94 protein-coding genes and 5 pseudogenes (1 of these 99 running past the window's edge) are annotated in these 115343 nt (G+C 63.0%); 77 read left to right on the top strand and 22 right to left on the bottom strand.

Going from position 1 to position 115343, the window contains the following annotated elements; translation table 11 throughout:
- Positions 1–19: 19 nt before the first annotated feature.
- The gene (metK, locus tag NQE15_RS01420) at positions 20–1183 is read right to left on the bottom strand and encodes a methionine adenosyltransferase (RefSeq protein WP_265945860.1); all 1164 of its coding nucleotides are present in this window, start codon (positions 1181–1183) and stop codon (positions 20–22) included.
- A 159-nt stretch (positions 1184–1342) separates the two neighbouring features.
- Here metK and NQE15_RS01425 point away from each other — a divergent pair, with 159 nt between their 5' ends.
- From NQE15_RS01425 to NQE15_RS01505, 17 genes and pseudogenes are all read left to right on the top strand, one after another.
- Positions 1343–2185, top strand: a complete 843-nt coding sequence (locus NQE15_RS01425; RefSeq protein ID WP_265945862.1) for a lysophospholipid acyltransferase family protein — start codon at positions 1343–1345, stop codon at positions 2183–2185.
- Between the two features lie 107 nt (positions 2186–2292).
- Positions 2293–3066, top strand: a complete 774-nt coding sequence (locus NQE15_RS01430; RefSeq protein ID WP_323054936.1) for a lipid A biosynthesis acyltransferase — start codon at positions 2293–2295, stop codon at positions 3064–3066.
- The gene (locus tag NQE15_RS01435; RefSeq protein ID WP_265945863.1) at positions 3063–3566 is read left to right on the top strand and encodes a GNAT family N-acetyltransferase; all 504 of its coding nucleotides are present in this window, start codon (positions 3063–3065) and stop codon (positions 3564–3566) included. Before NQE15_RS01430 ends, NQE15_RS01435 begins: the two co-directional genes overlap by 4 nt.
- A 59-nt stretch (positions 3567–3625) precedes the next feature.
- Positions 3626–4455 (top strand): annotated as a pseudogene (gene dapF, locus NQE15_RS01440) (diaminopimelate epimerase).
- On the top strand, positions 4452–5123 hold the full coding sequence (locus tag NQE15_RS01445; RefSeq protein ID WP_265945865.1) for a DUF484 family protein: 672 nt from the start codon (positions 4452–4454) through the stop codon (positions 5121–5123). Before dapF ends, NQE15_RS01445 begins: the two are co-directional and overlap by 4 nt.
- The gene (gene xerC, locus NQE15_RS01450; RefSeq protein ID WP_265950082.1) at positions 5123–6013 is read left to right on the top strand and encodes a tyrosine recombinase XerC; all 891 of its coding nucleotides are present in this window, start codon (positions 5123–5125) and stop codon (positions 6011–6013) included. The genes NQE15_RS01445 and xerC overlap by 1 nt, the downstream gene beginning before the upstream one ends.
- Positions 6014–6104: 91 nt before the next feature.
- Positions 6105–6257: a hypothetical protein gene (locus NQE15_RS01455; RefSeq protein WP_226441957.1), complete on the top strand. Its 153-nt coding sequence runs from the start codon at positions 6105–6107 to the stop codon at positions 6255–6257.
- Between the two features lie 73 nt (positions 6258–6330).
- Positions 6331–7524 (top strand): class I SAM-dependent rRNA methyltransferase, encoded by a 1194-nt coding sequence (locus tag NQE15_RS01460; protein WP_265945871.1) that lies wholly within the window; start codon positions 6331–6333, stop codon positions 7522–7524.
- Between the two features lie 9 nt (positions 7525–7533).
- Positions 7534–7830 carry a hypothetical protein gene (locus NQE15_RS01465; protein WP_265945873.1) on the top strand — a complete coding sequence of 99 codons (297 nt, stop codon included), beginning with the start codon at positions 7534–7536 and terminating at the stop codon, positions 7828–7830.
- A gap of 56 nt (positions 7831–7886) precedes the next feature.
- On the top strand, positions 7887–9281 hold the full coding sequence (locus NQE15_RS01470) for a TonB-dependent receptor (protein ID WP_265945875.1): 1395 nt from the start codon (positions 7887–7889) through the stop codon (positions 9279–9281).
- Between the two features lie 10 nt (positions 9282–9291).
- The gene (locus NQE15_RS01475; protein ID WP_265945877.1) at positions 9292–10197 is read left to right on the top strand and encodes a metal ABC transporter substrate-binding protein; all 906 of its coding nucleotides are present in this window, start codon (positions 9292–9294) and stop codon (positions 10195–10197) included.
- On the top strand, positions 10194–10772 hold the full coding sequence (locus tag NQE15_RS01480) for an ABC transporter ATP-binding protein (RefSeq protein ID WP_265945879.1): 579 nt from the start codon (positions 10194–10196) through the stop codon (positions 10770–10772). The genes NQE15_RS01475 and NQE15_RS01480 overlap by 4 nt, the downstream gene beginning before the upstream one ends.
- Positions 10762–11526, top strand: coding sequence for a metal ABC transporter permease (locus NQE15_RS01485; protein WP_265945881.1), 765 nt, complete (start codon positions 10762–10764; stop codon positions 11524–11526). Before NQE15_RS01480 ends, NQE15_RS01485 begins: the two co-directional genes overlap by 11 nt.
- 96 nt (positions 11527–11622) lie before the next feature.
- Complete coding sequence (locus NQE15_RS01490) at positions 11623–12843, top strand: hypothetical protein (RefSeq protein ID WP_265945883.1); 1221 nt, start codon at positions 11623–11625, stop codon at positions 12841–12843.
- Between the two features lie 15 nt (positions 12844–12858).
- Entirely contained in the window at positions 12859–13395 is a 537-nt protein-coding gene (gene hslV, locus NQE15_RS01495) for an ATP-dependent protease subunit HslV (RefSeq protein WP_265945884.1), read from the top strand.
- A gap of 14 nt (positions 13396–13409) precedes the next feature.
- A complete protein-coding gene (gene hslU / locus NQE15_RS01500; protein WP_265945886.1) occupies positions 13410–14738 on the top strand; it encodes an ATP-dependent protease ATPase subunit HslU in 1329 nt (442 codons plus the stop codon).
- Between the two features lie 11 nt (positions 14739–14749).
- A complete protein-coding gene (locus NQE15_RS01505; protein WP_265945888.1) occupies positions 14750–15622 on the top strand; it encodes an AEC family transporter in 873 nt (290 codons plus the stop codon).
- Here NQE15_RS01505 and NQE15_RS01510 read toward each other — a convergent pair.
- From NQE15_RS01510 to lptM, 3 genes are read right to left on the bottom strand one after another with little or no spacing between them, the layout of a single operon-like run.
- Positions 15617–15985, bottom strand: a complete 369-nt coding sequence (locus tag NQE15_RS01510) for an RNA-binding S4 domain-containing protein (RefSeq protein ID WP_265945890.1) — start codon at positions 15983–15985, stop codon at positions 15617–15619. The genes NQE15_RS01505 and NQE15_RS01510 overlap by 6 nt on opposite strands.
- Positions 15986–15992: 7 nt before the next feature.
- Positions 15993–17255 carry a diaminopimelate decarboxylase gene (gene lysA / locus NQE15_RS01515; RefSeq protein WP_265945892.1) on the bottom strand — a complete coding sequence of 421 codons (1263 nt, stop codon included), beginning with the start codon at positions 17253–17255 and terminating at the stop codon, positions 15993–15995.
- Positions 17252–17434, bottom strand: coding sequence for an LPS translocon maturation chaperone LptM (gene lptM, locus NQE15_RS23985; protein WP_416336495.1), 183 nt, complete (start codon positions 17432–17434; stop codon positions 17252–17254). Before lptM ends, lysA begins: the two co-directional genes overlap by 4 nt.
- Before the next feature lie 42 nt (positions 17435–17476).
- Here lptM and cyaY point away from each other — a divergent pair, with 42 nt between their 5' ends.
- Positions 17477–17794: an iron donor protein CyaY gene (gene cyaY / locus NQE15_RS01520; protein ID WP_265945894.1), complete on the top strand. Its 318-nt coding sequence runs from the start codon at positions 17477–17479 to the stop codon at positions 17792–17794.
- Here the strand turns inward: cyaY and NQE15_RS23990 are convergent.
- Positions 17795–20103: pseudogene (locus tag NQE15_RS23990) on the bottom strand (penicillin-binding protein 1A).
- Positions 20104–20262: 159 nt separating this feature from the next.
- Between NQE15_RS23990 and NQE15_RS01530 the strand changes: the two are divergent.
- The 18 genes and pseudogenes from NQE15_RS01530 (at position 20263) to NQE15_RS01620 (ending at position 46020) form a co-directional block, all read left to right on the top strand.
- A complete protein-coding gene (locus NQE15_RS01530; RefSeq protein WP_265945896.1) occupies positions 20263–21348 on the top strand; it encodes a pilus assembly protein PilM in 1086 nt (361 codons plus the stop codon).
- On the top strand, positions 21345–21914 hold the full coding sequence (locus NQE15_RS01535) for a PilN domain-containing protein (RefSeq protein ID WP_265945898.1): 570 nt from the start codon (positions 21345–21347) through the stop codon (positions 21912–21914). The genes NQE15_RS01530 and NQE15_RS01535 overlap by 4 nt, the downstream gene beginning before the upstream one ends.
- Positions 21911–22588 (top strand): type 4a pilus biogenesis protein PilO, encoded by a 678-nt coding sequence (locus NQE15_RS01540; RefSeq protein WP_265945900.1) that lies wholly within the window; start codon positions 21911–21913, stop codon positions 22586–22588. The genes NQE15_RS01535 and NQE15_RS01540 overlap by 4 nt, the downstream gene beginning before the upstream one ends.
- Complete coding sequence (locus NQE15_RS01545) at positions 22585–23130, top strand: pilus assembly protein PilP (protein WP_265945902.1); 546 nt, start codon at positions 22585–22587, stop codon at positions 23128–23130. Before NQE15_RS01540 ends, NQE15_RS01545 begins: the two co-directional genes overlap by 4 nt.
- The gene (pilQ, locus tag NQE15_RS01550) at positions 23127–25244 is read left to right on the top strand and encodes a type IV pilus secretin PilQ (protein ID WP_265945904.1); all 2118 of its coding nucleotides are present in this window, start codon (positions 23127–23129) and stop codon (positions 25242–25244) included. Before NQE15_RS01545 ends, pilQ begins: the two co-directional genes overlap by 4 nt.
- Positions 25245–25363: 119 nt before the next feature.
- Complete coding sequence (locus tag NQE15_RS01555; RefSeq protein WP_265950084.1) at positions 25364–25852, top strand: shikimate kinase; 489 nt, start codon at positions 25364–25366, stop codon at positions 25850–25852.
- On the top strand, positions 25849–26949 hold the full coding sequence (aroB, locus tag NQE15_RS01560) for a 3-dehydroquinate synthase (protein WP_265945906.1): 1101 nt from the start codon (positions 25849–25851) through the stop codon (positions 26947–26949). Before NQE15_RS01555 ends, aroB begins: the two co-directional genes overlap by 4 nt.
- Before the next feature lie 175 nt (positions 26950–27124).
- Positions 27125–31758: pseudogene (locus NQE15_RS01565) on the top strand (glutamate synthase-related protein).
- On the top strand, positions 31758–33224 hold the full coding sequence (locus NQE15_RS01570; RefSeq protein WP_265945908.1) for a glutamate synthase subunit beta: 1467 nt from the start codon (positions 31758–31760) through the stop codon (positions 33222–33224). Before NQE15_RS01565 ends, NQE15_RS01570 begins: the two are co-directional and overlap by 1 nt.
- Positions 33225–33388: 164 nt before the next feature.
- Positions 33389–35479: an ornithine--oxo-acid transaminase gene (rocD, locus tag NQE15_RS23760; protein ID WP_323054940.1), complete on the top strand. Its 2091-nt coding sequence runs from the start codon at positions 33389–33391 to the stop codon at positions 35477–35479.
- 79 nt (positions 35480–35558) lie between these two features.
- The gene (locus NQE15_RS01585; RefSeq protein WP_265945910.1) at positions 35559–37481 is read left to right on the top strand and encodes a PrkA family serine protein kinase; all 1923 of its coding nucleotides are present in this window, start codon (positions 35559–35561) and stop codon (positions 37479–37481) included.
- Positions 37482–37555: 74 nt separating this feature from the next.
- Positions 37556–38827, top strand: a complete 1272-nt coding sequence (locus tag NQE15_RS01590; RefSeq protein ID WP_265945912.1) for a YeaH/YhbH family protein — start codon at positions 37556–37558, stop codon at positions 38825–38827.
- Complete coding sequence (locus NQE15_RS01595) at positions 38824–40347, top strand: SpoVR family protein (RefSeq protein ID WP_265945914.1); 1524 nt, start codon at positions 38824–38826, stop codon at positions 40345–40347. Before NQE15_RS01590 ends, NQE15_RS01595 begins: the two co-directional genes overlap by 4 nt.
- 75 nt (positions 40348–40422) lie before the next feature.
- Entirely contained in the window at positions 40423–41151 is a 729-nt protein-coding gene (locus NQE15_RS01600) for a YEATS-associated helix-containing protein (RefSeq protein WP_265945916.1), read from the top strand.
- 45 nt (positions 41152–41196) lie between these two features.
- Entirely contained in the window at positions 41197–42555 is a 1359-nt protein-coding gene (glmU, locus tag NQE15_RS01605) for a bifunctional UDP-N-acetylglucosamine diphosphorylase/glucosamine-1-phosphate N-acetyltransferase GlmU (RefSeq protein WP_265945918.1), read from the top strand.
- A complete protein-coding gene (locus NQE15_RS01610; RefSeq protein ID WP_265945920.1) occupies positions 42555–42860 on the top strand; it encodes a hypothetical protein in 306 nt (101 codons plus the stop codon). Before glmU ends, NQE15_RS01610 begins: the two co-directional genes overlap by 1 nt.
- Before the next feature lie 36 nt (positions 42861–42896).
- Complete coding sequence (gene fusA / locus NQE15_RS01615) at positions 42897–44948, top strand: elongation factor G (protein ID WP_265945922.1); 2052 nt, start codon at positions 42897–42899, stop codon at positions 44946–44948.
- 196 nt (positions 44949–45144) lie between these two features.
- A complete protein-coding gene (locus tag NQE15_RS01620; protein ID WP_265945924.1) occupies positions 45145–46020 on the top strand; it encodes an HDOD domain-containing protein in 876 nt (291 codons plus the stop codon).
- A 93-nt stretch (positions 46021–46113) separates the two neighbouring features.
- Here the strand turns inward: NQE15_RS01620 and NQE15_RS01625 are convergent, their stop codons facing one another.
- The gene (locus tag NQE15_RS01625; RefSeq protein WP_265945926.1) at positions 46114–46836 is read right to left on the bottom strand and encodes a BON domain-containing protein; all 723 of its coding nucleotides are present in this window, start codon (positions 46834–46836) and stop codon (positions 46114–46116) included.
- Positions 46837–47068: 232 nt separating this feature from the next.
- On the opposite strand from NQE15_RS01625, the gene NQE15_RS01630 reads away from it, so the two are divergent.
- Positions 47069–48073, top strand: a complete 1005-nt coding sequence (locus tag NQE15_RS01630) for a hypothetical protein (RefSeq protein WP_265945927.1) — start codon at positions 47069–47071, stop codon at positions 48071–48073.
- On the opposite strand, the gene NQE15_RS01635 is transcribed toward NQE15_RS01630, so the two are convergent.
- Positions 48070–48816 carry a response regulator transcription factor gene (locus NQE15_RS01635; RefSeq protein ID WP_265945929.1) on the bottom strand — a complete coding sequence of 249 codons (747 nt, stop codon included), beginning with the start codon at positions 48814–48816 and terminating at the stop codon, positions 48070–48072. The genes NQE15_RS01630 and NQE15_RS01635 overlap by 4 nt on opposite strands.
- Complete coding sequence (locus NQE15_RS01640; RefSeq protein WP_265945931.1) at positions 48813–50825, bottom strand: PAS-domain containing protein; 2013 nt, start codon at positions 50823–50825, stop codon at positions 48813–48815. Before NQE15_RS01640 ends, NQE15_RS01635 begins: the two co-directional genes overlap by 4 nt.
- Positions 50826–50984: 159 nt before the next feature.
- On the opposite strand from NQE15_RS01640, the gene NQE15_RS01645 reads away from it, so the two are divergent.
- The 7 genes from NQE15_RS01645 (at position 50985) to NQE15_RS01675 (ending at position 59917) form a co-directional block, all read left to right on the top strand.
- A complete protein-coding gene (locus tag NQE15_RS01645) occupies positions 50985–52622 on the top strand; it encodes an acyl-CoA synthetase (RefSeq protein ID WP_265945933.1) in 1638 nt (545 codons plus the stop codon).
- 19 nt (positions 52623–52641) lie between these two features.
- Positions 52642–53436 carry an electron transfer flavoprotein subunit beta/FixA family protein gene (locus tag NQE15_RS01650; RefSeq protein WP_265945935.1) on the top strand — a complete coding sequence of 265 codons (795 nt, stop codon included), beginning with the start codon at positions 52642–52644 and terminating at the stop codon, positions 53434–53436.
- Positions 53437–53438: 2 nt separating this feature from the next.
- Positions 53439–54368 (top strand): electron transfer flavoprotein subunit alpha/FixB family protein, encoded by a 930-nt coding sequence (locus tag NQE15_RS01655; RefSeq protein ID WP_265945937.1) that lies wholly within the window; start codon positions 53439–53441, stop codon positions 54366–54368.
- 27 nt (positions 54369–54395) lie between these two features.
- Positions 54396–56174: an acyl-CoA dehydrogenase C-terminal domain-containing protein gene (locus NQE15_RS01660; RefSeq protein ID WP_265945939.1), complete on the top strand. Its 1779-nt coding sequence runs from the start codon at positions 54396–54398 to the stop codon at positions 56172–56174.
- 8 nt (positions 56175–56182) lie between these two features.
- Positions 56183–57820, top strand: a complete 1638-nt coding sequence (locus tag NQE15_RS01665; protein WP_265945940.1) for an electron transfer flavoprotein-ubiquinone oxidoreductase — start codon at positions 56183–56185, stop codon at positions 57818–57820.
- A 118-nt stretch (positions 57821–57938) separates the two neighbouring features.
- Positions 57939–58253, top strand: coding sequence for a DUF485 domain-containing protein (locus NQE15_RS01670; protein ID WP_265945942.1), 315 nt, complete (start codon positions 57939–57941; stop codon positions 58251–58253).
- The gene (locus NQE15_RS01675; protein WP_265945944.1) at positions 58250–59917 is read left to right on the top strand and encodes a cation acetate symporter; all 1668 of its coding nucleotides are present in this window, start codon (positions 58250–58252) and stop codon (positions 59915–59917) included. Before NQE15_RS01670 ends, NQE15_RS01675 begins: the two co-directional genes overlap by 4 nt.
- Before the next feature lie 99 nt (positions 59918–60016).
- On the opposite strand, the gene NQE15_RS01680 is transcribed toward NQE15_RS01675, so the two are convergent.
- Entirely contained in the window at positions 60017–60439 is a 423-nt protein-coding gene (locus tag NQE15_RS01680; protein ID WP_265945946.1) for a hypothetical protein, read from the bottom strand.
- 37 nt (positions 60440–60476) lie between these two features.
- Positions 60477–60677, bottom strand: coding sequence for a CopG family transcriptional regulator (locus NQE15_RS01685; protein WP_265945948.1), 201 nt, complete (start codon positions 60675–60677; stop codon positions 60477–60479).
- Positions 60678–61111: 434 nt separating this feature from the next.
- Between NQE15_RS01685 and hyfB the strand changes: the two genes are divergently transcribed.
- The 8 genes from hyfB to NQE15_RS01725 are packed head-to-tail and all read left to right on the top strand — an operon-like array spanning position 61112 to position 69505.
- Positions 61112–63121 (top strand): hydrogenase 4 subunit B, encoded by a 2010-nt coding sequence (gene hyfB, locus NQE15_RS01690; RefSeq protein WP_265945949.1) that lies wholly within the window; start codon positions 61112–61114, stop codon positions 63119–63121.
- The gene (locus NQE15_RS01695) at positions 63118–64065 is read left to right on the top strand and encodes a respiratory chain complex I subunit 1 family protein (RefSeq protein WP_265945951.1); all 948 of its coding nucleotides are present in this window, start codon (positions 63118–63120) and stop codon (positions 64063–64065) included. The genes hyfB and NQE15_RS01695 overlap by 4 nt, the downstream gene beginning before the upstream one ends.
- A complete protein-coding gene (locus NQE15_RS01700) occupies positions 64065–64724 on the top strand; it encodes a formate hydrogenlyase (RefSeq protein ID WP_265945953.1) in 660 nt (219 codons plus the stop codon). Before NQE15_RS01695 ends, NQE15_RS01700 begins: the two co-directional genes overlap by 1 nt.
- Positions 64725–64728: 4 nt before the next feature.
- On the top strand, positions 64729–66186 hold the full coding sequence (locus NQE15_RS01705; protein WP_265945955.1) for a hydrogenase 4 subunit F: 1458 nt from the start codon (positions 64729–64731) through the stop codon (positions 66184–66186).
- Between the two features lie 3 nt (positions 66187–66189).
- Complete coding sequence (locus NQE15_RS01710) at positions 66190–67728, top strand: NADH-quinone oxidoreductase subunit C (RefSeq protein ID WP_265945957.1); 1539 nt, start codon at positions 66190–66192, stop codon at positions 67726–67728.
- Positions 67728–68249, top strand: coding sequence for an NADH-quinone oxidoreductase subunit B family protein (locus NQE15_RS01715; protein WP_265945959.1), 522 nt, complete (start codon positions 67728–67730; stop codon positions 68247–68249). The genes NQE15_RS01710 and NQE15_RS01715 overlap by 1 nt, the downstream gene beginning before the upstream one ends.
- Before the next feature lie 8 nt (positions 68250–68257).
- Entirely contained in the window at positions 68258–69124 is an 867-nt protein-coding gene (locus NQE15_RS01720; protein WP_265945961.1) for a spermidine synthase-like protein, read from the top strand.
- A 27-nt stretch (positions 69125–69151) separates the two neighbouring features.
- Positions 69152–69505, top strand: a complete 354-nt coding sequence (locus tag NQE15_RS01725; protein WP_265945963.1) for a YkgJ family cysteine cluster protein — start codon at positions 69152–69154, stop codon at positions 69503–69505.
- Between the two features lie 6 nt (positions 69506–69511).
- Here NQE15_RS01725 and NQE15_RS01730 read toward each other — a convergent pair whose 3' ends face one another.
- Genes NQE15_RS01730 through minC form a run of 6 tightly spaced genes read right to left on the bottom strand, consistent with a single transcriptional unit; the run spans position 69512 to position 73596 of the window.
- Complete coding sequence (locus tag NQE15_RS01730) at positions 69512–69802, bottom strand: GIY-YIG nuclease family protein (RefSeq protein ID WP_265945965.1); 291 nt, start codon at positions 69800–69802, stop codon at positions 69512–69514.
- Between the two features lie 6 nt (positions 69803–69808).
- Entirely contained in the window at positions 69809–70684 is an 876-nt protein-coding gene (locus NQE15_RS01735; RefSeq protein WP_265945967.1) for an alpha/beta fold hydrolase, read from the bottom strand.
- 3 nt (positions 70685–70687) lie between these two features.
- Positions 70688–71692, bottom strand: a complete 1005-nt coding sequence (gene clpX, locus NQE15_RS01740) for an ATP-dependent Clp protease ATP-binding subunit ClpX (protein WP_265945968.1) — start codon at positions 71690–71692, stop codon at positions 70688–70690.
- A 40-nt stretch (positions 71693–71732) separates the two neighbouring features.
- Entirely contained in the window at positions 71733–71990 is a 258-nt protein-coding gene (gene minE, locus NQE15_RS01745) for a cell division topological specificity factor MinE (protein WP_265945970.1), read from the bottom strand.
- Between the two features lies 1 nt (position 71991).
- The gene (gene minD, locus NQE15_RS01750) at positions 71992–72807 is read right to left on the bottom strand and encodes a septum site-determining protein MinD (protein ID WP_265945972.1); all 816 of its coding nucleotides are present in this window, start codon (positions 72805–72807) and stop codon (positions 71992–71994) included.
- A gap of 33 nt (positions 72808–72840) precedes the next feature.
- Positions 72841–73596: a septum site-determining protein MinC gene (gene minC, locus NQE15_RS01755; RefSeq protein WP_265945974.1), complete on the bottom strand. Its 756-nt coding sequence runs from the start codon at positions 73594–73596 to the stop codon at positions 72841–72843.
- A 190-nt stretch (positions 73597–73786) separates the two neighbouring features.
- Here minC and NQE15_RS01760 point away from each other — a divergent pair, with 190 nt between their 5' ends.
- The 6 genes from NQE15_RS01760 (at position 73787) to gpmI (ending at position 81279) form a co-directional block, all read left to right on the top strand.
- The gene (locus NQE15_RS01760; RefSeq protein ID WP_265945976.1) at positions 73787–75964 is read left to right on the top strand and encodes a TonB-dependent receptor; all 2178 of its coding nucleotides are present in this window, start codon (positions 73787–73789) and stop codon (positions 75962–75964) included.
- An 8-nt stretch (positions 75965–75972) separates the two neighbouring features.
- Positions 75973–76842, top strand: a complete 870-nt coding sequence (locus NQE15_RS01765; RefSeq protein WP_265945978.1) for a hypothetical protein — start codon at positions 75973–75975, stop codon at positions 76840–76842.
- On the top strand, positions 76835–77899 hold the full coding sequence (locus NQE15_RS01770; RefSeq protein WP_265945980.1) for a 4Fe-4S binding protein: 1065 nt from the start codon (positions 76835–76837) through the stop codon (positions 77897–77899). Before NQE15_RS01765 ends, NQE15_RS01770 begins: the two co-directional genes overlap by 8 nt.
- The gene (locus tag NQE15_RS01775; RefSeq protein ID WP_265945982.1) at positions 77892–78575 is read left to right on the top strand and encodes a sulfite exporter TauE/SafE family protein; all 684 of its coding nucleotides are present in this window, start codon (positions 77892–77894) and stop codon (positions 78573–78575) included. Before NQE15_RS01770 ends, NQE15_RS01775 begins: the two co-directional genes overlap by 8 nt.
- Before the next feature lie 147 nt (positions 78576–78722).
- Positions 78723–79481, top strand: a complete 759-nt coding sequence (locus NQE15_RS01780; RefSeq protein WP_265945984.1) for a TerC family protein — start codon at positions 78723–78725, stop codon at positions 79479–79481.
- Positions 79482–79626: 145 nt separating this feature from the next.
- Positions 79627–81279, top strand: coding sequence for a 2,3-bisphosphoglycerate-independent phosphoglycerate mutase (gene gpmI / locus NQE15_RS01785; RefSeq protein ID WP_265945986.1), 1653 nt, complete (start codon positions 79627–79629; stop codon positions 81277–81279).
- Positions 81280–81351: 72 nt separating this feature from the next.
- Here gpmI and NQE15_RS01790 read toward each other — a convergent pair whose 3' ends face one another.
- The gene (locus NQE15_RS01790) at positions 81352–83214 is read right to left on the bottom strand and encodes a M48 family metallopeptidase (RefSeq protein WP_265945988.1); all 1863 of its coding nucleotides are present in this window, start codon (positions 83212–83214) and stop codon (positions 81352–81354) included.
- 214 nt (positions 83215–83428) lie between these two features.
- Between NQE15_RS01790 and NQE15_RS01795 the strand changes: the two genes are divergently transcribed.
- From NQE15_RS01795 to NQE15_RS01805, 3 genes are all read left to right on the top strand, one after another.
- Positions 83429–83749, top strand: coding sequence for a hypothetical protein (locus tag NQE15_RS01795; protein ID WP_265945990.1), 321 nt, complete (start codon positions 83429–83431; stop codon positions 83747–83749).
- Positions 83750–83856: 107 nt separating this feature from the next.
- Positions 83857–84924 (top strand): extracellular solute-binding protein, encoded by a 1068-nt coding sequence (locus NQE15_RS01800; RefSeq protein WP_265945992.1) that lies wholly within the window; start codon positions 83857–83859, stop codon positions 84922–84924.
- Positions 84925–85030: 106 nt separating this feature from the next.
- Positions 85031–86761: a GGDEF domain-containing protein gene (locus tag NQE15_RS01805; protein ID WP_265945993.1), complete on the top strand. Its 1731-nt coding sequence runs from the start codon at positions 85031–85033 to the stop codon at positions 86759–86761.
- A gap of 22 nt (positions 86762–86783) precedes the next feature.
- On the opposite strand, the gene NQE15_RS01810 is transcribed toward NQE15_RS01805, so the two are convergent.
- Complete coding sequence (locus NQE15_RS01810; protein ID WP_265945995.1) at positions 86784–87848, bottom strand: AraC family transcriptional regulator; 1065 nt, start codon at positions 87846–87848, stop codon at positions 86784–86786.
- 140 nt (positions 87849–87988) lie between these two features.
- Between NQE15_RS01810 and icmF the strand changes: the two genes are divergently transcribed.
- The 7 genes from icmF (at position 87989) to NQE15_RS01845 (ending at position 102792) form a co-directional block, all read left to right on the top strand.
- The gene (gene icmF / locus NQE15_RS01815) at positions 87989–91252 is read left to right on the top strand and encodes a fused isobutyryl-CoA mutase/GTPase IcmF (protein ID WP_265945997.1); all 3264 of its coding nucleotides are present in this window, start codon (positions 87989–87991) and stop codon (positions 91250–91252) included.
- A 202-nt stretch (positions 91253–91454) separates the two neighbouring features.
- Positions 91455–92717, top strand: a complete 1263-nt coding sequence (locus tag NQE15_RS01820; protein WP_265945999.1) for a hypothetical protein — start codon at positions 91455–91457, stop codon at positions 92715–92717.
- A 9-nt stretch (positions 92718–92726) separates the two neighbouring features.
- The gene (locus NQE15_RS01825; RefSeq protein WP_265946001.1) at positions 92727–93140 is read left to right on the top strand and encodes a hypothetical protein; all 414 of its coding nucleotides are present in this window, start codon (positions 92727–92729) and stop codon (positions 93138–93140) included.
- Positions 93141–93312: 172 nt separating this feature from the next.
- Positions 93313–94209: a glycosyltransferase family 2 protein gene (locus NQE15_RS01830; RefSeq protein ID WP_265946003.1), complete on the top strand. Its 897-nt coding sequence runs from the start codon at positions 93313–93315 to the stop codon at positions 94207–94209.
- A gap of 214 nt (positions 94210–94423) precedes the next feature.
- Entirely contained in the window at positions 94424–98065 is a 3642-nt protein-coding gene (locus NQE15_RS01835; protein ID WP_265946005.1) for a DUF2339 domain-containing protein, read from the top strand.
- Positions 98062–99474 carry a DUF3999 domain-containing protein gene (locus tag NQE15_RS01840; protein ID WP_265946007.1) on the top strand — a complete coding sequence of 471 codons (1413 nt, stop codon included), beginning with the start codon at positions 98062–98064 and terminating at the stop codon, positions 99472–99474. Before NQE15_RS01835 ends, NQE15_RS01840 begins: the two co-directional genes overlap by 4 nt.
- Before the next feature lie 177 nt (positions 99475–99651).
- On the top strand, positions 99652–102792 hold the full coding sequence (locus NQE15_RS01845) for a cache domain-containing protein (protein ID WP_265946009.1): 3141 nt from the start codon (positions 99652–99654) through the stop codon (positions 102790–102792).
- A 30-nt stretch (positions 102793–102822) separates the two neighbouring features.
- Here NQE15_RS01845 and NQE15_RS01850 read toward each other — a convergent pair whose 3' ends face one another.
- A complete protein-coding gene (locus NQE15_RS01850; protein ID WP_265946011.1) occupies positions 102823–103497 on the bottom strand; it encodes a Crp/Fnr family transcriptional regulator in 675 nt (224 codons plus the stop codon).
- 180 nt (positions 103498–103677) lie between these two features.
- On the opposite strand from NQE15_RS01850, the pseudogene NQE15_RS01855 reads away from it, so the two are divergent.
- The 9 genes and pseudogenes from NQE15_RS01855 to NQE15_RS01900 all read left to right on the top strand — a co-directional run bounded on the left by NQE15_RS01855 (position 103678) and on the right by NQE15_RS01900 (position 113877).
- Positions 103678–105643, top strand: a pseudogene (locus tag NQE15_RS01855) (AMP-dependent synthetase/ligase).
- Between the two features lie 2 nt (positions 105644–105645).
- Entirely contained in the window at positions 105646–106428 is a 783-nt protein-coding gene (locus NQE15_RS01865; protein ID WP_265946015.1) for an ABC transporter ATP-binding protein, read from the top strand.
- A gap of 11 nt (positions 106429–106439) precedes the next feature.
- Positions 106440–107353: pseudogene (locus NQE15_RS01870) on the top strand (branched-chain amino acid ABC transporter permease).
- A 105-nt stretch (positions 107354–107458) separates the two neighbouring features.
- Positions 107459–108535: a branched-chain amino acid ABC transporter permease gene (locus tag NQE15_RS01875; protein WP_265946017.1), complete on the top strand. Its 1077-nt coding sequence runs from the start codon at positions 107459–107461 to the stop codon at positions 108533–108535.
- 62 nt (positions 108536–108597) lie between these two features.
- On the top strand, positions 108598–109920 hold the full coding sequence (locus NQE15_RS01880; RefSeq protein WP_265946019.1) for an ABC transporter substrate-binding protein: 1323 nt from the start codon (positions 108598–108600) through the stop codon (positions 109918–109920).
- Between the two features lie 66 nt (positions 109921–109986).
- Positions 109987–110817: an ABC transporter ATP-binding protein gene (locus NQE15_RS01885; protein ID WP_265946021.1), complete on the top strand. Its 831-nt coding sequence runs from the start codon at positions 109987–109989 to the stop codon at positions 110815–110817.
- Between the two features lie 162 nt (positions 110818–110979).
- Entirely contained in the window at positions 110980–112209 is a 1230-nt protein-coding gene (locus NQE15_RS01890; RefSeq protein ID WP_265946023.1) for a phenylacetate--CoA ligase family protein, read from the top strand.
- Positions 112210–112222: 13 nt separating this feature from the next.
- Entirely contained in the window at positions 112223–112723 is a 501-nt protein-coding gene (locus tag NQE15_RS01895; protein ID WP_265946025.1) for a hypothetical protein, read from the top strand.
- The gene (locus NQE15_RS01900) at positions 112720–113877 is read left to right on the top strand and encodes a CaiB/BaiF CoA transferase family protein (protein ID WP_265946028.1); all 1158 of its coding nucleotides are present in this window, start codon (positions 112720–112722) and stop codon (positions 113875–113877) included. The genes NQE15_RS01895 and NQE15_RS01900 overlap by 4 nt, the downstream gene beginning before the upstream one ends.
- A 60-nt stretch (positions 113878–113937) precedes the next feature.
- On the opposite strand, the gene NQE15_RS01905 is transcribed toward NQE15_RS01900, so the two are convergent.
- From NQE15_RS01905 to NQE15_RS01915, 3 genes are all read right to left on the bottom strand, one after another.
- Positions 113938–114123 (bottom strand): hypothetical protein, encoded by a 186-nt coding sequence (locus NQE15_RS01905; protein WP_265946029.1) that lies wholly within the window; start codon positions 114121–114123, stop codon positions 113938–113940.
- Positions 114124–114287: 164 nt separating this feature from the next.
- A complete protein-coding gene (locus NQE15_RS01910; protein WP_265946030.1) occupies positions 114288–115148 on the bottom strand; it encodes an SPFH domain-containing protein in 861 nt (286 codons plus the stop codon).
- A gap of 13 nt (positions 115149–115161) precedes the next feature.
- On the bottom strand, positions 115162–115343 hold the end of the coding sequence (locus NQE15_RS01915) for an NfeD family protein (RefSeq protein ID WP_265946031.1). The gene runs 259 nt beyond the window's last position; 182 of the gene's 441 nt are visible here — the last part of the coding sequence; the start codon falls outside the window, past its right edge; the stop codon is at positions 115162–115164.

Genomic DNA, 115343 nt, shown 5'->3' on the forward strand with positions numbered 1-115343 from the left:
GTCTGCGGCGGACGGCGTTTTACAGGCCGGCGTCGGAGCGCAGCAGCGTCGCGCGGTCGGTCGCTTCCCAGGTGAATTCCGGCTCATCGCGGCCGAAATGGCCGTAGGCGGCGGTCTTCTGGTAGATCGGGCGGAGCAGGTCGAGCATGTTGACGATGCCCTTCGGGCGCAGGTCGAAGTGCTTGCGGACCAGCGCGGTCAGCGTTTCGTTGCTGACCTTGCCGGTGCCGTAGGTCTCGACCATGATCGAGGTCGGCTCGGCGACGCCGATGGCGTAGGAAACCTGGACCAGACAGCGCGAGGCGAGGCCAGCGGCGACGATGTTCTTGGCGACGTAGCGGGTGGCGTAGGCGGCAGAACGGTCGACCTTGGACGGGTCCTTGCCGGAGAAGGCGCCACCGCCGTGCGGGGCGGCCCCGCCGTAGGTGTCGACGATGATCTTGCGGCCGGTCAGGCCGCAGTCGCCCTGCGGGCCGCCGACGACGAAGCGGCCGGTCGGGTTGACCAGATACTTGATGTCGCCCTTGATCAGTTCCTTGGGCAGCACCGGCTTGATGATCTGCTCGATGGTCGCTTCGCGCAGGTCTTCCAGGCTGATGTCCGGCGAGTGCTGGGTGGACAGCACGACGGTGTCGATCGAGTCCGGCTTGCCATCGACGTAGCGGATGGTGACCTGGGACTTGGCGTCCGGGCGCGCCCAGGGCAGGCGGCCATCCTTGCGCAGCATGGCCTGGCGCTCGACCAGACGATGCGACAGGTAAATCGGCAACGGCATCAGGGACGGGGTTTCGTCGCAGGCGTAGCCGAACATCAGGCCCTGGTCGCCGGCGCCTTGGCCGAGGTTGTCGTCGTAGGCGGCATTGACGCCCTGGGCGATGTCCGGGCTCTGCTTGTCGTAGGCGACGAGCACGGCACAACCCTTGTAGTCGATGCCGTAGTCGGTGTTGTCGTAGCCGATGCGCTTGATGGTGTCGCGGGCGACCTGGATGTAATCGACGTTGGCGTTAGTGGTGATTTCACCGGCCAGGACGACCAGGCCGGTATTGCACAGGGTTTCGGCGGCGACGCGCGAATGTTTGTCCTGGGACAGGATGGCATCGAGGATGGCATCGGAAATCTGGTCTGCAACCTTGTCCGGATGGCCTTCGCCAACCGATTCGGAGGTGAAGAAATACTCACTCATTTGAAGCTCCAATGGTCCTTTGATCCGGCGTTACCGGCTTCGGACCACGAGCGGGTGACGCTTTAGCAGAATTTGTGAATCGCCCCGCAAGTTGTCTGTTTAACTCGGCGATCCCATAATATTAAACTTTTCACGGTGGGTATCAACCCCCGGGGCCTCATGGTTTTTCTCTTTCGACTTCTCAGCAAGCTGCCTTTGTGGCTGGTACACGTGATCGGCGGCTGGCTTGGCCGGCTGACCTATCTGCTTTCCCCAACCTATCGCCGACATGTGCGCGACAACATGGCGCAGGCCGGTATCGATCCGTCCCTGCGAGGCGCAGCCGTAGCCGAAGCCGGCAAGCAGATGGTCGAGCTGGCGCGCATCTGGCTGCGCACGCTGGAGGAAACCAATGCCCAGGTGGTCGAAGTCCGCGGCTGGGAGCATGTCGAAGCCGCCCAGCGGGCAGGCAAAGGCATTGTTTTTCTGACCCCGCATCTCGGCTGCTTTGAGATTACGGCCCAGTACTATTCGGCTTTTGGTGACGTCACCGTGCTTTACCGTCCACCGAAACAGGCGTCGATTCAGCAGATGATTCTCGACGGCCGCAAGCGCGAGCGCCTGCACTTGGCTCCGGCCGATCTCTCGGGCGTCCGTTCCTTGATCAAGGCGCTGAAAAAAGGCCAGGCGGTCGGCATGCTGCCCGATCAGGCGCCCAAGGTCGGCGAGGGTGTCTGGCTCGATTTCTTCGGCAAGCCGGCCTATACCATGACCCTGGCTGCGCGGCTGACCGAAACCGGCGCCACGACCCTGATGGCCTGGGGCGAGCGTCTGCCGGACGGGCGGGGCTATCGGCTACATTTCCGGCCGCCGGTCAGGGCGCTGGCCGGCCCGACGGTCGACCGCGCCCAGCAGATCAATGCGGAAATCGAAACCCTGGTCCGTGAATGTCCGACCCAATATCTCTGGGGCTACAACCGCTACAAGCAACCGGGCGGCGCCGATGCGCCGCCGGTGGAGTGATTTGTCTTGAAACTATTCTTTACCTACATCCTGGTCGGCTTCCTCTGGCTCTTGCACTGGCTGCCCTTGCCCGTCCTGCGGGCGATTGGCGGGGCCTGGGCAGCCTGTTGTATGCGCTTGGCCGCGAGCGCCGCAAGGTGGCACTGACCAACCTGCGATTGTGTTTTCCGGAAAAGACGGAAGGCGAACGCGAGGAACTGGCGCGCCGTCATTTCATCGCCTTCAGCCGCGCCGTGCTCGATCGGACGCTCGGCTGGTGGGCGTCGAAAGAACGCCTCAAGCGCATCATCCGGATTCACGGTGCCGAGCATCTGAATGACCCCGAGGGCAAGCCGATCATTCTGCTGTCGCCGCATTTTGTCGGGCTGGATGCCGGCGCGACGCGCATTTCGATGTATGTCGTTGGTTGCAGCGTGTACTCCAACCAGAAGAATCCGGTTTTCAACAAGTTGCTTTATGATGGCCGCAAACGATTCAATGACACGGTGCTCTTTTCCCGGCAGGAGGGGATGCGCGGCATCATCAAGGCCATGAAGGCCGGACATCAGTTCTACTATCTGCCAGACATGGATTTCGGGCCTACCGATTCGATCTTCGTGCCCTTTTTCGGTGTCCAGGCGGCGACCATTCCCGGCGTTTCCCGGATCGTGCGCCTGACTGGCGCCAAGGTGGTGGCCTGCATTACCCGCCAGGTGGCCGATGGCTACGAGGTCGAAGTCATGCCGCCCTGGGAGAATTTTCCGGGCGAGAGCGTCGAGGCCGATACGGAGTACGTCAATCGCTTTATTGAAAGCCAGGTGCTGCGTATGCCGGAGCAGTATTTCTGGTTGCACAAACGTTTCAAGACCCGGCCACCCGGAGAACAAAGGTTTTACCAATGAACAGCCTGAAAATCGAAATTCGCCCCGTGACGCCGCCCGATGTGCCGGCGATCTCCGCCCTGGCCCGCGAAATCTGGCAGGCCACCTATCCGGGCATCATCACCCAGGAACAGATCGACTTCATGCTCGAGCAGCGCTACGGTCATGAGCGCCTGTACGACGATCTGGAAGATGCCGACAAGTGGCTCGATCAGGCCTTCCACGGCGGACGTCGGGTCGGCTTCGCCTTCAGCGAAATCTACAAGGGTGAGTTCAAGCTCGACAAACTCTATATCCACCCCGATGTCCAACGCCAAGGTGTCGGCGGTCAGTTGATCGAGCATGTCGCTGCCCGTGCCCGGAAGCTCGGCTATCCCTGCGTGGTCCTGGCGGTGAACAAGCGCAACGAAAAGGCCATCGGCTCCTACAAGAAATACGGTTTCGTCGTCCGCGAAGCGATCGTGGACGACATCGGCCACGGCTTCGTGATGGACGATTTCGTGATGGAGAAAAAACTTTAGGAATTTGAGACAAGCCACTGTCTCTGCTATCCTTTTTTAATTACCCAGCGGAGCAGCGTGTGAACCTGAAATTCTCGAAAATGCATGGCCTGGGCAACGATTTCGTTGTCCTCGACGGCATTCGCCAGCACGTTTCGCTGACCCCGGAACAGCTGCGCTACTTGGGTGACCGCCATTTTGGCGTCGGCTGCGACCAGATTCTGCTGGTCGAAAAGCCGACCCAGTCCGGTGTCGATTTCCGTTATCGCATCTTCAATGCCGATGGCAGCGAGGTCGAGCAGTGTGGCAACGGCGCCCGCTGTTTCGTGCGTTTCGTGCATGAGGCCGGGCTGACGGAGAAGCGTGAGATCCGGGTCGAGACAAAGTCCGGCATCATCACGCCGCGCCTCGAGGCCAACGGCAGCGTTACGGTCGACATGGGGGTTCCCCGTTTTCAGCCGAACGAGATTCCCTTTCTGCACGACGACGATGTCGTGATCTACAACCTCGATGTCGCCGACGAAACGCTCGCCATCAGCGTCGTCTCGATGGGCAACCCGCATGCTGTGCAGGTCGTCGACTGTGTCGACGGCGCGCCGGTCGCCGAGCACGGGCCGCTGATCGAAAACCACGAACGCTTTCCGCAACGGGTCAACGCCGGCTTCATGCAGGTCGTCGATCGCCACGCCATCAAGTTGCGGGTCTATGAGCGCGGCGCCGGCGAGACGCTGGCCTGCGGCACGGGGCATGCGCCGCCGTGGTCACCGGCATCCGGCGTGGTCTACTCGATTCACCGGTGCGGGTCACGACCCGGGGCGGCGACCTGACCATCGTCTGGGGCGGCGCCGAGCGTCCGGTATTGATGACTGGCCCGGCGGCAACCGTATTTACTGGAGAAGTTGAACTATGAGCGCCCTGTTCCCCGAAGATGTCGCGGACTACCTGAAAAACAACCCCGGCTTCTTCGAGCAGTATGCCGACCTGATGGCGCAGATCTTCCTGCCGCATCCACATGGCGGGCGGGCAGTGTCGCTGGCCGAGCGCCAGATGCTGACCCTGCGCGAGAAGAACCGGACGACCGAAAGCAAGCTGGCCGAACTGATTGCCTTCGGCGAAGAAAACGACGCGATCAGCGAAAAGGTGCATCGCCTGTCGGTCGCTCTGATCGCCGCCGAAACCTTTCAGGCGGTGATCCATCTGCTCAATTTTCATCTGCGCGACGATTTTTCCGTACCGCATGTCGCGCTGCGCCTTTGGCATAAGCCGGATGAGGTCGAGGGCCTGCCCGAATTCGCGGCGGTCAGCGAGGAATTGCAGGTTTTCGCCGAAACCCTGGCCCGGCCGTATTGCGGCTCGACCGCCGGCTTCGGCACGGCGTCCTGGTTTGGCGAGTATTCCGGCCATATCCGTTCGCAGGCTCTGATCGCGCTGCGCAACGGCGGTGGCACAATCGGCATGATCGCCCTGGGCAGCGAAGAGGCGCAGCGCTTCTACGCCGACATGGGTACGCTCTACCTCGAACGTCTCGGCGAAATGGTTTCCGCCGCGCTCGCCCGGGTCACCAAGAGCGTGCTGTGATCCCCGGCGACGCCGTTGCTGCCTATCTGGCCGAACTGGCCGAGCAGCGCCGGCAGTCGCCGCATACGGTCAGCAATTACCGGCGCGACCTTCGGCGCCTGCTGACCCTGGCCGGCGAGATTCCGCTGGCCGAGTTGCAGGTTCATCACATCCGCCGCTACGTCGCGCAACTGCATGGCCAGGGGCTGTCGGGCCGTTCGCTGGCCCGCCTGTTGTCAGCCTGGCGTGGCTTTTTCAAGTGGCTGGGGCGGGGTGACGCGGTACGGGCCAATCCCTGCGAAGGCGTGCGTTCGCCGAAGCCGCCCAAGCATTTGCCGAATGCCCTGTCGGTCGATGAAGCGGCGCGTCTGCTCGAACCCGACGACGAGTCCGATCCGGTCCTGGCGGCGCGTGATAGCGCGATGTTCGAATTGTTCTACTCGTCCGGTCTGCGCCTCGCCGAACTCGCCGCACTGAACTGCGACGCGCTCGATACGGCTCTGCACGAAGGCGAAATTCGTGTCCTCGGCAAACGCAGCAAGGCGCGGCTGGTGCCGGTCGGCAGCAAGGCCCGCGAAGCCCTGGCCGCCTGGGCAGCGGTGCGCACGTCGCTGGCAACCGAAGGCGAGCCGGGGTTGTTCGTCGGCCAGCGTGGCGGGCGGATCAGCCACCGGATGATCCAGCTTCGGCTGGCCCGTCGTGCCGTGCAGCTTGGTCTGCCGCGCCATGTCCATCCGCACATGCTGCGCCACTCGTTCGCCTCACATATCCTGCAGTCTTCCGGCGATTTGCGGGCGGTCCAGGAAATGCTCGGCCACGCCAGCATTGCCTCGACCCAGGTCTATACCCATCTCGACTTCCAGCATCTGGCCAAGGTCTACGACGCCGCCCACCCGCGGGCCAAGCGCTAATTCGCTGAAACGGCGGGCTTCAATTGACGTTTCGGCCGCCAGCCTCTATGATTCAACGTTTTGAAAATTCGCCGAAATCAAGGAGTTAGTCATGGCTATCAACCGCACCCGCCGTTCTTCCCTGGAACGCCGCAGCATTTCCAAGTCGGCCAAGCGTCTGTTCAAGGGCGACGGCAAGACCGCATTCAAGGTCATCTACGCTGCCGAATGCCACGCTCGCAACCGCAAGGCCCTGGGCGCCTAAGCGGATTCAAGCTTTTTAGGGCCCCGGTTACTGCAAGGTAACCGGGGCTTCTTGCTTTTGAGGTTTAGAAACTATGGCTCAGCTGGTACTCATGCCGGGTAAGGAACGTTCCGCCTTCAAGCAGCACCATCCGTGGGTGTTTGCCGGTTCCGTGGGGCGTCTGGAGGGCCGCGCGCGGCCGGGCGACACGGTCGAGGTGCTGGCCGACAATCTGCGGCCGTTGGGCCGTGCGGCCTACAGCCCGAAATCGCAGATCCGCGCCCGTTTCTGGACTTTCGATGCCGATGAATCGGTCGACGACGCCTTCTTCAAGCGCCGCGTCGCCGCTGCCGTCGCTCGTCGCCAGGCCTTGCCCGCCTTGCGTGGTCAGCAGGGGCTGCGCCTGATCCATGCCGAGTCGGATGGCCTGCCGGGTGTCATCGCCGACCAGTATGGCGATACCGTGGTCATCCAGCTCACCTCGGCCGGGGCCGACAAGTGGCGCAATGCCATCGTCGCCGGCCTGGTCAAGGCGACCGGCTGCTCCCGCATCTACGAGCGCTCGGACTCCGATGTTCGCGGCCTGGAAGGCCTGGAGCCGACCACTGGCTGGGTCCATGGCGAGGCGCCGACGACGGCGCTGGCAATCAGCGAAAACGGCGTACGGATGGCGGTGGATATCGTCGGCGGGCACAAGACCGGCTTCTATCTCGACCAGCGCGACAACCGCGCCCTGCTCGGCCAGCTGGCGGCCGGCAAGGAAGTCCTGAACTGTTTCTGCTACACCGGCGGCTTCTCGCTGCAGGCGCTGGCCGGCGGCGCGACCAGCGTGCTCTCGATCGATTCCTCCGGTCCGGCGCTGGAACAGGCTAAGGCCAATCTGGCACTCAATCCGCAATTGCCAGCCGAGCGGGCTCACTGGCAGGAAGCCGATGTTTTCCAAGCCTTGCGCGATTTTCGCAAGGATGGGCGACTGTTCGACCTGATCGTCCTCGATCCGCCCAAGTTCGCGCCGTCCGCCGCCCATGCCGAACGTGCGGCGCGGGCCTACAAGGACATCAACGTGCTCGGTTGCCGCTTGCTGAAGCCGGGCGGCCTGCTGATGACCTACTCGTGCTCGGGCGGTATAGGGCTCGAACTGTTCCAGAAGATCGTCGCCGGCGCCGCGCACGATGCCGGGCGTGAGGCGCGCATCGTCGGCCGGCTGGCCGGAGCGGCCGATCATCCGGTCGCGCTGAACTTTCCGGAAGGCGAATACCTCAAAGGCTTGCTCGTCCAGGTCGACTAAACCTTCCCAGTGAATCCGCTGCGTCAGTTCCTTCTCGTTGCCGTTCTCCTCTTCGCCCAGCTGGCGGCGGGGGCGCATGCCGTCGAGCATACCGCCGGCAAGGATGGGGTGCTGCCGACGCACGCTTGCGAGCTTTGCCTGGCCACCCACAATCTGGGCTCGGCCTTGCCGTCGCTGGCCGCCTTGCCCCGGTGGTGGCCGCTGCCCTCGTACCGGAAACGCTGGACAGCCATCCGCGCAGCGCCTTTCCTCCGCCCGCCGCCTGCCAGCGCGGTCCGCCGGCTGCCTGAAAACGTCTTGATTTGATCGTCGACCCTGCATCTTGCAGCCGGTCGAGTTGATTCCGTTTTCAGGAGAATTCCATGATGTACAAGCCATTTGTCATGGCTGCTCTGCTTGCCGCCTCGTGCGGCGCGCAGGCCGCCGATGCCGCCGATCTGGCCGCCATCCGCAGCCAGATCAACGAAATGAAGCAAAGCTACGAACAACGCATTGCCGCCCTGGAGGAAAAGCTGGCGCAGGCCGAAGCCGCGGCCGGTCGGGCCGAGACGGTGGCCGGCAAGGCTGAGCTGGTGGCCAACGACGCCAGCCTCAAGGTCCGCCAGCCGCAGACCTCAGCCGCCGCCTTCAATCCGGAAATCTCGTTGATCCTTTCCGGCAGCTACACCAATCTGACGAAGGATCCGCGCGAGCGTCGTCTGCAGGGCTTCATTCCGTCCAACGGTGAGCTGATGCCGGAAGGCCGCAGCTTCAATCTGGGCGAATCGGAACTGGCGATTACCGCCAATATCGATCCGCTATTCCGCGGCGCTCTGCGCCTGGCTCTGGCGCCGGACAACACACTTGGGGTCGAGGAGGCGAGCATCCAGACCCTGGGTCTGGGTGAAGGCTTCAACCTGAAGGCGGGGCGTTTCCGCTCGGGCATCGGCTATCTGAACGAGCTGCATCCCCATGAATGGGACTTCTCCGATGCTCCGCTTCCTTACCAGGCCTTCTTCGGCAACGCTCTGGGGATGGATGGCGTGCAGGTACGCTGGCTGGCGCCGACGCCGGTATTCCTGGAATTCGGAGCGGAAACGGCGCGGGCGATGAGTTTCCCGGCGACCGACGAGGCGAAAAACAAGAATGGCCTGATGTCGGCTGCCGCATTCGTCCACCTCGGTGGCGATGTCGGGGTGTCGAATAGCTGGCGCGGCGGCATTTCCTACTTTGCTTCGCAACCGAAAGATCGCAGCTACGACGATCCGCTGAACGGAGTCAGCAACAGTTTCAGTGGCCGCAGCCGAACCTGGATTGCCGATCTCTTGTGGAAGTGGGCGCCCAACGGCAACAGCAAAGTCACCAACCTGAAACTGCAGGGTGAATACTTCCGGCGCACCGAGACCGGCGATCTCGTCTACGACACCGCCAGCACGGCGCAACAGGGCGCCTATCGCAATGCCCAGTCAGGCTTCTATGCTCAGGCGGTTTACCAGTTCATGCCGAACTGGCGCATCGGTTATCGCTACGACCGCCTGAGTTCGGGGGCGGCCGATATCGAACTGCTCAATAACGGCAGCTTGACGGCGGCCGATCTGCCGCTGCTGGCGCACTACGCGCCGAGCCGAAATACGCTGATGGTGGATTGGAGCCCCAGCGAATTCTCGCGTCTGCGGCTGCAGTACGCCCAGGACAAGAGCCGTCCCGAGGCGACCGACAATCAGCTCTGGCTGCAATACGTCGTCAGCATGGGCGCGCACGGTGGACACAAATTCTAAGGAGTCAGCGATGAAGACCATTTCCGTCCGCTTCAGCCTTGCCTTGCTGAGCCTGATTTCCTTGCCGGCCTGCGCCGCTCTCAACGTCTTTGCCACCGTCCCCGAGTGGGGCGCGCTGGCCAGGGAAATCGGTGGCGAGCAGGTCCGCGTTTATACGGCGACCACTGCCTTTCAGGATCCGCACCGCATCGAGGCCAAGCCATCGTTGCTGGCCCAGGCCCGGCAGGCGAACCTGGTGGTCGCTGCCGGCGCCGATCTGGAGGTCGGCTGGTTGCCGCTGGTCTTGCGCGACTCGGGCAATTCGGCCATCCAGGCCGGGCGGCCGGGTTATTTCGAGGCCGCTAGTTTCGTAAACCGGCTTGAGGTGCCGAGCGTGCTCGACCGGTCGCATGGCGATGTGCATGCGGCGGGCAACCCGCACATCCATCTCGATCCGCGCAATGTGCTGAAAGTCGGCGAGGCGCTCAGTTCCCGCATGGCTGAACTGGATGTCGCCAATGCCGCCGTCTACAAGGCGGGGTTCCGGGCCTTCGCCGGCAAGTGGCAGACGGCGATGGCGCGCTGGGAGAGGGAAGCGGCGCCGCTGCGCGGCATGCCGGTGGTGGTCCATCATTCCTCCTTTTTGTACCTGGCGCACTGGCTGGGTCTCAAGGAGGTCAGTACGCTCGAGCCGAAGCCCGGCGTCGAACCAAGCAGTGGCCATTTGAGGGGCTTGCTGGCGCTCCAACAAACGACGCCGGCCAGGATGGTCTTGCGTACTGCTTACAACCAGGACGGACCGAGCCAGTGGCTGGCCGGCAAGTCCGGCATTCCGGCCGTGCTGCTGCCCTACACGGTGGGTGGCACACCGGAAGCCAAAGACCTGTTCGGCCTGTTTGACGACACCGTGCAGCGTCTGTTGAAAGCCGCGCGGTGAACACCTTGCTTGAACTCGAACAGCTGGTTGCCGGGTGGCAGCAGCCGGCTACCCTGCCCCTAGACCTGGTCCTGGGGGCCGGCGAGATCGTTGGGCTGACCGGCCCCAACGGGGTCGGGAAGAGCACCTTGCTCGCCGCCGTCGCCGGGCGGGCCCGGGTCTTTTCCGGGAGGCTGCGTCAACGCCCTGGCTTACGTCTCGCCCTGCAGACGCAGGATGTGCCGCCGGTTGACGGCCTGCCGCTCTCCGGCCGCGAGTTGCTGACGCTGACTGGCGCTAGCGCCGACGGCCTGCCGCCCTGGCTCGCCGAGCGCATCGACCTGCGCCTGGACCGCCTGTCCGGCGGCCAGCGCCACTATCTGACGCTGTGGGCCGTTCTCCAAGCGCCGGCTGACCTCGTGCTGCTCGACGAGCCGACCAATAATCTCGATGCCGCCGGTGTCGCCCATCTGACCGCCCACTTGCGCGAGCGCGCCGAGGCCGGGGCGGGCATGCTCGTGGTCAGCCACGATGCCGCCTTCGTCGAGGCCGTTTGCGATCGAGTACTGGTGCTAGGGGGCCGCGATGTGGAATGAGGTCTTCCTGATTCCCTTCCTGACCGGATTGGGACTCGCCATTCTCTTGCCCGTGCTCGGTTGTTATCTGCGCTTGCGCGACGAGTGGCTGGCGGCGCTGGCTTACTCGCACATCGCCGCCGCGGGAGCGCTGCTCGCCTTGGTTGGCGGCGCAATGCCGGCGCTCGGGGGAGTCCTCGCGGCGGGTCTGGCTGGCGCCGGGAAGCGGCTGTTTGCCCGTCGCCTGGCAGGCGGGGCGAGTTATGCCCTGTTATTGCTCGGGGGCTGGGCGGTGGCCGTCTTGCTGGCGGCCAACCATCCGCTGGCCGAGCGACTCGGTCATGCCTTGTTCGATGGCCAACTCTATTTTTCGGGCAGCGAGCAACTGTGGCTGGTGGCGGGCGGCGGGGCGGTGGCGCTTCTTCTCTTGCGAACAATTTCCCGACATCTGCTGCTGGCCAATGTCTATCCGGATTTTTTCCGGATTCGCGGCATCCGCACCTGGCCGACCCAGACCGGCTTTGACGTGCTGGCTGCTCTGGTGCTGGCACTGGCGACGATGAGCATGGGGGTCATGGGGGCGTTCGCCCTGGTTTTCATTCCGCCCTGGCTGGCGTTTCGCCGGGCGTCCAACTGGCAGGCGGGCCTGCGCGTCTCGTTGCTGGTCGGCATCATCGCCTACGTTGCGGCGTTCCTGCTGGCACTTGGCCTGGACCAGCCGTTTGGCCCGGTGCTGGCGCTTGTCCTGATTGTCATAGGCTTGGTCATTGCGTGACGCTGGCGGCCGTGCTAAAACATTGCTTCGGTACGCGGAGAACTCATGGTTTTTTCCTTCTTCAAAAAACAAGTGCAGAAAATGCCGGAGCGGCCGGTGGCACGACCACGCCCGCCCACGCCGGAGGTGCGTCCGCAAAACCTTCCGACTGAGGAGCCGGAGCCGCTGCCCGAACCGCTGCCCGATCTCGAATTTACCGTCGGCAACCGACCGTTACCGGTTCCAAACAAGGCGGAGGCGGCGCTTTCGACCGAGCCGAATCCCGCCCTTGATGATCTCGATTTCACCGTTGAGGATTTTGATCGCGATTTCATCGAATCCAGCGTCATGGGCATTGACGTCGAGCATGGCGGTGACCCGCTGCAGGGCGATATCGAGCACGTTGTCGTCCTCTTTGCGAATGGTCAGGATGCGGCGGCCCGCTCCCTGCTCGAAACCCTGGTTCGCGCCTATCCGGGCAGCGAGGGCAAGCGTTTCTGGCTATTGCTGTTCGATCTGCTGCAGTCCTTGGGTGAGCGGGCTGCCTTCGAGAAGCTGGGGATGGACTACGCAGAGGCCTGTGAAACCTCCCCGCCGCCCTGGCGCCAGGAAGAGGCGGCTGTGGTCAGCAAAGTCGGCGGCGGCCGACAATTTATCCTGCAAGGGGTACTGACCGCCGAAGGAGCGCAGCCGGTGGCGGAGCTCGGCAAGCTGATCGCCCAGAAGGTTCCGGTTATCGTCGATTGTGGCAAGCTGGTTGGCTGCGATGACGACGTGGCTGGCGAACTGGCCGACTTGCTCACCCGGGCGCGGCATACCGGTGCGGCGGTGACATTGGTTGGCGTCGAGGGATTTCTCGGCCGCCTCAATGAGCGACTGGTGGCCGGCGAAGCAACCCGGGCCACGACCTGGTTATTGCTGCTTGAACTGCTGCAGCGCCATGGAACCCAGGAAGCCTTCGAGGAACGTGCGGTCGACTATGCCGTGACTTTCGAATTATCACCGCCGTCGTGGGAAGCAGTGCCAGCGGCTCGTATCGCCTTGCCGGCGGTAAGCACAGGCCCGAGCGATGACGCTTACTACTTTTCCGGCGAGTTGAAGAACTGTCGTTTTGACGAACTGTTGAAAGTATTCGAGGCGGTCGAGATTCCCGTTCTTGATTTTGCCGGGGTTCGCCGAATGGATTTCTTCTCGGCCGGACAACTGGTCAACCGCATTGCGCCTTTCAAGGCCAAGGGCCGCGATATCCTAATCCGCAGTCCGAGTCATCTGGTCGCCGAACTGATGGCCGTCGTCGGCCTCAACAAACAGGCGCGCATCATAGTTCCCAAGTCTTAAGGATCAGGAAAAAACATGGAGCAATATCACGGCACGACGATTCTGTCGGTGCGACGGGGTAACTCGGTCGCCATGGCGGGGGACGGTCAGGTTACGTTGGGCAATATCGTCATCAAGGCCACTGCGAAGAAGGTCCGGCGGCTTTACCAAGGCCGCATCCTGGCCGGCTTTGCCGGCGGTACGGCCGATGCCTTTACGCTGTTCGAACGCTTCGAGGCCAAGCTCGACAAGCACCAGGGCAACCTCTTGCGCTCGGCCGTCGAACTGGCCAAGGACTGGCGGACCGACCGCGCCTTGCGCCGGCTGGAGGCCATGCTTTCGGTCGCCGACAAGGAGGTCTCGCTGATCATCACCGGTAACGGCGACGTGCTCGAGCCGGAGCAGGGCATCGTCGCCATCGGTTCCGGCGGATCCTATGCCCAGAGTGCGGCGCGGGCGTTGCTTGAGAACACCGATCTGTCGCCGCGCGACATCGTCACCAAGTCGCTGGAAATTGCCGGCGACATCTGCATCTATACCAACCGTAACTTTACGATCGAGGTCCTGGAATGAGTGGCGGCGCAACCATGACCCCGCAGGAAATCGTCTCCGAGCTGGACAAGCACATCGTCGGCCAGACCAACGCCAAGCGATCGGTCGCTATCGCCCTGCGCAACCGCTGGCGGCGGGCACAGGTCGCCGAGCCGCTGCGCCAGGAAATTACCCCGAAAAACATCCTGATGATCGGTCCGACCGGCGTCGGGAAGACTGAAATCGCCCGCCGTCTGGCCCGTCTGGCCGATGCGCCCTTCATCAAGATCGAGGCGACCAAGTTCACCGAGGTCGGTTACGTCGGACGTGATGTCGAAACCATCATCCGCGACCTGGTCGAGATCGCCATCAAGGCCAACCGCGAACGGGCCATGAAGCAGATGCGGGCCCGGGCCGAGGATGCCGCCGAGGACCGCATTCTCGACGTGTTGCTGCCGCCGGCGCGTAATCCCGGCTTCTTCGCCGAGAATGCCGGGCAAACCGAAGATGGGGCGACACGCCAGAAATTCCGCAAGAAGCTGCGCGAAGGCGAACTGGACGACAAGGAAATTGATGTCGAATTGGCCGCGCCGAACATGCAGGCCGAGATTTTCGCCCCGCCGGGCATGGAAGAGCTGACCCAGCAGATCCAGGGCATGTTCCAGAACATGGGCGGCGGGCGCAAGAAGTCGCGCAAGCTGAAGGTCAAGGAGGCACTGAAACTGCTGACAGACGAGGAGGCCGGCAAGCTGGTCAATGACGAGGAAGTGAAGCTGGAAGCAGTCAAGGCGGTCGAGCAGAACGGCATCGTCTTCCTCGACGAACTGGACAAGATCGCCAGCCGCTCCGAGATGCAGGGCGCCGACGTCTCGCGCCAGGGCGTCCAGCGCGATCTGCTGCCGCTGGTCGAGGGCACGACCGTGTCGACCAAGTACGGCATGATCAAGACCGATCACATCCTGTTCATTGCCTCGGGGGCTTTTCACCTGTCCAAGCCGTCCGATCTGATCCCGGAATTGCAGGGGCGATTCCCGATCCGCGTCGAACTGGATTCGCTGTCGGTCGCCGATTTCGAGTGCATCCTGACCCAGACCGATGCCTGCCTGACCCGCCAGTATCAGGCCTTGCTGGAAACTGAAGGCGTGCAGATCGAGTTCGCCGATGAGGGCATCAAGCGGCTGGCCGAGATCGCCTTCCAGGTCAATGAGAAAACCGAGAACATCGGGGCCCGGCGCTTGCACACGGTCATGGAAAAGCTGCTCGAGGAAATTTCCTTCGGCGCCGGCAAGAGCGGTCCGGAGAATATCCTGATCGACGCTGCCTACGTCAATTCCCGCCTCGGCGAACTGGCAGCCGACGAAGACCTGTCGCGTTACGTGCTTTGACCGACAGTAGTTTGACCTTCCGGCTCGTCGCGATTCTTTTTCCGATTTTCGGGATCGTCGCTGCCGGTTATTTCTATGCTCGCCATCACAAGCCGGAAATGGCGGTCGCCAACCGGCTGAACATGGATGTCTTCGTGCCGGCCTTGGTTTTCGCCGCGATGGCCGGCAAGTCCTTCGACCTCGCGGCCTATGCGCCGCTGGCCTTGGGCGGTTTTTTGGTGCTCGCCACCTGTGGCCTGCTCGCCTGGCCGATTGCCCGGCTGCTTGGCGTGCAGCCGAAAACCCTGGTGCCGCCGATGCTGTTCAACAACTCGGGCAACATCGGACTGCCGCTGGCCGTACTCGCTTGGGGCGAAGAGGCACTGGCGGCCGCGGTCATCCTGTTCATGGTCGAGAACACGCTGCATTTTTCCTTCGGTGCCCGCCTGCTCGACCCGAAGACGCGGATCCTGACGCTGTGGCGCATCCCGGTGGTTGCTGCGGCTATAGTCGGCCTGGCGGTTGCCGTGCTGAAAATCCCCGTCTGGCAGCCGGCGGTGATCGCCATCAAGATGCTGGGCGACGTCTCGGTGCCCTTGCTGCTCTTCTCGCTCGGCGTGCGGATGACGGATGTCAGCTTCGGCGAATGGAAACTGGCGGTGGGCAGCGCCCTGCTGCGACCGCTGGCCGGGATGGCCATCGCCTACGGAGTGATCCTGCTGCTCGGCCTGTCCGGCCGCGATGCGGCCATGTTGCTAGTCTTCGGCGCGCTGCCGCCGGCCGTGCTCAACTTCCTGTTCGCCGAGCGCTACAAGCAGGAGCCGGAGCGGGTAGCGTCAATCGTGCTGATCGGCAACCTGGCCGCCCTGGTTTTCCTGCCGCTGGCCTTGGCGATGGTCCTATGAGCCGCCGAAACGGTTGATCTGTCGCCGGTCGCGCTTGGTCGGGCGACCATGCAGATCGGCCGCCGGATCGACGACCAGTTGGTGGGTTTCGCGCTGTACTTCGCGGGCGGCGACACTTGCTGCGCTTTCCTCGTAGAGCAGCCGCGCCTCGGAGGCCGGCCCGCGTTTTTCGGATAGCCCTCTGACCGTCACTTCCCAGCGTGTTTCGCCATTGGCAATGTCCAGGCGATCATCGACCTTGACCTCGCGCGCCGCTTTGACGCGGCAGCCGTTGTGCTGAACCTTGCCGCCATTGATCGCATCGCAGGCCAGGGTGCGCGTCTTGAAGAAACGCGCCGCCCACAGCCATTTGTCGAGGCGCATCGCGGCCCTACTGAGGCAACAGGCTTTCGCCGGCGTAGAGTTGCTCGACGGTTTCGCGCTGACGGATGACGAAGACCTGGTCGCCGTCGACCATCACCTCGACCGCGCGCGGCCGGGTGTTGTAGTTGGAACTCATCGCCATGCCATAGGCGCCGGCCGACATCACGGCCAGCAGGTCGCCGGGTTCGATGTCCAGGGGGCGGGCCTGTCCGAGAAAATCGCCGGTCTCGCAGACCGGGCCGACGACGTCATAAGTGTGGGGTTCGCCCTGGCGCGGCACGACGGGCAGGATGTCGTGCCAGGCTTCGTAAAGCGCCGGGCGCATCAGGTCGTTCATGGCGGCGTCGATGATGGCAAAACTCTTGCCTTCACCCGGCTTCAGGAATTCGACGCGGGTCAGCAGCAGGCCGGCATTGCCGACCAGGCGACGACCGGGTTCGAGCACCACTTTCAGTCCGCGCCCGAGCAGTTTGTCGAGCAGCGGTGTCAGGTAGGAGGCGACGGTCGGCTGTTCCTGGTCATCGCGATACTTGATGCCGAGACCGCCGCCGAGGTCGAGGTGATGAATCGCGATGCCTTCGCCGCTCAACTGGTCGAGCAGGACCAGAATACGTTCCAGGGCCTCGACGAAGGGGGCGGGGTCGAGCAATTGCGAGCCGATATGGCAGTCGATGCCGGCGACCTCAATGTTCGGCAAGGCGGCAGCGCGGCGGTAGAGCGCCAGAGCGTCGTCGTAGGCGACGCCGAACTTGGCCTCCTTGAGACCGGTCGAGATGTACGGGTGCGTCTTCGGGTCGACGTTGGGATTGACGCGCAGGCTGACCGGCGCCTTCTTGCCGCACTGGCCGGCCACGTCGTTGAGGCGTTCGAGTTCGGGGGCGGATTCGACGTTGAAGCAGAAAATGCCGGCGTCCAGCGCCTGTTTCATTTCGGCCGCGGTCTTGCCGACGCCGGAGAAGACGACTTTTTGCGGATCGGCGCCGGCAGCCAGGACGCGCTGCAACTCACCGCCGGACACAATGTCGAAACCTGCTCCGAGGCGGGCGAAGACATTCAGAATGGCCAAATTGGAATTGGCTTTGACGGCGTAGCAGACCAGCGCATCCTTACCCGCCGGATGGCTGCCGAGGACGTCCTGGAATTCGTGCAGGGAAGATTCCAGCGCGGCGCGCGAATAAACATAGGCCGGCGTGCCGAATTGTGCGGCAATGCCGGGCAGGGCAAAGCCTTCGGCGTACAGGACGCCGTCTTTCAAGGTAAATGAGCTCATTGGGGGCTAGATTTGAGGTCCGTGCTAACATCGCCGGCACTTGGCCGCGGCGCAGGCTTGGCCGCTTTCGGACTGCCGAGCAGGGGTTCCGGCGCAGCGCCAGGTGGCAACTCAAGCGGGCCTTTCATGCCACAGGCGGCAAGGCTGAAACTTAGCAAAACTGCGGCAATTCTGGACATTGGCGACGGGTTTGTCAGCAAAGAGCGGGATGTTAGCACACGATGGATGACAAGGAATTCAACGGCTTGGCCGATGCCGCGCTGGCCAGGATCGAAGCGGCGTTGGAGGCCAGCGAGGCCGATATCGATTTTGAACTGGCCGCCGGCGGCGTTCTGGAAATCGAGTTCGCCGATCGCAGCAAAATTATCGTCAACCGCCATGGCATCGCCCATGAAATATGGGTCGCCGCCCGTGCCGGCGGCTTCCACTTCCGCTGGGATGGCAGCGGCTGGCGGGATACTCGCGACGGCACAGAACTGATGGAGAAGTTGTCAAGTCTCGCCAGTCAGCAGGCCGGAGAGTCTATCTCCTTGGTCTGATCAGTCGCTGGGCGGGCTGCTCAGGTCAGGTTTTGGCTCTGGTATCGCCGCCTCATCTTCTGGCGGTCGCTCCTTTTCGGCATTCTCGGCGTAGATATAGCTACGCTCACGCCCCTCGCCGATGCTGATCAAGCCCTCAGGGGGCGTCGGTAGCTGCACAGGAACGTCCTTGAGTGCGCGGTTCATATAACCGATCCAGATCGGCAAGGCGGCGGCCCCTCCAGTTTCCTTGTCACCCAGCTTCCGGGGCTGATCAAAGCCGACCCAGGCGCATCCGGCAACCGTCATCTGATAACCGCAAAACCAGGCATCGACGTATTCGTTGGTCGTGCCGGTCTTGCCGGCAAGATCGTGGCGCTTCAAGATCGCTGAGGCCTTCGCGGCGGTCCCGTAAATGGTTACGTCGCGCAGCATGGCATCCATCATGAAAGCGTTGCGGGGGTCGATAGCGCGGATCGACTCTTCTCCGGCCTGAACTTCAGCCGATTGGGCTAGAACCTGATTTCTCTCGTCCCGGATCTCATGCACGATGTAGGGGTTGATCTTGTAGCCGCCATTGGCAAAAACGGCGTAGGCGGTCACCATCTGCCACGGCGTCACCGAGCCGGCGCCTAGGGCCATGGTGAGATAGGGCTGATGCTTTGCGGCATCGAAACCGAAACGGCCGGCGTAGTCCTGGGCGTAGTGGGTTCCGATCGATTGCAGGATGCGGATCGAGACCATGTTTTTCGACTTGGCGAGGGCCGTACGCATCTTCATCGGGCCCTCGTACTTGCCGTCGTAATTGTGCGGCTCCCAGGCTTGGGCGCCGGTCTGGCTGGCCGGAATGACGATCGGCTCGTCGGCGATCACGCTGTTCGGGCTGAATCCTTTTTCCAGCGAAGCAGAGTAGATGAAGGGTTTGAAGCTTGAGCCAGGCTGGCGCCAAGCCTGAGTGACATGGTTGAACTTGTTGCGATTGAAGTCAAAGCCGCCGACCAAGGCGCGAATTGCTCCATCGGTCGGTGAAACTGCGACGAAGGCTGATTCGACTTCCGGTAGTTGGCTGATCTGCCAGTTCCCTTTGTCGTCCTTGAGCAAGCGGATGATGGCGCCGCGTTTCAGGCGTTTGTTGGGGGGGCCTTGTCGTCAAGCATTCGGGCGGCGAACTTGATGGCGTCCCCACTCAGCGTGACGACTTCCCCACCTTTCCGGTAAGCCTTGATTTGCTTTGAGTCGGCAGTAAGGACCAGTGCCGGAATCAGGTCTCCGGCATCGGAAATGTCCTGCAGGGATTCGTCGATGACCTCATCCTGATCGGATTTAAAGTCGGTCATGTCGAGGTACGACTCAGCACCGCGATAGCCATGCCGACGGTCATAATCCATGACGCCCTTGCGCAGGCTGTTATACGCGGCCTCCTGCTCAGTCTTGATCAGGGTGGTGTAAACCTTCAGGCCACGAGAGTAGACATCATCCGGGAAACGCTCGGCCGTTATCTGACGCGCCATTTCAGCCGCAAATTCAGCACGCACCGCAAATTCGGCCAACTCGCGTTTGACGACAAGCGGTTCTTTTAGTGCGGCTTGATGCTGTGCCTCTGTGATATATCCCAACTCGTGCATCCGCCGCAGCACGTACTGTTGGCGCAATCTGGCCCGTTTGGGATTGACAATCGGGTTATAGGCCGAAGGTGCCTTGGGTAATCCTGCCAGCATCGCTACTTCGGCAATCGACATCTCTTTCAGCGGCTTGCCGAAGTAAATCTGGGCAGCTGCGCCAAAGCCATAGGCCCGTTGCCCGAGAAAAATCTGGTTTATATAGAGCTCAAGAATCTGGTCCTTCGACAGGTTGCTTTCAATCTTGAAAGAAAGCAGGGCTTCATATAGTTTGCGCGTGTAAGTCTTTTCGCCAGTCAGGAAAAAATTTCGTGCTACCTGCTGGGTGATCGTTGAGGCTCCTTGTCGTTTGCCTCCTCCGAGCACATTGGCTCCGGCCGCGCGCAGTATGCCGAGGTAGTCGATACCACCGTGCTGATAAAAGCGGTCATCTTCTGCGGCCAGAATGGCCTGTTTCATGATCTCGGGAACATCGCCAATGGCGACCACTGCACGACGCTCTTCTCCGAACTCGCCTATCAGGTGACCGTCAGCGGTGTAGACTCGCAAGGGAATCTTGGGTCGGTAGTCGGTCAAGACTTCCAGCGAGGGCAGGTTGGGGTAGGTCAGAACGAGTACGATAAGGGTAATCGCCAGAACGATACCTACCAAACCAAGCAGAGCGACAAGCGGGTACAGGGCGACGCGAAGCGCTAAAGGCAGTGGGGACAAAATGATTAAGGGACTTAATTGGAGTTGTGCCGATTATACGCTGAGGCCAATCGCTGCCGTGAAAGTGCTTTACATGCCTAGAGCTTGTTGCTAGCATCTGAAGTAAATTATTGGTTGTTTTGCTAACCTCGTATTCCGTAAAGACTTTTTGGGGGTCTGGTGGGCTTCGATATCTCCGCGTTGTTAAATCCCAAGGCGCGTTCCTTGCTCGGTTTGGACATTAGTTCCTCCGCAGTCAAGATGGTCGAATTGACCGCCAATGGGAAGGACGGCTACCGTGTCGAGCGCTACACCATCGAGGTGTTGCCCAAAGATGCGGTTTCCGATGGCAATATTGCCAATCTGGAGGGGGTGGTCGATTGCGTCAGGCGGGCCTGGAAGCGCTTGGGCACGTCGACCCGCAATGTCGCAATGGCCTTGCCCGGCTCGGCAGTAATTACCAAGAAAATCATCGTTCCAGCAGGGTTGCGCGATGAAGAACTGGAGGCTCAGGTTGAATCGGAAGCCAATCAGTACATTCCATTTTCTATTGATGAAGTCAATCTGGACTTTCAGGTAATTGGCCCGGCTCCTTCTGTGCCGGATGAACTGGAAGTTCTGATCGCCGCCTCGAAGAAAGAGCGTGTTGAGGATCGGGTTGCGGTAGCTGATGCGGCCGGACTCAAGGCGGTGGTCGTGGATGTCGAGTCCTTGGCTGCCTTGTCGGCGTTTGAGTTGATTGAGCGGCAGTTGCCGGAGTCAGGTAAGAATCAGGTGGTTGCCCTGATAGATTCCGGGGCCAATGTCATGAACCTCACTGTCTTGCGTAACGGTCAACAGGTCTATTCTCGCGAGCAGGCATTTGGCGGCGGGCAATTGACTCAGGATATTTCCCGGCATTACGGCATGAGTTACGAGGATGCCGAGGCGGCCAAGCGTGCCGGAAACCTGCCTGAGGGTTATGAGGCCGAGTTGCTCAATCCCTTCATGGAAAATCTGGCTCTCGAAGTGTCGCGCGCTTTGCAGTTCTTCTTCACATCGACACAATACAATCAGGTTGACCACATCGTGCTGGCCGGCGGATGTGCAGTTATCCCCGGGATTGACGAAATAGTCGCCACCCGGACTCAGGTCAATACGCTGATTGCTAACCCGTTTGCCAATATGGTTCTCTCCGACCGCGTCAAGGCGAAGAGTCTGCTGGCCGACTCCTCCTCGTTGATGGTGGCCTGCGGCCTAGCTTTGCGGAGGTTCGATCCATCATGATTCGCATCAACCTCCTGCCGCATCGCGAAGAGGCGAAGAAGGCCAAGCGCGAGCAGTTTTTTGTACTCGTAGGCTTGGTGGCCATACTTGGAGCGCTCATCGTTTTTGCCGGGTATACGCTGATTTCGACGGCAATCGACAATCAGGTCGGTAAGAACGATTTCCTTAAGAAAGAGATTGCAGTTCTTGATAAAGAACTGGATCAAATCAAGCGTCTTAAGGAACAGACGCAGGCACTTCTCTCACGCAAACAAGTCATTGAGAATCTTCAGAGAGATCGGGGTGAAACGGTTTATCTATTGAGCGAACTTGTCAAACAGGTGCCCGAAGGGATCTACCTGAAGTCTCTCAAGCAGGATGGTTTGAAGGTAAATATCAGTGGTTACGCGCAGTCGAATGCCCGTGTCTCAGCGCTGATGAGAAATCTTGAAGCTTCTCCGTGGCTGGAAAGTCCGCAGCTGATTGAGACCAAGGCTGGTGTGCTTAATGGTCGTCGAATCAACGAGTTTGGGATGAATTTCACCCTGACTCGAGTCAAGCCGGAAGAAGCAAAGGGGGCAAAATGAACGCAAAAGCCATTTCTCTGCCCACCTCGATGCCAAAGGTAGATTTTCAGGCTATCGCCAATGATTTCAGGTTCATGAACCCGAATGATCCGGGTGCCTGGCCTTTGATTCCAAAAGTTACTGTACTCGCAGGTTTGTTGCTGGTCATCTTGCTGGCCGGTTGGTGGTTTCTCTGGAGTGATCAGCTGATCGAGCTGGAAACCAAACAACACGAAGAGGAAACCCTCAAGCAGCAATATCTGGAAAAAAAACGTCAAGCCGTCAATCTTGACCTCTATATCCAGCAATTGGCTGAGATCGATCGCTCTTTTGGGGCACTATTAAAGCAACTTCCGAACAAATCGGAAATTGAGGCTTTGCTTATTGAAGTAAATCAAGCTGGCTTGGGGCGTGGATTGCAGTTTGAATTGTTCCGTCCTGGTCAAGAACAGATCAAAGACTTTTATGCTGAATTGCCGATCGCTGTAAAGATTAACGGGTCGTACCACGATTTTGGCGCATTCGCAGCCGACATTGCGAAATTGCCGCGAATTGTGACCCTTAACAATATCTCGATCGCGCCAGCAAAGGATGGGGGGCTATTGTCCCTTGATGCCACGACCAAAACTTTCCGTTATTTGGATGAAGAGGAAATCGCCAGGCAGAAGAAGCCGGCACAAGGAGCGAAGAAGTGAAGCGAATATTTCTTATCGCCTTGTGTGGTGCTCTCGGAGGTTGTTCCGGCGGGGACCACGAAGATCTAAGGCAGTGGATGGCGGACAATACGAAGGACATGCGAGGAAGTGTCCCCAAGCTGCCCGAGGTGCTGCCCTATCAGCCTGTTCCATACGACGTGGAGGGGGTTCTGGATCCGTTTAAACCAAATAAGATTGAGCCCGAATCCAAGTACAAGCAGGCAGCAGGAAAGGGCGGAGCTTTTCAGCCCGATTTTGAAGCTCGTGAATTGCGCAATAGTTTGCTTGAGAAATATCCCATTGAGTCGCTCAAGATGATCGGATACCTGAATGTCAATAATCGACCGATGGCCGTGATTCAGGTGGATGACAAGGTCAAGCAGATCAAGGTGGGTGATTATATCGGCCTCGATTTCGGGATGGTGACGCAGATTTCCGACAAGGAAATTGAACTGCGCGAATTGATTCAGGATTCTGCCGGTGACTGGAGTGAGCGCAAGAGTTCGCTTTACCTGCAGAGCAAGGAGGGAAGCAAGAAATGAAATTTATCAACTATGCACTGCTTGCAGCTTCGGCCTGCCTTGCCTTGATCTCGCCGGTAAGCGCTCAAGACGCTGCCACTAATACCATAGAGGCAATCAATGTCGCCAAGCAGGGTAACGACATTGCCGTCAAGATTGACCTCAAGTCGCCTCTGACTGTGCCTCCGGCTGGATTCAGCGTGGCCAATCCTGCAAAAATTGCCCTCGATTTTCCTCTGACCACTAATGGGTTGGGGAAAAATAGCCAGGGCATTAACGAAGGTGATCTTCGTAGTCTGAATATTGTGCAAGCGGGAGAGCGTACTCGCTTGGTACTAAATCTCGTGCGCAATATGAACTACACAACGCGTCTGGATGGAAAGTCGATTTACGTAACCCTATCGCCGATCGCGCGGGTCGGCGATAGCGTGCAACGCGTTACTCGATTTGCCGATGAACGTGTCTTTGGCAGTAAACATGCGTTGCAAGACGTTCAGTTTCGTCGCGGTAAGGATGGCGAAGGGCGAATTATTGTTGATCTCAGCGATGCCGGAGCAGGCATCGATATCCGGCAACAAGGGGCAAACCTGATCGTTGATTTCATTAAGACCTCAGTTCCTGAACATCTACGCCGCAAACTTGATGTTACCGATTTTGCTACACCGGTTACCAGCGTCGAAACGCGGGCTCAGGGCGACAATGTACGCATGATAATTTCTCCCAAAGGCCAATGGGAGCACAACGCTTATCAGAGTGACTCTCAGTTTGTCGTCGAGGTTAAACGCATTGTCGAAGATCCGAATAAGTTGGTTCAGGGTACGAAGGTTGGTTATCAGGGGCCGCGCGTCAGCATTAATTACCAGAATGGCGATGTCCGTGCCTTGTTGCGACTGATGGCTGAAGAGTTGGGGCTGAATGCGGTGATTAGTGAAACAGTCACCGGAACTACCACCCTAGTGCTTAAGGATGTTCCGGCTGATCAGGTCATCGACATCATTTTTCAGCAAAAGGGCCTGGATATGCGCAAAAAGGGCAATATCATCATGATTGCCCCGCGCGACGAAATTGCGACCCGTGAAAAGCTGGAATTTGAATCCAAGCAGCAGATCAGTGATCTGGAGCCAATAAAACTCGAACAATTTGTTCTGAATTATCAAAAGGCGACCGATGTGGCGCGTCTTCTTGCCGGATTGGCTCCAGCAGGGGGGGGGGTCGCAGGACCCGCACAGCGAATTTTGAGTAAACGTGGTAGTGCGGTCGCAGATCCCCAGTCCAATATCCTTTTTGTCAATGACATTCCTTCTAAACTAGATGAGATTCGTTTATTTATCAGCGCAATTGATATTGGAGCGCGTCAGGTCCAGATTGAAGCGCGGATCGTTGAGGCTAATGACAGCTTCAAGCGTGATTTGGGAGTAAAGCTGAATTTTATTAATTCAAAACCTATCCAGGCGGGCGGGAGTGGGATTTTCGGTGTGGGGGGGACCATGACGCCACAGATTGGCACTACGCCCGCCACCTTGGTTCAAAACTCTAACATTGGAGTTAACCTGCCAATATCGCAAACAACCGGTGGAACGTTGGCATTTTCCTTATTTAATTCATCAATCACGCGAATTCTAAACCTTGAGCTAGCTGCGCTCGAATCGGATGGGGTGGGGAAGATTATTTCTAGTCCCAGAGTGGTCACGGCAAATAATGTCAAGGCCAAAATTGAAGATGGTACCGAAGTTCCCTATGTAACCCCGCAGGCGTTGGGGGCACCAGCCACCGTCACCTTCAAATCGGCGAAATTGAGTCTGGAGGTCACTCCCCAAATTACACCAGAGGGGGCTGTAAAAATGCTGCTGGTGGTCAAAAAGGAGGAGCCGGATTTTACCAATGTCGTGCAAGGAAACCCTCCGTTAAAAAGCTCGATAGTGGAAACTACTGTTGTGGTCGAGAATGGTGGCACGGTAGTAATTGGTGGGGTTTTTATCTCCAGTAACCAGGGTACGATTAATAAAGTCCCGCTGCTCGGGGACATACCGTTCTTAGGCTGGTTGTTTAAGTTCAAAGAAGATGTTAATAATCGTCGAGAATTGCTGGTGTTCATTTCTCCATCTGTGATTTCAGACAAGATGCGCCTCAACTGACTTTCAGCTGACTTCTTTTGATTAGAAAAGCCGGCTTAGCCGGCTTTTTTTGCGGTTGGCTGGGACTCGGATAGAATCCGGTCGTGGAAAATCGTCGAAATATCTATCTGGTCGGCCTGATGGGGGCCGGTAAAACCACCGTGGGGCGTCAGTTGGCGAAGCGTTTGGGGCGGACTTTTTATGATTCCGACCATGAAATCGTTGCGCGAACCGGAGTGCCCATTCCGACGATTTTCGAGATCGAAGGAGAGGATGGGTTCCGGCGACGCGAAGCGCAGGCGATCACGGAACTCTCGAGTGAGGAAAATATCGTCTTGGCAACCGGCGGAGGCGTTGTTCTGAACCCAGAAAATCGCCGTCGCTTGCATGATACGGGTTGGGTGGTCTATCTGAATGTGCCGCCGGCGCTACTGTATGAGCGAACTCGTCATGACAGAAATCGCCCGCTACTTCAGGTTGCCGATCCATTGGCTCGACTGGAAGAGCTTTATGCCATCCGTGATCCCCTCTATCGGGAAACCGCACATTTTGTGGTTAACGGAACCCACCTCGTTGCCTCCGGAATCGTACAGAATCTACTGCGCGAATTTAACCAATTGGGCCAATGATGACTCAGACATTGAATGTGGAGCTCGGCGAGCGCTCCTATCCGATTCATATCGGCTGTGGATTGTTGGCGGAAGTCGACTTGCTTGTTTCGCACCTGAAACAGAAAAAAGCCGTGGTGGTAACCAATGCCACGGTCGCTCCGCTCTATCTCGACGCCCTGCGAGCGACGTTGGAAAAAGGCGGCGTAACGACAATTCCGGTGATTCTGCCGGATGGCGAACAGTACAAGACATGGGAAACGCTCAATCTGATCTTCGATGCCCTCCTTACTGCTCATTGTGAGCGGAGTACGACCCTGATTGCCCTGGGTGGAGGAGTCATTGGTGATATGGGCGGGTTTGCTGCTGCCTGTTATCAACGTGGGATGCCTTTCATCCAGGTCCCGACGACCCTGTTGTCATTGGTTGACTCTTCTGTTGGTGGCAAGACGGCAATAAACCACCCGCTGGGCAAGAACATGATTGGGGCTTTTTATCAGCCCAAGTTGGTACTGGCTGACATCTCGACACTCGATACCTTGCCTGATCGCGAATTGAAGGCAGGTCTGGCGGAGGTGATCAAGTATGGGTTGATCCGCGATCCCGACTTCTTTGCCTGGCTGGAGGTCAACCTCGAGCGCCTTCTGGAGCGCGACAAGGAGGCATTGGCCTATGCTGTGCATCGCTCCTGTGCCAACAAGGCGGAAGTGGTTGCAGCAGATGAGCGCGAAAGTGGCGAACGTGCGCTGCTGAATCTGGGTCATACCTTCGGCCATGCAATTGAGACCGGCTTGGGGTATGGGATATGGTTGCATGGAGAAGCGGTGGCTGCCGGCACGTTAATAGCGGCGGAACTGTCGTCGAAGATGGGTTGGTTGGCACCTGATGCGGTGTTGCGGATCGAGAACTTATTTGTTCGGGCTGGTCTACCCGTGCACGGGGTAGCTTTGGGTTCGGTTCGCTATCTCGATCTAATGCGTCACGACAAGAAGGTGCTGGACGGCCGGATGCGATTGGTCTTGTTACGGTCGATTGGCGAGGCCGTAATGTCGGATGAGGCGAGCGAGCCCCAGATACTGGCGGCTATCGAAGCGCGATGCACCCCGACGGGGAGGTAGTGAGGGGTACTGCGCCGCGCTGCTGCGTTGCAGCATCTTGAATTGACAGCGTTTTGCCGGTATATTTGATGGTTGCCTCAAAATTTCCTACAGGCCGGCACAGAAATTATGTTGCTCGGCTTTTTTCATCATTGGTCACTATTCACTGGCCAAGTTATTTGAAGGAATGCGTGTGATGGAATCGGCGGTACCTGAGCGGCAGGGTTTGTACGACCCAGCCAACGAGCACGATGCTTGCGGTGTGGGTTTTGTTGCCCATTTCAAAGGCCAGAAAAGTCATAGCATCGTCGAGCAGGGTTTGTTGATCCTGAAAAATCTCGATCACCGCGGTGCGGTGGGTGCCGATCCCCTGCAAGGTGACGGGGCCGGCATTCTTATTCAGATTCCTGACCAGTTTTACCGTGAAGAAATGGCGAAGCAGGGCGTTACGCTGCCGCCGGTTGGTGAGTACGGTGTCGGCATGGTTTTCCTGCCGCAGGAAGCTGCTTCCCGCCACGCCTGCGTCGAGGAAATCGAACGCTCGGTCAAGGCCGAAGGTCAGGTGCTGCTGGGCTGGCGCGAGGTGCCGGTTAATCGCGAGATGCCGATGTCGCCGACCGTCCGAGCCAAGGAGCCGGTGATTCGCCAGGTCTTCGTTGGCCGCGGCCCCGATGTCTTCGTGACCGATGCCCTCGAACGCAAGCTCTATATCATCCGCCGGCGTGCCGCCAATGCGATCAAGTCGCTCAAGCTCAAGCACGGCCAGGAATTCTACGTACCCTCCTTCTCTGCGCGTACTGTCAACTACAAGGGCTTGCTGCTGGCCGACCAGGTTGGGGTCTATTACCTCGACCTCCAGGACAAGCGCAGCGTTTCCGCGCTCGCCCTGGTGCACCAGCGTTTCTCGACCAACACCTTCCCGACCTGGGATCTGGCTCACCCCTTCCGTTACATCGCCCACAATGGCGAAATCAACACGGTGCGCGGCAACGTCAACTGGTTCAAGGCACGCGAACAAGCCATTTCTTCCCCGATTCTCGGCGACGACCTGAAGAAGGTCTGGCCGCTGCATTACCCCGGCCAGTCCGATTCGGCCTCGTTCGACAACGCCCTCGAATTGCTGGTCATGGGCGGCTATTCACTGGCCCAGGCGATGATGCTGATGATCCCGGAAGCCTGGGAAAAGCACACGACAATGGACGAGAACCGTCGCGCCTTCTACGAGTACCACGCCGCGATGATGGAGCCCTGGGACGGCCCTGCCGCCGTAGCTTTCACTGATGGCCGTCAGATCGGTGCGACGCTCGATCGCAACGGTCTGCGCCCGGCACGTTATCTGGTCACCGATGACGATTTCGTGGTCATGGCCTCTGAATCCGGCGTGCTGCCGATTCCGGAAAAGAAGATCGTCAAGAAGTGGCGCCTGCAGCCCGGCAAGATGTTCCTGATCGATATGGAACAAGGCCGCATCATCGACGACAAGGAGCTCAAGGATTCTCTGGCCAAGGCCAAGCCGTACCGTGAGTGGATCGAGAAGATCCGGATCAAGCTCGACGAAGTTCCGGCCCCGGCTGAAAAGACCGATGCTGCAACCTCGCCTTTGCTCGATCGCCAGCAGGCCTTTGGCTACACCCAGGAAGACATCAAGGTCATCCTCGAGCCGATGGTCCAGAACGGCGAGGAAGCCACCGGTTCGATGGGGACCGACTCCGCCCTGCCGGTTTTGTCCTCTAAGAACAAGACGCTGTACGCCTACTTCAAGCAGCTGTTCGCCCAGGTGACCAATCCGCCGATCGACCCGATCCGCGAGGAACTGGTCATGTCCTTGGTCTCCTTCGTCGGCCCCAAGCCGAACCTGCTGAATACCACGGACATCAATCCGCCGATCCGTCTCGAAGTCTCCCAGCCGGTGCTGACCTGCACCGACATGGAGAAGCTGCGCCACATCCAGAAATACACCTCCGGCAAGTTCAACTCCTTTGAGCTGGACATCTGCTATCCGGTGGCATGGGGCAAGGAAGGCGTCGAAGCCCGCCTCGCCTCGCTGGCGGCTGACGCCGAAGATGCCGTGCGCTCCGGTGCCAACATCCTGATCGTCTCCGACCGCAAGGTCGATGCCGCTCACGTGGCAATTCCGGCACTGCTCGCCACTTCCGCCATCCACCAGCATCTGGTCAAGAAGGGCCTGCGCACCAGCACCGGTCTGGTCGTCGAAACCGGCTCGGCGCGTGAAACGCATCACTTCGCGCTGCTCGGCGGTTACGGCGCCGAAGCCGTGCATCCCTACCTAGCCCTCGAAACCATCGAGGCGCTGGCCAAGGGTGATGCCGAGAAGGCCGACAAGTACGTCAAGAACTACGTCAAGGCGATCGGCAAGGGCCTGAACAAGGTCATGTCCAAGATGGGCATTTCGACCTACATGTCCTACACCGGCGCTCAGATTTTCGAAGCGATCGGCCTGCAGAAGGATTTCATCGAGAAATACTTCACCGGCACGCCTTCCAATATCGAAGGGATCGGCGTTTTCGAAGTTGCCGAGGAAGCCATTCGTCTGCACGATGAAGCCTTCTCCGATGACCCCGTACTTTCCTCAATGCTCGATGCCGGCGGCGAATACGCCTTCCGTACCCGCGGCGAAGAGCACATGTGGACCCCGGATTCGATCGCCAAGCTGCAACATGCGACGCGTTCCGGCAAGACTGAGACCTACAAGGAATACGCCAAGCTGATCAACGACCAGACCAAGCGTCACCTGACGCTGCGCGGCCTGTTCGAGTTCAAGCCGACCGGCACCGCGATTCCGCTCGAAGAGGTTGAGCCGGCCAAGGAAATCGTCAAGCGTTTCGCCACCGGCGCCATGTCGCTCGGCTCGATTTCGACCGAAGCCCACAGTACGCTGTCGATCGCTATGAACCGCATCGGCGGCAAGTCGAACACCGGCGAAGGCGGCGAGGATGCCAAACGTTTCGCCCCGGTCAAGGGCGGCACGATGCTCTCCGAAGTGATCGGCAAGAACCGCATCGAGCGCGATATCGAACTGAAGGATGGCGACTCCCTGCGTTCCGCCATCAAGCAGGTCGCTTCCGGCCGCTTTGGCGTGACCACCGAGTACTTGGTCAATGCCGACCAGATCCAGATCAAGATGGCGCAAGGCGCCAAGCCGGGTGAAGGCGGTCAGTTGCCGGGGCACAAGGTTTCCGAGTACATCGGCTTCCTGCGTCACTCGGTGCCTGGCGTTGGCTTGATTTCGCCGCCGCCGCACCATGACATCTACTCGATCGAAGATCTGGCGCAGTTGATCCACGACCTGAAGAACGCCAACTCGCGGGCTTCGATCTCGGTCAAGCTGGTTTCCGAAGTCGGCGTCGGCACGGTTGCCGCCGGCGTCGCCAAGGCCAAGGCCGATCACGTCGTGATCGCCGGCTTTGACGGTGGTACCGGTGCTTCGCCGCAGTCCTCGATCAAGCATGCCGGTACGCCGTGGGAACTCGGCCTCGCCGAAACCCAGCAGACCCTGGTTCTCAACCGCCTGCGCAGCCGCATCCGTGTTCAGGTCGATGGCCAGATGAAGACCGGCCGCGACGTCGTCATCGGCGCCCTGCTCGGTGCCGACGAGTTCGGTTTCGCCACCGCGCCGCTGGTTGTCGAAGGCTGCATCATGATGCGCAAGTGCCATCTGAACACCTGCCCGGTCGGCGTTGCCACCCAGGATCCGGAACTGCGCAAGCGCTTCACCGGCCAGCCTGAGCATGTCGTGAACTACTTCTTCTTCGTTGCCGAAGAAGTGCGCGAAATCATGGCCCAGCTCGGCATCCGCAAGTTTGACGATCTGGTGGGCCGCGTCGACCTGCTCGACACCCGTCCTGGCATCGAGCACTGGAAGGCCAAGGGCCTCGATTTCTCGAAGATTTTCTTCCAGCCCAACGTGCCGGCCAGCGAGCCGCGCCGTCAGGTCGAAGACCAGGACCACGGTCTGGCCAAGGCTCTCGATCACAAGCTGATCGCTCAGGCCAAGCCTGCCCTCGAAAAGGGCCAGAAGGTCCAGATCGAAACCTCGATAATCAACGTCAACCGCACCTGCGGCACCATGCTCTCGGGCGAAGTTGCCCGTCGCTACGGTCACGCCGGCCTGCCGGACGACACCATCCACGTCAAGCTGACCGGCACTGCCGGCCAGAGCTTCGGGGCCTTCCTGGCCAAGGGGTGACGCTGGAACTTACCGGCGAAGGCAACGACTACGTCGGCAAGGGCCTCTCCGGTGGCCGTCTGATCATCAAGCCGAGCCCGGATTTCCGCGGCAACACCCAGGAAAACATCATCGTCGGCAACACCGTGATGTACGGTGCCATCGCCGGTGAAGCCTACCTGGCCGGTGTCGGCGGCGAGCGCTTCGCCGTTCGCAACTCCGGCGGCACGGCCGTCGTCGAAGGCGTCGGTGACCATGGCTGCGAATACATGACCGGCGGTACCGTGGTCGTGTTGGGGATGACCGGGCGCAACTTCGCGGCCGGCATGTCGGGTGGCATCGCCTACGTGCTGGACGAGGATGGCAGCTTCAAGAGCCGTTGCAACCTGGCCCAGGTCGCGCTCGAGAAGGTCTTGCCGGCCAGCCGTCATGCCGCTGGCGAGCCGTTGCATCGTGGTCTGGCCGACGAAGTTCAGCTCAAGGAGCTGATCACCCGTCACCTCGAATACACCGGCAGCGCGACCGCCAAGGCCATCCTGGGCAACTGGGATGCCTACCGCGAGAAGTTTGTCAAAATTTATCCGCACGAGTATAAGCGGGCGCTCACCGAGATGGCCGCTGCTGCACAGAAGGAGGCCGCATAATGGGCAAGCCGACTGGATTCATGGAATTCGAACGCCTTTCCGAGGCGTACGACCCGGTCGAACAGCGTCTGAAGCATTACAAGGAATTCGTTCATACCCTGAACGACGAGGATGCCAAGACCCAGGGCGCACGCTGCATGGATTGCGGCATTCCGTTCTGCAACAACGGCTGCCCGGTGAACAACATCATTCCCGACTGGAATGACCTGGTTTACCGCGGCAACTGGAAGCAGGCGCTGGAAGTCCTGCATTCCACCAACAACTTCCCCGACTTCACCGGTCGCATCTGCCCGGCACCCTGCGAAGCCGCCTGTACGCTGACCATCAACGCCGCGCCGGTGGGTATCAAGTCGATCGAGCACTTCATCATCGACAAGGGCTGGGAGTCGGGCTGGGTCGTGCCGCAGCCGCCGAAGAGCAAGACCGGCAAGAAGATCGCCGTCGTCGGTTCCGGCCCGGCCGGCCTGGCCGCCGCCCAGCAACTGGCGCGTGTCGGCCATGCCGTGACTGTGTTCGAAAAGAGCGACCGTCTCGGCGGCCTGCTCGCCTACGGCATCCCCGACTTCAAGCTGGAAAAGACCGTTGTCGACCGCCGTATTGCCCAGATGGAAGCCGAAGGCGTTACCTTCAAGACCAAGGTCGTGGTCGGCAGCAAGGATCTGCCAGCCGGCATCAACAACGATGCGGCAGAAGTCGTCTCGGCTGATCAGTTGAAGAAGGATTTCGATGCGGTGATCCTCGCCGCCGGTGCCGAAGTGCCGCGCGATCTGCCGGTGCCGGGCCGTGAGTTGAAGGGTATCTACGCCGCGCTGGAATTCCTGATTCCGCAGAACAAGGAAGTCCAGCAGGGCAAGGCCAATCCGATCAACGTCAAGGGCAAGCATGTCATCGTCATCGGTGGCGGTGATACCGGCTCCGACTGCGTCGGTACCTCCAACCGTCATGGTGCCGCCTCGATCACTCAGTTCGAGCTGATGCCGATGCCGCCGGAAGAGGAAAACAAGGCGCTGACCTGGCCCTACTGGCCGTACAAGCTGCGCACTTCTTCGTCGCACGATGAAGGTTGTTCCCGCGATTTCGCGGTGGCGACCAAGAAGTTCATCGACGACGGCAAGGGCAACGTCAAGGCGCTGCAGGCCGTTCGCGTCGAGTGGAAGGACGGCAAGATGGTCGAAGTCGCCGGTTCGGAATTCGAACTGCCGTGCGACAACGCCTTCCTGGCCATGGGCTTCACCAATCCGGTGAGCAGCCTGCTCGAAGCCTTCGGCGTCGCCAAGGACAACCGTGGCAACGCCAAGGCGACGACCGATGGTGACGGCTGCTATGCCACCAATGTCGCCAAGGTCTTTGCCGCCGGCGACGTCCGTCGTGGTCAGTCGCTGGTCGTCTGGGCGATCCGTGAAGGTCGTCAGGCGGCGCGCGAGGTCGATCAGTTCCTGATGGGCGCGACCACGCTGCCGCGCTAAACCGTACCGCACCCCAAAAGAGCCCCGCCGGTCATGAAGCCGGCGGGGCTTTTTGCTTTCTGGAGAATATGCCCCTAGATTTCAGATTGACCGAACCTGGCTGGTTCGAAGCAGTCAAAGAGGCGTAAGACAGGCTTCTCTGGCAGGCTGAAAGGAGTCGCATCATGCGCAGGCTCATCTCCCTCAACCCGACGGTGCGTTGCATCGGGGTGGCCAGTTGTCTGGGCGCGCCAGTTGTCGGCTGCGAAGGCGGTCCCGAAAGCCTCAAGCGCGCAGCGCTGTCGTCGGTCATTCGCCATAACGGACTCGAAGCCTACTGGCCGGATATGCTGATTCCCGAGCCGTCGGCCACGGCACTGAATTACTTGTTGAACCGCGTGGCCGATGCGACAGCTGCTGCCCTTGCGGCGGGTGATCGGCCGCTGGTCATCGGCGGTGACCACAGCATGGCTGCCGGAACCTGGCGCGGCATCGGTCGCGCCCTCGGCGCGGCACCGGGACTGATCTGGATCGATGCCCACCTCGATGCCCATACCCCGGCCAGCAGTCCGTCCGGGAACGCTCACGGCATGCCCCTGGCAGCCTTGTTTGGAATGGGCGATCCGCTGATGACCGATATCCCGGGGCCGATCCTCGATCCGGCACGGACTGTGGTGATCGGTATCCGCAGCTACGAAACGGCGGAACGCGAACGTCTGGTGGCACTGGGTGTGCGCCTGTATGAGATGGCCGAAATTAACGAGCGTGGCCTGCCCGAGGTGTTTGCCGAAGCCCGCGCCGTGGTCGCCAACGGACCGTGGGGCATCAGCCTTGACCTTGATGCGATCGATCCCGGGCATGCGCCGGGCGTGTCGACCCCGGTCGCCGGTGGCCTGATGCCGGAGGCCCTGGAGCAGGTCTTGCGCGGCGCCCTGCGCGAGCGCAACTGCGTCGGCCTGGAAATCGCCGAATACAACCCGCTGGCCGATCCCGACGGCCGGACGGCGAGACTGGTTCTCGGCCTGATCGACTCCGCCGCCGCCCCTGATGGCGCTACCTTGCGGCGCTGGGAGGCCGGCTTCGGCGCCAACAACTATGCGCCGCTGCCGGTCGTCCTCAAGGAAGGGCGCGGTTGCTGGCTGACCGATGTCGACGGCAAGCGCTATCTCGACCTGATGTCGGCCTATTCGGCGACCAGTTTCGGCCATGCCCATCCCCGCCTGCTGGCCGCCATGAACATACAGGCGGGGCGTCTGGCGGTGACCTCGCGGGCTTATTCCAACGATCGCCTGCCGCTGTTCCTGCGCCGCTTGGCCCTGCTCACCGGTTACGAAAGCGTGTTGCCGGTCAATACCGGCCTCGAGGCCGTCGAAACGGCGCTCAAGGCGGCCCGCAAGTGGGCCTACAAGATCAAGGGCGTGCCGGAAAACCAGGCCGAGATCATCGCCTGCGACGGCAATTTCCATGGCCGCTCGATCACCATCGTCGGCCTCTCGTCCGAGCCCCAGTATCAGGACGGTTTCGGCCCCTTCCCGCCCGGCCTGAAGCGCGTTCCCTACGGCGACGCGGCGGCGCTGGCGGCGGCGATCACGCCCAATACGGCGGCTTTCCTGGTCGAAGCGATCCAGGGCGAGGGTGGCATCATCCTGCCGCCGAACGGTTATCTGGCCGCCTGTGCCGCCATCTGCCAGCGCCACGACGTCCTGCTGCTGGTCGACGAAGTGCAGACCGGGCTGGGCCGCACCGGCAAGTTGCTGGCCTGCCAGCACGATGCGGTTCGTCCCGACGGCATCATCCTCGGCAAGGCGCTGGGCGGTGGCCTGCTGCCGATCTCGGCCTTTCTCGCTGACGAACGGGTGATGCAGGTGTTCACACCGGGCGACCACGGCTCGACTTTTGGGGGCAATCCGTTGGCGTGCAGCGTCGCCCTGGCGGCATTGGATCTGCTGGAAGAGGAAGGCCTGATCGAAAAATCCGCACGACTCGGCGAACTTTTGCTCGCCGGACTACACCAACTGGCAGAGCATGCGTCAGTGATTCGGAGTGTGCGCGGTCGCGGTCTGTTTGCCGGTATCGAACTCGATCCCGAGCAGGCCGAGGCGAGTAAAGTCGCCGAGGCCCTGCTGGGCAATGGCGTGTTGACCAAGGATACGCACCGCACGGTGCTCCGCCTGGCGCCACCGCTGTTGATCAGCGAGGACGAGTTGGCCTGGGGCCTGGCGCGCATCGCCGAGGTATTGAACAATATTTCCAGCCGCCCGCGTCTGGTGGCATAAGCCAAACGGCCAGCCGAGCCGTTAAGAGAGAACAAGGGAGTACCGCCGAGCAGTCGAAGCAAACTTCAAGGAGGCAGCCATGTCGATATTCGCCCGCTACCAAAGTCGCTATGAAGCGCTACAGGAAGAGGAATTGTCGGTCCAGGAATACCTGGAACTCTGCAAGACCGACAAAACGGCCTACGCCAGCGTCGCCGAGCGCATGCTGCTGGCCATCGGCGAACCGGAACTGGTCGATACCCGATCCGATCCGCGTCTCTCGCGCATCTTCGCCAACAAGATGCTCCGGCTCTATCCGGCCTTCCGCGAGTTCTACGGCATGGAAGAGGTCATCGAGCACATCGTTTCCTACTTCCGCCATGCGGCCCAGGGCCTGGAAGAGAAGAAGCAGATCCTCTACCTGCTCGGCCCGGTCGGCGGCGGCAAGTCCTCGCTGGCCGAACGCCTGAAATATCTGATCGAGAAAGTACCCTTCTACGCGATCAAGGGCTCGCCCGTGCACGAGTCGCCGCTCGGTCTGTTCAACGTCATGGAAGACGGCCCGATCCTCGAAGAGGATTACGGCATTCCTCGCCGTTACCTGGGCACCATCATGAGTCCGTGGGCGGTCAAGCGCCTGCACGAATTCGGCGGCGACATCGCGCGCTTCCGGGTGGTCAAGCTGCACCCCTCGGTGCTGTCGCAGATCGCCGTCTCGAAGACCGAACCGGGCGACGAGAACAACCAGGACATCTCCTCGCTTGTCGGCAAGATCGACATCCGCAAGCTGGAAACCTATTCCCAGAACGACCCGGACGCCTATTCCTACTCCGGCGGCCTGTGCCTGGCCAACCGCGGCGTGCTCGAATTCGTCGAAATGTTCAAGGCGCCGATCAAGGTCCTGCACCCCCTGCTCACCGCGACCCAGGAGCAGAACTACAAAGGCACCGAAGGCTTCGGCGCCATTCCCTTCGACGGCATGGTGCTCGCCCACTCCAACGAGGCGGAGTGGCTGACCTTCAAGAACAACCGCAACAACGAGGCCTTCCTCGACCGCATCTACATCGTCAAGGTGCCGTACTGCCTGCGGGTGACCGACGAAATGCACATCTACGAGAAGCTGATGTTCAATTCCTCGTTGTCCAAGGCCCCCTGCGCGCCGGATACCCTGCGCATGATGGCGCAGTTCTCGACCCTGTCGCGGCTCAAGGAACCTGAGAACTCCAGCATCTACAGCAAGATGCGGATTTACGACGGCGAGAACCTCAAGGACACCGACCCCAAGGCCAAGAGCTACCAGGAATACCGCGATTTCGCCGGGGTTGACGAGGGCATGAACGGACTCTCCACCCGCTTCGCCTTCAAGATCCTGTCCAAGGTCTTCAACTTCGACCACCGCGAGGTGGCGGCCAATCCGGTGCACCTGATGTACGTCCTCGAACAGCAGATCGAGCAGGAACAGTTCCCGCCCGAGGTCGAAGACCGCTACCTGCGCTACCTCAAGGAATTCCTCAGCCCGCGCTACGCCGAGTTCATCGGCAAGGAAATCCAGACCGCCTACCTGGAAAGCTACTCGGAATACGGCCAGAACATCTTCGACCGCTACGTGACCTACGCCGACTTCTGGATCCAGGACCAGGAATTTCGTGATCCGAACACCGGCGAGATGCTCGACCGCGGCGCCCTCAACGACGAACTGGAAAAGATCGAGAAACCGGCCGGTATCAGCAATCCGAAGGACTTCCGCAACGAGGTGGTGAACTTCGTCCTGCGTTCCCGTGCTCAACATGACGGCAAGAATCCGGCTTGGACCTCGTACGAAAAGCTGCGGGCGGTGATCGAGAAGAAGATGTTCTCCAACACCGAGGAACTGCTGCCGGTGATTTCCTTCAACACCAAGGCCAGTGCCGACGAGCAGAAGAAGCATCAGGACTTCGTCAACCGCATGATCACCAAGGGCTATACCGAAAAGCAGGTCCGGCTGCTCTGCGAGTGGTACCTGCGGGTCAGGAAGAGTTCTTGATGCGGTGAGGATCGCGTTGTCAGGATCGGGTAACGGAAAAACCCCTGATCCTCGATCCTAAACAGGGAGTTCCCATGACGGTACGCATTGTCGACCGGCGGCAGGACAGCAGAAACAAGAGTTCCATCAACCGGAGCCGGTTCATCCGTCGTTTCAAGGGGCAGATCCGCAAGGCGGTGGCCGATGCCATCGCCAAGCGCGGCATTCGCGATCTGGAAAGCGGCGAGAAAATCGGCATTCCCGGCAAGGACATTTCCGAGCCGCAATTCCACCATGGCAAGGGCGGGGTGCGCGAGTCCGTGCATCCCGGCAATGACCGTTTCCAGTCCGGCGACCAGATGGATCGCCCGCCTGCCGGCGGCCAGGGGCAGGGCAGCGGTCAGGCCAGCCCCGATGGCGAAGGTATCGATGACTTCGTCTTCACGCTGACCCGTGACGAGTTTCTCGACATCTTCTTCGACGAACTGGCCCTGCCCAATTTGGTCAAGCGGCAACTGGCGCGGATCGACGAATACAAGCGGGTGCGCGCCGGCTATACGCAGAGCGGCGTGCCGACCAACATCAACCTGGTGCGCACCATGCGTGGCGCGGCCGGGCGCCGGGTCGCCGTCGGCGGCCCCTACGCCACCCGGCTGCGCGGCTTGCAGGCCGAACTGGAACAGGCGCTCGACGAAATGCCCCTCGATGAAACCGAGGTCGAGCGCCTGCAGCGCGAAATCGCTTGTCTGAAAGCCCGGCATGAAGCGATTCCCTTCATCGACCCCTTCGACCTGCGCTACAGCAACCGCATCCGCATCCCCGAACCCTCGACGCAGGCCGTGATGTTCTGCCTGATGGACGTCTCCGGCTCGATGGACGAGGGCAAGAAGCAGATGGCCAAGCGCTTCTTCATGCTCCTCTATCTGTTCCTGAACCGCAATTACGAGCACATCGAGGTCGTCTTCATCCGCCATCACACGGTGGCCGAGGAAGTCGACGAAGACGACTTCTTCCACTCCCGGGAAACCGGCGGCACCATCGTCTCCAGCGCGCTGAAGCTGATGCACCAGATCATCAGCGAACGCTATGCCAGCAACGTCTGGAACATCTACGGCGCCCAGGCTTCCGACGGCGACAACTGGAACGACGACTCGCCGCGTTGCCGCGAAATGCTGGCCGAGTCGATCCTGCCGCTGATGCAGTACTTCGCCTATATCGAAATCACCGACGGCGAACCTCAGAATCTCTGGTACGAATACGAACAGCTGGCCACCACTCACGCCGGCGTCTTCGCCTTGCAGCGCATCGCCGCAGCCAGCGACATTTACCCGGTGTTCCGCGAACTGTTCAGAAAGCGGCTGGTATGAGCAAAAAAAAATCCCGCCTGATTGCCGAGGGGTCGGACTGGACGCTCGAAGCGATCGTCCGCTACGACGAGGAAATTGGCCGCGTCGCCAAGCACTACGGCCTCGATACCTACCGCCACCAGCTCGAAGTGATCACCGCCGAGCAGATGATGGACGCCTACGCCGCGATCGGCATGCCGGTCTATTACCACCACTGGTCCTTCGGCAAACACTTCCTGGAAACCGAGAACCGCTACAAACGGGGCCAGATGGGCCTGGCCTACGAGATCGTGATCAATTCCGATCCCTGCATCGCCTACCTGATGGAAGAGAACACGCTGACCATGCAGGCCCTGGTCATCGCCCATGCCGCCTATGGCCACAATTCCTTCTTCAAGGGCAACCACATGTTCAAGCAGTGGACCAGCGCCGATGCCATCATCGACTACCTGGTCTTCGCCCGGAACTACATTGCCGAGTGCGAGGAACGCCACGGCGTCGATACCGTCGAGCAACTGATCGATGCCTGCCATGCACTGTCCAATCTCGGCGTCGATCGCTACAAGCGGTCGCCGCCCTTGTCGCTGGAAAAGGAGAAGACGCGGCAGCGCGAGCGCGAGGCTTACTTGCAGGCCCAGGTGAACGATCTATGGCGAACTTTGCCGCGTCGTGATGCGCCGTTCGCCGAGGCCGAGGAACGCCGCTTCCCCGAGGAGCCGGAAGAAAACCTGCTCTATTTCGTCGAAAAGAACGCCCCGCTGCTCGAACCCTGGCAGCGCGAAATCGTCCGCATCACGCGCAAGATCAGCCAGTATTTCTACCCGCAGCGCCAGACCCAGGTCATGAATGAAGGCTGGGCCTGCTTCTGGCACTACACGCTGCTCAACACGCTGTACGACGAGGGCAAGGTCAACGACGGCTTCATGCTCGAATTCCTGCAGTCGCATACCAATGTCGTCTACCAGCCGCCCTACAGCAGCAACTGGTATTCCGGCATCAATCCCTACGCCCTGGGCTTCGCTATGTGGCAGGACATCCGCCGCATCTGCGAGCGGCCGGACGACGAGGACCGCGAGTGGTTTCCCGACATCGCCGGCTCCGACTGGCGCGAAACCTTCGATTTCGCGATGCGTAACTTCAAGGACGAGAGCTTCGTCGCGCAATACCTGTCGCCCCGGCTGATGCGCGAATTCCGGCTGTTCTCGGTGCTCGATGACGACAGCAAGCCGAAACTGAAGGTCGATGCCATCCACGACGAGCAGGGCTACCGGGCCTTGCGCCGCAATCTGGCCGAACAGTACAACCTGGGCAGCAGCGATCCGAACATTCAGGTCTGGAACGTCGATCTGCGCGGCGACCGCTCGCTGACCCTGCGCCACTTCGCCCATCAACGCCGGCCGCTGTCCTCGGCCAGTCTGGTCGTGCTCGAACACATGGCCAGCCTGTGGGGTTTCAATGTCCGGCTCGAACACCAGACGCCGGCCGGCGAGTGGGTGCTGCTCGCCGAGCGCAAGACCGAGCGGCGCAAGCATCCAGACTGATCACGACATTTATCCATCCTGCTTCGACAGCCTCCGGTAATCGTGTGAAAATGGCGACGAACAGGGGGAGAAAAAATGTCGACTGAATTGCAAACCGCCTTCCAGGTCTCCGCGCCTAGCGCAGGCATCGATACACACATGCTGTTAATCCTGGCCATCATGGTGGTGGCCGGCATCCTGGGTGGCGCCGCCAACTACTTCCTGGCCGATCGCCAGGGCGAACCGGGCCGCCGCGACTGGATCAAGTATCCGGTTTTAGGGGTGGTTGCGGCGCTGACCGTGCCGCTCTTCCTGAACATGATTTCCAGCACGCTGCTCGAGGGGGCGCGCACCAAGCCGGTCGATTTTTTCGCCTTCGCCGGCTTCTGCCTGATCTATGTCGTCGCCTCGCGGCGCCTGCTCGAAAACGTTGCCCAGCGCCTGCTCGGACAGATCGACCAGGTCAAGCGCGAAGTCGGCCATCTCAAGCAGCAGCGCCGGGAGGAGCCGATGGTCCAGCTGCCCAAGGCCGAAGCCGAAAAACCGGCCGAGCCGGAACCGCGTGAAGTCCTCTCCTACAACGATGTCGAGATCCTGCGCGCCCTGGCCGAGGAAAGCTTCGTCTATGGCAATCTCGCCGCGATTTGCGAGCGCACCGGTCTGGCCCGCGATTACGTCAGCCAGCGCCTGACGGTGATGAAGACCATGGGCGTCATCGAAACCCGCATCAACGACAAGAACGTCCTGCACTGGGGCGTTTCGGCGCGCGGCAAGGCCGTGCTCGGCGAAATCCTGACCGGTCAGGACGACAAGAAATCCGCATGAATCCTGCCGGCCCTGCGCCGGCGCCAGAGTGAAACCGAAACCATCATGAACATCGTCATTCTCGCTGCCGGCCAGGGCAAGCGCATGCATTCCAATCTGCCCAAGGTCCTGCATCCGGTCGCCGGCAAGGCGCTCGCCCAGCATGTCATCGACACCGCGCGCACGCTGGCGCCGGAAAAGCTGATCGTGGTCTATGGCCACGGCGGCGACGTCGTCAAGGCGACGCTGGCCGCGCCCGACCTGGCCTGGGCCGAACAGGCACAGCAACTGGGCACCGGCCATGCTGTCGCCCAGGCCCTGCCCGAACTCGGCGCCGCCGCCCAGACCCTGGTCCTCTACGGCGACGTGCCGCTGACCACGGCGGCGACCCTGAAGCGCCTGCTCCAGGCCGGCCGGGACGGCCTGGCCATCCTCACCGTCGATCTCGCCGACCCCAGCGGCTACGGCCGCATCGTCCGCGACGCCGCTGGCAACGTCCAGCGCATCGTCGAACAGAAGGATGCGACTGACGAAGAAAAGACCATCCGCGAGATCAACACCGGCATCATGGTCATGCCGACGGCCCGGCTGGCCGACTGGCTGGGTAAGCTGAAGAACGACAACGCCCAGGGCGAGTACTACCTGACCGATGTCGTCGCGCTTGCGGTCGGCGAAGGCCTGGCGGTGCGCACCGCGCAGCCCGAAGGCGAATGGGAGGTGCTCGGCGTCAACAGCAAGGTTCAACTCGCCGAACTGGAGCGCCAGCACCAGCGCAACATCGCCGACCAGCTGCTGGTCGCCGGCGTCCGCCTGGCCGACCCGGCGCGCATCGACATCCGTGGCGAACTGAGCCACGGCCGCGATGTGTCGATCGACGTCGGCTGCGTCTTCGAAGGCAAGGTCGAACTGGCCGATGCCGTCGAAGTTGGCCCCTACTGCGTGCTGAAGAACGTCAAGGTCGGCGCCGGCACGCGGATCGCCGCCTTCTGCCATTTCGAGGATGCGGTGATCGGCCCGGACGGCGTGCTCGGCCCCTACGCCCGCCTGCGGCCCGGCACCGAACTCGGCCCCGAAGTCCATATCGGCAACTTCGTCGAGGTCAAGAAGAGCACCATCGGCGCCCAGTCCAAGGCCAATCACCTGGCCTACATCGGCGACGCCGAGATCGGCCAGCGCGTCAATGTCGGCGCCGGCACCATCACCTGCAATTACGACGGCGCCAACAAGTTCAAGACCATCATCGAGGACGACGTCTTCATCGGTTCCGACACCCAGCTCGTCGCGCCGGTGACCGTCGGGCGCGGCGCGACGCTGGGCGCCGGCACGACGCTGACCAAGGATGCGCCGCCCGACGCGCTGACCGTGTCGCGCGCCAAGCAACTGACGCTGGCTGGCTGGCAGCGGCCACAGAAGGTCAAGAAGTAATGGATTTCTGGTTTCTGACTTTTCTCTTTACCGTCGCCATCCTGATCGCCGTCGGCGGGGCGCTGCTGCTCGTCGGCTACATGGCGACGCTGCCGGCCGCCTTCGATTTCGGCTGGCGCGTCTGGCTGCCGACCCTGCTACTGCCGGTGTTTGGACCGTTGTGGTTTGCCCGGAGCCATTGGGCTGAATTTGCCCGACCCGGCAAACAATTGCTGTTCGGCGTGCTGTTGCTGCTCGCCGCCGTCGGCCTGCTTTACGGTGCCGGGCCGCATTTCGTCGATCGCATGGCGGCCGGCATCAAGTGATTTTCAACTGATTCGCATCAAGCCCAGGAGAAGAAGATGTCCAAGTACACCACCGAGGCACTCCGTTCCATTGCGCTGGTCGGCCACGGCGCCGCCGGCAAGACCCTGCTCGCCGAGGCGCTGCTCCAGGCGACCGGCGTCATCCAAACGAAAGGCAGCGTCGAGAAGGGCACCACGGTCTGCGATTTCGATGCCCAAGAGAAGGATGCCGGCCACTCGCTGAATTCGGCCATCGTCAATTTCGGCTACGAAGACAAGCAAATTAACCTGATCGATACCCCGGGCTATCCCGACTTTGCCGGTCAGGCCATCGCCGCTCTGGCCGGGGTCGACACCGCACTGGTCGTGATCAATGCCCAGACCGGCGTCGAACTGATGACCGAGCGCATGATGCGCCACGCCGCCGAACGCAAGCTGTGCCGGATGATCGTCATCAACAAGATCGATGCCGACAACCTCGATCTGCCCGGCCTGGTCGCCGATATCCGCGAGCGTTTCGGCCAGCAGTGCATGCTGCTCGACCTGCCGGCCCATGGCGCGGCTGAGGTTGTCGAGGTGCTCGAACACGATGCCGGCGATGCCGATTTCGCCTCGGTCGCTGCCGCCCATCGCGCCCTGATCGACCAGATCGTCGAGGAAGACGAGGACCTGCTCGCGCAGTATCTCGAGGATGGTGCCGATCCGAGCGCAGCCGCGCTGCATGCGCCCTTCGAGAAGGCACTGCGCGAAGGCCACCTGATCCCGATCCTCTTCGTCTCGGCCAAGACCGGCGCTGGCATCAAGGAACTGCTGCACGTACTAGCCAGCCTGGCGCCGAATCCGGCCGAAGGCAACCCGCCACCTTTCTACAAGGGCGAGCCCGGCGACCGCAGCGAACCTTTCCACGCCGCGCCGGATGCCGGCAAACATGTGCTGGCTCACGTCTTCAAGGTGGTGGCCGACCCCTACATGGGCAAGATCGGCATCTTCCGCGTCCATCAGGGCGCCATGAAGAAGGACATGCAGCTTTTCGTCGGCGACGGCAAGCGCCCGTTCAAGGTCGCCCACCTCTACCAGTTGCAGGGCAAGGACAGCGTCGAGGTCGACGAGCTGCTGCCGGGCGCCATCGGCGCCATCGCCAAGGTCGAGGAAATCGAATTCGACTGTGTGCTGCACGATACGCACGACGAGGATCACATCCACCTGGTGCCGCTCGAATTCCCGAAGCCGATGGCCGGGCTGGCCGTTGAAACGAAAAAGAAGGGTGACGAGCAGCGCCTGTTCGACATCCTCGGCAAGTTGGCCATGGAGGACCCGACTTTCATCGTCGAGCGCCATCCGACCAGCAATGAAACGGTGATCCGCGGTCTCGGCGAAATCCACCTCAAGGCCAAGCTCGAGAAGATGGCCAGCCAGTACAAACTGGATGTCGATACCAAGCCGCCGCGCATTCCCTACCGCGAAACCATCACGGCTTCCGCCGAGGCCATGCACCGTCACAAGAAGCAGAGCGGCGGCGCCGGCCAGTTCGGCGAAGTGCATCTGCGCATCGAGCCCAAGGCGCGCGGCGAAGGCTTCGAGTTCGTGGATGCGGTCAAGGGTGGCGTGATTCCCGGTGTCTTCATGGCGGCGGTGGAAAAGGGCGTCCGCCAGGGTCTCGAAGGCGGCGTGGTCGCCGGCTACGAGGTCGAGGACCTGAAAGTCACCGTCTTCGACGGCAAGACCCACGCCGTCGATGGCAAGGAAGTGGCTTTCGTGACCGCCGGGCGCAAAGCGGTGATCGAGGCGATCCGGGCGGCCAAGCCGATCGTCCTCGAACCCATCGTCAATATCGAGATCGTCGTCCCGGAAAGCGCCATCGGGGATCTGAGTGGCGATCTGTCGGGCCGCCGCGGTCATATTACCGGTACCGACGGACGCGGCCATGGCATGGCCGCGATCAGCGGCGAGGTGCCGCTGGCCGAACTCAACGACTACCAGTCGCGGCTGAAATCGCTGACCGGCGGCCAGGGCAGCTACACCATTGAATTCGCCCGCTATTCGGCGGTGCCCGGCAATGTGCAGCAACAACTGGCCGGCAAGTTCCAGTTGCACGACGACGACGAGTAAACGCCAACCCGGCCGCGCCGACGTGGCGCCAAGGTGTTGAAAGAGGGCTGATTTTCAGCCCTCTTTTTTTTCCGCCCGGCGTGCGCCGGGTGGATCGTTTTCGGGGCGCCGCGGTCGAACCGGCAGTTGCAGAAAAAACTCAAGTAATTCCGAACCTTGCCGATATAACTTTAGGCATAGTCTAAACGGGGCAAGCATGCTGACGCAGCATCAGTTGCATTGGGGGGTTGATCAATGGGCGGCTTATCTGAGCGCCCAGTCCTTGCCCTGCATGCCTCGCTCAAAACTGCTGTTGACCGCGCTCGAAGAAGTCAGCGGCGACCGGCTCGCGGTGCGTGAGCTGGCGGACATCGCCAGCGGCGACACTTTCCTCTGCATGCGCCTGTTGCGGGCGGCGGAAAGGCAGCGTACCCAGCGCCTGGCGCACGAAACGACGACGGCGCTGGCGGCGCTGATGCAGTTGGGCAGCGATGCTTTTCGCGAATTGCTGATGACCAGCCCGGAAACCGACGACGCCCATCCCGGCCTGGCGGCCTGCGAGGCGCGTTCGCACATGGCCATGCACCTGGCGCTGCACTGGGGTAGGGCCCGGGCCGATATCTCGCCCGACGAAATTGCCCTCGCCGCACAGCTCTCCGAAATCGGCGAATTGCTGCTCTGGAACTTCGCGCCCGAACTGCCGATGGCGGCCCTCGAGGAAATGGCCTTCGAGCGCGCGACGCGCTCGGTGCAGGCGCAGGAACAGGCCTGCGGCTTTGTCTTCCGCTCGCTGACGCTCAAGTGCGCGACCATCTGGCGCCTGCCGGCCTTGCTGATTCAATTGATCCGCGGGGCGGACAACGTGCGGGCCAATATGTCCCGCCTCTGCGTCGATACCGCGCGTCATCTGGCAGCCGGCGCGGATAATCCGGCACTGCCCTGTGATCTGGTCGAGGCAAAACGCCTGATGCCCCATGCCTCGCTCGAATGGCTGGCCAGTTGCCTGGTCGGGCTGGGGCCGGAAGAGATGGCGCTAGTTGTCGAGCGAGCCCAACAAAAGCTGCAGGAACAGGCTCTCGTCGACGACCACTGAGCTTTGACAGGGGTCGGGATTTCCCAGCCTCGTCCGCTCAGCGCTCTTGTTGATAGGTGCCGATCAGTTCGGCCAAGCCCAGCACGTGCCCGGCTACCTGACTTCCAGCCGATTAATCACGCCATCCACCGCATACAGGTACCAGGCGTCCATTTCGGCCCGTGACTTTTCGCCATGACTGGAAACAACCCCCTCCAGCGTGACGACATGGTCGGTGCTGCCGATGCCGATTCGGTCGGCGTGAACATAAGGATCGGCTTCGAGCACCAAGTGCAGGGCGTCGACGATCTCGTGGTCGTTGTCCTCCTCGGACGGCACCACCGCCAGAGCGTTGACCACATCCCGGCAGCCCTGGGCCCACCACGCCAGCACACCGGCCAGGCGTTTGTGGGAGAGGCTGATGACCTGCCCGGACAGCGTGACGACGCCGTCCTCGACCGCCACCTCGATCGTGCCGCTGGCCTCGGGCCCGGCATCCTGCAGGGTTTCCAGGAGCCCCTTGACGCGAGCGTGGAGTCCGCAATTGCGGAAGTCGATGCTGCCCGCCAGCAGTTTGCAAACGGCATCGCGCGTGGCGCCATCGCCCGGCGTCGAGCCGGCGGCGACCCGCAGATGGTCGGCGATGGCGCGGACCCCGTCGACTCCGGCCGCCGCCTTGAGGGCCCGCTTCTTGGCCGCGATATTGGCGACTTCGCCGACCAGCATCAGCGTGCCGGCGCTGAAAGTCAGCCCGATCGGGCTGTTCTGTCCGTCGTTTCGGGTTTCCCACTCGATGGCTGCCAGCACCTGTCTCACGACCTGATCTCGATTCGGCATGATCGTTTCTCCTCCAAAAAATAGCTTCAGCGCCGCCGGCCAGAGTGTCGGGGGCGTCGGTACAGGAACGCTGGCCGCCGCCAAGTCCTCCGCTATAGGACTCCGGAAGGGGTAGAGAGTTGCGACCATCCGCTGCGAACCTTGCCCTCCCGTCCAGGTCTGTTGACATGATGGCGGCGGGGTTGAGCACCCGGCCGGAATGCTCGTCAACGCTGTGCTCCAGGAGAACATCATGTCGCCACGCCTGACCCCAAGTCTCCTCGGCGCTACCCTGATTCTGATCGCCGCCAACGTCGTGGCCGGCGGCTCCAACTACGCGACCGCCCCTGGTGTCCTGGCCGATTTTCGCGGTGAAGTCAGGGAATGGCCGGTGCCGACCCCGGAATTCGCCCGTGACCCGGCCGTGGCGCCGGACGGCAGCATCTTCATCGCCGTCATGCGTGGCAACAAGGTCGCCCGCTTCGATCCGGCGACGGCGGCTTTTCGCGAGTGGGAGATGCCGCCCAGCCACCATCCGCATGGCCTGCTGGTCGATCGCCAGGGCATCGTGTGGACCACCGGCAACGGCAATGGCACGATCGGCCGCCTCGATCCCGGGCGCGGCGAGATCCGCGAATTCAAGACGCTCGCGGGCGGCGGCGGGCCGCATACCGTGGTCATCAGCGACGACGGCGCCAGCCTCTGGTTCACGCTGCAGGCCGGCAACCGGATCGGGCACCTGGAGACGGCCAGCGGCCGCATCGTCGAATACAAGACTTCAGGCGGGCCCTACGGCATCAGCCTCGACCGTCGGGGCCGGGTGTGGTTCTGCCGGATGGGCGACGACAAGCTGGGCATCCTCGATCCCGAATCGGGCGCCATGAGCGAACTGGCCCTGCCGGCCGGTTCCCGCCCGCGGCGCATGGCGACGGCGCCCGACGGCTCGCTGTGGGTCACCCTCTATGGCAGCGGCAAGCTGGCCCAGGTCGATCCGCTCGCCGCCCGGGTGATCCGCGAGGTGGCGCTGCCCGCCGGTCCGGGTGGCGGTCCCTACGCGGTAACGGTTGATGGCGCCGGCCTAGTCTGGGTCAATGAAATCGAGACCGACACCGTGCTGCGCCTCGATCCGGCCAGCGGCGAACAACGGGTGGTCAAGCTGCCGACGCGCGGCGCCGGCATCCGCAAGATGGTGGTCGATGCCCAGGGCCGGCTGTGGTACATGGGCAGCCACAACGGCCGCCTGGGCATGGTCCGCTAGGGCGCGGCCGGCGGCTGGTCGGACTGGGCCGCGTCGGGCCAGGTGACGGTGGCCAGGAACAGGTAGCCGGCGCCATAGACCGTCTTGATGAAAGCCGGGTTGTCGCTATCCGGTTCCAGCTTGCGGCGCAGGCGGGAGATGCGGACGTCGATGCTGCGGTCGGTCGGCGCCAGGTCGCGGGTGCCCATCAGCTGTTCGCGCTGCAGGATGCGGTTGGGGTTGCCGACGAAGACCTTGAGCAGTTCGGCTTCCGCGGTGCTGAGCTGGTGTTCGTCGCCGTTCGGCGCGGTCAGCGTGTTGTTGCCGATGTTGAAGCGCCAGCCGGCAAATTCGGCAATCTGCCGGGCCGGACTGTTCTGCGCATTTTCCCGGCGGCGCAGGATGCTGCGCACGCGGGCGACCAGTTCGCGCGGCTCGAAGGGTTTCAGGATGTAGTCGTCGGCGCCCAGTTCGAGGCCCATGACGCGGTCGCTGATGTGGGCGCGGCCGGTCAGGATGACGATGCCGCAGCCCGACTGGGTGCGCACCCGCTGCATGACCTCGAGACCGTCCATGTCGGGCAGGCCGAGGTCGATGATGCAGAGGTCGGGGGCCAGCGCGCGCAGGCGGCGCAGCAGGTCGGCGGCGCTGCGGCACCAGACGGTGCGGAAGCCGAAATCGGCGAGCACCTGTTCGATGATGCGGGCGACGTCGGGATCGTCCTCGACGATGATGATCAGCTTCTGGGATTCGCTTTCGCTCATGACTTGTTGGCCTTCTGCAGGGCGCGCGCCAGATCCTGGCGGACAAAGGGTTTGGCCAGCACCGGCAGGTCGCTGGCGCCATCCTCGGCTTCGTCGGCATAGCCGCTCATCAGCACGATGCGCATCTGTGGGTGGCCGGCCAGCACCTGCTCGGCGAGTTGCCGGCCGTTGATGCCGCCGGGCATGATGACGTCGCTGACGACGATGGCGATGTCGGGAATCTGCTCGATCATGGCCAGCGCCTGGGCGCCGTTTTCGGCCTCGATCACCGGGTAGCCGAGGTCGATCAGCTGCTGGCGCACGACGCGCCGGACATTCGGCTCGTCCTCGGCGAGCAGCACCAGTTCGCCACCGTGGGCGAGCGGCGCTTCGTCGGCCGGACGGTCGACATCGGGCTCCGGTGTGGTCAGCGGCAGCACCATGAGCACCGTCGTGCCCTGGCCGGGCTGGCTCTGGATCGAGATGCCGCCGCCCGACTGTTTGACGAAGCCGTAGGCCATCGAGAGGCCCAGCCCGCTGCCCAGCCCGAAGCGCTTGGTGGTGAAGAAGGGTTCATAGACGCGGGCCAGGGTCGCGGCATCCATGCCGCAGCCGTTGTCGGCGACCTCGATCAGCGCGTAGCGGCCGGGGGCGACGTCGAAGGCGCCGGCATCGGCCGACAGTTCGACAGCGCGGGTGGCGATGTGCAGACGGCCGCCGTCGGGCATCGCATCGCGGGCGTTCAGGGCGAAATTGAGCAGGGCGCTTTCGAGCTGGCCGGGATCGACCAGCGCATGCACCGTGCCGCTGGCGACGTCGGTCGACACGGCGATCGATTCCGGCAGCGAGCGGCGGACCAGCTTGGCGAGGCCGCCGATCAGGCGGCCGATCTCGACCGCCTGCGGTTCGAGCGGCTGCTGGCGCGAGAAGGTGAGCAGGCGCTTGATCAGCTGCACGCCGCGCCGCGCCGACTGCAGCGCCGGTTCGACGAATTCGTTGACCTCGGCGTCGTCCGGGCGGTGATCCTGCAAGGCGGCGAGGTTGCCGATGACGACGGTCAGCAGGTTGTTGAAGTCGTGGGCCAGGCCGCCGGTCAGCTGGCCGATGGCCTCCATCTTCTGGGCCTGGACGAGGGCGGCTTCCATGCGTTTCTGCTCGGTGATTTCGTGCGAGAAGACGAAGAAGCCCAGGGTCTCGCCTTCCGTAGTGATTTCGGGAACCAGCGTGCTGCGCGCATAGACCGTCTGCCCGCGGCGTTCCATCTGGTACTCGTAGGTTACCTGCTGGCCGGCCAGGGCTTTCTTCACCGGCTCGCGGACCTGGGCATAGACCTGCGGCCCGATGACGTCGAGCACGGCCCGGCCGGTGACTGCGCCTTCCGGGTGGCCATACCAGTCGGAATAGCCCTTGTTGGCGTACTGGTAGACCTCATCTTTGTCGACATAGCCGAGCAGGATGGGAATCGTGTCGTTGATCAGGCGCAGGCGTTCTTCGTTGCGGCGCAAGGCGGCGGCGATGCGGGTGTTTTCGCTGTTGGCACGGCTGAGATTGGCGTTGGCGTTTTCGAGCTGGGCGGTACGCCGGCGGACGCGTTCCTCGAGCTGGATGTTCTGATGCTCGGTCAGGTTCTCGATGTAGCGCTGTTCGGTGACGTCGCTGTAGAGCGTGACGAAACCCATGTGCGGCAGCGGCTCGCCGCGCAGCAGCAGGACCCGGCCGTTGGGCCGCTGGCGCTCGGTGATGTGCGGCGCGAAGCTGGCGGCCTTGGCGACGCGTTCGGCAATCTGGATTTCACGGTCACCCGGACCGTACTCGCCACGCTCGGCGTTGTAGCGGATGAAATGCTCGAAAGGCGTGCCGATCTGCGCCAGTTCCTCGGGGAATTCGAGCAACTGCAGGAAGGGCCGGTTCCAGGCGACCAGCCGCAAATTGGCGTCGAAGACGGTGATCCCCTGGTCGAGCAGGTCGAGCCCGGCCTGCAACATTTCGTGGCGCTGGGTGCTGTCGGGTAGCGGTGGAGCGGGGTTCATCGGGGCGATTCTAGTGCACTCCTGGGCAGGGCTTTGGCGATGTAACGATTCGTTACATTGTGCCAATAGTTATGCAAGAGTGTTTTGCCATCCTCACGCTCAATAAAAAGTAATTACCAGAGAACAGCACTCTGCCAGCAGTATTGTGAGGAGACTTTTGTGGCCAATCCGTACGCCGTCGGGCTCGACCAGAACCCGGCCAATTATGTTCCGCTTTCCCCGCTGAGCTTTCTCGAGCGCTCGGCTTTCGTCTATCCGAAGCGTATTTCGGTCATCCAGGGCGCCCGTCAATATACCTGGAAAGAAAGTTACGACCGTTGCCGTCAACTGGCTTCGGCACTGAGCAGTCGCGGCATCGGCAAGGGCGACACGGTCGCCGTGATGTTGCCCAACTCGGCACCGATGTTCGAGTGCCACTTCGGCGTGCCGATGACCGGCGCCGTGCTCAATACCCTGAATACCCGGCTCGACGCCGAGGCCATCGCCTTCATGCTGGCCCACGGCGAGGCCAAGGTGCTGATCACCGATCCCGAGTTCTCGGCCACCGTCAAGGGCGCCCTGGCGCTGCTCGACGGGCCGCAGCCGCTGGTCATCGACACCCTTGACCCGGAATTCACCGGCGGCGAAGCGCTCGGCGAGAAAGACTACGAAGCCTTCCTCAATGAAGGCGAACCCGATTTCGCCTGGCAACTCCCGGAAAACGAGTGGGATGCCATCGCCCTGAACTACACCTCGGGCACCACTGGCAACCCGAAAGGCGTCGTCTATCACCACCGCGGCGCCTACCTGAATTCCGCCTCCAACATCATTTCCTGGGGCATGCCGCCGCACGCTGTGTATTTGTGGACCCTGCCGATGTTCCATTGCAACGGCTGGTGCTTCCCCTGGACGCTGGCGGCCAATGCCGGCACCAGCGTCTGCCTGCGCAAGGTCGATCCGGTCCTGATCTTCGGACTGATCAAGGAACACAAGGTCAGCCACATGTGCGGCGCGCCGATCGTCTACGGCATGATGATCAACGCCCCGGCGGCCTTGAAGGAAGGCATCACTCATCAAGTCAACGGCCTGATCGCCGGCGCCGCGCCCCCGGCCGCCATCATCGAGGGCGCCGAGCAGATGGGCTTCAACATCACCCACGTCTACGGCCTGACCGAGACCTACGGCCCGGCTTCGGTCTGCGCCAAGCATCCGGAATGGGACCGCCTGCCGATCGAACTGCGCGCCGCCCGCAACGGCCGCCAGGGCGTGCGCTACCACATGCAGGAAGCGATCGAGGTTCGCGATCCGGTCAGCCTCGAACCGGTGCCCTGGGATGGCGAAACGATGGGCGAGATCATGTTCCGCGGCAACCTGGTCATGAAGGGCTACCTGAAGAATCCGACGGCAACGGCGGAAGCATTCGCCGGCGGCTGGTTCCACACCGGCGACCTGGCCGTCGTGCATAGCGACGGCTACGTCAAGATCAAGGATCGCTCCAAGGACATCATCATCTCCGGTGGCGAGAACATCTCGTCGCTGGAAGTCGAGGACGTGCTCTACCGCCACCCGGCGGTGATCGCCGCCGCCGTCGTCGCCAAGCCCGATGAAAAGTGGGGCGAGGTGCCGGCTGCCTTCGTCGAACTCAAGGATGGCGCGCAGACCAGCGAAGGCGAAATCATCGAGCACTGCCGCGCCCATCTGGCCCGCTTCAAGGTGCCCAAGCAGGTGGTCTTCGGCGCTTTGCCCAAGACCTCGACTGGCAAGATCCAGAAGTACGTGCTGCGCCAGCACGCCCAGTCCGTCCTCGCCATCGAGTAATCCGCATCCCCCTGTCGCCATGCCTTGGCCGGCAGGGGGCTGCTCGTTCGGAAAAAGGAATACCCATGAAAATTCTCGTCCCGTCAAACGGGTCATCGACTACAACGTCAAGGTTCGCGTCAAGGCGGACGGGTCGGGTGTCGATCTGGCCAACGTCAAGATGAGCATGAACCCCTTCGACGAAATCGCCGTCGAGGAAGCCGTGCGCTTGAAAGAAGCCGGCATCGCCACCGAAGTCATCGCCGTCTCCTGCGGCGTCGCCGCCTGCCAGGAAACCCTGCGCACCGCGCTGGCCATCGGTGCCGACCGCGCCATCCTGGTCGAGACCGATGTCGACCTGCAACCGTTGGCCGTCGCCAAGCTCCTGAAAGCATTGTGCGCCAAGGAAGCCCCGCAACTGGTGATCTGCGGCAAGCAAGCCATCGACGACGACGCCAACCAGACCGGCCAGATGCTCGCCGCCCTGCAAAACTGGCCGCAAGCCACCTTTGCCTCCAAGGTCGTGATCGCCGACGGCAAAGCCACCGTCACCCGCGAAATCGACGGTGGTCTGGAAACCCTGGCGATCAGCCTGCCGGCCGTGGTCTCCACCGACCTGCGCCTCAACGAGCCGCGCTACGCCACCCTCCCCAACATCATGAAAGCCAAGAAGAAGCCGCTCGACACCGTCAAGCCGGCCGACCTCGGTGTCGATGTCGCACCGCGGCTGACCACGATCAAGGTTGTCGAACCGGCCAAGCGCTCGGCAGGCATCAAGGTCGCCGACGTCGCCGAACTGGTTAACAAACTGAAAAATGAAGCGAAGGTGATCTGATCATGACGATCCTCGTTATCGCCGAACACGATCACGCCAGCCTCAAGGCCGCCACCCTGAACACCGTTGCCGCTGCCCAGAAGATCGGTGGCGACATCCACGTCCTGGTCGCCGGCACCGATTGCAATGCCGCCGCCCAGCAAGCCGCCGGCCTGCAAGGCGTCACCCTGGTCAAAGTGGCCGACGCCGCCCATTACGCCAGCCAGACCGCCGAGAACCTGACCGCCCTGGTCATCGCCAACGCCAGTGGTTACACCCACATCCTGGCCCCGGCCACCACCTTCGGCAAGAACCTGTTGCCGCGCGTCGCCGCCTTGCTCGACGTCGCCCAGATCTCCGAAATCACCGCCGTCGAATCCCCGGACACCTTCGTCCGTCCGATCTACGCCGGCAATGCACTGGCCACCGTGCAGAGCGCGGACAAGATCAAGGTCATCACCGTGCGCAGCACCGCCTTCGATGCGGTTGGCACCGGCAATGCCGCCCCGCTCGAAGCCATCGCCCCAGCCGCCGACACCCAGCAAAGCACGCTCACGAACCGCGAACTGACCAAGTCGGCCCGTCCCGAACTCGGTGCCGCCAAGATCATCGTCTCCGGTGGGCGTGGCCTGGGCAGTGGTGAGAACTACCACAGCCTGCTCGAACCGCTCGCCGACAAGCTCGGCGCGGCGCTCGGTGCTTCCCGCGCCGCGGTCGATGCCGGTTTCGTGCCCAACGACTACCAGGTCGGCCAGACTGGCAAGATCGTCGCCCCGCAGCTCTACATAGCGGTCGGCATCTCGGGTGCCATCCAGCACCTGGCCGGGATGAAGGAATCGAAAGTCATCGTCGCCATCAACAAGGACCCCGATGCGCCGATCTTCCAGGTCGCCGATTACGGCCTGGTTGGCGACCTGTTCGAGGTCGTGCCGCAACTGGTTGCCGCCGTCTAAACCAATAAATATTCAGGAGATAAACCCATGAGCACCTATATCGCCCCGATTCGCGACATGCAGTTCGTCCTCAACGAAGTCGCCGGTCTCGAAGAGATCTGCGCGCTGCCCGGCAACGAGGAATGTTCCGTCGATCTCGTCGAGTCCATTCTCGACGAAGCCGCCAAGTTCGCCACCGGCGTCCTCGACCCGATCAACCGCGTCGGCGACCGTACCGGCCACGTCTGCAAGGATGGCGTGGTGACCACCGCCCCCGGCTTCAAGGAGGCCTACCAGCTGTTCTCCGAAACCGGCTGGAATTCCATGCCCTTCTCGCCGGAATACGGCGGCCAGGGCCTGCCCGCCGTCGTCTCGATGGCGGTCAACGAAATGTGGAAGGGCGCCAACATGGCCTTCGGCCTGTGCCCGATGCTGACCGGCGGCGCCATCGAAGCCATCGCCCACCACGCCTCCGACGAACTCAAGCAGAAGTACCTGCCGAAGATGGTCGAAGGCACCTGGACCGGCACCATGAACCTGACCGAGCCGAATGCCGGCTCCGATCTGGCCGCCATTTCTTCCAAGGCCAAGGCCGTCGGCGACGGCACTTACCTGGTCAGCGGCACCAAGATCTTCATCACCTGGGGCGAACACGACGTCGCCGAGAACATCATTCACCTCGTGCTGGCCCGCCTGCCCGACGCCCCGCCGGGACTGAAGGGCATCTCGCTGTTCCTGGTGCCGAAATTCCTGGTCAATGCCGACGGTTCGCTGGGCAAGCGCAACGACCTGATCTGCGCTTCCATCGAACACAAGCTCGGCATCCACGGCAGCCCGACCGCGGTCATGTCCTACGGCGAGAACGAAGGCGCCGTCGGCTACCTGATCGGCGAAGAGAACAAGGGCATCGGCTACATGTTCACGATGATGAACCACGCCCGCGTCAATGTCGGCCTCGAAGGCGTCGGCATCGCCGAGCGCGCCTACCAGCACGCCCTGTGGTACGCCCGCGAACGCGTCCAGGGCGCCCCGGTCGGCGACAAGTCGGGCATCAAGAAGCCCATCCTGCATCACCCGGACGTGCGCCGCATGCTGATCGACATCAAGTCGCGCACCGAAGCCATGCGCACCCTGGCCTATTACACTGCAGCCAACATCGACCGCGCCCATGCCGGAGATGCCGCCGCCCAGACTCGCGTCGACCTGCTGACGCCGGTGGTCAAGGGCTGGAGCACGGAGCAGGGCGTCGAGCTGACCTCGACCGCTTTGCAGGTCTTCGGCGGCGTCGGCTTCGTCGAGGAAACCGGAGCCGGCCAGTACTACCGCGATTCGCGCATCACCACCATTTACGAAGGGACGACGGCGATCCAGGCCAATGACCTGGTCGGCCGCAAGCTGGCCCGCGAAAAGGTGCCGGGTGCCGCGATGAAGGCGCTGATTGCCGAAATGTCGGCCACCGCCCAGGAACTCGAAGGCCAGGCCGCATTGGCCGGCATCGCTAGCAACCTGAAGAATGGCATCGCCGCGCTGAGCAAGGCCGCCGAGTGGATTCTCGCCACCTACGAAGCCAATCCGCAGGCGGTCCATGCCGGTTCGGTGCCTTTCCTCAAGCTGACCGGCATCGTGGTCGGCGGCTGGCTGATGGCCAAGTCGGCGGCGATTGCCGTCAAGCACCTGGCCGCCGGCAGCAGCGACGACTTCTACCAGGCCAAGCTGGCCACGGCGAGCTATTTCGCCGCTCACCAGCTGCCGTTCGCCACCGCCTACGCCGCCGAAATCACCGGCGGCAGCGAGTCGGTCTTCGGCCTGGCCGAAAACCTGTTCTGAGCACGATCATGCGTACCGATCGCGAGGCGATGGAATACGATGTCGTGATTGTCGGCGGCGGCCCTTCGGGGCTGTCCGCGGCGATCCGCATCAAGCAGTTGGCGGAACAGGCGGGCAAGGAAGTCTCGGTCTGCCTGCTCGAAAAAGGCTCGGAAATCGGCGCCCATATCCTGTCCGGCGCCGTGCTCGAACCGCATGCCCTGGCCGAGCTGATTCCCGACTGGCAGGAACGCGGCGCGCCGCTTAACACGCCGGCCGGTGAAGACCGCCTGCTGTTCCTGACCGAAGCGGGCGCTCACAAACTGCCGACGCCGCCGCAAATGGGCAACCATGGCAACTACATCATCAGCCTGGGCAATCTGGCCCGCTGGCTGGGCGAGCAGGCCGAGGCACTGGGTGTCGAGATTTACCCCGGCTTCGCTGCCGCCGAAGTGCTCTATCACGAGGACGGCTCGGTCAAGGGCGTCGCCACCGGCGATCTCGGCATCGGCAAGGATGGCCAGCCCGGCCACAACTTTCAGCCCGGCATGGAACTGCATGCCCGCCAGACCATTTTCGCCGAAGGCTGCCGCGGTTCGCTGACCAAAACGCTGTTCAGTCAGTTCCAGCTGCGGGACGGCGTCGATCCGCAAACCTACGGCATCGGCATCAAGGAACTCTGGGAAATCGACCCGGCCAAGCACCAGCCGGGGCTGATCGTCCATAGCGTCGGCTGGCCGCTGCAGAGCGACACCTACGGCGGCTCCTTCCTCTACCATCTGGAAAACAACCTGGTGGCGGTGGGCATGGTCGTCGGCCTCGACTACAAGAATCCCTGGTTGTCGCCCTACGAGGAATTCCAGCGCTACAAGACGCATCCGGCGATCCGCGGCTTCTTCGAAGGCGGCCGGCGCATTTCCTACGGCGCCCGCGCGCTGTCGGAAGGCGGCTACCAGTCGGTGCCCAAGCTGACCTTCCCGGGCGGCCTGCTGATCGGCGACACCGCCGGCTTCCTGAACGTGCCGAAGATCAAGGGCACGCACATGGCGATGAAGTCGGGCATGGTTGCCGCCGAAGCGGTCTTCGAGCATCTGTTCAAGGATAACGCCGGGGCGGAAGCCACCGAGTACGCCGAGCAGATCAAGAAGTCGTGGCTGTGGGACGAGCTCTACAAGGTCCGCAACATCCGCCCGGCCTTCAAGTGGGGCTTGTGGGGCGCACTGGCTTACGGCGCGATCGACACCTATGTCTTCAAGGGCAAGGCGCCGTGGACGATGCATCACCACGACGATCACAGCCAGTTGGGCGACAAGAACGCCCATCCGAAAATCGCCTATCCGAAGCCGGACGGCCAGCTGACTTTCGACCGCCTGTCCTCGGTCTTCCTCTCGGCGACCAACCACGAGGAAAACCAGCAGACGCACCTGCGCCTGAAGGATGCCTCGGTCGCGATCAGCGTCAATTACGCCAAGTACGGCGCCCCGGAAACCCGTTACTGCCCGGCCGGGGTGTACGAAATCCTCGGCGAGGAAGAAGGCCAGCCCCGGCTGCAGATCAACGGGCAGAACTGCCTGCACTGCAAGACCTGCGACATCAAGGACCCGACCCAGAACATCAACTGGACGGTGCCGGAAGGTGGCGGTGGGCCGACTTATCCGAACATGTAAGGCATTGCGGACCGGCGGGCGACCTTTCGCGCATTGAGGCGACCCGGCGGCCGAATAACGATAAACACGAGAACGGCAAAACCCTAGTTTTGACCCACATGTAGTCTCTGGAGGAATCATGTCCCAACCCAATATCCAGGCAAGGATCCGGAGCAATCCGAAATTTGCCGAAATGGTCGGCAAGCGCACGCGCTTCGCCATCATCCTCTCCCTCGTCGTGCTGGTGCCGTACTACACCTTCATGATGATCACCGCCTTCAACCCGGCCTGGCTCGCCCAGCCGATCAGCGACGGCAACATCATCACCCTCGGCTGGCCGATCGGCGTCGTGCTGGTCGTCGGCTCCTGGCTGACCACCGGCATCTACATCAGTCGTGCCAATAGCGAGTTTGACTCGCTCAACGAGCAGATCCTCAAGGAGTCGGCCAAATGAAGCGCTCCCTGCTAGCCCTCGTCGCCGGCTGCCTCGTCGCCTTTGCCGCGATCGCCGCCCCGGGCGCCCTTGAAGGCGTCCAGAAACAGCCGATCAACGTCAGCGCCATCGCCATGTTCATGGTCTTCGTGCTGTGTACCCTCGGCATCACCTACTGGGCCTCGGCCCGCACCAAGTCGACCGCCGACTTCTACACTGCCGGCGGCGGCATTACCGGCTTCCAGAACGGCCTGGCCATCGCCGGCGACTACATGTCGGCAGCGACCCTGCTCGGCCTGACCTCGCTGGTCTATGCCAAGGGCTTCGATGGTTTCATCTACACCATCAGCTTCTTCGTCGGCTGGCCGATCATCCTGTTCCTGATGGCCGAACGGCTGCGCAATCTCGGCAAATTCACCTTCGCCGACATCGCCTCCTACCGCCTCGACCAGAACCGCATCCGCACTTTTGCCGCTTTCGGCTCGCTGACCGTGGTCTGCTTCTACCTGATCGTGCAGATGGTCGGTGCCGGCCAGCTGATCCAGCTGCTCTTCGGGCTGGAATACACCTACGCGGTGATCGCCGTCGGCCTGCTGATGATGGTCTATGTGACCTTCGGCGGCATGGTCGCGACGACCTGGGTGCAGATCATCAAGGCCTGCCTGCTGCTCGGCGGCGGCACGCTGCTCATGATCCTGGCGTTCGCCAAGTTCGGCTTCTCCTTCGACAACCTGTTCACCCAGGCCGTCGCTGCGCACAAGACCGGTATCAAGATCATGGCGCCGGGCTCGTTGATGGCTGATCCGATCTCCGCCGTCTCGCTGTCGCTGGCTCTGCTCTTCGGCACGGCCGGCCTGCCGCACATCATGATGCGCTTCTTCACCGTGCCCAACGCCAAGGAGGCCCGCAAGTCGGTGTTCTACGCGACCGGCTTCATCGGTTTCTTCTTCCTGGTGGTGATCATCCTCGGCGTCTCGGCCATCGTCATCGTCGGCCAGGATCCGCAGTTCTTCGAGGGTGGCGTCGTCGGCGGCAAGCTGATCGGCGGCGGCAACATGCCGGTCATGCACCTCGCCAAGGCAGTCGGCGGCGATATCTTCCTCGGCTTCCTGTCGGCCGTCGCCTTCGCCACCATCCTCGCCGTGGTTTCGGGTCTGGCCCTGGCCGGCGCTTCCGCGATCGCCCATGACCTCTATGCCCGGGTGATCAAGAAGAACACGGCGACCAGCGAACAGGAAATGCGCGTCACCAAGATCGCCTCAGTCGGTATCGGCATCGTCGCCATCCTGCTCGGCCTGCTCTTCCGGGACCAGAACATCGCCTTCCTGGTTGCGCTGACCTTCGGCGTCGCCGCCTCGGTCAATTTCCCCATCCTGATCCTGTCGATGTACTGGAAGGGCCTGACGACGCGTGGCGCACTGTGGGGCGGCATCGCCGGCCTGGTTTCCGCCGTCGGCCTGGTCATCCTGTCGCCGGCCGTCTGGGTCAAGGTGCTGGGCAACGCCCAGGCCATCTTCCCCTACGACCACCCGGCAATCATCTCGATGACCGCCGCCTTCCTGGTTACCTGGCTCGGTTCGGTCACCGACAAGAGCGCCCGTGCCGTCAAGGAGGCCGAGGCCTTCGAGGAGCAGTACATCCGCGCCCAGACCGGGCTGGGGGCTGCCGCCGCTTCGGCGCACTGATCACTCTGCGGGAGAGACTTCGGAGAACAGCAAAGCCGTCGTCTCTATCCTTTCGGGGCCTTCGGGCCCCCTTTTTTTGCTCTGGGACGAACGCGGTGCTCAGCCTCTGGTCGCCGCCTTCCGTCCGCCAAGGCGCAGATCGCCCTCGCCGAATTCGAGCACCATGCTGGCAATCGAGGGAAACCATGGCTCGGGCGCATAGCCTGCCAGGGGCGGCGGGGCGAGTTTTCCGGGGTCGCCGCCGCAGGTCAGGACGGGGACTGACTGGCGATGGCAGGCGGCTTGCACGGTCTCATAGACTTTTTGCTGCGCCGCCGTCGGGGCACTGGAGTCTACTGCGAGGGCGACCAGGGGCTCGGCATGGGTCGAGATTTCCTGGTTCAGTACCTTCAAGGCCTTGTCCGGCGATTGCCCGACGATCCGGAAGATCGCGACCGATCTCGCCGCGCCGGCATGACTGATTTCATCCCCGGCATCGCCCATCTCGTGGCGGCGCAGGGTAACCCGGGCGATCAATTGCATCGGCATGTCCTGGAAGTGGAAGGGGAAGCCACGGGGATCACTTGTCGTCACCGCGCGGGTTGCCGGCTGTCAGCCATTCGGGCAACTCGCGGCCCCCGGCGTTGGTGACGGTGTACTGGTGCACCAGTTTTCGGACGACCTGCGAGGGCGTCAGATCCTGCTCGACGCAGATTTCCTCAAAGAGCCGCTTCTTCTCGGGATCGATCAGAATGGTCAGGCGGGCAGTACGGCTTTCCATCACCAGTCCTTGTGCTGCATGTTAATCAAATGGTAATTGCAATATAAGTTGAATTTAATATAATTCTAACGAAAGAAGAATTCAATGATTTTTTCATGGGTTGGGTCCGGCCGGGGGCTTTTCGTTTGAACCGCCGGACCGGCTTTGCCACAGGGGGGACGGATGTCGCTGTCGGAAAATCTGACGGGTTCTGCCAACGCGGGGCGCTGCCGGACTGCGCTATTTGTCGTTTCGCCACTCCCGGACAGGGTTCTGAGGCATATCATGGGCGAAGAGAAAAAGTCCCATCCTGCAGTGAGCCGTCGGCTCTCGCGTGAACTGCCGCTGGTGCTTGATAGCGACCCGAGTTTTCAAAAAATTGGGGAAAACCGTTTTCGCCCTGGGGGGACGTTGATGGCATGGCCTGAAAAACGTGGTGGGTGCCGGGACTGGTCATGCTGACCTGGCTGGCCATCGACTGGGTGCTGTTCGCGGTCGTCGCCTGGCTGGCGATCGGCCTGGCCGGGGTGCTGGCCCTGCGCCAGTTCGCCTTCGTCGCGCGCGTGCTCTTTCCGCTCGGCGGCATGACCTGCCTGCTGGTCGCCTATGCCGGCCTGCAAGGCGTCGGCGGCACGCCCGAGGTCGCCATCCTGCCGATCGGCCTGCCGCAACTGCCCTTCCACCTGCGTTTCGACAGCCTGGCCGCATTCTTTCTGCTGATCATCGGCGCCGTCGGGGCCGGCATCTCGGTATTCGCCGCCGGCTATTTCCGCAAGGGTGAGGGCACGCCACCCGGCCTGCTTTGCCTCGAATACCACCTGTTCCTGGCCAGCATGGTGCTCGTCGTACTGGCCGACGATGCCTACGCCTTCATGGTCGCCTGGGAAACCATGGCGCTCAGCTCCTTCTTCCTGGTCACGGCCAATCACAAGGTTCCGGAGATCCGCCAGGCCGGCTTCCTCTACCTGCTGATCGCCCACATCGGGGCGATCGCGATCCTGCTTTGTTTCGGCGTACTGCAGGCCAATACCGGCGATTACACCTTCGCCAACATGCGCGCCCAGTCGCTCGATCCCTTCTGGGCCTCGGCCGCCTTCCTGCTCGCCGTCCTCGGCTTCGGCGCCAAGGCCGGCATGCTGCCGCTCCACATCTGGTTGCCGGAAGCGCACCCGGCGGCACCGTCGCCGGTCTCGGCGCTGATGAGCGGGGTGATGCTGAAGACCGCCATCTACGGACTGCTCCGGGTTTCGTTCGATCTGCTCCACCTGCAGCTCTGGTGGTGGGGCGCCACCCTGCTTGCCCTCGGCCTGGCGACGGCCCTCTTCGGCGTCGTTTTCGCCACGGTGCAGAGCGACATGAAGCGCCTGCTCGCCTACTCGTCGATCGAAAATATCGGGCTGCTGCTGGCCGGCATCGGCCTGGCCCTGATTTTCAAGGCTTACGGCATGGGCAGCCTGGCGGCGCTGGCGCTGACCGCCGCGCTCTACCACGTCGCCAGCCATGCCTTCTTCAAGAGCCTGCTGTTTCTCGGTACCGGCTCGGTGCTGCATGCCACCGGCGAGCGCAACCTCGGGCGCCTCGGCGGCCTGATCCGCTACATGCCCTGGGTAACCTGGCTGGTGCTGGTCGGGGTCTTCGCCAGTTCCGGCCTGCCGCCGTTCTCCGGCTTCGTTGCGGAATGGCTGCTGCTGCAGAGTTTTCTGTTTACCCCCGGCTTGCCCGATCCCTTCCTCAACATGTTCATTCCCATCGTTGCCGCGGCCATCGCCCTGATTGCCGCGCTCGCCGGTTATGCCATGGTGAAGTTCTTCGGCGTCGTATTCCTCGGCCAGCCGCGGGAGGACAAGCTCAGGGAGGCGCATGACGCCGGTCTCTGGGAAAAGATCGGGATGCTCTGGCTGGCCGTCTGGTGTGTCGCGCTCGGCTTGCTGCCGAACCTGCTGCTGCATCTGATCAACCCGGTTACCATGGCCCTGGTCGGCTTCGGGCTCGGTCAGCAGGCCAGTGAAACCGGCTGGCTGCTGTTGGCGCCGAGTTCCGTCGAGCGGGCCAGTTTTGCGCCGCTGCTCTTCCTGCTTGGCATTGCCGGCGGTTGCCTGCTGGCTTTCGGGCTGGTACGTAAGCTCTACCACGGTCGCCTGCGTCGGACCCCGGCCTGGGATTGCGGCTATCAATGGCAGACGGCACGCATGCAGGATACGGCCGAGGGTTTCGGTCAGCCGATACGGCAGATTTTCGAGCCTTTCTTCCGGCTCGATCGCCACTTGCCGAGCGCCTTCGATCGCCTGCCCTTCTACAAGGTCATTGTCAGCGATCACTTCTGGCCCTGGTTGTATCTGCCGATCGCCCGTCTCATCGAGCGGCTGGCTAGCCAGGTCGGGCGCCTGCAGCAGGGCAGGATTTCGATCTACCTGCTCTACAGCTTCCTGACGCTGCTCTTCATGCTCTTCCTGGTGCAACGATGACACTCTCGGGCCTGCTCTCGCAAACGCTGGCCATCCTGGCCGCCCTCGTCCTGGCGCCGCTGTTGATGGGCTGGGTCAATCAGTGGCGTGCCTGGTTGCAGAACAAGTCGGGTCCGGGACTGCTGCAGCCCTATCGCATGCTGCACAAGCTCTTCCACAAGGAGTCGGTGCTCGCCGAGCATGCTTCCTCGCTGTTCCGGGTCGCGCCGTACATCGTCTTCGGCTGCATGGTGCTCGCCTGCGCCATCATCCCGACCCTGTCGATCGAACTGCCGCTCGCCACGGCGGCTGACGCCATCGCCCTGGTCGGCCTCTTCGCGGTGGCCCGGGTCTTCATCTCGTTGGCGGCGATGGATATCGGCACCGCCTTCGGTAGCCTGGGGGCGCGGCGCGAGATGCTGATCGGCTTCCTGGCCGAGCCCGCCCTGCTCACCGTGCTGTTCACCGCCTCGCTGATCAGCCAGTCGACGGCCCTGCCGAGCATCGTCGAAAATCTGGCCCACCGGGAATTCGCGATCTATCCTAGCCTGGCCTTCGCCGGCATCGCCTTCACCTTCGTATCCTTCGCCGAAAACGCCCGGGTGCCGGTGGACAATCCGGCCACCCACCTCGAGCTGACGATGATTCACGAGGCGCTGATCCTCGAATATTCGGGACGCCATCTGGCGCTGCTCGAATGGGCCGCCGCCCTGAAGCTCTTCGCCTATTCCTGCATGGGCCTGGCCTTGTTTTTCCCGTGGGGGATCGCCGAGGCGGCGAATCCGTTGGCAATGATCCTGGCACTCCCGGTCCTTGTCCTCAAGCTGGCGATCGGCGGCTGCCTGCTGGCCTTGATCGAAGCGCTGTCGGCCAAGATGCGCATCTTCCGCGTCCCCGAATTCCTCGCCACGGCCTTCCTGCTGGCCGTGATCGGCATGCTGGTCCACTTCCTGCTGGGGGTCTGATGAACACGCTGGTCGCCCAACTGATCAATCTGTTCGCTGCCAGCATCCTGATGCTGGCCTTCGCCATGCTCTCGCAGCGCCGGATACTGACCCTGATCCACCTGTTCACCCTGCAAGGGCTGGCCGTGGTCGGGGCGACGACGGTGGTCGCCTACGTCACCCATCAGCCGCATCTCTACTACTCGGCCGGCCTGACCCTGGCCCTCAAGGTCTTCCTGATTCCCTACCTGCTGCACCGGCTAATCGCTCGCCTGAACGTGCGCTGGGACATCGAAACCCTGTTCAACATCCCGACCCTGATGATCGTCGGCATCGTCCTCGTCGTCTTCGCCTTCAACGTCTCGCTGCCGATCGCCCGCTTTTCGGAAACCGTCTCGCGCGGCACCCTCGGCATCGCGCTGGCCTGCGTCCTGCTCTCCTTCCTGATGATGATCACCCGGGCCAAGGCCGTGCCGCAGGTGATCGGCTTCCTGGCCATGGAAAACGCGCTGTTCTTCGCGGCGACGTCGGCGACCTACGGCATGCCGATGGTCGTCGAGTTGGGCATCGCCCTCGACGTGCTGGTCGGCATCCTGATTCTCGGCGTCTTCATGTTCCAGATCAGGGAACAGTTCGACAGTCTGGACATCAGCCACCTCGAAAAACTCAAGGAAGACTGAACCCATGGATGCGCTTCCCTTCGTTTTCGGCATCCCGCTCGCCGGTGGCCTGGTCCTGGCCTTCGTCGGGCATCGCGACTACGCCCGCGACGTCAATGTGCTGTTCAGCCTGGGCAGCTTCATCGCCGCCATCATCCTGACCATGGACGTCATCGCCCAGGGTTCGCTGTTCGCCCTCGACAAGCAGTTCTTCATCGATCCGCTGAATGTCTTCCTGGTCACCCTGACCGCCTTCGTCGGGCTGACCACGGCCATTTTCTCGCGTCCCTACATGCGCGTCGAGCAGGATCACGGCAAGATGACGCCGGGCCGCATGCGGCTCTATCACAGCATGTACCAGTTCTTCGCCTTCACCATGCTGCTCGCCCTGACCACCAACAACCTGGGCATCCTCTGGGTGGCCATGGAAGCGGCGACCCTGACCACCGTGCTGCTTGTCTCGGTCTACCGCACCCCAGCCAGCCTGGAAGCCGCCTGGAAATACTTCATCCTGTGCGGCGTCGGCATCGCCCAGGCCCTGTTCGGCACCATACTGCTCTACATGGCGGCCGATCGCGTGATTCCCGACGGCGTCGATGCCCTGCTGTGGACGAACCTCGATGCCGTCAAGACCCAGCTCAATCCGGCCATCATCTCGCTGGCCTTCGTTTTCCTGCTCCTCGGCTACGGTACCAAGGTCGGCCTGGTGCCGGTCCATAACTGGCTGCCCGACGCCCATGCCGAAGGCCCGACACCGATCTCGGCGGTGCTCTCCGGCCTGCTGCTCAATGTCGCGCTCTATGCCGTGCTGCGCTGCAAGGTGCTGACCGACGGCGCGCTGCATAGCCCCTTCGCCGGCAACCTGATGATCGGTTTCGGCCTGCTCTCAGTCGTCGCCGCGGCCTTCTTCCTGTCCCGCCAGAAGGACGTCAAGCGCATGTTCGCCTACTCCTCGATCGAGCACATGGGGCTGATGACCTTCGCCTTCGGGATGGGCGGCCCGATCGCCAATTTCGCCGGCCTGCTGCACATGACCGTGCATTCGCTGATCAAGTCGGCGATCTTCTTCGCAGTCGGCCACGCTACTCAAAAAGCCGGGACGCAGATCATGGACGACATCCGCGGCCTGCTGAAGGTCAGCCCGACCGTTGGCTGGGGGCTGATGCTCGGTTCGCTGGCCATCCTCGGCATGCCGCCGTTCGGCGTTTTCGCCAGCGAATTCCTGATCCTGACCACGGCCATGCGCGATCAGCCGTGGGCCACGCCCTTCCTGCTTCTCGCGCTCGGGGTGGCCTTCGCCGCCGTCTTCAGCCGCGTCCAGCCGATGGTTTTCGGCGCCACCGAACTGAAGCCGCTGGCCCACCCGCCGGCCTTGATCCCGGTCTTCCTGCACCTCGGGCTCGGCTTGATGCTTGGCTTGTACATTCCGCCTTACCTCAATGCCTGGTACCAACAGGCCGCCCGCCTGATCGGAGGAGGTTGAGTCATGCAATTTGCCGAACTGTTCAGCGATCTGCAACGCCTGCCCACGCCGCTGCCGATCTGGCGCGGCCAGTGCGCCGCCGACGACTGGCTGGCGGCGGCGCGCACTGTCGTCGAAGCCGGCGGCCGTCTGGTCAGCCTGTGGGGCAGTGACCGCCACGGCCAGTACGTGGTCTCGGCCGCCTATGCCACAGGCGAGGGCATGCTCTGGCTTGACCTGCCTCTGGCCGGTGCGCAATCGCGCTTTCCCGACCTCACCGGTCTGTTTCCCTGTGCCGGGCGGATGCAACGGGCGGTCGCCGACCTGCTCGGCGTCGTCAGCGATGCCGAAGAACCCGGCCGTCCCTGGCTCAACCATGGGGCCTGGGCGGACGACTATTTTCCGCTGCGCCACACGGCGAGCGGCGAGGAAAGCTTTGCCGAGCTGGCGGCCGGCGACTATCCCTTCGTCCGGGTCGAGGGCGAGGGCGTGCATGAAATTGCTGTCGGCCCGGTCCATGCCGGGATCATCGAGCCCGGGCATTTCCGTTTTTCCGTGGTTGGCGAGAAGGTGCTGCGTCTGGAAGAGCGTCTCGGCTACAAGCACAAGGGCATCGACAAGCGTTTCGAGAAATTTGCCGCCGGCGAGGGACATCGTCTGGCCGGCCGGGTATCCGGCGATTCGACGGTGGCCTTTGCCTGGGCCTATTGCATGGCGCTGGAGTCGATCCGCGGCACCGAACCGCCGCCGCGTGCCGCCTGGCTGCGCGCCCTGATGCTGGAGCGCGAGCGGGTGGCCAATCACCTCGGCGACCTCGGCGCCCTCGGCAATGACGCCGCCTTCGCCTTTGGCCTCGCCCAGTTCATGCGGCTCAAGGAGGACTGGCTGCGACTGAACAAGAGCCTGTTCGGCCATCGCTTCATGATGGATTGCATCGTGCCTGGGGGCGTCGCCGTCGATCTCGAGGCTTCCGGCATTGGGTCCATCCTCGCCCAGTGCAACGCCATCGAGAAGGAAGTCAAAACCCTGCGCGCCATCTATGAGAACCATGCCGGGCTGCAGGACCGTTTCATCACCACCGGCCGCGTCACGCCGCAACTGGCGGCACAACTCGGGCTAGCCGGCATGGCCGGGCGGGCGAGCGGCATGGCGATCGACCTGCGCGCCGGCTTCCCGATGGCGCCCTATGGCGACCTGGAAGTCCGCATGGCCAGCCATCGCAATGGCGATGTTGCCGCCCGCGTCACCGTGCGTTTCGAGGAAGTCCTTGAGTCCCTGCGCCTGATCCGCGGCTTTGTCGTCCAGTTGCCGCCGGGCGAAGTCACGGTGGCGCTTGCCGAGTCCGCTGGCGCCGGCCGCGGGGCCGGCTGGATCGAGGGCTGGCGGGGCGAGGTCTTCGTCGCCCTGGAAACCGAGGGCGACCAGATTCGCCGCTGCCATTGCCACGACCCGTCGTGGCAGAACTGGCCGGTGCTCGAACACGCGGTGATGGGGAATATCGTTCCTGATTTCCCGCTGATCAACAAATCCTTCAACCTCAGTTATTCGGGGCACGATCGCTGATGCTGAAAATCCTTTATCAGATTGCCCGCAACGGCATTTGCACGGAAGCGCCCCCGGTGCCGGCGCTCGATCACGACAGCCGGGTGCCGAGCCGCCTGCAGCAGGAAATACTCGACGTCCTCGGCCGGGCACTGGCCATCCGCCAGGTCGATGCCGGCTCGTGCAATGGCTGCGAGCTGGAAATCCATGCCCTGAACAACCCCTATTACAACCTTGAAGGGCTGGGCATCAAGTTCGTGGCCAGTCCCCGGCACGCCGACTTGTTGCTGGTCACCGGTCCGGTTTCCCGCCACATGGCGGTTGCCCTGAAGCGGACCTACGATGCCACGCCGGAACCCAAGCTGGTCGTCGCCGTCGGCGATTGCGCCTGCACCGGCGGCATCTTCGGGGCCAGCTACGCCACCCTGGGCAGCGTTGCCGAGGTGATCCCGGTCGATTTGACGGTGTCCGGTTGCCCGCCCGAGCCGATCGAGATCATGCGCGGCATCCTCAGCGTGCTGCGCGCCGCCCACCCCCGATAGCCAGTCCCATGGAAGCTTCTACCTGTACCCCCTTCATCGAGCTGCCCAGCCCGTTCGCGGTCGATTGCGGCGTCGTCAAAATGCTCGAGCCGGGCGACGCCGATCGCCAGGCCCTGCTCGATCAGGTCATTCATGGCGTCTACGACAAGCCCTTCGTCATCGACGATGGCTATGCGCGGACCCTCTACTTCTCGCTGCACTACGCGCAGAGCGCGATGCGCCTGAAGCGGCCTTTCGATCTCGAACTGCTCTACACTCGGAAAATGATGAGTTTCCTGCTCTTCATGGAGCAGCCGCCGGACAACATCCTGATGCTCGGCCTGGGCGGCGGCTCGCTCGCCAAGTACTGCTACCGGCGGCTGCCGGCGGCACAGATCCGGGTCGTCGAGGTTAATCCCCATGTCCTGGCCTTCCGCGAACAGTTCAGCATTCCGGCGGACGACGAACGTTTCCGGGTGATCCTCGGCGATGCCGCGGCCTATGTGGCCAACTGTCCGGAGCGGCCGGCGGTGATCATGATGGATGCCTTCGATCGCCACGGCTTTCCCGATTCGGTAAGCCGCCGCGACTTCTACGCCGACGTGTGCGGAGCGCTGGCCGAAAATGGCCTGATGGTGGCCAACCTGGCCGGCGAAGAAGAGCAGCGGCTGGCCCATCTCGAGATGATCCGCACGGTGTTCGGTCCGAACACCCTGGTCCTGCCCGTCTCCAACGACGGCAACCACATCGTTTTCGCCTTTCGCGATCCCGCCTATGTGCCCTGCTGGTCCACCATCGAACAGCGGGCCGTCGCGCTGGGCAAGGAAGGCAACCTCGATTTCGTCAGGTATGCGCAAAAGCTGGCCAAGGCCCAGGCGCGCGCTGCTGCCGCCTGACGCTTGGCATCACGGAAAGCGGCCGACATGAGTGAGAATAGCCAAAAGGTGCGCTTTTTCCGCCGGCAGATTCCGAGTTTCGTTTGCGAACCGGGCTGCCACGACTGCTGTGGCCCGGTCACCGCCTCCAGCGAGGAAATGGCCCGTTTGCCGGTGCGCAGCGCCGCGGTACACGCCGCCGCGCTGGCCGACTGGAGCTGCCCGCACCTTGGCCCCGCCGGCTGTCAGGTGTACGCCGAACGGCCGCTGGTTTGCCGCCTCTTTGGTACCACGCCGCGCCTGGCTTGTCCGCGGGGCAAACACCCGGAGATGATGATCGACGCCGAGGTCGAGCAGGCGATCTACCAGTACTTCGCCGAGGCGCCGCACCGGCTGGTTTGAGCGAGATCAGCCGGCCGGCGTCGTCGCCAATTCGCCCGCTGCCAGCTGTGCCGCCAAGGCCCGTTTTTGTGCCGGGCTGAGCTGCTTGACCCGGTATTCCGCCTTCGAGGCCGCCGAACGGTCGGCATATGCCTCGCAGGCCAGCAGCCGCAGGGGCGGGTGCGAGCGCGTGTAGCGGGCGCCGCTGCCGTTGAGGTGGGCGGCGTAGCGGGCGGCGACATCCACCGCGATGCCGGTGTAGATGCTGCCGTCGGTGCACTCGATCAGATAGAGAAACCAGGGTTTGCCGCCGCTCATTGGCTTTCAGGCGCGCCCGGCGGCGGCACAGATGGCGTCGGCGATCACGGCGCTGAGGGCGACCGGGAAATCGTGGCCCATGCCGGCGATCAGGCGCAGTTCGGCGCCCGCGATGTGGCGGGCGACATCCTCGCCGCAGGCGGCCGGGATCAACTGGTCGGCGGCGCCGTGCACGACGACGGTGGGCGCCGTGATGGTTTGCAGCAGCGGGCGGCGGTCGCCGCTGGCGATGATCGCCGCGAGCTGGCGGCCGACGCCGCGCGGATCGAAATTGCGGTCGTATTCGGTGGCGAACATCCGGCGCAGGCGTTCACGTTCGGTGGGGTAGGCCGGGCTTTCCAGCGTCGCGTAACGCGCCATGCTGTCGGCGACGATGCTTTCCCGGTCGCGCTGGCGGGGCAGGGGGGCGAACAGCGCCGTGGCGGCAGCCGGTGTCGAGGACGGCAGGGCCGGGTTGCCGCTGCTCGACATGATGCTGGTCAGCGACCGCACGCGCGCCGGATAGCGCGCGGCGGCGATCTGGGCGATGGCGCCGCCCATCGAGGCGCCGACCACGTGGGCGCGTTCGATGTCGAGCGCGTCGAGCAGGCCGATGCTGTCGGCGGCCATGTCGTCCAGCGTGTAGGGCACGGCGACCGGCTCGCCGCGCTGCAGGGCGCGCAGGTTGGGGACCGGGGTATCGTCGAAGTGGCTGGACAGGCCGCTGTCGCGGTTGTCGAAGCGGATCACCCGGTAGCCGCGGGCGACCAGCAGCTCGCAGAGCTCAAGGTTCCAGCGCGTCATCTGGCCGCCCAGGCCCATGATCAGCAGGATGGCCGGGGCGCGCTCGGGGCCGAAACTTTCGTATTCGAGGCGGATGCCGTTGGCGCGAACGGAAGCCATGCTTTACGGGCTGCCCAGTGTCAATTCGGCCGGCTCGAACAGCGAGCGGATGGTCACCTGGCGGATCGCCGGATTGTCCGGCACGGCATAGAGCACGTCGGTCATCATCTCTTCGAAAATGCCGCGCAGGCTGCGCGCCCCTGCCTTGTACTCGATCGCCAGTTCGGCAATCTGGTGATAGACCTCGGCCTCGATGCGCAATTCGACGCCGTCGCTCCGCAGCATGGCGGCGAACTGTTTGGCGATGGCGTTTTTCGGCTCGGTCATGATGCGGATCAGCATTTCCAGCGAGAGGTCCTGCAGGCGGGCGACGATCGGCAGGCGGCCGGCGAATTCGGGGATCAGGCCGAATTCGAGCAAGTCGGTGGGCTTGATGCGGGCATTCAGGCGTTCGAGGATCTGCTGGTCGTCGCCGCTGCCAGTCGAGATGAAGCCGAAGCTGTGGGTCTTGGTCAGGATGTTCTCGAGGCCGACGAAGGCGCCGCCGCAGATGAACAGGATGTGGGTGGTGTCGATGTGGCGGCCGTCCTTGAGGCGGACCGGCGCCCCTTCCATGATCTTGAGCAGCGCGTGCTGGACGCTTTCGCCGGAGGTGCCGCGCTGGTCGCCACCGACCGCCTTCAGCTTGTCGACCTCGTCGACGAAGACGATGCCGCGCTGGGCCAGCGCCAGGTCGCCGCCGGCGCGGTCGAGCAGGCGGTGGAGGATGGCCTCGATCTCGTCGCCGACGAACTGCGTCTGGGCGAGCGAGGTGGCGTCGGCGGTGACGAAGGGCAGGTCGAGAATGCGGGCCAGGGTTTCGCAGAGCAGGGTCTTGCCGGTGCCGGTCGGGCCGATCAGCAGGATGTTGCTCTTGGTCAGTTCGACGCTGTCGAGACTGGGGCTGGCCGCCATGCGCCGGAAATGGGCGTAGATGGCGACGGCCAGCGTCTTCTTGGCCGCCTCCTGGCCGATCACGTGTTCGGAGAGCTGGCGGACCAGTTCGCTGGGTTTGAGCAGGGCGGGCATCGGGGTTTCCTCGCGGCGGGATGCCCCGATGCTAGCCGCCTCAGGCCTTTTCGGGAAGAACGATATTGACTTCGAGAACCTCGTAGTTGCCCTGCTTTTCCAGGGAAACGCGGATGTCCTCGGTGTTCACCTTGACGTACTTGGAGATCACGGCGATCAGTTCGCGCTGCAGGTCGGGCAGGAAATTGACGCTGCTGCCGCCGCCATCGCGCTCATGGGCGATGATCAGCTGCAGGCGCTCCTTGGCGACCTGGGCGGTTTTCGGCTGGTTGCCGAACAGTTTCTGGAGCCAGGACATGTCATTTGCCTCCGAACAGGCGCTTCAGCAGGCCCGGCTTGACGTAGTCCACGAAGCGCAGCGGCTTGTCCTCGCCGAGGAAGCGGCCGACCACGTCGTGATAGGCCTCGGCGGCGTCGGTTTCCTTCTGGTGGATGACCGGCGAGCCTTGGTTGGAGGCCTGCAGGACTTCTTCCGATTCCGGGATGACGCCGATGATGGGCACCCGCAGGATTTCCTGGATGTCCTTGTAGGAGAGCATTTCGCCGGCTTCGACGCGGGTCGGGTTGTAGCGGGTGATGAGCAGGTGTTCCTTGACCGGGTCGCGGCCTTCGATGGAACGCCGCGACTTGGCCTGCAGGATGCCGAGGATGCGGTCGGAGTCGCGCACCGAGGAGACTTCCGGATTGGTCACGACCAGGGCCTCGTCGGCGAAAGTCAGGGCCATCACGGCGCCGGATTCGATACCGGCCGGGGAGTCGCAGACGATGTACTCGAAGCCCTGGTGTTCCAGTTCCTTCAGCACTTTTTCGACGCCCTCTTCGGTCAGCGCATCCTTGTCGCGGGTCTGCGATGCCGGCAGCACATAGAGGTTGTCGGTGTGCTTGTCCTTGATCAGGGCCTGGGTCAGCGTCGCTTCGCCGTTGATGACGTTGATCAGGTCATAAACGACGCGGCGCTCGCAGCCCATGATCAGGTCGAGGTTGCGCAGGCCGACGTCGAAGTCGATGACGGCCGTCTTGAAGCCACGCTGGGCGAGGCCGGTGGAGAAGCTGGCGCTGGTGGTGGTCTTGCCGACCCCGCCTTTGCCCGAAGTTACGACGACGATTCTGGTCACGGTGATTTCTCGCTGGGTTTTATAGGAATGGGTTTATCGAAGCGCCAGGGGCGCGATGTTCAGGCGGGCCTCGCCGCCGTCCTCGAGCAGGCTGACGGTGGCCGGCTGGCGGGCCAGTTCGGCCGGTACGCCGGCCTCAAAAGTGCGGTACAGCCCGGCCACCGAAACCAGTTCGGCCTCCAGGCTGGTCGTGAAGATGCGCGCCGTCTTGTCGCCGCTGGCGCCGGCCAGGGCGCGGCCGCGCAGCGGGGCATAGACGTGGATGTTGCCATCGGCGATCACTTCGGCGCCGGCGCTGACCATGGCCATCACGATCAGGTCGCTGCCTTTGGCATAGAAACGCTGGCCGGAGCGCAGCGGCTTGTCGAGGGTGACGGTGCGCGCTGCGGCTTCGGGCGCTGGGGCGGCGACCGGGGCAGGGGGCGGAGCGGGCGTCGGTTCGGGGGCTTCCGCCTTGGCGCGCGGCCGGCCCAGCGCATCGGCGCCGATGGTCGGCAGGCCGGCCTCGGCGGCGGCGCTCGCCAGGGCCTCGGGCAGGCCGCGGGTGGCCACGGCGTTCAGCCCGGAATTGCGCAGCAACTGGACGATGCCCGGCCAGTCCGCGGCCGCCGGCAAAGCCTCGGCCTGGCTGAAATCGAGCACCGACAACTCGTTCTCGAAAAAGTCCGGGCTGTTGCCGGTCAATTCGGCGAGGGCCTGGTGCAGCTTGGCGGGGTCGGTGGTGCGCAGTTGCGCCTGAATGATCTTCAGCGTCGTGCCTTTGAACTGGATCGGTGAATCTTTTGCCATGCCTGCTGCGTATTTAGCCGAAAGGCGGCAATTATCCCATAGGCCGGCCAGGTAAATGGAAAAACGCCGGTTGGCGGCCGGCCGGCGCCTTGCGACATAGTGTCGCGTGCGGCCTTATGCCGCAATTTCGCCGCCGCCGGGCGACCTAAGATTCGCCCCCTAAAAGATTCCAAAACCAGAGGGGCGGTTGATGCAAAACGAATCATCGGGGGCGCTACGACAGGGCGCGGCGAAACAACGGCAGGTCTGGCGCCAGTGGCTCGGCGTGCCGGTGGTGGCGGCCGGGGCACTGGCCGCTTCGGCGGCCCTGGCCGAGGAGGCGATCAAGCGGCTGGACGAAATTTCGGTTACCGCGACGCGCGAGGCCCGGCTCTCGGCCGATGTGCCGCAAGCCATTGCGGTCGTCGGCAAGGAAGCGCTGGCCGACAAGAAGATGTTCAACGTCAAGGAAGCCCTGCAGGACATTCCGGGCGTGCTGATCGACAGCAAGAACGGCGGTTTCGACGCCCGTCTGATCATTCGTGGCGCCGGCCTCAAGGCTGCCTACGGCATACGGGAAATCATGGTGCTGCGCGACGGCGTGCCGCTCAGCGATCCGGACAGCTTTACCCGGCTCGACTTCGTCGATACCCAGGACATCGAGCGCATCGAAGTCGCCAAGGGGCCAGGCAACCTGTTCGCCACCGGCAGCACCGGCGGGGCGATCCAGATATTCTCCAAGTCGGTGTTCGACGATAGCGCCAACAGCCTGAAAGTCGGCCTCGGCAACCAGGGGACGCAGAACTACCACCTGCGCTATGGCGGCAAGATTGCCAAGGATCAGGCGCTGGCCCTGACCGTGACGCATCGCGAAGTGAATAACGACTGGCGCGCCTGGAACAAGTTCGATACCACCCAGTTGTCGCTGAAGCACGGCCTAGTGCTCAACGATGCGGACATCCTGGAAAGCGAAGCCTCCTATTCCGAGGCCAACATGCAACTGCCCGGCGCCATGGACAACACAGCGGCCAATGGCTATCTGTTCAACCGCTTCCGCGACAGCGGCAAGCAGGAGGGGACTTCCGAGGCATGGAAACATTCCGGGCGCTACTCCAAGGTCTGGTTCTTCAATTCCCGCCTCGAAATGCAGCGTGGCGACTTCACTTTCAAGCCCCGGCTCTATTACAACACCTGGTATCACTACCATCCGGTGACCGGCATCATCAACGAGTCGGAAAACTGGGTGTGGAATATTGGGGCCGATCTCGAAGCCAACTACAAGCACCGCCAGGGCACGCTGGTCGGCGGTCTGACCGTGCGCCAGGAGCGCATCCCCGATTCGCGCAAGTACGAGTACCGCGACGTCACGAAGATCGCCGGCGGCCCGCAGGCCGGGCGGATCACCGCCACGCTGTCCGACGCCAAGGGTGCGCTGGCCGAAATCGACGAGGCGACGACGCTGCTCACCGGCCTCTACCTGCAGGAGTCGTGGCGGCCGGGTGCGCGCTGGATCATCGACCTCGGCGCCCGTTACGACGTCGTCAGTTTCGAGGACGACAATTTGCAGTTGCGCAAGTACGACTACGCCACCGGCAAGTACGTCGCCGGCGACGGGCGTACGCTGACCGACAAGACCTTCAGGCTGTTCGCCCCCAAGCTGGCCGCCAGCTACAAACTGAACGCCAGCCTGAACCTCTTCGCGATGGTCGCCCAGGCCGGCCAGATGCCGTCGTCAGGCGAACTGGCGGTCAATCCCGGCCTTGAGGCACCGCTGTCGACCAACTACGAGCTCGGCCTCAAGGGGCGCGGAGAAAACTGGCAGGTCGATACCAGCATCTATTACAACCCGGTCGAGAAGGAGATCGTCCAGCAAAGTAACGGCGGGGTAACCCATTACGTGAACGCCGGCCAGACCGACAAGCGTGGCTTCGAGATCGCCGGCCGGACGGCTCTGGCGCGGCAATGGGAAATCGGTGGTCATTACAGCTACGCCGACTACAGCTATCGCGAGTTCAGCGAGCCGGTGCGGGTCGGCGCCCTGACCGTCAATCAGGATCGCAGTGGCAAGGCGCTGCCCTTCATTCCGCGGCATCAGTATGGCGTCTTCGTCGGCTGGAAACATCAGGGCTGGCGCGCCCGGGTCGGGGCCAATAGTTGGGGCGAATACTGGCTGGACAATGCCAACAGCGAGCAATACAAGGGCTGGGAATGGGTAACCAATGCCGCGCTCGGCTACCAGATCGGCAAGCACTCGCTGACCCTGAACGCCGACAACCTGTTCGATCAGCACTACGCCGCCGAAGTGAAGAAGGACACGACGAACCGCGTGACTTACACGGCCGCTGCGCCACGCACGGTGATGGTGACCTATCGCTACGACTTCCGGTGAGCGGCGTCATGCAACGCTATTCATTGCTCCTGTTGGCCAGCCTGCTGGCCGGCCCGGTCGCGGCGCAACACGAGCACGGCGGCACGACGCCGGCGGCCGCCACGGCGCACCCCTGGACCCGGATGCCTCTGCTGCTGCCTGCCGGCGGCCGGGGCGAGCGCGCTGCGGCGCAGGTCAAGGCGGTCGGCATCGCGGCCGAGGCGCTGAGCGTCCATGCTCCGGGCGGTCCGCCCGATGCCCGACAGCGCAATTTTCCGCTGACCGCCGAGGGCGCCAAGATCGCCAGCGCGGCGCCGAGCGTTGGCAACTATCACTGGCTGGTGGCGCGCGAGGCCAGTCCGGAGCTCGTCAAGGTCGCCTCGAGCGTCTGGTATTTCGGCAATCCCGGCCCGTCGCCGCGCGCCCTGCTCGGCGAACCGAAACACGAGCTGGAAATCGTCCCCGATCCGCTGCCGCGCGAACACGGCAGTTACCGGGAGAGCGAAAAGTGGCGCTTCGTGGTCCGTCTGCACGGTCAACCGCTGGCCAAGCAGCCGCTGACGCTGGAAACCGAGTTCGGCACGCGGACCACTTTCTTCACCGACTCGGCCGGCGTCGCCACCGTGCTCTTCCCGCGCGATTTCCGGCCGCCGCCTGCCGACGCGGAGGGCGGACGCGGCGGGCATGGCCGGCCGAGCGCCAAATTCGTGCTCAGCACCGAAACCGACCAGGGCGGACAGCGCTTCCTGACCGCCTTCAACCTGACCTACGGCCCCGATCCCGAGCGCGGGCGCAGCCTGGCCTGGGGGGCGGCCTTCTGCCTGGCCGGCATGGTCGCCGCGACGCCGCTGCTGCGCCGCCGTCCGGGCCAGCCGGGCAAGGAGTCTCGCGATGCTTAAAACCCTTTTTCCGACCCTGGGCCGCTTCCGGCTGAGCGTGCAGTTGCTGATGCTGATCGTCACCGTGTACGGCAGCCTGTTCGTCGGTAGCTACATGGCGGACAAGCTGTCCAATGCCTTGCCGGCCCTGTCTTGTGCCTACGACCAGATGAATGGCGGCTACTGCGTGCTGATCCCGACCCAGCACATCCTGCATCACCGAATCGGCGAGGCCATGGTGCGCGCCCAGCAGCTGACGCTGACCATGGTGCTGCCGCTGCTGCTCAGTTTCGCGGTCTTTTTCGCCTTCTTTTTCGTCCTCGGCAAGGCGTTCTGCGGCTGGATCTGTCCGCTCGGCACTCTGCAGGAGGTGCTGGGCCGGATCGGCCGGCGTTTCGGCATCGCGCCGCGCCGTTTCGCCGCCGGCGATCTCGGCCGGGTGCAGCGGGTGCGTCCAGTCAAGTGGCTGCTGCTGCTCGGCCTGGTCTTCCTCTTGCCTCTGCTCACCGGTCTCGGCGTGACACCGCATGCGCTCGGCAATCCGTATTGCGACGTCTGCCCGGCGCGCCTGGCGACGACGTTGCTCACCGGCAACACCGAGCAGTTTGCCGTGGCACTCGATGACAAGGTGAAATTCGCCCTCGGGGCGAGCGCCAATTTCCTTTTCGGCTTCATCGTGCTTGGCGCCCTGGCCATCCGCCAGCCCTTTTGCCGGATCTGCCCACTGCTCGCCTTCAACAGCCTGGCCCAGCGGCTGTCGCCGTTGCGCCTGCTCAAGACGCAGCAGTCCGCCTGCGGCAAATGCACGATCTGCAGCGAAGCCTGCCCGATGGACATCCCGGAAATCTCGCAGCAGGAAGGGCGCAAGGCCTACAACGAGGACTGTACGCTGTGCGGGCGCTGTGCCGAATACTGTCCGCAGGACGGCAATATCCAGCTCAAATGGGGGCCGTTCGCGCTGTTTTCGTCGCGCCGCGCCTACTACAAGGCACGGATCGCCGGCGAACTGCCGGACGGCAGCGTCAAGCCGCTGCGCTTCGTGCGGGCGGTCGCGGCGCCTGCGAAACGCGATGCTTGAGCAGATCGCCACCGGAAACATCAGCCTGGCCACGGTCTGGCTGCTTGGGGTGTCGATGGGCCTGACCGCGTGCACGGTGACCTGCCTGCCCTTCATCGGCACCTGGACGCTCGGCCGGGCCAGCGGCCAGCGCGAGGCTTTCCTGCATACCGGCGTCTTTCTCGGCGGCCGGGTGTTCACCTATACCGTGCTGGCCACCGTCGCCGGCGCCGCCGGACTTGGCCTGGCCAAGGCCATGGGCAGCACCTGGGGCAATGCGCTGATCGGCGCGGCCAGCATCCTGGCCGGCCTCTGGTTGCTGCTCAAGCCGGCCGGCAAGACCTGTGCGCCAACGCCGGCCACGCCGGCGCTGGCGCCGCTCCGTTTTCACCGCCGGGGCGACAGCCTCCCGCCGCTGTTCTTCGGCGCGGCGCTGTCGCTGACCCCCTGCAACCCGCTCGCCTCCCTGCTTGCCCTCGCCGCCAATACCGGCAGCGCCGCGCAGGGCGCCGCCTACGGCCTGGCCTTCGGACTCGGCGCAGCGCTGACGCCGATCATCGTGCTCGTGCCGTTGGCTGGGCGCCTGGGCCGGGAAATCCGTGCCGGCCGCGCCTGGCTCGGTCGCTGGCTGGCCGTTGGCGCGGCGCTGGTGCTGATCGTCCTCGGCCTGCGGCGCCTGGTGCTGATGCTGGGCTGAGCCTTGGCGGCCGGGCTGGCCGCGGGAAACTCTTCTGTTTGCTAAGCAGGTCTTCGGTTTTTTCGAAGGGTGGTTGATGCACCGGGGGCTGGTTTGCGGCGCTGCGGCTCACTACAATGCCCGATCTAACGCCAACTGCCCATTCCCATGCTCGAATTCCTGCTCGCCCCCGAAATCTGGATCGCCTTTTTCACGCTGACCGCGCTCGAACTGGTGCTCGGCATCGACAACATTATTTTCATCTCGATCCTGGTCGACAAGCTGCCCAAGGAAAAACAGGAGTTGGCGCGACGGATCGGCCTGTTCCTGGCGATGTTCATGCGTATCGCCCTGTTGCTGGTGCTGTCGTGGATCGTCGGCCTGACCGCGCCGGTATTTACGCTGTTCGGCTTCGGTGTCTCCGGACGCGACCTGATCCTGATCGCCGGCGGCCTGTTCCTGATCTGGAAGAGTACCGGCGAGGTCCATCAACTGCTCGAGGGCGAGGAAGGCTCCGAGTCGCACAAGGTGGCCTCGAGCTTCGCCGGGGTCATCGCGCAGATCATCGTCATCGACCTGGTCTTTTCGCTGGACTCGATCATCACCGCGGTCGGCATGGTCAGCGAGGTCGGCGTGATGATCGCCGCCGTCGTCGCCTCGGTCGGCCTGATGATGCTGTTCGCCAGCCATATCGGTCGCTTCGTCTCGGATCACCCGACGATCAAGATGCTGGCCCTGTCCTTCCTGGTCGTGGTCGGCGTCGTGCTGATTGCCGACGGCTTCGGCCACCATGTGCCGAAGGGCTACATCTACTTCGCGATGGCTTTCTCGGTCGGCGTCGAAATGCTCAACATCCGGATGCGCAAGAAGGGGCTGAAGCCGGTCGATCTGCGCGAACCCTACGTCCGCGAGCAGGATCCGGCCTGAGCGCGGTTGAGCCAATCCGGGGGCGCCTGTTCCCCGGAGCGCTGCGAAGCTGCGGCCGGCGAGGGCTGATTCGCGGGTAAAATGTCGGGTTTCCGTGCCGTCCGCGATGGCGCGCTTGCCTGTTCAATTCGCTGGAATCGACCACATGCTAAAAAAGCTCTCCACTTTCGCCGGCATCCAGGGCCCCGTCGTCATCATCGTGATGGACGGCTACGGCCTGCCCAAGTCCGAAGTCGGCAGTGCCATTGCCGCCGCCCGCAAGCCGACCCTCGACCGGCTCTTCGCCAATTATCCGAACATCCGCCTGCGCGCCCACGGCACCGCGGTCGGCATGCCGTCCGACGACGACATGGGTAATTCCGAGGTCGGCCACAACGCTATCGGCGCCGGTCAGGTCTATAGCCAGGGCGCGGCGCTGGTCTCGAATGCGATCGCCAGCGGCGCCATCTGGCAAGGCGAGGCCTGGCAGCAGATCGTCGCGGCGGCGAAGGCCGGAGCGAACGGAAAAGCGGGCGTCGTGCATTTCATGGGCTTGTTCTCCGACGGCAATGTCCATAGCCATATCGATCACCTTAAGGCCATGGTCGTCCAGGCCAAGGCCGAGGGCATCAAGACGGTACGTATCCACGCTCTGCTCGACGGCCGCGACGTGCCGGAAACCAGTGCTCTCGACTACGTGATCCCCTTCGAAGCCTTCCTCGTCGAGCTCAGCGCCGATGGCTTCGATGCCCGCATCGCCTCCGGCGGCGGCCGCCAGCACATCACCATGGACCGCTACGACGCCAACTGGAGCATGGTCGACAAGGGCTGGAAGACCCATGTGCTGGGCGAAGGCCAGCAGTTCGCCAACGCCACGGCAGCGGTCAATGGCCTACGCGAGCAGAACCCGGGCACCATCGACCAGGACCTGCCGGCCTTCGTCATCGGCGAGCACGGCAAGGCCATCGGCACGATCGAGGATGGCGACGCGGTGGTCTTCTTCAATTTCCGCGGCGATCGCGCCATCGAGATTACCCGCGCTTTCGAGGAAGCCGCGTTCGACAAATTCGATCGCGTTCGCGTGCCGCAGGTGACCTACGCCGGCATGCTGCAATACGACGGCGACCTCAAGCTGCCGGCCCGCTTCCTGGTCGCCCCGCCGGCGATCAAGGACACCACCGGCGAATGGTTCGCCAAATCGGGCATTGCCCAGTTCGCCTGCTCCGAAACCCAGAAGTTCGGCCACGTCACCTACTTCTGGAACGGCAACCGCTCCGGCAAATTCGAAGGCGAGACCTGGCAGGAAGTGCCGAGCGACGTCGTGCCCTTCGAGCAGCGGCCGTGGATGAAGGCCGCCGAAATCACCGACGCCATGATCGCCGCCCTGCAATCCGGCCAGTACCGGACGCTGCGCTGCAATTACGCCAACGGCGACATGGTCGGCCATACCGGCAACTTCCGCGCCGCGACGATGGCCGTCGAAGCCGTCGACCTGCAACTGGCCCGCCTGCTGCCGGTGATCGACGCCCTGGGCGGCGTCGCGCTGATCACTGCCGACCACGGCAATGCCGACGAAATGTACGAACTCGACAAGAAGACCAAGCAGCCGGCCGAAAACAAGGACGGCTCGTTCAAGGCCAAGACCGCGCACACCCTGAACCCGGTGCCGCTGATCCTCCACGACAACGTCAGTGGCGGCAAGCTGGGCCTCAAGCAGACCGAGAAGGCCGGGCTTTCCAACATCGCCGCCACCGTGGCCAACCTGCTCGGGCTGGAAAAGCATGCGGCTTGGGACGAGAGCCTGCTGGAAATCCGCTAAGCCGCCGGGCTCGATGAAAATGGCGCGGCGCCGCGAGGCCCGCGCCATTTTTCATGGGCCACGGCCCGCGACTTACAGAATCCGCGATCCGCGCATCCAGGCGAACTTGCGGCCGAAGCGGTAGTTTTCGCCATCGACGCTGAGGATCAGGGTTTCGCCGGGGAACTGCACCCGGTTCCGGATCTGCTGCAGTGCGTCCGCCTCGTAGCGTTTGCGCTGGAAGCGGAAGAAGCCCGTGACCCGGTAACCCAGCACGTAGCAGGGCAGATGGGCGAGGTGCTTGACCCGCTTTTTGACGAAATAGACCTTGGCCAGCCCGGTGATGGCCTGCAATTGGCCGCGCAGGGCGCTCAGTTGCTCGGCGTCCAGGCCGTGGCGGTCGAATTTTTCATTGACCAGCACCCGGTCGCGCTCGCGGGCGGCGGCATCGAGTAGCGTCTGTCTTTCGCTGAGGCGGCGATGCCAGTCGTCGGCCTCTTCGCGCCGACCCTGACGCCAGTGATAGTCGCGCAGCAATTCGCAGCATTTGGCGATCGCCTGTTCGTCGAGTTGCATCGCCCGCTCGAGCAGGGCGCAGCCGCTGGCATCGTCGCGATTTAGGCGGCGCGCGCCGAGCGCCACGCAGACCAGCAGGTTGTCCGGATACTCGGCGTAGAGCGTTTCGAGCTCGGCCAACGCCGCGTCCGGCGCCTTGCCGGCGGATTCGGTGAGCAGGGCGTGCTCGTAACGTTCCTGCTCGCTGAGTACCTCTCCGTCCTGTCGGCGCTGCTCGAGAACGGCGAGTTTCTGGCGTTCGTCCTGGACCTCGCGATAGCGGGCTTCCCAGGCGGCGGCGATACTTTCCTGCCAGCGCCGGTCGAAACTGGCGGCAATGCTTTCCCGCCGGCGGCCGAGCAGGCGGTCGGCCGCCGCGCCGGGCGGGGGCAGGGCGAGTTCGGCTTGGGCGGCGAGGGCGTTCAGGCGGTCGCTCAACGAGGGGTGCGTATCGGCCAGGCTGGTCGGCCGGGCCAGCGCCTGTTCCAGCCAGCCGTGGACGGCGGCTTCGTCGAGTTGGTCGGCCAGGCCGCCGGCCAGGCCGGAGTACGGGGCAAAGGCCGGTTGCGGCTGGTCGTCGGCCTGGCGGTGGATATCCTGCCAGTAGCGTTCGCTGAGGTAGCTGCCGACGACATTGACCGCGGTCAGCGCCTGGGCGGCGCTGGGCGCCGAGACGAGGCGGGCGGCGGTGCTGTCGGCGGCGTACTCGTTGGCCCGGGCCAGGGGGAAGGAATAGGCGTTGAAATAGGGCACGAACCAGTTGAGGAAGGGCTTGAACAGGAAGCTGCCATTGCTCTCGCTGGCCTCGAGGATGCCGAGCAGCCGGCTCCAGCGCAGGCGCTGGCGGTAGATCCAGTTGGAGACTCGGCCATGGCCGCGCGCCAGATGGCCGAATTCATGGGCCAGCACGGCCTTGAACTGCTCCGTCGACAAGGCGTGCATCAGGGGCAGGCCGAGCAGCAGATAGTTGCGCGGCCAGCCGAAAATGCCGAGGCGGGGCGACTGCACGACGCCGGCGTTGAATTCCTCGGTGATCAGCACGTGGTGGAAGCGTGGCGCATCGAGCGCGTGCTGCAGGTCCCTGATCATGGCGAACAACTCGGGCGCCTCGCTGGCGGAAATCTCGGTGCCGACCGGCGGCTCGATCTTGACCCAGAGCGCCCTGAGGATCATCCACAGGAAAAAGCCGACGACGATGATCAGCTTGATGGCCAGCGCCTTGAGCACCATGATCGAGGCGATCAGGCCGCCGAGCACGGCGCCGATGAGCAGCAATATGGTCGTCAGATAGGCATTGCCGAGCAGCGCCAGCATCAGCACCCGCTGCTTGTAGCGTCCGGGACTTTGCAGGGCAAGGGGTTCGAGGCGCTGCACCAATTGTTCAAAGCGTTCGTCGGTCATCGGAATTCCCGGTAGGTCGGTTTCACAGGGGGCATCGGGCGGGCGCAATGCCCACCTTATTCTGCATGCCCCGGGGAATATCGCAAGGGCATTTTTTGCCGCGGCCGGCGGGCCGGGCTGCACCGCGGAAAGGGCGTGTCGCTTCAATTTGATCGGCAAGCTGAACAACCGCGATCGATCGTTGTCTCTCTAGAAGGACTCCTGGAGCTACGCCATGAACCGAGAAAACAACACTTCGCTCCTCTACCGCTATTTTTTTTTCAGCTGGTTGTTTCGTGACGTGGACAGCGGTGATCGGCTGGAGCGCAGTGCCGCCTGGCGCTATAACCAGGCGCACTCGCACTGGCTGCTGATCTACCTGAAGCGCTGGGTCGTCTTGACCCTCTTCGTTTTTGCCGCAGCCGCCCTGAGTTCGCTGGTGTTTGCCGGGCACTGGATCTGCATCCCGTTCTTCCTGATGTTTTCCGTCGCGATTCCGGTCAGCTCGGTGATCGTCGTCGCCTGGCTGGGTTTGCAACTGCTGCCCGGCCCCTGAGCGCGAAATCGGGGGGCAGGTTTTCCCGTCGCTTTCAACCGGCGTTTGTTGGGCTTGACTGGAGTGCCGCGGCTAAAGTCTTGTTCCGGTTGGTGAATTGGAGTGGCTTGGGTAATACTCAGCGCATGTTCGAACTGCGCAAGCCACTTGTTTTCCTGCTTGTCGGACTGGTGCTGGCCTTGCCCGCCCTGGCTGCGTCGCCGCGCCTGTTGCGCGTGCTGTCCTGGCATGGCTATGCCGATGCCGATGTCGTCAGGGAATTCGAGCGGCGTAACGGAGTGCGGGTCGAGGTGACACAGATCGACTCCGATGCGGCGCTCTGGCAGCGAATGACGGCGAGCGGCGGCGAGGATTTCGATGTTTTCGCCGTCAATACCGCCGAACTGCAACGTTATATCGGGGCCGGCATCGCGCAGCCGATCGATCCGGCCGCCATTCCGAACATGCGTCGCCAGTTGCCGCGCTTTCGCGACGTGGCAGCGATTCCCGGCTTGGTGCACGGTGGCCGGCTCTATGGCATTCCGTACACCTACGCCGAAATGGGGTTGATCTACGATCGCGCCCAGTTCGCGCGGCCACCCGACTCGATCACTGCCCTGTGGGATTCCCGCCTGCAGGGCAAGGTGCTGGCCTATAACGGAGGCACCCACAATTTTTCGCTGGCCCAGATCAGCCTGGGGGCGGAGACGCCGTTTCGCCTCACACCGGGACAGTGGGAGGCGGCCGTGCGGCGCCTGATCGACTTGCGCCGCAACGTGCTGGCCTTCTACACCCAGCCCGACGAATCGGTGACTTTGTTCCGCAGCCACGGCATCGCGCTGCTGTTCGCCAATTATGGCCGGCAGCAATTGCAGTTGCTGCGTGCCGCAGGGGCCGATGTCGGCTATGTCATTCCCCGGGAAGGGACGCTGGCCTGGCTCGATTGCTGGGTCGTGGCGCGCGGGGCGAAGGATCGGAAACTGGTCGATGCCTGGCTCGACTACATGCTGGAGCCGCAGGTCAGCGGTCTGCTGGTCAGCCGCCAGGGGCTGGGCAACACGATCAGTGAGTCACCCGGCGAGCGGGCACAGGACAGGCTGCACTGGCTGGAGCCCGTCGAGGATGTCGGCCGCCGCGAAAAACTCTGGACGCGCATCATCTCCGGCGACCGGGCCGGGCGGGTGCTGGCGCCATGAGCAGGAAGCAGGGGCCCCGCGCAGCGGGGATGCGACCGCCGGCGAATGTCGCCGACCGCCAACCCGCAGTGGCCAAGGTAACGATGGCCGGCAAGAAGGCGGCACCATGAGCCGGCCAGCCGTCAAGTTCGGCCTGGGCGGGCGCTTCACGCTGCTGCTCTCGCTGTTTGGCGTGCTGGCTTCCGGACTGACCGGCTACTACGCCTATTCGACCAGCCGCGAATTGCTCGTCAAGGCCGCCGAGCAGCGCCTGCTCACGGCCACCCAGGTGCTGGTCCGCCAGTTGGTCGTGACTCTGGAGAGTTCAGTGCGCGACGTCCAGTTGCTGGCCCGCCACCCCTTGCCGCAGCAGGCGCTTTCGGCGACCAGCCCGGCCGCGCGGGCGAGCGCCGAAAGTGGGGTCGATGCCCTGTTCGCCAGCCTGCTGGAGACACGCTCCGAATATTTTCAGATCCGCCTGATTGCCGCCGACGACCATGGCATGGAGCGGGTCCGCATCGACCGCGACGGCAAGCTGTTGCTCCAGGTGGCGGGCGACGATCTACAGGAAAAGAGCCACTACCCCTACGTTTTCGAGACGCTGCGCCTGCCCCCCGACAAGGTCTATATCTCGTCGCCGGCGATCAATCACGAAGAGGGCGCGCACGCCGGCCTGGGCCGGCCGTCGCTGCATCTGGCGATGCCAATTCACGGCACCGGCCGGGTACTCGGCCTGGTCGTGATCAATATCGATCTTGACCGGATCTTCAGCCAGTTGTCGGCCGACCTGCCGTCCGAGATCACCTTCATGCTCGCCGGCCGCCATGGCGATTTCCTCGTCCATCCCGACCCAGCGCAGGCCTTCGCCTTCGACCGCGGCCAGCGCGTGCTGATCCATGATCAGTTCCCGGCCACGGCTGCGCTGCTGCACGGAGGTTCGGGGGAACTGGTGACCGTAACCGGCGCCGATGGGCCGGCGGCGACGGTGGCCGCCTTCGTCCGCTACCAGTTGCCGGTCGAACACATCGAGCGCGCCTTCATCATCGGGCTGGTCCAGCCCCTGTCCGATGTCCTGGCCGACAGTGACGCGGTGGGCTGGGCGACCGGGCGTATCGTCGTCGCCTTCAGTGTTCTTTTTGTGCTGCTGGCCATCTTCCTGGCGCGGGCGGTGATCCGGCCGCTGAACCAGATGCTGCGCTCGGTCGAATGTTTTTCCTCCGGCCAGACACGCACGCCGCTGCCGGTCGGCCGCCAGGATGAGATCGGTGTCCTCGCGCGCAGCGTCGACGCCCTGCAGAAACAGGTTGATGGGCAAATGGCCGAACTCCATGAAAAGCAGCTCGAACTCGACCACCTGGCCAGCCACGACAGCCTGACCGGGCTGCCCAACCGGCGCCTTTTCCTCGATCGTCTCGAACACACCCTGGCCCGTGCGCGGCGCAGCGGCGGGACGCTTTCGCTGCTCTTCATCGACCTCGACCAGTTCAAGGAAATCAACGACCGCCTCGGCCATGCCGCCGGCGATGTCGTGTTGCAGGCGGCGGCCGAACGGATGCGCGGCGTGGTCCGGGAAATCGATACCGTCGCCCGGCTCGGCGGCGACGAGTTCATCATCCTGCTCGACGCCACCGACGACACCACGGTCGTCGCCAATGTCGCCGACGAACTGCTGATCGCGCTGGCGCAGCCGGTCACTGTCGGCGCGGAGACGCTGACCATCGGCGGCAGTGTCGGTATCAGTTCCTATCCGCGCGACGGGGCGACGGCGACCGAAATCATCGCGGCGGCCGATCAGGCCATGTACCGGGCGAAAAACGAAGGGCGCAACCGCTTCCGCTTCGCTTGCGCCGAGTCCTGACGGGGCTGCCGTCCCCGGTCGGCTAGCGCCCGCTCCAGTGGCGCCGGTAATGCACGGGCGCCATCCCGGTCCATTCGACGAAGGCCCGGTAGAAGGCTGAGGGGTCGGCATAGCCCAGATCGGCGGCGATCTGGGCGATCGATTCCTTGGTTTTGGTCAGCCGGGCCAGCGCCAGATCACGGCGCAAGGCATCCTTGATAGCGCGGAAACTCGAGCCTTCCTCCTCCAGGCGGCGGTGCACGGTGCGTGGCGAGAGGTGCAGGCGACCGGCGATGTTGTCGAGGCTCAGCGTGGCGGGCAGGGCGGCGCGCAGCAGGTCGCGGACGCGAATCACCATTTCCCGGTCGCGCCGGTAGAGAGTGGTGATCTTGCCCGGGGCACCATCGAGAAAGGCGGTCAGCGCGGCCTCGTCGCGGCGCACCGGGAGGTCGAGCAGGTTGGCGTTGAAACTGGCGACCAGCGTGCCGACGCCGCCCGGTACGGTCGGCGCGAAGCGCGAATCCTCGGTGAAGATCAGCGCGTAGTCGGCGGCGTGGGGCGGCCGGCGGTAGGGAAAGATCACGCTGTCCAGGCCGAGGCCGCGGCCGGCCAGCCAGCAGGCGAGGCCGTGCAGCAGGCGAAGCAGCCATTCGAAGGCGAAGATGCGGCCGGGGTCTTCCGGGTCGTCAGCCAATTTTCGGCTTTCGCCGATCACCAGTTCGGCCTGGCCGTGGGCACGGCGGACGCTCACCGCGAGGTCGGGAAGGACGATATGCAGGAAACGGCTGGCCCGGTGCAGCGCTTCGGCAAGCGTCGGGGCGCTCAGGCAGCCGCGGCAGAGGAACTCGAAGCTGCCGAGCCGCATCGGCTGGGCGAACAGTCCGAAGCCTTCGTCGTCCAGCTGGCGGTTGATCCGGTTGTAGAGCGCGGCGTAGCGCTCGATCGGCACTCGGCTGGCGGTGTCTGCAATATCAATTCCGGTGGCGGAAAGCAGCGGTCCCGGATCGCGGCCGCGGCGGGCGAGGCCGGCCAGCATGCCGGTAACAAAGCCCATCGCGACAGTGGTTTGCGTGCGATTTGGCGATAGCGGGTTGGTGCGATGCAGCATTGGCGAGCCGGCAGGAAGTTATTGGCGACAGCATATCACCTTGGCGGAATTTGCATGATTGTCGTCAATCGCGACAATGGCATGGTGCTTAAAGGGGCATACCATGATCGCCTTTCCGTCGTTTTGATGAGGCTGGTGCCATGACCGATCTTTCCGTTGCCAAGAAACTTTCCCCCTACAAGCCGAAAAACAAGGTGCGTTTCGTGACTGCTGCCTCGCTGTTCGACGGCCACGACGCCTCGATCAACATCATGCGCCGCATCCTGCAATCGACCGGTGCCGAAGTGATCCACCTCGGGCACAACCGCTCGGTGCAGGAAATCGTCAATGCCGCCTTGCAGGAAGATGCCCAGGGTATCTGTATCACCTCTTACCAAGGTGGTCATGTCGAGTTCTTCAAGTACATGATCGACCTCCTTAAGGCCAATGGCGGCGAGAACATCAAGGTCTTCGGCGGTGGCGGTGGCGTCATCGTGCCCTCCGAAATCAAGGAACTGCATGCCTACGGCGTGACGCGCATCTACGCCCCGGAAGACGGCGTCCATATGGGCTTGCAGGGCATGATCAACGAGGTCGTGCAGAACGCCGATTTCGATGTTGCGGAATCCGGCGTGCCGAGCGCCGATGAAGCGCTGGCCGGCCTCAAGGCCGGCGACAAGCGCCTGCTGGCCCGGATCATCACGCTGCTCGAAAACGGCGAGGCGCCGGCCCTGAAAGAGCCGCTGCTCAAGGCGGCAGCCGAGCTGAACGTCCCGGTGCTCGGCATCACCGGCACCGGCGGCGCCGGCAAGTCGTCGCTGACCGACGAACTGGTCCGCCGCTTCCGCCTCGACCAGGGCGACACGGTCAAGATCGGCCTGGTCTCGATCGACCCGTCGCGCAAGCGTACCGGCGGCGCCCTGCTCGGCGACCGCATCCGGATGAACGCCATCGAGCATCCGAACATTTTCATGCGCTCGCTGGCCACCCGCGACACCGGCAGCGAAATCTCTGCCGCACTGCCCGAAGTCATCGCCGCCTGCAAGCTGGCCGGCTTCGACCTGGTCGTCGTCGAAACCTCCGGCATCGGCCAGGGCAATGCCGCCATCGTGCCCTACGTTGATCTGTCGCTTTACGTCATGACGCCGGAGTTCGGCGCTGCCTCGCAGCTCGAGAAGATCGACATGCTCGACTTCGCAGACTTCGTGGCGATCAACAAGTTCGACCGCAAGGGTGCCGAGGATGCGCTGCGCGACGTGCGCAAGCAGTACCAGCGCAACCGCGAACTGTTCAGCACGCCGACCGACGACATGCCGGTCTATGGCACGCAGGCCGCCCGCTTCAACGACGATGGCGTCACCGCGCTCTATCAGGCACTGGTCCCGGCACTTTCCGAAAAAGGCCTGACTCTGAAGGCAGGCAAGCTGCCGCTGGTCACCGTCAAGCAGTCGTCCAGCCAGCGGGCCATCGTGCCGGCCCAGCGCGTCCGCTACCTGGCCGAAATCGCCGATGCCGTGCGCGGCTATCACGCCCACACCGAAACGCAGGTGAATATTGCCCGCGAACGGCAGGCGCTGCGTATTTCGGCCGGCCTTTTCAAGGGCTGCGACAAGCCGGCCGGCGATTTCGACGAAATGATCGCCTGGAAAGACGGCGAACTCGACCCGAAGGCCAAAAAGCTGCTCGAGATGTGGCCGGACACCGTCGCCGCCTATGCCGGCGACGAATACGTCGTCAAAATCCGCGACAAGGAAATCCGTACCAAGCTGGTTTCCGAATCGCTGTCCGGCACCAAGATCCGCAAGGTCATCCTGCCCAAGTTCGGCGACGACGGCGAAACCCTGCGCTTCCTGATGCGCGAGAACGTGCCCGGTTCCTTCCCTTACACCGCCGGCGTCTTCGCCTTCAAGCGCGAGGGCGAAGACCCGACCCGGATGTTCGCCGGCGAGGGCGATGCCTTCCGCACCAACCGCCGCTTCAAGCGCGTTTCTGAAGGCATGCCGGCGCACCGCCTGTCCACCGCCTTCGACTCGGTGACCCTGTACGGCTGCGATCCCGACGAGCGGCCAGACATCTACGGCAAGATCGGCAACTCCGGTGTCTCGATCGCCACCCTCGACGACCTCAAGGTGCTCTACGACGGCTTCGATCTGCTCGCCCCAACGACCTCGGTCTCGATGACCATCAACGGTCCGGCCCCGATCATCCTGGCCTGCTTCTTCAATACCGCCATCGATCAACAGATGGTCAAGTTCAAGGCCGACAACGGCCGAGATCCGACCGAGGACGAGGCCGAGAAAATTCGCGAATGGACCTTGTCCACGGTGCGCGGCACGGTTCAGGCCGACATCCTCAAGGAAGACCAGGGTCAGAATACCTGCATCTTCAGCACCGAATTTGCGCTGAAGATGATGGGTGATATCCAGGAATTCTTCGTCCATAACCAGATCCAGAATTTCTATTCGGTGTCGATTTCCGGCTATCACATCGCCGAAGCCGGGGCCAATCCGATCAGCCAGCTCGCCTTCACGCTGTCCAACGGTTTCACCTACGTTGAGTCCTACCTGGCGCGCGGCATGAAGATCGACGATTTCGCGCCCAACCTGAGCTTCTTCTTCAGCAATGGCATGGACCCGGAATACTCGGTGATCGGCCGCGTTGCCCGCCGCATCTGGGCCATCGCCATGAAGAACAAGTACGGCGCCAACGAGCGCAGCCAGAAGCTCAAGTACCACATCCAGACGTCAGGCCGTTCGCTGCACGCCCAGGAAATGGACTTCAACGACATCCGCACGACGCTGCAGGCCCTGATCGCCATCTACGATAACTGCAACTCGCTGCACACCAATGCCTACGACGAGGCGATCACGACGCCGACCGAGGAATCCGTGCGCCGCGCCATGGCCATTCAGCTGATCATCAACCGCGAGTGGGGTGTCGCCAAGAACGAGAACCCGAACCAGGGCGCCTTCGTCATCGACGAACTGACCGATCTGGTCGAGGAAGCAGTGCTCAAGGAATTCGAGGCCATCGCCTCGCGCGGCGGCGTCTTGGGCGCCATGGAAACCGGCTACCAGCGCGGCAAGATCCAGGAAGAGTCGATGTATTACGAGCACAAGAAGCACGACGGTTCCTACCCGATCATCGGCGTCAATACCTTCCTGAATCCGAAGGGCATGGCGCAGCAGGAAATCGAACTGGCCCGCTCGACCGACGAGGAAAAGCAGGGGCAGATCAAGCGCCTGCGCGACTTCCAGGCCCGTAACGCGGCCCAGGCGCCGGCCATGCTGGAGAAACTCAAGCAGACGGTGATCGAGGACGGCAACGTCTTCGCCGTGCTGGTCGATGCAGTGAAGTGCTGCTCGCTGGGCCAGATCAGCACGGCGCTCTACGAAGTCGGCGGCCAGTACCGACGCAGCATGTAAGGCTTTAACCCGAACCCGCAAGGGTGCAGGAGACACAACGACGGCGAGGCGATGAACCTCGCCGCTTTTGCAGCTGGCCCCGCCAGAAGAGGCGTACCGCCACGCCGCGGGCACAGACGACAGCTTATAAAGTCTCTCGAGGAATGGCGGTTGAATTTCCTATTCTTTATGTCGGTCGTCAGGGTTTAGAATACGGGCCACCATGAAGAACGGATATTTATTCCTGTTGGCGTTGTGTCAGGCGTGCACTGCCGGTGCCGCGGAGTGGACCTGGTCCGGCTTCGGTACCCTCGGCTACGCCCAGTCGAATCAGCCTTACAAATACCAGCGCTTCATCGACGATCAGGGAACTTTTACCCGCGACAGCATTCTTGGTACGCAGCTCGACCTCAAGATCAGCCCGCAATGGGGGGCCACGGTCCAGGCGCGTCTCGCTCCGGCCGAGGATCACGACACTTCCTGGGATGCAACCCTGTCCTGGGCCTTTGTCTCCTGGCGTCCGGAGGATGACTGGCTGGTCCGCGTCGGCAAGCTCCGCCTGCCGCTGATGCTCAATACCGAGAACCGCGATGTCGGGGCGACCTATGAGTTTGCACGGCTGCCGGTCGAGGTCTATTCGATTGCCCCGACCACCGATGTCATCGGCCTCAGTATCAGCAAGACCTGGATGACCGGTCGTTTCGACTGGACGCTGGAAGCCTATACCGGCGAGATGGAAACCAGCGTCCGCTACTACGGGCGTGAGCGGAGGCTGGACTCGGCCACCCACGGAAGCTTTTTTATCGACATGGATGTGCGCAGTACCGGCCTGGTACTGACCGCACGCGATATCGACAATGTGTTCCGCGTCGGCGTGCACGAGGTCGACGCGCAGAACAAGTCCGGGGCGCTCCATGCCGATCTTCCCTTCCGTTCGATCGCACCGGGCATCGGCTATTACGATGTGATCAACACGCGTCTGGTCGATAACGTCATCATCCCCGTGCAGACGCTCGGTGCCAGTGTCATTCTGCCTGGTGATGTCAAGCTGACCAGCGAATATGCCCGCATGCGGGTGAGCAGCGCCAGCGAGGGGCTTAGCCGCTGGGGGGCCTATCTTGCGTTGTCGCGGCAATTCGGCAACTGGACGCCTTACGTCTATTACGCGCGGATGAAGTCGCCTGACGGCGTCCTCGAAAAATACAAGGCGATCAACGGCAACCGGGTGCCTGCCCTGCCGCCGCCTTACAGTGCTGCGGCAATCAACCAGTCGCAAAAACTGGCTGCGGACATTCTCAATCCCTACGATCAATGGACCGGTGCCATGGGCACTTCCTTCCGGTTGACGCCGACCAGCGTGCTCAAGGCCGAGTGGTCCCATACCGAAAGCGGGGTGGTATCCAGCTTCATCGATGCGCCGCGCGGTAGCGACAGCGCCAACCGACATATCAACGTCTTTTCGCTTTCCTACAGCTTTACGTTCTGATCGGGCGCCATGCGTAAGGGAATGCTCGCGCTGCTGCTGGTACTCCTGGTCGAGTCTTCGGGAGCTGCTGACGATGCGATTGTAGTGATTGCCTTTCCCGGCTTGCCCAAGGCCGACCTGCCAACTGTGCAGCGGCTATATACCGGCCGTATCGTCTCGATCAACCAGCAGTCGGCCATCCCGGTCAATCTCCCACCCGGCCATCCAGTCCGCAAGCAGTTTCTCGAAACCGTGCTCGGCCAGGACGAGGGGCATTACACCGGCTACTGGCTGGTTCGGCGCTACGTCGGCAAGGGGGCGCCGCCCCTGGAGGTGAGCGATATCGACGAGCTCATAAGGGTCGTCCAGAGTACGCCGGGCGCTGTTGGCTACGTCCCGGTATCGCGCCTGCCGCGGGGCGCCAATGTGATCTGGCGGCGCTAGGGTCTGTTACCCATTCAGACTTCCAGCCGCTCGCTGCATACCCAGGAAATGGACTTCCTGTTCTGTCTTGTAGTGTCTTGTGCCAAGCTTGTACGCAGATGTGAGAATTCTCCCGCGCAGAAGCCGGCAATGGCAGAGGCGAGCCACGCCTAGTCAAATTTGGATATCTGGGATGCCTACAACTTGGTCGATAGCAGTCTTCGCCCACAACGAGGCGGCCAACATTGCTGCCACACTCGAAAGCATTCGTGTTGTAGAAGACGGTATTACGATCCGGGTGGTTGTCTTGGCCAATGGCTGTATCGACAGCACTGCGAGCATTGTTCGGGAGCTCGCTAGGCTGCACCATAATCTCCAGGTGGTCGAGATTCCGCTGGCTGACAAGGCGAATGCATGGAATCTGTACATCCATGAAATTTCGGCAAACCCGTCTTTGAGTCTTGCCGAGATGCATGTTTTCATTGACGGTGATGTTCAGGTTGTCCCCGGTTCTTTGGCAGCCCTGGCGGCAGCGTTTGAGCAAGCGCCGACCGCAAACGCGGCTGGCGGCCTGCCTGTCACCGGGCGGGACCACGAAGCCTGGAGTCGGCGGATGCTGGCGAACGGGACGCTCGCCGGCGGGCTGTATGCGTTGCGAGGAAGTTTTGTCGAGCGTATTCGTCAACGCGGTATCCGTATCCCTCAAGGACTGATTGGGGAAGATTGGCTGGTATCGCTCTTGGCAAAAAGCGATCTCCAGCCGCTGGCGGGCAATCACTATGCCGTCTTGCGAATTGTGTTTCCATCCGCTGCCGGATTCTCGTTTCGCTCGCTTGAACCCTGGCACCTGAAGGATTGGATTATCTACTTGCGCCGGCTTTGGCGTTATGCGTTGCGCGGTGTTCAATTCGAAATGCTTTTCGGATGGCTGATGTATAAGCCTCCGGATGCCTTGCCCCCGAATGTGGAGCAGGTCTATCGCCTGGCGCTACCGCCATCGAGATTGAAATGGATTGGGCGAACTTCGCCCTTGCGTTTCCTCGCTATTCAGCGGATCAGGTCTCTGCGGACCAGGAAACCGCCAAACTGATATCGGAATAGCCCCAAGTGGTTTATTCAGTTCGACGGCGAGGCGATGACCCTCGCCGTTTTTCCATTGGGCTGCTCCGGCAAATGCCCACGTGCTAGCATGACGCCCGGAAAAATATCCGGCGACGCCAGGCAGGCGTCCGCCCGGCATAACGAATGGCCTGTTGCCCCGAACGCTCCGCTCGGCGGCCAGACAGGCGAAGTGAGGACATGCGATGTGGTTGGGCATCATCATCGGGTTGTTGCTGGGGGCCGCCTTCGATTCGTTTGCAGCGGCCATGTTGCTGGCGGCGATCGGGGGCGTCGTCGGCGTGATCGTCGCGCGCCGCCGGGCGCTGGCTGGCGACGCTAGTCAGCCAGTGGAGTTGCAGCACGATGTGCTGGAACTCCAGCTGCAGATGCAGCAGGCGATGCAGCGCATCGGACAGCTCGAAAAGTGCTTGCAGCAGCTCGCGACTGCCGAACCGGCCGTCGAGCCGCAGGCCAGTACGGCCTTCGTGGAGCCGACCGCGGCCGCAGCTGACGAGGAACTGCCTGAACTCCTGCTGCCCGATGAAGATGAACTGAGCCGCCAGGCCCTGACAGCGACGGCCGCCGATGCCGTGCCGGCGTCCGCCATCGAAACCCTAGAACCCGGCCCGAGCCCGGTTCAGCCGCCGGAAGTGGCGGCGCACGCCGAAACGGCTGGAGCCCGAGTTGCCGCCTCGCACCCGGCCGCGGAGACTTTCGCCTACCGCAGCGTCGAGCTGGAAATGCCGGCCACACCGTCGTGGCTGTCCGAGTTCGTCGCCCGCTGGATAACCGGCGGCAATCCCATCGTCAAGGTCGGGGTTCTGATCCTCTTCCTGGGCCTGGCCTTCCTGCTCCGCTACGTCGCCGAGAACACCGTCGTCCCGATCGAACTGCGCTATGCCGGAGTGGCGGCCGGCGCGGTCGGCCTGCTGCTCTTCGGCTGGCGCTGGCGCGAGCGGCCGGACAACTACGGCCTGATCCTGCAGGGGGCGGGCATCGGCGTCCTCTATCTGACGACGCTGGCCGGCATGAAACTGCATCCGCTGATTCCGGCCGGGCTCGGGTTCGCCATCCTGATCGCCGTCGCTGCCTGTGCCGCGTTGCTCGCCATCCTCCAGGATGCCCTGGCCTTGGCCGTGGTCGCCGCCCTCGGCGGTTTCGCCGCGCCGGTCCTGGCCTCGACCGGCAGCCAGAACCATCTCGCCCTGTTCGGCTACCTGACGGTGCTCAACCTCGGCATCGTCGCCATCGCCTGGTTCAAGGCCTGGCGCCTGCTCAACCTGGTCGGCTTCGGGTGCACCCTGTTCCTGGCCACGGCCTGGGGCGACAAGTACTACCAGCCGGCCCTGTTCAAGCTGGCCGAGCCCTTCCTGCTGCTCTTCTTCGTGCTCTACGTGCTGATCGCCTTCTTCTTCGCCCGGCGCACGCTGGCCGATGCCGACCTGCCGGCCGGCGACTCGTTCGCCGACCATGTCCGGCAGGCGGCGCCGCAGGTCAGCTACGTCGACGCCTCGCTGGTCTTCGGCGTGCCGCTCGCCACCTTCGGTCTGCAATACCTGCTGGTACGCAGCTTCGAGAACGGCCCGGCCTACAGCGCGCTGGGCTGCGGGCTGCTCTACATCTTCCTGGCGACGGCGCTGTTCCGGCAGAGCGGCCGGCGCTATGCCCTGCTCAGCGAGACGATGCTGGCGCTGGCCGTCATTTTCGGCAGCCTGGCGATTCCGCTCGGACTCGACGGTGAATGGACCTCCGCCGCCTGGGCGGTCGAGGCGGCCGGCGTTTATTGGGTTGGCGTGCGCCAGCAACGGGTCCATGCCCGGCTGTTCGCACTGCTCCTGATGTTCGGTTCGGCGGTGTTCTTCGCCCTCGAACTGCGCCCGGGCGGGGAGGCCAGCGTCATCGACGGCTCCTGGCTGGGCGGTCTGATGCTGGCGGCGGCGTTCTGGTGGGTCTATCGCCTGCTGCGCCTGGCACCGGCCGGCGGCCTGCATGCCTTCGAGCCCCGCTTGTGCCCCTGGCTGATCGCCGGCGGCTGCTTTTTCGTCGCCTTGCTGCCCTTCCTGTGGTGGCGTCTGAACTGGGCGAGTACCGCGCTGGCCTTGCTCGGCACGCTGGCGGTGTTCGCCGCCCGGCGACTCGCCGAGCGGACCTTGCTGGCCTGGGGTGGCGCCGGTCAGTTGGTCGCCGGCGCCCTCTATCTGACGACCTTGCATCGTGCCGATAGCGGCGTCGCGCTGGCCGACGGCTGGCATGGGCTGGTCGCCGTCGGCCTGATCGGCCTCGCCCTGCTTGCTGCGGCCTGGTCCAGCCTGCGCCAGTCGGACTCGGCGGCTGGCGAAGCCGAGGCCGGCGATGAGGAAAACCCGCTGCTTGTGCCGGTCCTGCTCGGTGGCCTGCTCTTCATCAACCTGGCGCCGCTGTTCGTGCTGCCCTGGCGGCTGGCGGCGCTGGTCTGGCCGCTGACCGGGATCGCCACGCTGTGGTGGGCAATCCGCCGCCGGCAGCCGGCGGCCCTGGCATTCGCCCTCGGCCTGCAACTGGTGGCCGGCGCCATCGCCCTCGGCAGTCGCCTGGCCTGGTTCGACGCCGTGCCCGGTCTGGCCGAGGCCCGCCCCTTCCTGCACAGCGGCTTCTGGAGCCCGCTGCTGATCGGCCTCGCCGCCTTCGTCGCCGCCCGCCTGTTGCAGCGGCGGGATGACGAGCCGTCGGCGCTCGCCCTCGGCTGGGCCGCCCTGGTCTGGGGTGCAGGCTGGTGGGGCTTTGCCTGGGCGGCCGAGTGCGACCGCGTGCTGGTCGCGGCGACGGCCGTGCCCGCCCTGCTCGCGGTGACGCTGCTCACTGCCGGATTGTGGCGGACGCTGGCCTTGCGCCTCGCGTGGCGGCAACTGGGCCAGGCGACCCTCGCCTACCTGCCGCTGCTGGCCCTGCTGCTCGGCGCCCAAGCGGCTTCCGGCAGCGAACATCCGCTGGCCGGCTGGGGGGCGTTGGTCTGGCCGCTGGCGCTCGCCATGCATGTCCGCCTGCTGCGCGATCAGCCGGCCTGGTTGGGGGCGCTCCTCCAGCAGGCGGCGCACATCGCCGGCGTCTGGCTGTTCCTGGTCGTTGCCGGCCACGAAGTGCATTGGCATCTGGCCGGCTGGGGCGGGCCCGACAGCGCCTGGGCCATGCTCGGCTGGTTGCTGGCGCCGCTCGCCTACCTCTGGGCCCTGAGCAGCGAGCGCCTGGGTGAGCGCTGGCCGCTGGCCGAATTCCGCGCCGCCTATGCCGTCGCCGCCGCCTTGCCGGTGGCGGCTTTCCTGCTCGGCTGGACCTGGCTGAGCACCTTGCTCGGTGACGGCGCGGCGCCGCTGCCCTATCTGCCGCTGCTCAATCCGCTGGAGATCGGGCAGTTCGCCGTGCTGCTCGGGATTGCGTTGTGGTGGCGTGGGCTGACCGAGCACAGCGTTTTCCGCGCGAGCGGCCCGCTCCTGTTGGCGGTCCTCGGTTTGACCGCTTTCGCGGTGATCAGCAGCCTGGTCCTGCGCACCTGCCACCAGTGGGGCGGCGTGCCCTGGCAGGCGTCCGCCCTGCTCGACTCGATGCTCGCCCAGTCCGCACTGTCGATCATCTGGAGCGTGATCGCCATCGGCCTGATGCTCTTCGCCAACCGTAATGGCTTGCGCTGGATCTGGATCGTCGGCGCGGCGCTGGTCGCCGTCGTCGTCGGCAAGCTGTTCCTGGTCGAACTGGCGGCGAGCGGCAGTCTCGAGCGCATCGTCTCCTTCATCGTGGTCGGTCTGCTGCTGTTGCTGGTCGGCTACTTCGCCCCCTTGCCACCCCGACCAACCGTCAGCGAGGCGCCATGAAAACTTCGCTTGCCCTGATCCTTGCCACCCTGCTAATCGCTCCGGTCGCAGCCGAGACGCCGCCGCGGCCGGAGCACTTTGCCCACCACGCCACAATCAGCGTCAGCGATGGCGGACCCTTCCACCAGCTGGCCCTGCCGCTGGTCGTCTATCAGGGCGCCAGCGATGCCGAACTGGCAGATCTGAGGGTCTTCAACGGTCAGGGCGAGGCCTTGCCCTATGCCTTGCTGCGCGCCCAGGCGCAGGCCGAGTCGCAACGGCGCGAATTGGCCGTGCCGTTCTTTCCGTTGCTGGTGCCGGGTCCGGGAGCCGCGGGCGAGCGCGATCTGGCGGTGACCGTCCGCCAGGGAGCAGACGGCACACTGATCGCGGTGCGCCAATCGCCGGCAGCGCCGAAATCCGCCGCCATCGTTCGCGGCGTGGTGGTCGATGGCAGCCAGCTCAAGGGCAGTATCCGTTCGCTGCGTCTGCTCACCGAGGCCAGCCCGACAGCATTTCACCGTTACACGGTCGAAAGCAGTAGCGATCTGCAAAACTGGCGTCTGCTCAAGCGCGATGCCCAGCTGGTTCGCCTGGAGCATCAGGGACACCGGGTGGAGAACGATGGCGTCGAATGGGACAGCGCGGCCGACCGTTATTTGCGGCTGCTCTGGGCCGACCCGCAACGGGCGCCGGCGATCCGCTCGGTTCGGCTGGCTGCGGTCGAGACCAGTTTCAAGCCGCCGCTTCGCCTCTGGTCGCCGGAAATGGCACCGACCGCGATCCAGGGCGGCAGCTACGACTATGCCTGGACTGGGCAGCTGCCGCTCGATCGGTTGCGGATCAACCTGCCGCAGGTCAACACGTTGGCCCCTCTGGTCATCCAGCGCCAGACCAGCCGGCATCGCCACCGCGATCGGCCACGCTGGGATACGCTGGCCCAGGCGGTGGCCTATCGCCTGCAAACTCCCCAGGGGGAGGTCCGCTCGGCCGATATCACCCTGCATGCGGCGGTAGAGAATCGCCTGCGTCTGGCCATCGATGCCCGGGGCGGGGCGATCGGCAGCCTGCCGCCGACCGTGCAGATCGGCTTCGTGCCGCACCTGCTGGTCTTTTTGGCGCGTGGCGAGGGGCCCTTCGTTCTTGCCTGGGGGGCCGGCGATCTCGGCCGCGCCGACCTGCCGATCGCAACCCTGTTGCCCGGCTACGATGCCGCGGTTGCCCTGAACGCGACGCCGGCCAGTCTGGCATCGCCGGGCAAGGCCAACGGCCAGCCGGTGGCGGCAGCCGGTGACGGCGGGGAGGATGCGCCAGTTGTGCCCGCCCGCTGGATTCTGTGGGCAGTTCTGCTGACAGGGCTATTGGTCCTCGCCGCCATGGCGCGCGCGCTGACCCGGCAATTGCGTCCGGATCCCGAAGTGAAGCCTTGATCCGCTCCTGAAGGCGCCTGTTCGGACGCGCAACCGCCATTCCATCAGGGTATTTGCGGGTGGGCACCCGGATTTTTGGGGTGCCGAGGCTAGAATGGGGGAAATCAGCCGATTTCCAGAAAGAATCAAATAGCCGTACGCCTGACCGCCGACGAAAAAACCGTTCCGCGCATTCACTTGATCGGTACGCTGGCGGTCGTCCTGTTTCTGACCTTGGGTCTGGCCGCCTTTTTTTCCTGGCAGAACCTCAATGAACGGCGTGCCTCGATCGCCCGCCTCGAACACGCTGGCCAGGAGCTGATTGAAACCCGCCTGAAGACCGAAATGCAGAGCGCGGTGAGCTTCATCGAGTTCTCCCGCCAGCGCACCGAGGATGTCCTGCGCACCAGCATCAGCGAGCAGGTCGATATCGCCATGCAGGTCGCCCAGGGTATCTACGACCGCGAGTCGCCGCGCCGGCCGGCCGCCGACGTCAAGCGCCTGATCATCGAAGCGCTGCGTCCGGTCCGTTTCTACGAAGGGCGGGGCTACTATTTCATCGACGACATGGCGGGCCAGTTCATCCTGTTGCCGACGGCGCCCCAGTTCGAAGGCAAGACGGTTCCCGACAACCGTGACGATACTGGCCACTACATCATGCGCGGCCTGATCGAGGCGGCGGGCAAACCCCGTGGCGAAGGCTTCTCGCGCTATCGCTGGTACAAGCCCGACGATCCGCAGCGGATGGCCGACAAACTCGCCTATGTTCGCCACTTCGCCCCCTACGACTGGCTGATCGGGACCGGTGACTACACCTACAAATGGGAGGCCGCCCAGCAGAAAGAGGTGATCGCCCGCCTGCGCGTGCTGCGTTTCGGCCGTAGCGGCTACATCAGCATCATCGACCGCGACGGGCGGGGCGTACTGTCGCCGTCCAATCCCGCGCTCGAAGGCATGCTGTTGAACGAGATGCCGGCCGATGAGCGGGCTGCGGCCGAGAAGCTCTATCGCCTGGGCAGCGCCAAGGGCAGCTTCGTTCGCTACGACTGGCCCGATGCGACGACCGGAAAAATACAGTCGAAGACGGCGCTGGTCCAGGTTTTCGAGCCCTGGGGCTGGGTGCTGATTGCCGCCATGGTCGACGATGAACTGCAGGCCATCATCGCTGACGAGCTTTCCGTTCATCTGGTCGACGGTTCGGCGCTACCCGGCAACGTCTTGCTGGTCACGCTCGGCGCGCTGCTCTTCGGCCTACTGGCCTCGTTCGCCTTCTCGCGCTGGTCGAATGGGCTGTTCGCCGCCTACTACGAGCAGAACCGGGCTCAGGAACTGGCGTTGCGCAGTCAGGCCGATGAGCTGAAGACGCTGTCGCGGGCGATCGAGCAAAGTCCGGCCTCGATCGTGATCACTGATATCGATGGCAGCATCCGTTACGTGAACCCGAAATTCGAGCAGGTGACGGGTTACACCAGCAGCGAAGTGCTGGGCCGCAATTCGCGCATCCTGAGTTCCGGCGACAAGTCGCAGGAGGAGTACCAGGCGCTCTGGCAGACCATCACCTCCGGCGCCACCTGGCACGGCGAGTTTCTGAACCGGCGCAAGGACGGCATCCTGTTTTGGGAGCGGGCCTCGATATCACCGATCGTCGACGAACAGGGCCAGGTGCTGCATTTTCTAGCCGTCAAGGAAGACATCACCGCCCGCCGGCGCGCCGAGCTGGCGCTTCAGGAGAGCGAAGACAAGCTGGCGATCATTCTCGACAGCGTCGATGCCTTCATTTACATCAAGGGCACCGACTATCGCTATCGCTATGCCAACCGTCGGGTCTGCGAGTTGTTCGGGCGTCCGATGGAAGGCATCGTCGGCCATCACGACGCCGAATTCTTCGATCCGGCGACGGCCGCCAACCTGCGCGCCAACGATAGCCGGGTCATCGAACGCGGCGAGCGGGTGGTCGAGGAGGAGGTGAATACCACCGCCGACGGCCGCATCACCAGCGCCTTCCTGTCGATCAAGATCCCGCTGCGCGAGGGCGACGGCACGATCTACGCGCTGTGCGGCATTTCAACCGACATCACGATTCGCAAGAAGGCAGAAGCCGAACTCGAACAATACCGGCATCATCTCGAAGCCCTGGTCGAATCGCGGACCTCGGAACTGGCCGAAGCCAAGGATGCCGCCGAGGCTGCCAGTCGTGCCAAAAGCACTTTCCTGGCCAACATGAGCCACGAAATCCGGACCCCGATGAATGCCATCATCGGCCTCTCCCACTTGTTGCAAAACGAGGTGCGCGATCCCGGCGTCCTCGACCGCCTAGGCAAGATCGCTAGTTCGGCTCAGCACCTGCTGCGCGTCATCAACGACATTCTCGATCTCTCGAAGATCGAGGCTGGCCGCATGGTGCTCGCGCTGACCGACTTCGCACCGCGCGAAGTGGTGGCGCAAGTCCTGGCCATGCTCGAGCAGCAGGCGGCAGCCAAGGGTCTGCAACTGCAGAGCCTCGTCGCCTCCGCCGTTCCTCCCCACCTGCGGGGTGACCCGGTGCGCGTGCAGCAGGCGCTACTCAACTTTGTCGGCAACGCCATCAAGTTCTCGGACAGCGGGCGGATCGTCATCCGCCTCGGTGCCGATGACATCGAAAACACTCGGGTGATGTTGCGCCTCGAAGTCGAGGACCAGGGCATCGGCATGACCCCGGAGCAGCAGGGCCGGCTGTTCGAGGCCTTTTCCCAGGTCGACGAGTCGATGACCCGCAAGCACGGCGGGACCGGCCTCGGGCTGGCCATCAACCGTCATCTGGCGCACATGATGGGCGGCGAGATCGGCGTCAGCAGCCGGGTCGGGGAGGGCAGCACTTTCTGGATGACGATGCGTCTGGAACCGGCGGTGGCGGCGTCGCCAGTGGCCGATGCCGGCGCCGCGCCGGTGGCGCCCGAGGAACTGATCGCCCGCCGCTACGGTGGCCGGCGCATCCTGCTGGTCGAGGACGAACCGATCAATCAGGAAGTGGCCAGCGAATTGCTGAGCATCGCCGGCCTGATTCCCGACCTCGCCTGCAATGGGGCCGAGGCCGTCGAGCGGGTGCAGACCAACGACTACGCGCTGGTCCTGATGGATATCCAGATGCCGGTGATGAACGGCATCGAGGCGACGCGTGCCATCCGCGCCTTGCCTGGTTGCGGGCAACTGCCGATTCTGGCGATGACCGCCAATGCCTTCGACGAAGACCGACAGGCCTGTCTGGATGCTGGCATGAACGACCATGTCGGCAAGCCGGTCGATCCCGATGTGCTCTACAACGCCTTGCTGCGCTGGCTGGAGCGTTCGGCGGCGGACTGATGGCCCCGCCGTCCGGTGCTGCCGGGGCGATCAGTCGCCGAAGCGGCGCAGGCCTTCGAGGTCAAGGACGTTGATGCCGCCATACTCGTTGCGCACCAGCCCGGCATCCTCCAGCACCTTGAGCGCCTGATTGGCGCGCTGCCGGGAAACGCCGGCCAGATAGCCGAGTTCTTCCTGTGAAATTTGCAGCAGCCGATTGGTCCCCGGGTAGAGCACCGGGTTGAACAGCGCGGCTAGGCCGCGCGCGATCCTGGCATCGGTGTCGAGCATGCGCTCGTTTTCGATCATCCCGATGAACTGGCCGAGGCGTTCGTTCAACTGCGCGATCAGGTAGCGGTTGAACGGGATGCTGTGGTCCATCAACCAGTTGAAGGTGCTGCGGTTCATGAAGGCGACGCGGGTTTCGCGCAGGGCCATGACGTCGTAGCGGCGCGGCTCCTTTTTGAGCAGCGAGCCTTCGCCGATCCAGGCGCCGCTGCTGATGCCGGTCAGCGAGGTGGTCTTGCCGGTGGTCCAGTGGCTGGCCATCTTGCCCAGGCCGTCGATGATCCCCATCCAGTAATCGACCGGCTCGCCCTTCATGCAGATGAAGGCGCCGGCGGCAAAGCTGCGTTCGCTGGTGCCGGCCAGCGCCTTGAGCATTTCCTCTTCGGTCAGCGATTGGCCCCACAGGGAAGCTCGCAACAATTCTTCGGCGTTTTTCAATTTATTTCCTGGATTGTCTGCCGGGTGACAATTATAAGCCCGGGCCGTGCCTACACTGAGGCGCTACTATCTGTGTCGCTGTGACGTACTGCAAGGTTTGTGTAAGCCTGTAACGCCCACAATGATTCAAACGAACGTTAGACCGTGTATCCAAAAGCGCGGCAACGAGGAGACTAAAGAATGCCCACGCAGGCAAATTTCGCTTCGCTGGACGGTTTGCATACCTTCCCGCGGCTATTGTTTCATCACGCCAAGATGCGTCCCGATGCGCCGGCCATGCGCGAGAAGTATCTCGGCATCTGGCAGACCTGGACCTGGTCCGACGTCGCCGAGCGCGTCCGCGCCCTGGCCTGTGGCCTCGCTGCGCTCGGCTTCAAGCGCGGCGACAACCTGGCGATCATCGGCGACAACCGCCCCCACCTCTACATGATGATGACCGCAGCCCAGTGCCTGGGCGGGGTGCCGGTGCCGCTCTACCAGGACGCGGTGGCTACCGAAATGCTGTTCGTGCTGCAGGATGCCGGCGTCCGCTTCGTTGTCGTCGAGGACCAGGAACAGGTCGACAAGATGCTTGAGATCAAGGATCAGGTCCCCACGCTCGAACACATCGTCTACGACGACCCGCGCGGCATGCGCCACTACACCCAGACTTTCCTGCACGACATTCACGAGCTCATGGAAATGGGGCGGATCCACGACCGCAACCACACGACCTTCCTCAATGCCGAGGTCGAGCACGGACATTTCGACGATATTTCGGTGATGCTCTACACCTCGGGCACGACCGGCAAGCCGAAGGGCGTCTGCCAGACCCATTCCGCCTTCATCGCGGCGGCCCAGGGCGGGGTGCAGGTCGACAACCTCGGTCCCGATGGCGACATCCTGTCCTACCTGCCCATGGCCTGGGTCGGCGATCACCTGTTCTCCTATGCCCAGGCGCTGGTCGCCGGCTTCACCATCAACTGCCCGGAGTCCGGCGATACGGTGATGACCGACCTGCGTGAAATCGGCCCGACCTGCTATTTCGCGCCGCCGCGCGTTTTCGAAAGCCTGCTGACCTCGGTGATGATCCGCATGGAAGATGCCGGCAAGTTCAAGCAGGCGATGTTTCATCACTTCATGGCGGTGGCCAAGCGTTGTGGCTCGGACATTCTCGATGGCAAGTCCGTTTCCCTCGGCGACCGCCTGCAATACTGGCTCGGCAACATTCTGGTCTTCGCCCCGTTGCGCAATGTGCTTGGTATGAGCCGTATCCGTGTCGCCTACACGGCCGGCGCGGCGATCGGTCCGGAGCTGTTCCGCTTCTACCGCTCGATGGGCATCAACCTCAAGCAGTTCTACGGCCAGACCGAAACCTGTGCCTACGTTTGCCTGCAGCCGGACGGCGCGATCAAGTTCGACTCGGTCGGCCAGCCGGCCCGGGTGTCGAGATCAGAATTGCCGACAACGGCGAGGTGCTGGTCAAGGGGCCGATGCTGCTCAAGGAATACTACAAGCGCCCGGACGCCACGGCGGAGTCGATCAATGCCGATGGCTACTTCATGACCGGCGACGCCGGCTTCCTCGACGAGGACGGCCACCTGAAAATCATCGACCGCGCCAAGGACGTAGGCAAGTTGTCGAACGGCGCGATGTTCGCCCCAACTACATCGAGAACAAGCTGAAGTTCTTCCAGCACATCAAGGAAGTCGTCTGTTTCGGCCACGACCGCGACATGGTCTGCGCCTTCGTCAATATCGACGTCGGGGCTGTCGGCAACTGGGCCGAGCGCCGCGGCATCGCCTACTCGGGCTATGCCGATCTGGCCGGCAAGCCGGAAGTGCTGGAACTGATCCGAGAGTGCGTCGAGCAGATCAATGCCGACCTCGTGCACGACACGATGGTCGCCGATTCGCAGATCCACCGCTTCCTGGTCCTGCACAAGGAACTCGATCCCGATGACGACGAACTGACCCGGACCCGCAAGGTCCGTCGCAACTTCGTCGCCGAGAAGTACAAGGTGCTGATCGATGCCCTGTATTCCGGCAAGGCCAACCAGTTCATCGAAACCGAGGTCAAGTTCGAGGATGGCCGGCGCGGCAAGGTCTCGGCCGACCTCAAGATCGTCGATGCCAAGACCTTTCCGATCGTGAAAAAGGCTGCCTGAACATGTCCAAGAAAATAGGCGAAGTCATTCTCGACCTGCAGAACATTTCCCTGCGCTTCGGCGGCGTCAAGGCGCTGACCGACATTTCCTTCAACGTCCGCGAGCATGAAATCCGCGCCATCATCGGCCCCAACGGCGCTGGCAAGAGTTCGATGCTCAACGTCATCAACGGCGTCTATCACCCGCAGGACGGCAAGATTTTCTGGCACGGCCAGGAGCGCAAGAAGATGGAGCCGCACATGGCGGCCCGCCAGCACATTGCCCGCACCTTCCAGAACATCGCGCTGTTCAAGGGCATGAGCGTGCTCGACAACATCATGACCGGCCGCATCACCAAGATGAAGTCCAACTTCATCGAGCATGCGCTGTGGTTCGGTCGCGCCCGGAAGGAAGAGCTGGAGCATCGCAAGAAGGTGGAGGAGGTCATCGACTTCCTCGAAATCCAGCACATTCGCAAGACCCCGGTCGGGCGCCTGCCCTACGGCTTGCAAAAGCGGGTCGAACTGGCCCGCGCGCTGGCCGCCGAGCCCTCGATGCTGCTCCTCGACGAGCCGATGGCTGGCATGAACGTCGAGGAAAAGCAGGACATGTGCCGTTTCATCCTCGATGTGAACGACCAGTTCGGAACCACCATCGTGCTCATCGAGCACGACATGGGCGTGGTCATGGATATCTCCGATCGCGTCGTGGTGCTCGATTACGGCAAGAAGATCGGCGACGGCGTGCCCGACGAAGTCAAGAACAACGAGGACGTCATCAAGGCGTACCTCGGTGCTGGCCACTAGGAGGCGGCGACATGAATTTTTTCCTTGAAGTGCTGATCGGTGGTCTGCTTTCCGGCGTCATGTATGCGCTGGTGGCCCTCGGTTTCGTGATGATCTACAAGGCCTCGGGAGTGTTCAACTTCGCCCAGGGCGCGATGGTCTATCTGGCTGCGCTGTCGGTCGTCGGCTGTATCGAGAAGGGGGCGCCGCTGTGGCTGGCGATCATACTGGCGTTTGCGATCATGACCCTATTCGGCATCGCGACCGAGAAGTTCGTGCTTCGGAAGCTGGTCAACCAGCCGCCGATCGCCCTGTTCATGGCGACCATCGGTCTGGCCTTCTTCATCGAAGGTCTGGCCCCGATGATTTTCGGCAGCGACCCGCGGGCGCTCGAACTGGGCATCGTCGATGAGCCAATTCCCTGGATCATGGACAACTGGAACATGGTGATTTCGAAGTTCGATCTGGTCGCCGCCGGTGTCGCCGCGGTCCTGGTTGCGACGCTCGCCCTGTTCTTCCAGTACACCCGGATCGGCCGGGCTCTGCGGGCGGTGGCCGACGATCACCAGGCCGCCTTGTCGATCGGCATTCCGCTACAGCACATCTGGGCCATCGTCTGGGCGTCGCCGGGTTTGTCGCCCTGGTCGCCGGCATGATGTGGGGGGCTCGCAACGGCGTACAGTTTGCGCTCACTTTCACGGCGCTCAAGGCACTGCCTGTGCTGATCCTCGGCGGCTTCACCTCGGTGCCGGGTGCCATCGTCGGCGGCCTGATCATCGGCGCCTCCGAAAAACTGGCCGAAATCTACATTCCGCCGGTCATGCAGGATCTGTTCGGCGGCAACTTTGGCGGCATCGAGGGCTGGTTCCCTTACGTGCTGGCTCTCCTGTTCTTGCTCGTCAGGCCCGAAGGGCTGTTTGGCGAAAAACATATTGATCGAGTTTAGGAGATCAATATGTTTTCAGTGGAGGCTCACATGAGCGTAGCGAATGTTAAGCGCAGCGGCCGTAGCAAAAGCACATCGACCGCGTGTAAGAGGGGATAGAACAACATGCTTTACCGTGAAGCCGGTCAATTCAAGACCACCTACGCCGCCGACCAGCAAATTTTCCCGATCCGCCAGGACCGGATCGGGGTCATCGCCCTGCTCGTCGTCGCTTTCATCGGCGTGCCGCTCTTTGCCAGCGAATACTGGTTCTCGGCCATCCTGATTCCCTTCCTGATCTTCGCCCTGGCCGCCCTCGGGCTGAACGTCCTGACCGGCTATGCCGGCCAGCTCTCGCTCGGCTCGGCGGCCTTCATGGCAGTTGGTGCCTACGCGGCCTACAACTTCCAATTGCGCATCGAAGGCATCCCGATTCTGCTCTCCTTCATCCTGGCCGGCCTGACCGCAGCCGGCGTCGGGATACTGTTCGGCTTGCCCTCATTGCGCATCAAGGGCTTCTACCTGGCGGTAGCGACCCTGGCGGCACAGTTCTTCATCGTCTGGTGCCTGACCAAGTTCCCCTGGCTGTCGAACAACTCGTCGTCCGGCGTAATTTCGACGCAGAAGCTGATCATCTTCGGCCACGAGCTGACGACTCCGGTCGAGAAATACCTGCTCGTGCTCTCCATCGTCGTCGTCATGGCGCTGGCCGCCAAGAACATGGTGCGCTCGTCGACCGGCCGGGCCTGGATGGCGGTGCGCGACATGGACGTGGCGGCATCCGTGATCGGTATCCGCCTGATGCCGACCAAGCTGCTCGCCTTTGCCGTCAGTTCGTTCTACTGCGGCGTGGCTGGCGCGATGTACGCCTTCTGCTACCTGGGCTCGGTTGAGCCGGACGGCTTCTCGCTCGAGATGTCGTTCAAGATCCTGTTCATGATCATCATCGGCGGGGTCGGCTCGATCATGGGCAGCTTCCTCGGCGCTGCCTTCATCCTGCTGCTGCCCATCTTTCTCGATGTGGCCCTGCCCTTCTTCGCCGACCTGTTCGGTTTGCCCTTTGCCAGCGCAACCGTATCGCACATCCAGATTACGGTGTTCGGTGCGCTGATCATGTTCTTCCTGATCGTCGAGCCGCACGGCCTGGCCCGGTTGTGGCAAATCGCCAAGGAGAAGTTGCGTCTGTGGCCGTTCCCGCACTAGGAATGACTGTGGTTGAAGCGGCGGGCCCGCCGCTTATTTGTAATAACTGGAGGAGACATTACATGATTAAAAATTTCAAACCTGCCCTTGCCGCCGCTGCGGTTTCCCTGGCCATGCTGTCGCAAACCGCGATGGCTGCCGAAGAGCAGTTCTTTCCGCTGATCGACTATCGGGTCGGCCCCTATGGCTCGAATGGCCAGGCCTTCTACGGTGGCTTCATCGACTATTTGAACTACGTCAATATGAAAGACAAAGGGGTCAATGGCGTCCAGATGACCTATGAAGAGTGCGAAACGGAATACAACAACGCCAAGGGCGTCGAGTGTTACGAGCGCCTCAAGGCCAAGGCCAAGGTCTCTTCCGGCCCGATCCACACGATGTCTACCGGCATTTCCTACGCCCTGGTCGACAAGGCGGCCCAGGACAAGCTGCCACTCGCCATGATGGGTTATGGCCGGACCGATGCGGTGGACGGCTCGGTCTTCCCCTACGCCTTCCCGCTGGTCACCACCTACCAGATGCAGGCCTCGGCCATCGTCAAGTTCATCAAGGACAAGAATGGCGGCAACCTGGCCGGAAAGAAGATCGTCTATCTCTATCACGACTCCGCCTATGGCAAGGAAGCCATCATCGCGATGGAAGCCGAGGCATCACTGAACAAGTTCTCGCTGGTCCAGATTCCGGTGGCGCACCCAGGCAACGAACAGGGCGCACAGTGGCTGAAGATCCGCCAGGAAAAGCCGGATTTTGTGGTCTTCTGGGGTTGGGGCGTGATGAACCAGACCGCATTGAAGGCAGCCCAGAAGGTCGGCTTCCCGCGTGACAAGATGATCGGCTCGTGGTGGACTGGTTCCGAGGAAGATGTCGTGCCGGCCGGTGATGCTGCCAAGGGTTACATGGCCGCGACCTGGAACGTTTCCGGCAAGCAGGTCCCGGTGATCGCCGACATCGAGAAAGTGGTCTACGGCGCCGGTAAGGGCAACCTGCAGGACAAGGCCAAGATCGGCACCATCCTTTACAACCGCGGTGTTTCCGCCGCCGTGCTGTCGGTCGAAGCGATCCGCAAGGCGCAGGAAAAATATGGCAAGGGCAAGTCGATGTCCGGCGAGCAGGTACGTTGGGCCTTGGAAAACCTGAACATTACCGATGCCCGCCTGAAGACGCTGGGTGCCACCGACCTGTTGCCGGAAATCAAAACTTCCTGCGACAACCATGAAGGCTCGGGCAAGGTGAAGATCCAGCAGTGGGATGGTGCCAAGTGGGTGCCGGTCTCTGGTTGGATCGAGGGCAACAAGGCGCTGATCCACCCCTTGTTCCAGGCGTCCGCCAAGCAGTACGCCAAGGAAAAGGGCATCACGCCGCGTGATTGCTCCAAGGAAAAATAAGGCGAGAGAGGAAGGGAGCGTGGTTTTTCCTCGCTTCCTTCCGGTTTTCACGCTTCGGGAACAGCTATGAGTACACAAACTGCCGCAACAGCCGCCGACCACTACCTGGCCATCAACAACATCGAGGTCATTTACGACCACGTGATCCTGGTGCTCAAGGGTGTTTCGCTGCATGTCCCCAAGGGGAAGATCGTCGCTCTGCTCGGCGCCAATGGCGCCGGCAAGTCGACGACATTGAAAGCAATTTCGAACCTGCTGCGCGCCGAGCGGGGCGATGTCACCAAAGGCTCGGTCGAATACAAGGGCGATCGCATCGACCAGCTGACGCCCAACGAACTGGTCAAGCGCGGGGTCATCCAGGTCATGGAGGGGCGCCATTGTTTCGGCCATCTGACGATCGAGGAGAACCTGCTGACCGGTGCCTACACGCGCAGCATTTCGCGTAGCGAGTTGAAGGATAGTCTGGAAAAGGTTTATCACTATTTTCCGCGCCTCAAGACGCGGCGCACCTCGCAGGCCGGCTACACCTCCGGCGGCGAGCAGCAGATGTGCGCCATCGGCCGGGCGCTGATGGCCAAGCCGGAAATGATCCTGCTCGACGAACCGTCGATGGGCCTGGCGCCGCAGATCGTCGAGGAAATCTTCGAGATCGTGAAGGACCTGAATTCGCGCGAAAACGTCAGCTTTTTGCTGGCCGAGCAGAACACCATGGTCGCGCTGCGCTATGCCGATTTCGGCTACATCCTGGAAAACGGCCGGGTCGTGATGGAAGGCGATGCCGAAGACCTGCGGACGAATGAGGACGTCAAGGAGTTCTACCTTGGCCTCTCCTCGGCCGGGCGCAAATCCTTCAAAGACGTAAAGCACTACCGCCGCCGCAAACGCTGGCTCTCGTAGCGGCAGTGCGCTGCTCATGGCGGCGTTGTCGGTCGGCTTGTTTGCAGGAGCAAACGGCGCCGGCCTCCGCCTTGCCCTGAGCGGCTACTTTGCCGCTCCGTCCTGCTGCACGCACTGAAACCATTCGCCCTGGGCGACCGCGAAAAAACGGAGAAAACCCACATGAGCTTTTACGACCCGCTCGAGACGCGCGACCCCGATGAGCGCGAGGCCGACCTGATGGACAAGCTGGCCCGCCAGGTGGCGCATGCCAAGGAAACGACGCCCTACTACTTTCACACGCTGGCCGGGATCAATCCCTTTGACTGCGTGACACGCGAAGCGCTGGCCCGGCTGCCGCTGACCCGCAAGCGCGACCTGATCGAGCTGCAGCAGAAGACGCCGCCCTTCGGCGGACTGAATTCGCTGCCCCGCCACAAGGCCAAGCGTGTCTTCGCCTCGCCGGGTCCGATCTACGAACTGCAGGGCAAGGACATCGATCCCTGGCGCATGGCCCGCGTGTTGTACGCCGCGGGCTTTCGCGACGGCGACCTGATCCACAACTGCTTTTCCTACCACTTCACGCCCGGCGCCTTCATCTTCGAAGGCGGGGCGCGCAAGCTGGGCTGCGCCATCTTCCCCGGCGGCACCGGGCAGACCGAGCAGCAGGTGCAGGCGATCGCAGCCCTGCGCCCGGATGGCTACGTCGGCACCCCGTCCTTCCTGCGCATCATTGTCGAGAAGGCCGAGGAAATCGGGGCCGACATTGGTTCGCTGCAGAAGGCCTGCGTTTCCGGCGAGGCCTTGCCAGGTGTCACCCGTCAGTGGTTGAGCGAGCGCGGGATTTCCGTACGCCAGTGCTACGCGACGGCCGATATCGGCGCCATCGCCTATGAAACCGAGGCCGAAGAGGGGCTGATCGTCGAGGAGGGGCTGCTGGTCGAGATCGTCCGCCCTGGCACCGGCGACCCGGTCGAGCCCGGTGAAGTCGGCGAAGTGGTGGTCACCACCTTCAATCCTGACTACCCGCTGATCCGTTTCGCCACCGGCGATCTCTCCGCCGTCCTGCCCGGACGTTCGCCCTGCGGGCGCAGCAACATCCGGCTCAAGGGCTGGTTGGGCCGAGCCGACCAGACGACCAAGGTCAAGGGCATGTTCGTGCATCCCGAGCAGGTTGCCGAAATATCCCGGCGCCACCCGGAAATACACCGCATGCGCCTGGTCGTCGACAATCCGGGCGGTCAGGATCGCATGGTGCTGCACTGCGAGATCGAGGCCGGCGGCGAGGCGCTCGATAAAGCGGTGGTCGCCAGCCTGCGCGAAGTCACCAAGCTGCGCGGCGAAGTCGCCTTTTCGGCCCCCGGGGGCTTGCCCAACGACGGCAAGGTGATCGAAGATAGCCGGATCTATTGAACCGGCAGTTTTCATGCGCACACTTCTCGTCGTCCTGGCGTTTCTTGCCCCACCGTCTTTCGCCGCCGACCCGGTGCTGCGCCCCTCGGCTCAACTGCTTTTCAAGCAACCGGAACTGCTCCAGGCCGGGCGCTGCGTGGCCTATCGCGAGGGCGGCAGCGGCTGGGTGATGACCGAACCGGTCTATTACCTGAAGGGCACCGTGCTTGCCGCCGAGGTGCGCACCCGTCATCTCGGCCGCTGCCCCACGGTACCGGGCAAGAACATCGAACAGTACAGCCGCGAGGAATTCAACCGCCACGCGCTGGCCTATCCCTGCGTTGCCGAGACGGCGCCGGAACGGGACGAGCAGCTCGGCGTCGTTCGCCTCCAGGTCGCCGACTGGGAAACCCCGCATGGTGTGCGGGCGGCCAGTGCCGGCCGCCTTTACCGCGGCATGTTCATCGACCGCAAACTGGAAAAGGGCATGGAAATCGAACTCGAAGCCGATCTGCTGGGAACCTGCGACCAATGACCCGGCCACCGCCGTTGACCGGGGTTCGCGTTCTCGACCTTACCCGCCTGCTGCCCGGGCCGGTCGCCACGCTGCATCTGGCCGATCTCGGCGCCGAGGTGATCAAGATCGAAGACCCCCAGGTCGGCGATTACGCCCGTACCCTGGGTGCCGGGCAGGGCGAGGACAGTGCCTATTTCCGGATGATCAACCGTAACAAGCAGGGCCTGCGCCTCGACCTCAAGAAGACGGAAGGTGTCGAAATCTTTTTGCGCCTGGCGCGTGACGCCGATGTCGTCGTCGAGAGCTTCCGGCCCGGCGTCATGGACAAGCTCGGCGTCGGCTATGCGACGGTCGCGGCCATCAACCCCAAGATCACCTACTGCTCGATCAGCGGTTACGGTCAGGACGGGCCGTACAAGGATCTCGCCGGACACGATATCAATTACCTCGGCTACGCCGGCGTGCTCGACCAGATCGGTTCTGAGGGCGGCCAGCCGGCGGTCCCCAATTTCCAGATCGCCGACTTGCTGGGCGGCGCATTGACCGCCGCCATGGGCATCCTGGCTGCCGTGGTCGAAGCGCAACGGACTGGTCAAGGCCGCTATGTCGACGTGTCGATGACCGACAGCGTGCTCGCCCATACTTATTTCACCATGCTCCGCCTCAACGATGCCGGCCATTCGGCACCGCGCGGCGGCGACCTGCTCTCCGGTGGCTTGCCCTGTTATGCGACCTATCGTTGCGCCGATGGCAAGTACATGGCGGTCGGCGCACTCGAGGGTAAGTTCTGGATAGTCTGCTGCACGGTGCTCGAGCGTCCGGAGTGGGTCAAGCGCCAGTGGGATGCCGGCCTGCGAGCAGAGATGGCGGCCGTCTTCGCCCAGCGTTCACGAGACGCCTGGGCGGCGCTGTTCGGGGCAGTCGATTGCTGTGTGACGCCGATCCTGACGCCGGAAGAAGCGCTCATCAACGAGCAGATCGTTGCCCGCGGCATGGTTCTCGCGAATGACGGCCTGACCCAGTTCGCACCACCGCTGAAGATGTCAGATTACTGCTTTTCTGTCCGCCAGGCGGCGCCGAAAGCGGGTGAGCACAACATGACCATTCTGCAGGCGGCCGGCTATTCGGAGCAGCAAATCGCCGAACTGCAACGGAGCGGTGCGCTCGGCTGAGCATGGCTTTTGAATCGCCACGGGGTAAAACCGGGGCGTGGCGCGGTTCTTCCCCTCAGCCTATTGGTGTTTCCAGTCGCTGGCGCGGCGGCGCTGTGGATGCAGGACAACCCGCGCCACGACGGCGGGGGGGACGCCAGCGTCACTCATCAGCTTGACCCCGGATCGCAGGTCAACCAGCAGCGCCGTTGCCAGCCCCTTGTTCACGGCAGTTGCCGTCAGGTAATCAAGACGAACATCGCTCATCATTCACTCCTTCACCCGTCCAGCCCTGTTGCATAGCAGTTAAACGGTCCGGAACGGGCAAATTCCCTTATCCCGAAGGTTTTGACGCTGATTTGCTGGCTATGGTTCCCTGCGGGCGGAATTTTGTTCAACGATTCGAGAGGGCATCGCGCCCCGCCTGGGGATCAGGCCCGCCGCCCGAACAGCCCGCGCACGGCTTCCTGCAGGTCGGCTGGCAGCACGACGACCTTGGCGTTGTCCTTTTCGCCCATGCGTTCCAATGCGGCGATGTATTTCTCGCCGAGCATGTAGGACATCGGGCCGGTCTGCTCACCGATTGCCGCGGTGATGCGGCGGATGGCCTCGGCTGAGGCTTCGGCCAGCATGACTTGGGCGTTGGCATCGCGCTTGGCCGACTCCAGGCGCGCCTCGGCTTCAAGGATGGCTGCCTGCTTGGCACCTTCGGCCCGGATTACGACCGCCTTGCGCTCGCGCTCGGCGGCGGCCTGCATTTCCATCGCCCGCTGCATCGACTCGGAGGGCTTGATGTCCTGGATCTCGACTGATTTCACCGTCAACCCCCAGTCGACCGCCTCATCGGCAATGCTTTCGCGCAGTCGGGCCTTAATCTTGTCGCGCGAGGACAGCGCCTCGTCGAGTTCCATCTCGCCAACGATGGAGCGCAGCGTGGTCATGATCAGGTTGCGGATGGCTTCGGAAAAATCGGTGATGCCGTAGACCGCCTTGACCGGGTCGGTGACCTTGATGAAGGCGATGGCATTGGTCAGGATCACTGCATTGTCGCGGGTGATCACTTCCTGCTCCTGGACGTCGAGGATGATGTCCTTGGTCACCAGTTGATAGGCGACCTTGTCGAGGTAGGGAATGACGATGTTGAGGCCGGGTTTCAGCGTTCCGTGATATTTGCCGAGCCGTTCGACGATCCACTCTTCGCCTTGGGGCACGATGCGTACGCCCTTGGCGATGGTGACGACGACAAAGACCAGGATGGCCAGGGTGACGATGAGTCCTGCATTGATATCCATTTTTGCTACCTCGCTAAACTTTGCCAACCTTCAGGAAACTGCCTTCGATCGCCACGACCTTGACTCGCTCGCCGGCGGTAATCGCTGAGTCGGCCAGGCAGACCCATTCATCCGAGCCGAGCACCGGGCGCTGAAAACGTACCTTGCCCTGCTCGAAAGGGGCGACGGCACGGACCAGCAGGCCGATTTCCCCGA

The sequence above is a fragment of the Dechloromonas sp. A34 genome, from assembly GCF_026261605.1.
Classification (GTDB): domain Bacteria; phylum Pseudomonadota; class Gammaproteobacteria; order Burkholderiales; family Rhodocyclaceae; genus Azonexus.

Coding starts and splice junctions, on each gene's coding strand:
- NQE15_RS01680 (WP_265945946.1), bottom strand. CDS start 60,439: ATGCAATTGATCGCCCGGGTTACCCTGCGCCGCCACGAGATGGGCGAT.
- NQE15_RS01700 (WP_265945953.1), top strand. CDS start 64,065: ATGAACACGCTGGTCGCCCAACTGATCAATCTGTTCGCTGCCAGCATC.
- NQE15_RS01810 (WP_265945995.1), bottom strand. CDS start 87,848: ATGCTGCATCGCACCAACCCGCTATCGCCAAATCGCACGCAAACCACT.
- NQE15_RS01625 (WP_265945926.1), bottom strand. CDS start 46,836: ATGCCGAATCGAGATCAGGTCGTGAGACAGGTGCTGGCAGCCATCGAG.
- NQE15_RS01730 (WP_265945965.1), bottom strand. CDS start 69,802: ATGAGCGGCGGCAAACCCTGGTTTCTCTATCTGATCGAGTGCACCGAC.
- NQE15_RS01510 (WP_265945890.1), bottom strand. CDS start 15,985: ATGCGCCTCGACAAATGGCTGTGGGCGGCGCGTTTCTTCAAGACGCGC.
- NQE15_RS01555 (WP_265950084.1), top strand. CDS start 25,364: ATGGGGGCCGGTAAAACCACCGTGGGGCGTCAGTTGGCGAAGCGTTTG.
- NQE15_RS01470 (WP_265945875.1), top strand. CDS start 7,887: ATGATGTACAAGCCATTTGTCATGGCTGCTCTGCTTGCCGCCTCGTGC.
- NQE15_RS01775 (WP_265945982.1), top strand. CDS start 77,892: ATGCTTGAGCAGATCGCCACCGGAAACATCAGCCTGGCCACGGTCTGG.
- minC (WP_265945974.1), bottom strand. CDS start 73,596: ATGGCAAAAGATTCACCGATCCAGTTCAAAGGCACGACGCTGAAGATC.
- NQE15_RS01425 (WP_265945862.1), top strand. CDS start 1,343: ATGGTTTTTCTCTTTCGACTTCTCAGCAAGCTGCCTTTGTGGCTGGTA.
- NQE15_RS01535 (WP_265945898.1), top strand. CDS start 21,345: ATGATTCGCATCAACCTCCTGCCGCATCGCGAAGAGGCGAAGAAGGCC.
- NQE15_RS01770 (WP_265945980.1), top strand. CDS start 76,835: ATGCTTAAAACCCTTTTTCCGACCCTGGGCCGCTTCCGGCTGAGCGTG.
- NQE15_RS01660 (WP_265945939.1), top strand. CDS start 54,396: ATGAGCACCTATATCGCCCCGATTCGCGACATGCAGTTCGTCCTCAAC.
- NQE15_RS01435 (WP_265945863.1), top strand. CDS start 3,063: ATGAACAGCCTGAAAATCGAAATTCGCCCCGTGACGCCGCCCGATGTG.
- NQE15_RS01820 (WP_265945999.1), top strand. CDS start 91,455: ATGAAGAACGGATATTTATTCCTGTTGGCGTTGTGTCAGGCGTGCACT.
- NQE15_RS01725 (WP_265945963.1), top strand. CDS start 69,152: ATGAGTGAGAATAGCCAAAAGGTGCGCTTTTTCCGCCGGCAGATTCCG.
- NQE15_RS01830 (WP_265946003.1), top strand. CDS start 93,313: ATGCCTACAACTTGGTCGATAGCAGTCTTCGCCCACAACGAGGCGGCC.
- NQE15_RS01710 (WP_265945957.1), top strand. CDS start 66,190: ATGCAATTTGCCGAACTGTTCAGCGATCTGCAACGCCTGCCCACGCCG.
- metK (WP_265945860.1), bottom strand. CDS start 1,183: ATGAGTGAGTATTTCTTCACCTCCGAATCGGTTGGCGAAGGCCATCCG.
- NQE15_RS01720 (WP_265945961.1), top strand. CDS start 68,258: ATGGAAGCTTCTACCTGTACCCCCTTCATCGAGCTGCCCAGCCCGTTC.
- lysA (WP_265945892.1), bottom strand. CDS start 17,255: ATGAGCTCATTTACCTTGAAAGACGGCGTCCTGTACGCCGAAGGCTTT.
- clpX (WP_265945968.1), bottom strand. CDS start 71,692: ATGCCCGCCCTGCTCAAACCCAGCGAACTGGTCCGCCAGCTCTCCGAA.
- NQE15_RS01795 (WP_265945990.1), top strand. CDS start 83,429: ATGAACCGAGAAAACAACACTTCGCTCCTCTACCGCTATTTTTTTTTC.
- NQE15_RS01840 (WP_265946007.1), top strand. CDS start 98,062: ATGAAAACTTCGCTTGCCCTGATCCTTGCCACCCTGCTAATCGCTCCG.
- lptM (WP_416336495.1), bottom strand. CDS start 17,434: ATGTCCAGAATTGCCGCAGTTTTGCTAAGTTTCAGCCTTGCCGCCTGT.
- NQE15_RS01705 (WP_265945955.1), top strand. CDS start 64,729: ATGGATGCGCTTCCCTTCGTTTTCGGCATCCCGCTCGCCGGTGGCCTG.
- glmU (WP_265945918.1), top strand. CDS start 41,197: ATGAACATCGTCATTCTCGCTGCCGGCCAGGGCAAGCGCATGCATTCC.
- cyaY (WP_265945894.1), top strand. CDS start 17,477: ATGGATGACAAGGAATTCAACGGCTTGGCCGATGCCGCGCTGGCCAGG.
- NQE15_RS01875 (WP_265946017.1), top strand. CDS start 107,459: ATGCTTTACCGTGAAGCCGGTCAATTCAAGACCACCTACGCCGCCGAC.
- NQE15_RS01640 (WP_265945931.1), bottom strand. CDS start 50,825: ATGAACCCCGCTCCACCGCTACCCGACAGCACCCAGCGCCACGAAATG.
- NQE15_RS01695 (WP_265945951.1), top strand. CDS start 63,118: ATGACACTCTCGGGCCTGCTCTCGCAAACGCTGGCCATCCTGGCCGCC.
- NQE15_RS01570 (WP_265945908.1), top strand. CDS start 31,758: ATGGGCAAGCCGACTGGATTCATGGAATTCGAACGCCTTTCCGAGGCG.
- NQE15_RS01685 (WP_265945948.1), bottom strand. CDS start 60,677: ATGGAAAGCCGTACTGCCCGCCTGACCATTCTGATCGATCCCGAGAAG.
- NQE15_RS01825 (WP_265946001.1), top strand. CDS start 92,727: ATGCGTAAGGGAATGCTCGCGCTGCTGCTGGTACTCCTGGTCGAGTCT.
- NQE15_RS01805 (WP_265945993.1), top strand. CDS start 85,031: ATGAGCCGGCCAGCCGTCAAGTTCGGCCTGGGCGGGCGCTTCACGCTG.
- NQE15_RS01590 (WP_265945912.1), top strand. CDS start 37,556: ATGACGGTACGCATTGTCGACCGGCGGCAGGACAGCAGAAACAAGAGT.
- NQE15_RS01885 (WP_265946021.1), top strand. CDS start 109,987: ATGAGTACACAAACTGCCGCAACAGCCGCCGACCACTACCTGGCCATC.
- NQE15_RS01455 (WP_226441957.1), top strand. CDS start 6,105: ATGGCTATCAACCGCACCCGCCGTTCTTCCCTGGAACGCCGCAGCATT.
- NQE15_RS01715 (WP_265945959.1), top strand. CDS start 67,728: ATGCTGAAAATCCTTTATCAGATTGCCCGCAACGGCATTTGCACGGAA.
- gpmI (WP_265945986.1), top strand. CDS start 79,627: ATGCTAAAAAAGCTCTCCACTTTCGCCGGCATCCAGGGCCCCGTCGTC.
- NQE15_RS01540 (WP_265945900.1), top strand. CDS start 21,911: ATGAACGCAAAAGCCATTTCTCTGCCCACCTCGATGCCAAAGGTAGAT.
- NQE15_RS01865 (WP_265946015.1), top strand. CDS start 105,646: ATGTCCAAGAAAATAGGCGAAGTCATTCTCGACCTGCAGAACATTTCC.
- NQE15_RS01610 (WP_265945920.1), top strand. CDS start 42,555: ATGGATTTCTGGTTTCTGACTTTTCTCTTTACCGTCGCCATCCTGATC.
- NQE15_RS01670 (WP_265945942.1), top strand. CDS start 57,939: ATGTCCCAACCCAATATCCAGGCAAGGATCCGGAGCAATCCGAAATTT.
- NQE15_RS01880 (WP_265946019.1), top strand. CDS start 108,598: ATGATTAAAAATTTCAAACCTGCCCTTGCCGCCGCTGCGGTTTCCCTG.
- NQE15_RS01675 (WP_265945944.1), top strand. CDS start 58,250: ATGAAGCGCTCCCTGCTAGCCCTCGTCGCCGGCTGCCTCGTCGCCTTT.
- aroB (WP_265945906.1), top strand. CDS start 25,849: ATGATGACTCAGACATTGAATGTGGAGCTCGGCGAGCGCTCCTATCCG.
- NQE15_RS01475 (WP_265945877.1), top strand. CDS start 9,292: ATGAAGACCATTTCCGTCCGCTTCAGCCTTGCCTTGCTGAGCCTGATT.
- NQE15_RS01900 (WP_265946028.1), top strand. CDS start 112,720: ATGACCCGGCCACCGCCGTTGACCGGGGTTCGCGTTCTCGACCTTACC.
- NQE15_RS01780 (WP_265945984.1), top strand. CDS start 78,723: ATGCTCGAATTCCTGCTCGCCCCCGAAATCTGGATCGCCTTTTTCACG.
- minE (WP_265945970.1), bottom strand. CDS start 71,990: ATGTCCTGGCTCCAGAAACTGTTCGGCAACCAGCCGAAAACCGCCCAG.
- NQE15_RS01790 (WP_265945988.1), bottom strand. CDS start 83,214: ATGACCGACGAACGCTTTGAACAATTGGTGCAGCGCCTCGAACCCCTT.
- hyfB (WP_265945949.1), top strand. CDS start 61,112: ATGCTGACCTGGCTGGCCATCGACTGGGTGCTGTTCGCGGTCGTCGCC.
- NQE15_RS01620 (WP_265945924.1), top strand. CDS start 45,145: ATGCTGACGCAGCATCAGTTGCATTGGGGGGTTGATCAATGGGCGGCT.
- NQE15_RS01585 (WP_265945910.1), top strand. CDS start 35,559: ATGTCGATATTCGCCCGCTACCAAAGTCGCTATGAAGCGCTACAGGAA.
- NQE15_RS01665 (WP_265945940.1), top strand. CDS start 56,183: ATGCGTACCGATCGCGAGGCGATGGAATACGATGTCGTGATTGTCGGC.
- pilQ (WP_265945904.1), top strand. CDS start 23,127: ATGAAATTTATCAACTATGCACTGCTTGCAGCTTCGGCCTGCCTTGCC.
- icmF (WP_265945997.1), top strand. CDS start 87,989: ATGACCGATCTTTCCGTTGCCAAGAAACTTTCCCCCTACAAGCCGAAA.
- rocD (WP_323054940.1), top strand. CDS start 33,389: ATGCGCAGGCTCATCTCCCTCAACCCGACGGTGCGTTGCATCGGGGTG.
- fusA (WP_265945922.1), top strand. CDS start 42,897: ATGTCCAAGTACACCACCGAGGCACTCCGTTCCATTGCGCTGGTCGGC.
- NQE15_RS01460 (WP_265945871.1), top strand. CDS start 6,331: ATGGCTCAGCTGGTACTCATGCCGGGTAAGGAACGTTCCGCCTTCAAG.
- NQE15_RS01445 (WP_265945865.1), top strand. CDS start 4,452: ATGAGCGCCCTGTTCCCCGAAGATGTCGCGGACTACCTGAAAAACAAC.
- NQE15_RS01835 (WP_265946005.1), top strand. CDS start 94,424: ATGTGGTTGGGCATCATCATCGGGTTGTTGCTGGGGGCCGCCTTCGAT.
- NQE15_RS01485 (WP_265945881.1), top strand. CDS start 10,762: ATGTGGAATGAGGTCTTCCTGATTCCCTTCCTGACCGGATTGGGACTC.
- NQE15_RS01635 (WP_265945929.1), bottom strand. CDS start 48,816: ATGAGCGAAAGCGAATCCCAGAAGCTGATCATCATCGTCGAGGACGAT.
- NQE15_RS01600 (WP_265945916.1), top strand. CDS start 40,423: ATGTCGACTGAATTGCAAACCGCCTTCCAGGTCTCCGCGCCTAGCGCA.
- NQE15_RS01655 (WP_265945937.1), top strand. CDS start 53,439: ATGACGATCCTCGTTATCGCCGAACACGATCACGCCAGCCTCAAGGCC.
- hslU (WP_265945886.1), top strand. CDS start 13,410: ATGACCCCGCAGGAAATCGTCTCCGAGCTGGACAAGCACATCGTCGGC.
- NQE15_RS01735 (WP_265945967.1), bottom strand. CDS start 70,684: ATGGCTTCCGTTCGCGCCAACGGCATCCGCCTCGAATACGAAAGTTTC.
- NQE15_RS01910 (WP_265946030.1), bottom strand. CDS start 115,148: ATGGATATCAATGCAGGACTCATCGTCACCCTGGCCATCCTGGTCTTT.
- hslV (WP_265945884.1), top strand. CDS start 12,859: ATGGAGCAATATCACGGCACGACGATTCTGTCGGTGCGACGGGGTAAC.
- NQE15_RS01650 (WP_265945935.1), top strand. CDS start 52,642: ATGCCTTGGCCGGCAGGGGGCTGCTCGTTCGGAAAAAGGAATACCCAT.
- NQE15_RS01595 (WP_265945914.1), top strand. CDS start 38,824: ATGAGCAAAAAAAAATCCCGCCTGATTGCCGAGGGGTCGGACTGGACG.
- NQE15_RS01630 (WP_265945927.1), top strand. CDS start 47,069: ATGTCGCCACGCCTGACCCCAAGTCTCCTCGGCGCTACCCTGATTCTG.
- NQE15_RS01905 (WP_265946029.1), bottom strand. CDS start 114,123: ATGAGCGATGTTCGTCTTGATTACCTGACGGCAACTGCCGTGAACAAG.
- NQE15_RS01890 (WP_265946023.1), top strand. CDS start 110,980: ATGAGCTTTTACGACCCGCTCGAGACGCGCGACCCCGATGAGCGCGAG.
- NQE15_RS01765 (WP_265945978.1), top strand. CDS start 75,973: ATGCAACGCTATTCATTGCTCCTGTTGGCCAGCCTGCTGGCCGGCCCG.
- NQE15_RS01895 (WP_265946025.1), top strand. CDS start 112,223: ATGCGCACACTTCTCGTCGTCCTGGCGTTTCTTGCCCCACCGTCTTTC.
- NQE15_RS01760 (WP_265945976.1), top strand. CDS start 73,787: ATGCAAAACGAATCATCGGGGGCGCTACGACAGGGCGCGGCGAAACAA.